The 111,643-nt window shown below is 65.2% G+C and carries 109 protein-coding genes and 1 tRNA gene (2 of these 110 only partly in view); 42 read left to right on the top strand and 68 right to left on the bottom strand.

Annotation, left to right across the window (positions count from 1 at the left end; translation table 11 throughout):
* Together addA and trxA are read left to right on the top strand one after the other, a co-directional pair.
* A protein-coding gene (gene addA / locus KTQ37_RS08280; RefSeq protein WP_218630039.1) for a double-strand break repair helicase AddA crosses the window boundary here: on the top strand, window positions 1-849 show its 3' end. Its footprint begins 2,523 nt before the window's first position; 849 of the gene's 3,372 nt are visible here — the last part of the coding sequence; the start codon falls outside the window, past its left edge; the stop codon is at window positions 847-849.
* 56 nt (window positions 850-905) lie between these two features.
* Window positions 906-1,223 carry a thioredoxin gene (trxA, locus tag KTQ37_RS08285; protein WP_218630040.1) on the top strand — a complete coding sequence of 106 codons (318 nt, stop codon included), beginning with the start codon at window positions 906-908 and terminating at the stop codon, window positions 1,221-1,223.
* A 45-nt stretch (window positions 1,224-1,268) separates the two neighbouring features.
* Here the strand turns inward: trxA and KTQ37_RS08290 are convergent, their stop codons facing one another.
* Window positions 1,269-2,177 carry a hypothetical protein gene (locus tag KTQ37_RS08290; protein ID WP_218630041.1) on the bottom strand — a complete coding sequence of 303 codons (909 nt, stop codon included), beginning with the start codon at window positions 2,175-2,177 and terminating at the stop codon, window positions 1,269-1,271.
* A gap of 89 nt (window positions 2,178-2,266) precedes the next feature.
* Here KTQ37_RS08290 and hslV point away from each other — a divergent pair, with 89 nt between their 5' ends.
* Genes hslV through KTQ37_RS08305 form a run of 3 tightly spaced genes read left to right on the top strand, consistent with a single transcriptional unit; the run spans window position 2,267 to window position 5,276 of the window.
* Window positions 2,267-2,824, top strand: a complete 558-nt coding sequence (hslV, locus tag KTQ37_RS08295) for an ATP-dependent protease subunit HslV (protein WP_218630042.1) — start codon at window positions 2,267-2,269, stop codon at window positions 2,822-2,824.
* Window positions 2,821-4,128 carry an ATP-dependent protease ATPase subunit HslU gene (hslU, locus tag KTQ37_RS08300; protein ID WP_218630043.1) on the top strand — a complete coding sequence of 436 codons (1,308 nt, stop codon included), beginning with the start codon at window positions 2,821-2,823 and terminating at the stop codon, window positions 4,126-4,128. Before hslV ends, hslU begins: the two co-directional genes overlap by 4 nt.
* Window positions 4,129-4,184: 56 nt before the next feature.
* Window positions 4,185-5,276 (top strand): alpha/beta hydrolase, encoded by a 1,092-nt coding sequence (locus tag KTQ37_RS08305; protein ID WP_218630044.1) that lies wholly within the window; start codon window positions 4,185-4,187, stop codon window positions 5,274-5,276.
* Here the strand turns inward: KTQ37_RS08305 and KTQ37_RS08310 are convergent.
* The 3 genes from KTQ37_RS08310 to KTQ37_RS08320 are packed head-to-tail and all read right to left on the bottom strand — an operon-like array spanning window position 5,273 to window position 7,428.
* Window positions 5,273-5,872, bottom strand: coding sequence for a Smr/MutS family protein (locus tag KTQ37_RS08310; RefSeq protein ID WP_218630045.1), 600 nt, complete (start codon window positions 5,870-5,872; stop codon window positions 5,273-5,275). The two genes, KTQ37_RS08305 and KTQ37_RS08310, sit on opposite strands and share 4 nt — an antisense overlap.
* Window positions 5,869-6,765, bottom strand: a complete 897-nt coding sequence (mltA, locus tag KTQ37_RS08315) for a murein transglycosylase A (protein ID WP_218630046.1) — start codon at window positions 6,763-6,765, stop codon at window positions 5,869-5,871. The genes KTQ37_RS08310 and mltA overlap by 4 nt, the downstream gene beginning before the upstream one ends.
* A gap of 3 nt (window positions 6,766-6,768) precedes the next feature.
* Window positions 6,769-7,428 carry a Tim44/TimA family putative adaptor protein gene (locus KTQ37_RS08320; protein ID WP_218630047.1) on the bottom strand — a complete coding sequence of 220 codons (660 nt, stop codon included), beginning with the start codon at window positions 7,426-7,428 and terminating at the stop codon, window positions 6,769-6,771.
* A gap of 116 nt (window positions 7,429-7,544) precedes the next feature.
* Here KTQ37_RS08320 and KTQ37_RS08325 point away from each other — a divergent pair, with 116 nt between their 5' ends.
* The 5 genes from KTQ37_RS08325 (at window position 7,545) to KTQ37_RS08345 (ending at window position 14,704) form a co-directional block, all read left to right on the top strand.
* A complete protein-coding gene (locus KTQ37_RS08325; RefSeq protein WP_218630048.1) occupies window positions 7,545-8,027 on the top strand; it encodes an FxsA family protein in 483 nt (160 codons plus the stop codon).
* Between the two features lie 52 nt (window positions 8,028-8,079).
* Complete coding sequence (secB, locus tag KTQ37_RS08330) at window positions 8,080-8,580, top strand: protein-export chaperone SecB (RefSeq protein ID WP_218630049.1); 501 nt, start codon at window positions 8,080-8,082, stop codon at window positions 8,578-8,580.
* Between the two features lie 102 nt (window positions 8,581-8,682).
* Complete coding sequence (gene idi / locus KTQ37_RS08335; RefSeq protein WP_218630050.1) at window positions 8,683-9,213, top strand: isopentenyl-diphosphate Delta-isomerase; 531 nt, start codon at window positions 8,683-8,685, stop codon at window positions 9,211-9,213.
* 122 nt (window positions 9,214-9,335) lie between these two features.
* Entirely contained in the window at window positions 9,336-11,126 is a 1,791-nt protein-coding gene (locus KTQ37_RS08340) for an autotransporter assembly complex protein TamA (protein ID WP_218630198.1), read from the top strand.
* Window positions 11,126-14,704: a translocation/assembly module TamB domain-containing protein gene (locus KTQ37_RS08345; RefSeq protein WP_218630051.1), complete on the top strand. Its 3,579-nt coding sequence runs from the start codon at window positions 11,126-11,128 to the stop codon at window positions 14,702-14,704. The genes KTQ37_RS08340 and KTQ37_RS08345 overlap by 1 nt, the downstream gene beginning before the upstream one ends.
* On the opposite strand, the gene KTQ37_RS08350 is transcribed toward KTQ37_RS08345, so the two are convergent.
* Window positions 14,698-15,588 (bottom strand): LysR substrate-binding domain-containing protein, encoded by an 891-nt coding sequence (locus KTQ37_RS08350; protein ID WP_218630052.1) that lies wholly within the window; start codon window positions 15,586-15,588, stop codon window positions 14,698-14,700. The genes KTQ37_RS08345 and KTQ37_RS08350 overlap by 7 nt on opposite strands.
* Before the next feature lie 92 nt (window positions 15,589-15,680).
* Here KTQ37_RS08350 and KTQ37_RS08355 point away from each other — a divergent pair, with 92 nt between their 5' ends.
* Complete coding sequence (locus KTQ37_RS08355; protein ID WP_218630053.1) at window positions 15,681-16,889, top strand: acyl-CoA dehydrogenase; 1,209 nt, start codon at window positions 15,681-15,683, stop codon at window positions 16,887-16,889.
* A gap of 50 nt (window positions 16,890-16,939) precedes the next feature.
* Here KTQ37_RS08355 and KTQ37_RS08360 read toward each other — a convergent pair whose 3' ends face one another.
* Window positions 16,940-17,779 carry a YihY/virulence factor BrkB family protein gene (locus KTQ37_RS08360; protein ID WP_218630054.1) on the bottom strand — a complete coding sequence of 280 codons (840 nt, stop codon included), beginning with the start codon at window positions 17,777-17,779 and terminating at the stop codon, window positions 16,940-16,942.
* Window positions 17,780-17,878: 99 nt separating this feature from the next.
* Here KTQ37_RS08360 and KTQ37_RS08365 point away from each other — a divergent pair, with 99 nt between their 5' ends.
* Window positions 17,879-19,204, top strand: coding sequence for a cytochrome-c peroxidase (locus KTQ37_RS08365; RefSeq protein ID WP_218630055.1), 1,326 nt, complete (start codon window positions 17,879-17,881; stop codon window positions 19,202-19,204).
* Here the strand turns inward: KTQ37_RS08365 and KTQ37_RS08370 are convergent.
* The gene (locus tag KTQ37_RS08370) at window positions 19,201-20,694 is read right to left on the bottom strand and encodes a CRTAC1 family protein (protein WP_218630056.1); all 1,494 of its coding nucleotides are present in this window, start codon (window positions 20,692-20,694) and stop codon (window positions 19,201-19,203) included. The two genes, KTQ37_RS08365 and KTQ37_RS08370, sit on opposite strands and share 4 nt — an antisense overlap.
* Complete coding sequence (locus KTQ37_RS08375; RefSeq protein WP_218630057.1) at window positions 20,691-21,968, bottom strand: ROK family protein; 1,278 nt, start codon at window positions 21,966-21,968, stop codon at window positions 20,691-20,693. Before KTQ37_RS08375 ends, KTQ37_RS08370 begins: the two co-directional genes overlap by 4 nt.
* Before the next feature lie 208 nt (window positions 21,969-22,176).
* On the opposite strand from KTQ37_RS08375, the gene xylF reads away from it, so the two are divergent.
* The 7 genes from xylF (at window position 22,177) to KTQ37_RS08410 (ending at window position 30,594) form a co-directional block, all read left to right on the top strand.
* Window positions 22,177-23,196 carry a D-xylose ABC transporter substrate-binding protein gene (gene xylF, locus KTQ37_RS08380; protein ID WP_218630058.1) on the top strand — a complete coding sequence of 340 codons (1,020 nt, stop codon included), beginning with the start codon at window positions 22,177-22,179 and terminating at the stop codon, window positions 23,194-23,196.
* Window positions 23,197-23,273: 77 nt separating this feature from the next.
* The gene (locus tag KTQ37_RS08385; RefSeq protein WP_218630059.1) at window positions 23,274-24,569 is read left to right on the top strand and encodes a sugar ABC transporter permease; all 1,296 of its coding nucleotides are present in this window, start codon (window positions 23,274-23,276) and stop codon (window positions 24,567-24,569) included.
* Window positions 24,566-25,327, top strand: a complete 762-nt coding sequence (locus tag KTQ37_RS08390; protein WP_218630060.1) for an ATP-binding cassette domain-containing protein — start codon at window positions 24,566-24,568, stop codon at window positions 25,325-25,327. Before KTQ37_RS08385 ends, KTQ37_RS08390 begins: the two co-directional genes overlap by 4 nt.
* A complete protein-coding gene (gene xylB / locus KTQ37_RS08395) occupies window positions 25,327-26,763 on the top strand; it encodes a xylulokinase (RefSeq protein WP_218630061.1) in 1,437 nt (478 codons plus the stop codon). Before KTQ37_RS08390 ends, xylB begins: the two co-directional genes overlap by 1 nt.
* Complete coding sequence (xylA, locus tag KTQ37_RS08400) at window positions 26,760-28,061, top strand: xylose isomerase (protein ID WP_218630062.1); 1,302 nt, start codon at window positions 26,760-26,762, stop codon at window positions 28,059-28,061. The genes xylB and xylA overlap by 4 nt, the downstream gene beginning before the upstream one ends.
* Window positions 28,062-28,195: 134 nt before the next feature.
* A complete protein-coding gene (locus tag KTQ37_RS08405; protein ID WP_218630063.1) occupies window positions 28,196-29,728 on the top strand; it encodes a SulP family inorganic anion transporter in 1,533 nt (510 codons plus the stop codon).
* A gap of 11 nt (window positions 29,729-29,739) precedes the next feature.
* Entirely contained in the window at window positions 29,740-30,594 is an 855-nt protein-coding gene (locus KTQ37_RS08410; protein ID WP_218630064.1) for a universal stress protein, read from the top strand.
* A gap of 6 nt (window positions 30,595-30,600) precedes the next feature.
* On the opposite strand, the gene KTQ37_RS08415 is transcribed toward KTQ37_RS08410, so the two are convergent.
* From KTQ37_RS08415 to KTQ37_RS08465, 11 genes are read right to left on the bottom strand one after another with little or no spacing between them, the layout of a single operon-like run.
* On the bottom strand, window positions 30,601-31,737 hold the full coding sequence (locus KTQ37_RS08415) for an ABC transporter permease (protein ID WP_218630065.1): 1,137 nt from the start codon (window positions 31,735-31,737) through the stop codon (window positions 30,601-30,603).
* Complete coding sequence (locus KTQ37_RS08420; RefSeq protein ID WP_218630066.1) at window positions 31,734-32,654, bottom strand: ABC transporter ATP-binding protein; 921 nt, start codon at window positions 32,652-32,654, stop codon at window positions 31,734-31,736. The genes KTQ37_RS08415 and KTQ37_RS08420 overlap by 4 nt, the downstream gene beginning before the upstream one ends.
* Window positions 32,651-33,598, bottom strand: coding sequence for an HlyD family secretion protein (locus tag KTQ37_RS08425; protein WP_328799703.1), 948 nt, complete (start codon window positions 33,596-33,598; stop codon window positions 32,651-32,653). Before KTQ37_RS08425 ends, KTQ37_RS08420 begins: the two co-directional genes overlap by 4 nt.
* A 2-nt stretch (window positions 33,599-33,600) precedes the next feature.
* Window positions 33,601-34,254 (bottom strand): CerR family C-terminal domain-containing protein, encoded by a 654-nt coding sequence (locus KTQ37_RS08430; RefSeq protein ID WP_218630068.1) that lies wholly within the window; start codon window positions 34,252-34,254, stop codon window positions 33,601-33,603.
* Between the two features lie 30 nt (window positions 34,255-34,284).
* Complete coding sequence (locus KTQ37_RS08435) at window positions 34,285-35,004, bottom strand: type 1 glutamine amidotransferase (protein ID WP_218630069.1); 720 nt, start codon at window positions 35,002-35,004, stop codon at window positions 34,285-34,287.
* A 45-nt stretch (window positions 35,005-35,049) separates the two neighbouring features.
* The gene (locus tag KTQ37_RS08440; RefSeq protein WP_218630070.1) at window positions 35,050-35,853 is read right to left on the bottom strand and encodes an ABC transporter permease subunit; all 804 of its coding nucleotides are present in this window, start codon (window positions 35,851-35,853) and stop codon (window positions 35,050-35,052) included.
* Entirely contained in the window at window positions 35,853-36,761 is a 909-nt protein-coding gene (locus KTQ37_RS08445; protein WP_218630071.1) for an ABC transporter permease subunit, read from the bottom strand. The genes KTQ37_RS08440 and KTQ37_RS08445 overlap by 1 nt, the downstream gene beginning before the upstream one ends.
* Window positions 36,758-37,897 (bottom strand): ABC transporter ATP-binding protein, encoded by a 1,140-nt coding sequence (locus KTQ37_RS08450; protein WP_218630072.1) that lies wholly within the window; start codon window positions 37,895-37,897, stop codon window positions 36,758-36,760. The genes KTQ37_RS08445 and KTQ37_RS08450 overlap by 4 nt, the downstream gene beginning before the upstream one ends.
* A gap of 56 nt (window positions 37,898-37,953) precedes the next feature.
* The gene (locus KTQ37_RS08455) at window positions 37,954-39,039 is read right to left on the bottom strand and encodes a polyamine ABC transporter substrate-binding protein (protein ID WP_218630073.1); all 1,086 of its coding nucleotides are present in this window, start codon (window positions 39,037-39,039) and stop codon (window positions 37,954-37,956) included.
* A 30-nt stretch (window positions 39,040-39,069) separates the two neighbouring features.
* Window positions 39,070-40,392, bottom strand: coding sequence for an NAD(P)/FAD-dependent oxidoreductase (locus KTQ37_RS08460; RefSeq protein ID WP_328799704.1), 1,323 nt, complete (start codon window positions 40,390-40,392; stop codon window positions 39,070-39,072).
* A complete protein-coding gene (locus KTQ37_RS08465) occupies window positions 40,392-41,741 on the bottom strand; it encodes a glutamine synthetase family protein (RefSeq protein ID WP_218630074.1) in 1,350 nt (449 codons plus the stop codon). Before KTQ37_RS08465 ends, KTQ37_RS08460 begins: the two co-directional genes overlap by 1 nt.
* A 166-nt stretch (window positions 41,742-41,907) precedes the next feature.
* On the opposite strand from KTQ37_RS08465, the gene KTQ37_RS08470 reads away from it, so the two are divergent.
* The 5 genes from KTQ37_RS08470 to KTQ37_RS08490 all read left to right on the top strand — a co-directional run bounded on the left by KTQ37_RS08470 (window position 41,908) and on the right by KTQ37_RS08490 (window position 47,985).
* Window positions 41,908-42,561, top strand: a complete 654-nt coding sequence (locus tag KTQ37_RS08470) for a GntR family transcriptional regulator (RefSeq protein WP_236021138.1) — start codon at window positions 41,908-41,910, stop codon at window positions 42,559-42,561.
* A 137-nt stretch (window positions 42,562-42,698) separates the two neighbouring features.
* Entirely contained in the window at window positions 42,699-44,189 is a 1,491-nt protein-coding gene (locus KTQ37_RS08475; protein ID WP_218630076.1) for an aldehyde dehydrogenase, read from the top strand.
* 181 nt (window positions 44,190-44,370) lie between these two features.
* Entirely contained in the window at window positions 44,371-45,384 is a 1,014-nt protein-coding gene (locus KTQ37_RS08480) for a glycosyltransferase family 2 protein (protein ID WP_236021139.1), read from the top strand.
* A 1-nt stretch (window position 45,385) separates the two neighbouring features.
* Window positions 45,386-46,114, top strand: coding sequence for a class I SAM-dependent methyltransferase (locus tag KTQ37_RS08485; protein ID WP_218630077.1), 729 nt, complete (start codon window positions 45,386-45,388; stop codon window positions 46,112-46,114).
* Between the two features lie 5 nt (window positions 46,115-46,119).
* The gene (locus tag KTQ37_RS08490) at window positions 46,120-47,985 is read left to right on the top strand and encodes a GtrA family protein (protein ID WP_218630078.1); all 1,866 of its coding nucleotides are present in this window, start codon (window positions 46,120-46,122) and stop codon (window positions 47,983-47,985) included.
* 11 nt (window positions 47,986-47,996) lie between these two features.
* On the opposite strand, the gene KTQ37_RS08495 is transcribed toward KTQ37_RS08490, so the two are convergent.
* From KTQ37_RS08495 to KTQ37_RS08515, 5 genes are all read right to left on the bottom strand, one after another.
* A complete protein-coding gene (locus KTQ37_RS08495; RefSeq protein ID WP_218630079.1) occupies window positions 47,997-48,530 on the bottom strand; it encodes an OsmC family protein in 534 nt (177 codons plus the stop codon).
* A 16-nt stretch (window positions 48,531-48,546) separates the two neighbouring features.
* Entirely contained in the window at window positions 48,547-49,779 is a 1,233-nt protein-coding gene (locus KTQ37_RS08500) for an NAD(P)-binding domain-containing protein (protein WP_218630080.1), read from the bottom strand.
* A gap of 26 nt (window positions 49,780-49,805) precedes the next feature.
* The gene (locus KTQ37_RS08505; RefSeq protein ID WP_218630081.1) at window positions 49,806-50,369 is read right to left on the bottom strand and encodes an OsmC family protein; all 564 of its coding nucleotides are present in this window, start codon (window positions 50,367-50,369) and stop codon (window positions 49,806-49,808) included.
* Window positions 50,370-50,448: 79 nt separating this feature from the next.
* Window positions 50,449-51,315, bottom strand: a complete 867-nt coding sequence (locus KTQ37_RS08510) for a class I SAM-dependent methyltransferase (RefSeq protein WP_218630082.1) — start codon at window positions 51,313-51,315, stop codon at window positions 50,449-50,451.
* Window positions 51,316-51,336: 21 nt separating this feature from the next.
* Entirely contained in the window at window positions 51,337-51,486 is a 150-nt protein-coding gene (locus tag KTQ37_RS08515; protein ID WP_218630083.1) for a hypothetical protein, read from the bottom strand.
* Between the two features lie 172 nt (window positions 51,487-51,658).
* Between KTQ37_RS08515 and KTQ37_RS08520 the strand changes: the two genes are divergently transcribed.
* A complete protein-coding gene (locus KTQ37_RS08520) occupies window positions 51,659-52,348 on the top strand; it encodes a winged helix-turn-helix transcriptional regulator (protein ID WP_218630084.1) in 690 nt (229 codons plus the stop codon).
* Here the strand turns inward: KTQ37_RS08520 and KTQ37_RS08525 are convergent.
* From KTQ37_RS08525 to KTQ37_RS08560, 8 genes are all read right to left on the bottom strand, one after another.
* Window positions 52,345-53,013, bottom strand: a complete 669-nt coding sequence (locus KTQ37_RS08525) for a class I SAM-dependent methyltransferase (RefSeq protein ID WP_218630085.1) — start codon at window positions 53,011-53,013, stop codon at window positions 52,345-52,347. The genes KTQ37_RS08520 and KTQ37_RS08525 overlap by 4 nt on opposite strands.
* Before the next feature lie 85 nt (window positions 53,014-53,098).
* Entirely contained in the window at window positions 53,099-53,467 is a 369-nt protein-coding gene (locus KTQ37_RS08530) for a hypothetical protein (RefSeq protein ID WP_218630086.1), read from the bottom strand.
* A 119-nt stretch (window positions 53,468-53,586) separates the two neighbouring features.
* Window positions 53,587-54,204 carry an LbetaH domain-containing protein gene (locus KTQ37_RS08535; protein WP_218630087.1) on the bottom strand — a complete coding sequence of 206 codons (618 nt, stop codon included), beginning with the start codon at window positions 54,202-54,204 and terminating at the stop codon, window positions 53,587-53,589.
* A 38-nt stretch (window positions 54,205-54,242) separates the two neighbouring features.
* Window positions 54,243-55,577, bottom strand: a complete 1,335-nt coding sequence (phnE, locus tag KTQ37_RS08540; protein ID WP_218630088.1) for a phosphonate ABC transporter, permease protein PhnE — start codon at window positions 55,575-55,577, stop codon at window positions 54,243-54,245.
* Window positions 55,574-56,437, bottom strand: coding sequence for a phosphonate ABC transporter, permease protein PhnE (gene phnE / locus KTQ37_RS08545; protein WP_218630089.1), 864 nt, complete (start codon window positions 56,435-56,437; stop codon window positions 55,574-55,576). The genes phnE (KTQ37_RS08540) and phnE (KTQ37_RS08545) overlap by 4 nt, the downstream gene beginning before the upstream one ends.
* 60 nt (window positions 56,438-56,497) lie before the next feature.
* Window positions 56,498-57,409, bottom strand: coding sequence for a phosphonate ABC transporter substrate-binding protein (gene phnD / locus KTQ37_RS08550; RefSeq protein WP_218630090.1), 912 nt, complete (start codon window positions 57,407-57,409; stop codon window positions 56,498-56,500).
* A gap of 59 nt (window positions 57,410-57,468) precedes the next feature.
* Window positions 57,469-58,290 carry a phosphonate ABC transporter ATP-binding protein gene (phnC, locus tag KTQ37_RS08555; RefSeq protein WP_218630091.1) on the bottom strand — a complete coding sequence of 274 codons (822 nt, stop codon included), beginning with the start codon at window positions 58,288-58,290 and terminating at the stop codon, window positions 57,469-57,471.
* A 282-nt stretch (window positions 58,291-58,572) separates the two neighbouring features.
* Complete coding sequence (locus KTQ37_RS08560) at window positions 58,573-59,718, bottom strand: alpha-D-ribose 1-methylphosphonate 5-triphosphate diphosphatase (RefSeq protein ID WP_218630092.1); 1,146 nt, start codon at window positions 59,716-59,718, stop codon at window positions 58,573-58,575.
* Between the two features lie 89 nt (window positions 59,719-59,807).
* On the opposite strand from KTQ37_RS08560, the gene KTQ37_RS08565 reads away from it, so the two are divergent.
* Window positions 59,808-60,491: a DUF1045 domain-containing protein gene (locus KTQ37_RS08565; RefSeq protein ID WP_328799705.1), complete on the top strand. Its 684-nt coding sequence runs from the start codon at window positions 59,808-59,810 to the stop codon at window positions 60,489-60,491.
* On the opposite strand, the gene phnN is transcribed toward KTQ37_RS08565, so the two are convergent.
* From phnN to phnG, 7 genes are read right to left on the bottom strand one after another with little or no spacing between them, the layout of a single operon-like run.
* Window positions 60,473-61,018 carry a phosphonate metabolism protein/1,5-bisphosphokinase (PRPP-forming) PhnN gene (phnN, locus tag KTQ37_RS08570; protein ID WP_218630094.1) on the bottom strand — a complete coding sequence of 182 codons (546 nt, stop codon included), beginning with the start codon at window positions 61,016-61,018 and terminating at the stop codon, window positions 60,473-60,475. The genes KTQ37_RS08565 and phnN overlap by 19 nt on opposite strands.
* 1 nt (window position 61,019) lies before the next feature.
* Complete coding sequence (gene phnL / locus KTQ37_RS08575) at window positions 61,020-61,703, bottom strand: phosphonate C-P lyase system protein PhnL (RefSeq protein WP_218630095.1); 684 nt, start codon at window positions 61,701-61,703, stop codon at window positions 61,020-61,022.
* Window positions 61,704-61,706: 3 nt separating this feature from the next.
* Window positions 61,707-62,513, bottom strand: a complete 807-nt coding sequence (gene phnK, locus KTQ37_RS08580; protein ID WP_236021151.1) for a phosphonate C-P lyase system protein PhnK — start codon at window positions 62,511-62,513, stop codon at window positions 61,707-61,709.
* Entirely contained in the window at window positions 62,513-63,382 is an 870-nt protein-coding gene (locus KTQ37_RS08585; RefSeq protein ID WP_218630096.1) for an alpha-D-ribose 1-methylphosphonate 5-phosphate C-P-lyase PhnJ, read from the bottom strand. The genes phnK and KTQ37_RS08585 overlap by 1 nt, the downstream gene beginning before the upstream one ends.
* Entirely contained in the window at window positions 63,379-64,467 is a 1,089-nt protein-coding gene (locus KTQ37_RS08590; RefSeq protein ID WP_218630097.1) for a carbon-phosphorus lyase complex subunit, read from the bottom strand. Before KTQ37_RS08590 ends, KTQ37_RS08585 begins: the two co-directional genes overlap by 4 nt.
* Complete coding sequence (gene phnH, locus KTQ37_RS08595; protein ID WP_218630098.1) at window positions 64,467-65,039, bottom strand: phosphonate C-P lyase system protein PhnH; 573 nt, start codon at window positions 65,037-65,039, stop codon at window positions 64,467-64,469. Before phnH ends, KTQ37_RS08590 begins: the two co-directional genes overlap by 1 nt.
* Entirely contained in the window at window positions 65,039-65,485 is a 447-nt protein-coding gene (gene phnG / locus KTQ37_RS08600) for a phosphonate C-P lyase system protein PhnG (RefSeq protein ID WP_218630099.1), read from the bottom strand. The genes phnH and phnG overlap by 1 nt, the downstream gene beginning before the upstream one ends.
* A 77-nt stretch (window positions 65,486-65,562) precedes the next feature.
* On the opposite strand from phnG, the gene phnF reads away from it, so the two are divergent.
* On the top strand, window positions 65,563-66,291 hold the full coding sequence (gene phnF / locus KTQ37_RS08605; protein ID WP_218630100.1) for a phosphonate metabolism transcriptional regulator PhnF: 729 nt from the start codon (window positions 65,563-65,565) through the stop codon (window positions 66,289-66,291).
* A gap of 47 nt (window positions 66,292-66,338) precedes the next feature.
* Here the strand turns inward: phnF and KTQ37_RS08610 are convergent, their stop codons facing one another.
* The 6 genes from KTQ37_RS08610 to mntR form a co-directional block, all read right to left on the bottom strand.
* A complete protein-coding gene (locus tag KTQ37_RS08610; protein WP_218630101.1) occupies window positions 66,339-67,430 on the bottom strand; it encodes a transglutaminase-like domain-containing protein in 1,092 nt (363 codons plus the stop codon).
* 121 nt (window positions 67,431-67,551) lie between these two features.
* Window positions 67,552-67,926 (bottom strand): hypothetical protein, encoded by a 375-nt coding sequence (locus KTQ37_RS08615; RefSeq protein ID WP_218630102.1) that lies wholly within the window; start codon window positions 67,924-67,926, stop codon window positions 67,552-67,554.
* Window positions 67,927-68,073: 147 nt separating this feature from the next.
* Window positions 68,074-69,300 (bottom strand): S8 family serine peptidase, encoded by a 1,227-nt coding sequence (locus KTQ37_RS08620; RefSeq protein WP_218630103.1) that lies wholly within the window; start codon window positions 69,298-69,300, stop codon window positions 68,074-68,076.
* Window positions 69,290-69,847 (bottom strand): zf-HC2 domain-containing protein, encoded by a 558-nt coding sequence (locus KTQ37_RS08625; RefSeq protein ID WP_218630104.1) that lies wholly within the window; start codon window positions 69,845-69,847, stop codon window positions 69,290-69,292. Before KTQ37_RS08625 ends, KTQ37_RS08620 begins: the two co-directional genes overlap by 11 nt.
* Complete coding sequence (locus KTQ37_RS08630) at window positions 69,844-70,398, bottom strand: RNA polymerase sigma factor (RefSeq protein WP_218630105.1); 555 nt, start codon at window positions 70,396-70,398, stop codon at window positions 69,844-69,846. Before KTQ37_RS08630 ends, KTQ37_RS08625 begins: the two co-directional genes overlap by 4 nt.
* Window positions 70,399-70,496: 98 nt before the next feature.
* Window positions 70,497-70,925 carry a manganese-binding transcriptional regulator MntR gene (mntR, locus tag KTQ37_RS08635; protein WP_218630106.1) on the bottom strand — a complete coding sequence of 143 codons (429 nt, stop codon included), beginning with the start codon at window positions 70,923-70,925 and terminating at the stop codon, window positions 70,497-70,499.
* Between the two features lie 150 nt (window positions 70,926-71,075).
* Between mntR and KTQ37_RS08640 the strand changes: the two genes are divergently transcribed.
* Window positions 71,076-72,365: an Nramp family divalent metal transporter gene (locus KTQ37_RS08640; RefSeq protein WP_218630107.1), complete on the top strand. Its 1,290-nt coding sequence runs from the start codon at window positions 71,076-71,078 to the stop codon at window positions 72,363-72,365.
* Between the two features lie 83 nt (window positions 72,366-72,448).
* A complete protein-coding gene (locus KTQ37_RS16940; protein ID WP_218630108.1) occupies window positions 72,449-73,057 on the top strand; it encodes a GntR family transcriptional regulator in 609 nt (202 codons plus the stop codon).
* Here the strand turns inward: KTQ37_RS16940 and KTQ37_RS08650 are convergent.
* The 13 genes from KTQ37_RS08650 to KTQ37_RS08710 form a co-directional block, all read right to left on the bottom strand.
* Window positions 73,050-73,811, bottom strand: a complete 762-nt coding sequence (locus tag KTQ37_RS08650; RefSeq protein WP_218630109.1) for a methyltransferase — start codon at window positions 73,809-73,811, stop codon at window positions 73,050-73,052. The genes KTQ37_RS16940 and KTQ37_RS08650 overlap by 8 nt on opposite strands.
* Window positions 73,808-74,428, bottom strand: a complete 621-nt coding sequence (locus KTQ37_RS08655; RefSeq protein WP_218630110.1) for a pimeloyl-ACP methyl esterase BioG family protein — start codon at window positions 74,426-74,428, stop codon at window positions 73,808-73,810. Before KTQ37_RS08655 ends, KTQ37_RS08650 begins: the two co-directional genes overlap by 4 nt.
* Window positions 74,425-75,711 (bottom strand): adenosylmethionine--8-amino-7-oxononanoate transaminase, encoded by a 1,287-nt coding sequence (gene bioA, locus KTQ37_RS08660; RefSeq protein WP_218630111.1) that lies wholly within the window; start codon window positions 75,709-75,711, stop codon window positions 74,425-74,427. Before bioA ends, KTQ37_RS08655 begins: the two co-directional genes overlap by 4 nt.
* Window positions 75,708-76,334: a dethiobiotin synthase gene (gene bioD, locus KTQ37_RS08665; protein WP_218630112.1), complete on the bottom strand. Its 627-nt coding sequence runs from the start codon at window positions 76,332-76,334 to the stop codon at window positions 75,708-75,710. Before bioD ends, bioA begins: the two co-directional genes overlap by 4 nt.
* The gene (locus KTQ37_RS08670; protein WP_218630113.1) at window positions 76,331-77,458 is read right to left on the bottom strand and encodes an 8-amino-7-oxononanoate synthase; all 1,128 of its coding nucleotides are present in this window, start codon (window positions 77,456-77,458) and stop codon (window positions 76,331-76,333) included. The genes bioD and KTQ37_RS08670 overlap by 4 nt, the downstream gene beginning before the upstream one ends.
* The gene (bioB, locus tag KTQ37_RS08675) at window positions 77,455-78,435 is read right to left on the bottom strand and encodes a biotin synthase BioB (RefSeq protein ID WP_218630114.1); all 981 of its coding nucleotides are present in this window, start codon (window positions 78,433-78,435) and stop codon (window positions 77,455-77,457) included. The genes KTQ37_RS08670 and bioB overlap by 4 nt, the downstream gene beginning before the upstream one ends.
* A 133-nt stretch (window positions 78,436-78,568) precedes the next feature.
* Window positions 78,569-79,639: an ornithine cyclodeaminase gene (locus KTQ37_RS08680; protein WP_218630115.1), complete on the bottom strand. Its 1,071-nt coding sequence runs from the start codon at window positions 79,637-79,639 to the stop codon at window positions 78,569-78,571.
* 7 nt (window positions 79,640-79,646) lie between these two features.
* Complete coding sequence (locus tag KTQ37_RS08685) at window positions 79,647-80,342, bottom strand: ABC transporter permease (protein ID WP_218630116.1); 696 nt, start codon at window positions 80,340-80,342, stop codon at window positions 79,647-79,649.
* Between the two features lie 3 nt (window positions 80,343-80,345).
* Window positions 80,346-81,023: an ABC transporter permease gene (locus KTQ37_RS08690; protein ID WP_218630117.1), complete on the bottom strand. Its 678-nt coding sequence runs from the start codon at window positions 81,021-81,023 to the stop codon at window positions 80,346-80,348.
* 10 nt (window positions 81,024-81,033) lie between these two features.
* Window positions 81,034-81,189 (bottom strand): transporter substrate-binding domain-containing protein, encoded by a 156-nt coding sequence (locus KTQ37_RS16995; RefSeq protein ID WP_218630118.1) that lies wholly within the window; start codon window positions 81,187-81,189, stop codon window positions 81,034-81,036.
* Between the two features lie 63 nt (window positions 81,190-81,252).
* Window positions 81,253-81,792: a transporter substrate-binding domain-containing protein gene (locus tag KTQ37_RS16735; RefSeq protein WP_218630119.1), complete on the bottom strand. Its 540-nt coding sequence runs from the start codon at window positions 81,790-81,792 to the stop codon at window positions 81,253-81,255.
* A gap of 51 nt (window positions 81,793-81,843) precedes the next feature.
* Window positions 81,844-82,632 (bottom strand): ABC transporter ATP-binding protein, encoded by a 789-nt coding sequence (locus tag KTQ37_RS08705; RefSeq protein ID WP_218630120.1) that lies wholly within the window; start codon window positions 82,630-82,632, stop codon window positions 81,844-81,846.
* A 90-nt stretch (window positions 82,633-82,722) separates the two neighbouring features.
* Window positions 82,723-83,625: a LysR family transcriptional regulator gene (locus KTQ37_RS08710; protein WP_218630121.1), complete on the bottom strand. Its 903-nt coding sequence runs from the start codon at window positions 83,623-83,625 to the stop codon at window positions 82,723-82,725.
* Window positions 83,626-83,715: 90 nt separating this feature from the next.
* Here KTQ37_RS08710 and KTQ37_RS08715 point away from each other — a divergent pair, with 90 nt between their 5' ends.
* Together KTQ37_RS08715 and KTQ37_RS08720 are read left to right on the top strand one after the other, a co-directional pair.
* Entirely contained in the window at window positions 83,716-84,819 is a 1,104-nt protein-coding gene (locus tag KTQ37_RS08715) for a succinylglutamate desuccinylase/aspartoacylase family protein (protein ID WP_218630122.1), read from the top strand.
* A gap of 333 nt (window positions 84,820-85,152) precedes the next feature.
* Window positions 85,153-86,025: a Hint domain-containing protein gene (locus KTQ37_RS08720; RefSeq protein WP_218630123.1), complete on the top strand. Its 873-nt coding sequence runs from the start codon at window positions 85,153-85,155 to the stop codon at window positions 86,023-86,025.
* 253 nt (window positions 86,026-86,278) lie between these two features.
* Here the strand turns inward: KTQ37_RS08720 and KTQ37_RS08725 are convergent.
* Window positions 86,279-86,363 (bottom strand) — tRNA-Leu (locus KTQ37_RS08725).
* Between the two features lie 160 nt (window positions 86,364-86,523).
* Here KTQ37_RS08725 and KTQ37_RS08730 point away from each other — a divergent pair.
* From KTQ37_RS08730 to mtgA, 6 genes are all read left to right on the top strand, one after another.
* Complete coding sequence (locus KTQ37_RS08730) at window positions 86,524-87,510, top strand: complex I NDUFA9 subunit family protein (protein ID WP_218630124.1); 987 nt, start codon at window positions 86,524-86,526, stop codon at window positions 87,508-87,510.
* Window positions 87,510-88,310 (top strand): undecaprenyl-diphosphate phosphatase, encoded by an 801-nt coding sequence (locus KTQ37_RS08735; RefSeq protein ID WP_218630125.1) that lies wholly within the window; start codon window positions 87,510-87,512, stop codon window positions 88,308-88,310. The genes KTQ37_RS08730 and KTQ37_RS08735 overlap by 1 nt, the downstream gene beginning before the upstream one ends.
* Window positions 88,311-88,470: 160 nt before the next feature.
* A complete protein-coding gene (locus KTQ37_RS08740; RefSeq protein ID WP_218630126.1) occupies window positions 88,471-89,904 on the top strand; it encodes an NAD(P)-dependent oxidoreductase in 1,434 nt (477 codons plus the stop codon).
* 215 nt (window positions 89,905-90,119) lie between these two features.
* Complete coding sequence (locus KTQ37_RS08745; RefSeq protein ID WP_236021140.1) at window positions 90,120-90,734, top strand: hypothetical protein; 615 nt, start codon at window positions 90,120-90,122, stop codon at window positions 90,732-90,734.
* 12 nt (window positions 90,735-90,746) lie between these two features.
* The gene (gltB, locus tag KTQ37_RS08750; protein WP_218630128.1) at window positions 90,747-95,285 is read left to right on the top strand and encodes a glutamate synthase large subunit; all 4,539 of its coding nucleotides are present in this window, start codon (window positions 90,747-90,749) and stop codon (window positions 95,283-95,285) included.
* A 162-nt stretch (window positions 95,286-95,447) separates the two neighbouring features.
* Window positions 95,448-96,191, top strand: a complete 744-nt coding sequence (gene mtgA / locus KTQ37_RS08755; RefSeq protein ID WP_218630129.1) for a monofunctional biosynthetic peptidoglycan transglycosylase — start codon at window positions 95,448-95,450, stop codon at window positions 96,189-96,191.
* 5 nt (window positions 96,192-96,196) lie between these two features.
* Here the strand turns inward: mtgA and KTQ37_RS08760 are convergent, their stop codons facing one another.
* The 6 genes from KTQ37_RS08760 to rfbC form a co-directional block, all read right to left on the bottom strand.
* The gene (locus KTQ37_RS08760; RefSeq protein WP_218630130.1) at window positions 96,197-97,630 is read right to left on the bottom strand and encodes a mannose-1-phosphate guanylyltransferase/mannose-6-phosphate isomerase; all 1,434 of its coding nucleotides are present in this window, start codon (window positions 97,628-97,630) and stop codon (window positions 96,197-96,199) included.
* 102 nt (window positions 97,631-97,732) lie between these two features.
* Window positions 97,733-98,659 (bottom strand): glycosyltransferase, encoded by a 927-nt coding sequence (locus KTQ37_RS08765; RefSeq protein ID WP_218630131.1) that lies wholly within the window; start codon window positions 98,657-98,659, stop codon window positions 97,733-97,735.
* Window positions 98,660-98,666: 7 nt separating this feature from the next.
* A complete protein-coding gene (gene rfbA / locus KTQ37_RS08770; RefSeq protein ID WP_218630132.1) occupies window positions 98,667-99,548 on the bottom strand; it encodes a glucose-1-phosphate thymidylyltransferase RfbA in 882 nt (293 codons plus the stop codon).
* Window positions 99,545-100,393 carry a dTDP-4-dehydrorhamnose reductase gene (gene rfbD / locus KTQ37_RS08775; RefSeq protein WP_218630133.1) on the bottom strand — a complete coding sequence of 283 codons (849 nt, stop codon included), beginning with the start codon at window positions 100,391-100,393 and terminating at the stop codon, window positions 99,545-99,547. Before rfbD ends, rfbA begins: the two co-directional genes overlap by 4 nt.
* On the bottom strand, window positions 100,390-101,436 hold the full coding sequence (rfbB, locus tag KTQ37_RS08780; protein WP_218630134.1) for a dTDP-glucose 4,6-dehydratase: 1,047 nt from the start codon (window positions 101,434-101,436) through the stop codon (window positions 100,390-100,392). The genes rfbD and rfbB overlap by 4 nt, the downstream gene beginning before the upstream one ends.
* Window positions 101,433-102,005, bottom strand: a complete 573-nt coding sequence (rfbC, locus tag KTQ37_RS08785; protein WP_218630135.1) for a dTDP-4-dehydrorhamnose 3,5-epimerase — start codon at window positions 102,003-102,005, stop codon at window positions 101,433-101,435. The genes rfbB and rfbC overlap by 4 nt, the downstream gene beginning before the upstream one ends.
* 159 nt (window positions 102,006-102,164) lie before the next feature.
* Between rfbC and KTQ37_RS16740 the strand changes: the two genes are divergently transcribed.
* Window positions 102,165-103,478, top strand: coding sequence for a DUF2793 domain-containing protein (locus KTQ37_RS16740; protein ID WP_236021141.1), 1,314 nt, complete (start codon window positions 102,165-102,167; stop codon window positions 103,476-103,478).
* A 114-nt stretch (window positions 103,479-103,592) separates the two neighbouring features.
* On the top strand, window positions 103,593-104,423 hold the full coding sequence (gene kdsA, locus KTQ37_RS08800) for a 3-deoxy-8-phosphooctulonate synthase (protein WP_218630136.1): 831 nt from the start codon (window positions 103,593-103,595) through the stop codon (window positions 104,421-104,423).
* On the opposite strand, the gene KTQ37_RS08805 is transcribed toward kdsA, so the two are convergent.
* Window positions 104,424-105,815, bottom strand: a complete 1,392-nt coding sequence (locus KTQ37_RS08805; RefSeq protein ID WP_218630137.1) for a phosphomannomutase — start codon at window positions 105,813-105,815, stop codon at window positions 104,424-104,426. It abuts the gene before it with no gap.
* Between the two features lie 148 nt (window positions 105,816-105,963).
* Between KTQ37_RS08805 and KTQ37_RS08810 the strand changes: the two genes are divergently transcribed.
* Both KTQ37_RS08810 and KTQ37_RS08815 read left to right on the top strand, forming a co-directional pair.
* Window positions 105,964-108,267, top strand: a complete 2,304-nt coding sequence (locus KTQ37_RS08810; RefSeq protein ID WP_218630138.1) for a rhamnosyltransferase WsaF family glycosyltransferase — start codon at window positions 105,964-105,966, stop codon at window positions 108,265-108,267.
* Window positions 108,264-109,082 carry a hypothetical protein gene (locus KTQ37_RS08815; RefSeq protein WP_218630139.1) on the top strand — a complete coding sequence of 273 codons (819 nt, stop codon included), beginning with the start codon at window positions 108,264-108,266 and terminating at the stop codon, window positions 109,080-109,082. Before KTQ37_RS08810 ends, KTQ37_RS08815 begins: the two co-directional genes overlap by 4 nt.
* Here the strand turns inward: KTQ37_RS08815 and KTQ37_RS08820 are convergent.
* Both KTQ37_RS08820 and KTQ37_RS08825 read right to left on the bottom strand, forming a co-directional pair.
* A complete protein-coding gene (locus KTQ37_RS08820) occupies window positions 109,079-109,750 on the bottom strand; it encodes an ABC transporter ATP-binding protein (protein ID WP_218630140.1) in 672 nt (223 codons plus the stop codon). The two genes, KTQ37_RS08815 and KTQ37_RS08820, sit on opposite strands and share 4 nt — an antisense overlap.
* Window positions 109,747-110,916 carry a sugar transporter gene (locus KTQ37_RS08825; RefSeq protein WP_236021142.1) on the bottom strand — a complete coding sequence of 390 codons (1,170 nt, stop codon included), beginning with the start codon at window positions 110,914-110,916 and terminating at the stop codon, window positions 109,747-109,749. Before KTQ37_RS08825 ends, KTQ37_RS08820 begins: the two co-directional genes overlap by 4 nt.
* A gap of 95 nt (window positions 110,917-111,011) precedes the next feature.
* Between KTQ37_RS08825 and KTQ37_RS08830 the strand changes: the two genes are divergently transcribed.
* A protein-coding gene (locus KTQ37_RS08830; protein WP_218630141.1) for an ABC transporter permease crosses the window boundary here: on the top strand, window positions 111,012-111,643 show its 5' portion. It continues 175 nt past the right edge of the window; only the first 632 of its 807 coding nucleotides appear in the window; it begins with the start codon at window positions 111,012-111,014; its stop codon lies beyond the right edge, outside the window.

The raw sequence follows: 111,643 nt of genomic DNA on the forward strand, positions 1-111,643 counted from the left end.
AAATGGCTGATCGTTGCCGCGGCGGGCGAGGTCGGCACTGGCGGCGATAGCTGGTATTCGCTGGTTGCCGAGGGCCTGACGCGCGCGGGTGCGCAGGAAAGCCAGGCAATCTCGCCGGACGTGCGCGATCTGGGTTCGATCCGCAGGCTCAGCCACGGCGACTGGCCCGAGGCGGGCGTGCCAGCCAGCGCGACCGCCGCGCAGGCACCGGACATTCCGGCTTGGGCTACGACCTCGGCCCCGCGGCCCGAGCGCGCGGCGCGGGCGCTCTCGCCCTCGGATCTGGGGGGCGCCAAGGCGCTGCCGGGCGATGCGGCCCTGCCCGAGGAAGAGGCCAAGCGCTACGGGCGCCAGCTGCATAGCCTGCTGGAGCACCTGCCCGGCTGGCCCGAGGATCGCTGGTCCGAGATCGCGCACAGCCTGCTTTCGACAGGCGAAGATGCGGCGGATCGTGCTGAGATAGATACTATTCTGGCCGCCGCGCGCCATGTCTTGCAGCTGCCGCAGATGGCCCCTTTCCTTGCGCCCGAGGCCTTGGCCGAGGTTGAGCTGACCGCGAGCTTGCCGGAGCTTGATGGGCAGCAGATCCACGGCATCGTCGACCGGCTGGTGATCACGGCGGAATGCGTGCGTGTGCTCGACTACAAGTCAAATGCCGTGGTGCCGGGCAGCCCCGAGGACGTGCCGCTTGGCATCCTGCGCCAAATGGCGGCCTATCGCGCCGCGCTGCGCCAGATCTACCCCGCGCACCCAATCGAGTGCCTGATCCTCTGGACGCGGAGCGGGCAGCTGATGCCGCTACCCCCCGCACAGTTAGATGCGGCATTGCGCACAGCCACCGCATCTTGACGGGCTGCGGGGTGGGCCCTACCTTCCCCCGCAACCGACCTTTCAGGAGAAGCCCCATGACCACCGCCGTCACCGATGCGACCTTCGATCAGGAAGTTCGCAAGTCCGATATCCCCGTCGTCGTCGATTTCTGGGCCGAATGGTGTGGCCCCTGCCGCCAGATCGGTCCCTCGCTCGAAGAGCTGTCCAAGGAACTGGCCGGCAAGGTAAAAATCGTGAAGGTCAACGTGGACGAGAACCCCGACAGCCCGGCGATGCTGGGTGTTCGCGGCATCCCGGCGCTGTTCCTGTTCAAGGATGGCCAGGTTGTCTCGAACAAGGTTGGCGCCGCGCCGAAGGCCGCGCTTCAGTCCTGGATCGAATCGTCGATCTGAGTCGACACCGACAATTTGCGAAACGGGCGCCTTCGGGCGCCCTTTTCATATCGGCCAGCCGCGCTTGCGCAGATGATCCAGCAGCGCCGCTTCAAATTCGGGGCGACCAGCGTTCAGCGCGCGCTTTTGCAAGAACCAGAAGAGGTAGCGGTCGAACTCGGGCCGGGCCTTGAGGCTGGCGAAGGCCCCGTCGATCCCGTCGCGCGGCACCGAGCCCGCAATATGGTGAAAATCGATCCGGGCAAACAGGACGGCGGGCTTGCGGTGAAAATAGCCCTCAAACGCGAGGCTGCTGTTTTGCGTGACGACAAAGCGGCAATTGCGCAGTGCCGCGTCCGACCCGCCCTTCTCGATGCGCAGGCGCGGATGACGCGCGGCGAGGCGCTCCAGCGCCGTGATTTCCTCGGCTGTGTAGCTCTCCCTCGGATGCAGGGTCGCCAGAACCGGCAGATCGGTGCGGGCAAGGGTTTCCTCGATCATCGCGACCGGACTCATTGCCTGAAAACTACGGGTCTCTAACAAACGTCCTTGCAGCGGGAGGAAGCAAAACCCCGCGTCTGAGGGCAGACTTTTGCTGGAATAGAGCCTGTTTCTCCACTGCTCGGCAAAGCGCGCGGCCTCGACCGGATCGACGGTCTCAGGCTCGAACCGCGCCTTGGCGACGGGCCAATCCCACCGGGCGGCGACACGCTCGATCCGCCAGAAGGCGCCCACATAGGCCCGCCTACAGGTCAGTGCGCGGTCATGCGTGGGCTCCTCCATGTGATACAGCGCATAGCCCTCGCGCCCCGGCGCGGCCAGCCGCTCGGCCAGCGTGCTTTCGCGCAGGTTCACCTGCCAGCCCGCGCCCTGAACCGCGCCGATCAGACGAGCAAAGAAATTGTGCTGGCCCGCCCTGACCCGACCCAATGTCGGCGCGTCGAGATAGATCCAGAGGAGGGGTGCGGTGCTCATACCGGCAGGTTATCGCCGCCGCGATCTGGCCCGCAAGGCTTGCATGGCCCGCCCGCGCCCCTCATATCTGCACCAACACGGAGGAACACATGGCCGAAGACAAATTTCCGGGCTGGCATGGCACCACGATCATCGGTGTGCGCAAGGGCGGCAAGGTGGTAGTCGCGGGCGACGGGCAGGTCAGCCTGGGCCAGACCGTCATCAAGGGCACTGCGCGCAAAGTGCGCCGCCTCAGCCCCGGCGGGCGCGACGTGGTGGCGGGCTTTGCCGGTTCGACCGCCGATGCCTTCACCTTGCTTGAGCGGCTTGAGAAAAAGCTAGAGGCCGCGCCGGGGCAGCTTGCACGCGCCTGCGTCGATCTGGCCAAGGACTGGCGCATGGACAAATACCTGCGCAACCTCGAGGCCATGCTGATCGTCACCGACGGCGCCGATCTCTACGTCATCACCGGCGCGGGCGACGTGCTGGAACCCGAGCATGACGTGGCCGCCATCGGATCGGGTGGCAATTTCGCGCTGGCCGCGGCGCGGGGACTGATGGAAAGCGACCTTGATGCCGAAACCGTCGCGCGCAAGGCCATGGCGATCGCCGCCGACATCTGTGTCTATACCAACGGAAATCTGACGGTGGAGAGCATCTCGAAATGACCAATCTCACCCCGCGCGAAATCGTCTCGGAGCTTGACCGCTTCATCATCGGCCAGCAGGACGCCAAGCGCGCCGTGGCCGTCGCCCTGCGCAACCGCTGGCGCCGCAAACAACTGGCGGCCGACCTGCGCGAAGAGGTCTATCCCAAGAATATCCTGATGATCGGCCCGACCGGCGTCGGCAAGACCGAGATCTCGCGCCGCCTCGCCAAGCTGGCGAAAGCGCCGTTCCTCAAGGTCGAGGCCACCAAGTTCACCGAGGTCGGCTATGTCGGGCGCGATGTCGAACAGATCATCCGCGATCTGACCGATGCCGCCATGATCGAAACGCGCGAGCGGATGCGCGAGGACGTCAAGGCCCGCGCCCACAAGGCCGCCGAGGATCGCGTGATCGAGGCCCTTGCCGGCACCGACGCGCGCGAGGCCACGCGCGAGATGTTCCGCCGCAAGCTGCGCGACGGCGTGTTGGACGACAAGATCATTGAGCTTGAACTGGCCGATGCGCCGGGCGGCATGCCGCTTGGCGTCATGGGCGGCCAGCCCGGCATGGAAATGCAGATGCAGGGGCTGCAAGACCTGTTCAAGGCCTTTGGTGGCGCGCGCCGCACCCGGCGCAAGCTGACGGTCTCGGAAAGCTACGAGATTCTGATCTCGGAAGAGGCCGACAAGCTTCTGGACGACGAGGCGGTCAAGACCGCAGCACTTGAGGCCGTGCAGGAATCGGGCATCGTCTTCATCGACGAGATCGACAAGGTCGCCGCCCGCGCCGAAACCCGGGGGGCGGATGTATCGCGCGAAGGGGTACAGCGCGACCTGCTGCCGCTGATCGAGGGCACGACGGTCAGCACCAAATACGGCGCGGTCAAGACCGACCATATCCTGTTCATCGCCTCGGGGGCCTTCCACATCGCCAAACCCTCGGATCTGCTGCCCGAATTGCAGGGCCGCCTGCCGATCCGGGTTGAGCTGCGCGCCCTGACGGAGGGTGATTTCATCCGCATCCTGACCGAGACCGACAACGCCCTGACCCTTCAATACAAGGCCCTTCTGGCGACCGAGGAAGTCACGGTGAGTTTCACCGAGGATGGCATCGCGGCCCTTGCCCGTATCGCCGCCGAGGTCAACACCTCGGTCGAGAATATCGGCGCAAGAAGGCTCTATACCGTGATGGAACGGGTCTTCGAGGAGATCTCGTTCAGCGCGCCCGACCGCGCGGGCGAGACCCTGACGGTGGATGGTGCCTTCGTCGAGAAGAACCTCGGCGATCTGGCGCGCTCGACCGATCTGAGCCGCTACGTGCTCTGAGGGTACTGGACGCCCCCCGACGCTTTGCTATCGTGCTGCAAACGCCGAGGGGGTCGATGCGCGCGCTTGTCATCATCGCATTAGTCGTCCTGTCCGCCTGCGCCCCGCGCGGGCGGCTGGACTATCACCCCGACCGCGAGGCCCCGGCGCGCGCGATTTTCGTGGGCAGCACCCGCGCCGACCTGCGCCATCCCGAAAGCCCCGAGGCCTTTGGCCGCAGCGAGGCGTTGCAGCTTGGGCGCTTCGACGTCTCGGTGCCGCCGATGCATCAGCCGGGCGAAATCACCTATCCCTCAGCTCAGGAAGCGCCCGACCCGCAGACCGATTTCCTTGTCTCGCGCGCGGCGATATATGCGCGGCCCGCCGATTTCCGCGCCGATCTGCGCCGGGAACTCGCGCGCAATGGCGGTGAGGCGATCGTCTTCGTCCATGGCTACAACACGACCTTTGTCGAAGGCCTCTATCGCCTGGCGCAACTGGGCAATGATTTCGATCTGCCGGGCGTTCTGGTGCATTACTCCTGGCCCTCGCGCGGGCATTTGATGGGCTACGCCTATGACCACGACTCCGCGCTTTTCGCCCGCGACGGCTTCGAGGAGTTCCTGCGAGAGTTACGCGCCGCCGGGGCGCGCAGCATCCTGATCGTGGGGCATTCGATGGGTGCCGCGCTGACCATGGAAAGCTTGCGGCAGATCGCAATTTCCGGCGAGACAGAGACGATTTCGCGCCTTGCCGGGGTCGTTCTGATCTCGCCCGATATCGACGTCGATGTCTTCCGTGCACAGGCCCGCCGGATCGGCAAACTGCCGCAGCCCTTCCTGATTTTCACCTCGCAGCGCGACAAGGCGCTTGGCCTGTCCTCGCATATCAACGGCGACCAGGCCCGGCTGGGCAATCTGCAAGATGTCGAACAAGTGGCGGATCTGAAGCTGACCATCGTGGATGTCGGCGCATTCAGCACTGGCGAGGGGCATTTCAACGTGGCGACATCGCCGGCGCTAATCGCGCTACTGGGCGAAAACGGGCGCGCGGCGGCCGTGCTGGAGGGCGATCAGTCCGAGCATCGCAACCTGTTCTCGGGCGTGGTGCTGTCGGTTCAGAACGTCACGCAGATCATCCTTGCCCCGGTCGAGGCGCTGGCGAACTAGCGGTTGCGGCGCAGATAGACGTAATAGGCGCCCGATCCGCCGTGCTTGAGATGCGCCTCGCTGACCTGCATGACGGCGGCACCAAGCGGCGGCAGGCGCAGCCATTGTGGCACCTGATGGCGCAACACGCCCTGCCGTTGCGGGATCGGCCCCTCATCCAGGCCGCGCTTGCCCTTGCCGGTGATCACCAGCACCAGACGGCAGCCACGATCCTGCGCGTTCAGAACAAAGCGGATCAGCTCGGGGTGGGCCTCTGCCAGGGTCATGCCATGCAGATCGATCTTTGCCTCCGGCTCCAGCTTGCCGCGCGTCATGGCGCGATGTGCTTTGCGATCCATCACCACGGGCTGGCGCGCCAAATGCTCCGAGATCGAGGGCGCCAGATCGTGCCGGAAGGCGAAATCCGGGGCCGACTGGCCGATACGAAAATCCTTCACATCGGGGCGCGGCTTCTTGGGTGGCGGGGTAGGCTTGGCATCCAAAACGGGCTCTGTTTCGGCGGAAAATGGCCTTCTGGGGTGAAAGGCCTTGGCCGTCGCGGCAACGCGCGACCATAGCTCGCGCTCTTCGGGGGACAGTTTGCGGCGGCGGCTCATGCGACCCTCCGCAGCACGATCATCGCGCCATGGGCGTTCACGGCGCCAGCGGCCAGACCGGCCTCGGGGCCGGAACCGAGGAAGATATCGCCCCGCCCGGCGCCCCTGATGGCCGAGCCGATATCCTGCGCCACTGTCAGGCGCGGTGGCAGGCCGGGGCAATTGACCCAGACCGGGCTGCCAAGCGTCACGATCTCAGGGTCAACCGCCAGGCTGCGGCCCGAAGTCACCGGTCGCCCCATGGCGCCGATGGGGCCGCTCTCTTCGGGCAGGTCGAGCACGCGGAAGAACACGAAGGACGGATTGTGGTTGAGCAGGTCCGGCACCTGATCGGGATGCTGCTTGCACCAATGCCGGATCGTCTGCGGTGTCATCTCTTCGGCCGGGGCCACTCCGCGCCGCACCAGTTCCGCACCGATGGAGCGGTAGGGATGCCCGTTCTTGCCGGCGAACCCCAGCCGCATCGTGCCGCCCTCATCCAGACGCACCCGGACCGAGCCCTGCACCTGCGCCAGAAATGCCTCGATGGCGCTTTCCAGATAGACCAACTCGCGCCCGCCCATCATGTCGCTGGCAAGTATCTCGGAGCGGCTGTGCCAGGGTTGCAGCGCATCCATCCCCTCGGGCATCGCATAGAGCGGGTGGTGAAACCGGGCCGAGGTATAGCGCGATCCGAGCAGTTCAGGCTCGTAATAGGCGGTGAAATGGGCGCGGCCTGCGGGGACGACCTCGTAGGGGCGGAAATACTGCTCGAACAGCGCCTTTTCCTGACCGGGCGCGGGGTCTGGCCCGTTCCAGCCGAAAAGACCGGCAGTCACGCAAAACGCCGCCCAGGCGGCGGCGTGGTCATCGCTTTCCCATCCCTCGATCTCGGCCCAGTCGAGCGGCCGCATGGCTCAGCCGCCCGTGGCGACAAGCTGCCAGTTCGGATCGGCGCTGCCCATCTTGCGCGCGAAAGTCCATACGTCGCGCTGCTTGCGCGGGCTGCGCGGGTCGCCCTCGACCACGTTGCCATTGGCATCGCGCGCCACCGAGATGACCTCACCGAGGAAGCGCACGGTGATCTCGGCCTCGCGGCTCGAGGCGTCATATTCGGCCTCGCTCAGCACCATTTCGCGCAGGCCCATGAATTCGGCCTGAATATCCAGCCCCTGCTCGGCACGCGCCTGAACGACGCCTTCGAAGGCCGCGAAAACCTCGGGCGACAGGAAGGGGCGGATTTTCTCCAGATCGCCGGTCTCGAAGGCCATCAGGATCATCTCATAGGCGCCACGTGCGCCCTGCAGGAACGATGTGACGTTGAAGCTCGGCTCAGCCTGCTTCATCTGGGCCAGCGCACGCGCCGCGGGCGAGCCTTCGGCCACGTGATCGGTGATGTCCTGATCGGGGCCGCCCTCGATCACCTCGAAGCCGCGACGCTGCGCGGGTCCGGGGCGCTCAAGCGGCGCGTCGGGGTCTTCCCATCCGTCGCGCGTGCCCAGCACGTTCTTGAGGCGCAGGATCAGGAAGATCGCGATCCCGGCAAGGACGATCAGCTGGATGACGGCATTGGACATGTGCGCCTCGGACAACAGTGGGTTGGTATCGGAACTCTCCGAACCTATGTAGGATAGCGGCGCGTTCAAGTCCACCAACGCCCGAACTGATGTCAAGACCCGCGAAAGGATGCAATATGTGGATCTTTCTGGCCTTTCTGATCGTGCCGCTGATCGAGATCGGCCTGTTCATCCAGGTCGGCGGCCTGATTGGCCTGTGGCCGACGCTGGCCATCGTGGTTCTGACGGCGATGCTGGGCACGGCGCTGGTGCGCAGCCAGGGCGCGCAGGCGCTCAACGAATTGAAACGCTCGATGAACGAGATGCGCGACCCGACCGCTCCGCTGGCACATGGCGCGATGATCCTGTTTGCCGGCGCGCTTTTGCTGACGCCGGGGTTCTTCACCGACGCCTGCGGCCTGGCGCTGCTGGTTCCGGCGGTGCGCGAGGCGGTGCTGCGCTATGTCTCGAAGCGCGTCACGGTCACCAGCTTCAGCGTCAACCAGGGCTTTGAGGAGCGCCCGCGCCAGCCCGGCCCCGGTGTGATCGACGGCGATTTTTACGAAATCGGGCCGGAAAACCGTCCGCCGCAGGGCCCCTCGGGCTGGACACGGCATTGAGACAGCGGGTCGAGGGTGCTACACCCTTGCCAAGTCGAACACGGAGACAAGAATGACCGAAGAAAATAACGGCGCTGCCCCGGTGCAGCCGCAGATGAAAATGCAGATCCTCGCCCAGTTCGTGCGCGACATGTCGTTCGAGAATGCGGTAGCGCTCAAGGGCCTGCAATCGGCCGATGTGCAGCCCGAAATGCAGGTCCAGGTCAGCCTCGACGCGCGCAAGCGCCCGCAGGACAACCAGTATGAGGTGATCACCAAGTTCAAGATCACCGCGACCAACAAGGCGACCAACACGGCTCTCTACCTGCTTGAGGTCGATTACGGCGGGATCTTCCACATCGAGGGCATCCCGGAAGAGCAGATGCACCCCTTCCTGCTGATCGAATGCCCGCGTCAGCTGTTCCCCTTCGTGCGGCGTATCGTCTCGGACGTGACGCGCGACGGCGGCTTCCCGCCCTTCAACCTCGACATGGTGGATTTCATGGCGCTCTACCGCGCCGAACTGTCCCGCCGCGCCGAGACGCAAAAGCCGGCCGACGCGCCGGTATCCTGATCCCCGGGGCGCGGCAAGCTGCCTCAGGGACAAGGTGACCACATGACATTGGGCGCCGCCGTGCTTCATGCTACGGCGGCGCACCGGTTTCAGGCCACAGGTATGACAGAACAGATCCCCGCATGGGTCGGCGACACGCTGACCCCCATCGACAAGCTGGAGGTTCACCGCAAGGGGCTCCGCCACAAGGCGGTGTCGATCTTCGTCATGGATGGGGAAAAGGTGCTGCTGCAACGCCGCGCGCCGGGCAAGTATCACTCGGCGGGGCTGTGGTCGAACACCTGCTGCACCCATCCCCACTGGGGCGAACGCCCCGAGCATTGCGCGATCCGTCGGCTTAAGGAAGAGCTGGGCATCACCGGCCTTTACCCCGCCCATGCCGACCGGCTGGAGTACCGCGCCGATGTCGGGAACGGGCTGATCGAGCATGAGGTGGTCGATATCTACCTGGCCTATGCCAAGCCCGGCATGATCATTGCCCCCGATCCCGATGAGGTCAGCGATATCCGCTGGGTCGGGCTCTATGATCTGGCCGCAGAAGTGCGCCGCCACCCCGAGCGTTTCTCGCAATGGCTGGCGATTTACCTGGCAGCCCATATGGACCGCATCTTCGGAACGCTGGTGCGGGCCTGAGGGCGCGGGATTCTTGCCAATCGACGCCAAAAGCCCCCGCGCAGCCCGGTTTGGCACTGGAATCTTGCCCCCTTTGCTGCAAGTCTGAGCGCATAAGTCGAAGGGGTGTGACCGTGGTACCGATGAAAGCGATCTGCGTGGGATTTGCCGCAGCGGTTCTTGTCGCCCAACCTGGTTTCGCCCTCGATCAGTTCAGTTTTGAAACCCCCGGCGCGCCCGAGGATCTGCGCGAGTTGCTGCGCGGTGCCTCGCTCTCGCGCGATGCCTATTCGGCCAAGAAAACCGAGGCGCAGGAGATTTTTGCCGCCGCGCGGGCCGATTATGCGCGGCTTCTGGGGGCGCTCTACGATCAGGGCTATTACGGCCCGACGATCTCGATCCTGATCGACGGGCGCGAGGCCGCCGCGATCCCGCCGATGGATGCCCCCGAAACGATCCGCTCGGTCGCGATCAATGTGACGCCGGGCCCGCAATTCCACTTCGGCGAGGCGCGGGTCGAGCCGCTAACCCGGAAAACTGCCCTGCCCGGCGAGTTTTCGACCGGCAGCGTCGCACGGTCCGGCCTGATTTCCGACGCCGCGCGCGCCGGGATCGAGGGCTGGCGCGAAAGCGGCCACGCAAAGGCGCGCATCGCCGAACAGAAGATCGTCGCCGACCACCGCGCACAGGCGCTGAACGCGCGCGTCACGCTCGATCCCGGCCCGCAACTGACCTTCGGCGAGATGCAGATGGAGGGCTACGACCGCCTGCGCCCCGAGCGGCTGGCCGAGATCGCAGGCTTTCCGAGCGGCGAGCGGTTCAGCCCAGACGAGCTTGACGAGGTCCGCAACCGCCTGCGCCGCACAGGTATTTTCAGCTCGGTTGCTCTGACCGAAGCCGCACAGATCGGGCCGAACAATACGCTCGACGCGCAGCTCAGCGTGGTCGAGGACAAGCCGCGTCGCCTGGGTTTCGGGGCCGAGTACTCCACGGTCGACGGGCTCAACCTGAACGGCTACTGGATGCATCGCAACCTGCTCGGCGGCGGTGAGCGTTTGCGCGTCGACGCAGAGATCGCGCAGATCGGCGCCGCCTCCTCGGGGATGGATTATTCGCTCGGTGCACGGCTTGACCGCCCCGCGACCTTCACCCCCGACACCTCCGCCTTCGTGACCAGCGAGATCGGGCGGCGCGACACCGAGGACTATATCGAGGATTACTTCACCGCCGGGTTCGGTCTCGATCATATCTTCAACGAACGCCTTTCGGGTTCGGCCGAGATTGCCTATCAGTGGTCGCAGGTCGAAGACGATCTGGGAGAGTTCCGCTATCGTCTGATTGCTCTGCCGCTTGGCCTGACATGGGACAATCGCGACAATGCGACCGATGCGACGCGCGGCTATTTCGGCGATGTGACGCTGACGCCGTTCATGGGATTGGGCGCTACCGGCTCGGGCGCGCGGTTGACGGGCGATTTTCGCACCTATCGCGGCTTTGGCGAAGACAGCCGTTTCGTTCTCGCCGGGCGCGCACAGATCGGCGCGGTATTCGGCCCGACGCTGTTGCAGACCCCGCGCAACTACCTGTTCTATTCGGGCGGGGGCGGCACGGTGCGCGGCCAGCCCTTTGAATCGCTTGGCGTCTCGCTGCTGAAGAACGGCACGATCGAAACCGGCGGCACCCGTTTCATGGCGTTCTCGGGCGAGTTTCGCGCAGGCGTCACCGACTCGATCGGGGTCGTCGCCTTCTACGATCGCGGTTTCGTCAGCGCCGATGAGTTCTTCAGCGATTCGGGCGAATGGCACGCCGGCGCGGGTCTTGGGCTGCGCTACAAGACCGCCATCGGCCCGATCCGTCTCGATGTCGCCACGCCGGTCGAGGGCGACACCGGAGAGGGCGTTCAGCTCTATATCGGCATTGGGCAGGCTTTTTGATGCGTAGATCCCTCACCCTCCTGCTGCTGACGCTCTGGCCCGTTCTCGCCCCCGCGCAAGAGGCCGCCGCGCCTGAACCTGTCAGCGCCGAGCAGACCGAGCGCGACCGCTCCTACCTGACCGGGCTGATCGAGGATAACCTCTCGGGCGCGGGGCGCTCTGTGCGGCTTGACGGGTTTGCCGGTGCGCTTTCGTCGCGCGCGACGTTTGAGACCCTGAGTATCGCGGATGAGAACGGCGTCTGGCTGACGATCCGCGACGGCGCGATGTCATGGAACCGCAGGGCGATCCTTGCGGGCCGCTTCGAGATCAGGGAGTTGAGCGCGGCGGAGATCGAGTTGCCGCGCCTGCCCGTCACGGGCGAAGCCGAAGGCGCCAGCCCCGAGGCCAAGCCTTTCTCCTTCGCGCTGCCCGAACTGCCGGTCTCGATCGATATCGGCACGCTGAAGGCCGACAAGGTGATCCTGGGTGAGGCGCTGATGGGTCAGGCCGCGACGGTCAAGCTCAGCGGCCAGATGCATCTGGAGGGCGGCGAGGGGAATACCCGCCTGAGCGTCGAGCGCATCGACGGCCAGAAGGGCATCGTCGCGCTGACCGGAGCCTATGCCAATACGACGCGCCAGCTTGATCTCGACCTGCTGGTCGAAGAGGGCAAGGACGGCATCGCGGCAACCCTGCTCGGGCTGCCCGGAACTCCGGCGATCGCGTTGGCGGTCTCGGGCTCGGACCCGACCGATAATTTCACCGCAGACCTCGCGCTCAGCACCGAGGGCAAGCCGCGTCTGACCGGGAAGGTCGCGCTCAGCACCGTCACCACTGCCCCCGACGCGCCGCCCGAGAAGCGTTTCAGCGCCGATCTGAGCGGCGATATCGCGCCCCTTCTGGCGCCAGCGTATCGCGAGTTTTTCGGTGCCAATGTCGCCCTTCTGGCCGAGGGGCATCGCGGCGCCGATGGCGTGCTGAGCCTGAGCAAGCTGGAAATCGACAGCGAGGCGCTGGACGTCGCCGGCACGGCGGACATTCTACCCTCGGGCCTGCCCGCCCGGGCCGATCTGACGATCCGCCTCGGCCTCGACAGCGGCGAGGAAGTGCTCTTGCCGCTCGGCGGCAAGAAGACCTGGGTGCGGCGCGGCACGCTTGGCTTCAAGTATGACAGCGCGCTCAGCGATGGCTGGTCGCTCGACGCGCGGGTGATGCAGCTGCGCCGGAGCGAGGGCGAGATCCTCAATACCCGTCTCAGCGGGTCGGGCCGGATCGGACATCCCGATGGGCAGAACCCCACGGTCGGCGGCACGATCAGCTTCGCCGCAGGCGGCATCGCCCCGGCCGACCCCGCCCTGCAAGAGGCGTTCGGCAGTTTCATCAGCGGCAAGACCATCTTCTTCTGGCAGAAGGGCGGCGCGCTGAACCTGCAAAACCTGCGAGTGATCGGCCGTGACCTCGCCCTTGGCGGGCGGATGAAATTCGACAATCTGGCTTCGGGGCTGGATATGTCGGGCGACCTGACGCTTCGCCACGATTCGCTCGCGCGGTTCTCGGCGCTGGCCGGGCGCGCGCTTGGTGGTGCACTCGATGGTCAGCTGAGTGGTCGCTACACGCTGCTGAGCGGTGCTTTCGACGTCAATGCCAGCGTCACGGGCCGCGATCTGCTCAGCGGGCAAGAGCAACTCGACGGGCTGTTGCAGGGCCGCTCCGAGATCATCGTCTCGGCACTGCGCGACGAGAACGGCATCACCCTGCGCAAGCTCAACGCGACCGCGCGGCAGCTGGTGGCGCAGGCATCAGGCGCGCTGAATACCGGTGCAAGCGTTCTGCGTGCCAGTGCGCGCATGGGTGATCTGTCGGTGCTCGGCGGCAACTTGCGCGGCACCTTGCAAGCCGAAGCCAGCCTGACCGAGACAAACGGCGCGCGCCAAATCGGCATTCAGGCCAAGGGCGACCGGCTGGCCGTGGGCCTGCCCGAGATCGACCGGATTCTGGCGGGTCAAAGCCTGATCGATCTGAGCGCTGAAGAACGCGACGGTCATCTGCATCTGCAAACATTCCGCCTTGAGAACCCGCAGCTGAGCGCCGAGGCCGAGGGCAGCATCACCGATGCTGTCCGCAAGATCACGCTCTCGGCGCGGCTGGCCAATACCGCGCTGCTGGCGCCCGGCTTCCCCGGTCCGCTCCAACTGGGCGGCACGGTGGTCGACGATAACTCGGCCTATCTTTTGGACCTGAACGCCTCCGGCCCCGGCAACAGCCGCGCGACCGTCAGCGGCTCGCTGGCTACGGACCTCAGCACCTCGGATCTGGCGATCAGCGGTGGCGCGGAAACCGCGCTGATCAACGCCTTCATCGCGCCGCGCACGGTTCAGGGGCCGCTCAGCTTCGATCTTCGGATGCAGGGCAAACCCGCGCTTGCAGCGCTGTCGGGCCTCGTGACGGTGGATGGCGCACGCATGGTGGCGCCCGCCATCGGCGTCACGCTGGAAAACCTCGTGCTGCGGGCCGATCTGGCGGGCGCGCGCACGACCCTGTCGGGCGATGCCGCGGTCAAGGGCGGCGGCGGGCTGTCAGTGTCAGGTGCAATCGGCCTGACCAGCCCATTCCAGACCGATCTGCGGGTCGAGCTGAACGCCGCCCGGCTGCGCGACCCCGAGCTTTACGACACCCGCATTTCCGGTCCGGTGACGGTTTCTGGCCCGCTCAAGGGCGGTGCGCGGGTCGGTGGCACGCTGACGCTCGATGAGACCGAACTGCGCATCCCGTCAAGTGGTCTGGCCGGGATCGCGGATATCCCGGAAATCGATCACGTGGCCGAGCCCGCCTCCGTTCGCAGCACCCGTGCCCGCGCGGGCGTTCTGGCGAGCAAGACGACCGAGGCTGCGCGCTCGGGCGGGGTCGGGCTTGACCTGACCGTGCTGGCGCCGCGGCGCATCTTCGTGCGCGGCCGCGGGCTTGATGCGGAACTCGGCGGCAGCCTGCGACTGACCGGGACCAGCAACAACATGATTCCGATCGGGGAGTTCTCGCTTGTGCGCGGGCGGCTCGATGTGTTGGCCAAGCGCTTCACCCTCGACGAGGGCAAGATCGCGATGCAGGGCGCGCTGGAGCCGTGGCTGATGTTCCGCGCCACCACAAAGCAGGACGAGTACACCATCAGCCTGACGCTGGTGGGCGACGCCTCGGAGCCCGAGTTGATAATCACCTCCTCACCCGAACTGCCCGAAGAGGAAGTCCTTGCGCGGCTGCTGTTCAATCGCGGGCTGACCAACCTCTCGGCGCTGCAAGCGGTGCAACTGGCCTCGGCGGTCGCGACGCTTGCGGGCAAGGGTGGTGCGGGCGTCATGTCCAAGCTGCGCGAGGGCACCGGGCTTGATGATCTCGACCTCAGCACCGATGAGACGGGCGGCGCCTCGTTCCGGGCAGGGAAATACCTGTCGGAGAATCTCTATACCGATTTGTCTATCAACTCGGACGGCCAGACCGAGCTGAACCTGAACCTCGACGTGACACCGAACCTGACGGCACGCGGCTCGGTGGGCTCTGACAGCACCAGCAGCATCGGGATCTTCTACGAGAAGGACTACTGAGCGGCCGTGCGCGCCAGCCAGTCGCGAAACGCCACCAAGGGCGGCGAGGGCGTCACATCGGCTGGCCAGACAAGGTAATAGGTGCCCACGCCCGAGACGATCTCTCCGGGCGTGCGAACCAGCCTCCCCTCGTCGATCTCGGGCAGGGCCAGAAACTCGGGCAGAAGGGCGATGCCGACACCATGGGCTGCGGCCTGCATCATCGGCGCGAACTGGTCAAACATGATGCCCTGAGTATGCGGCGCCTCAAGCCCGTGATGGGCAAACCAGGCGCCCCAGGCATTCGGACGCGATTCCAGCTGCAACAGAGACTTGTCCAGCAGATCCTCGGGCCGCTGCATCGGGTTTCCGGCCAGATAGCCGGGCGAGCAGGTGGCGATGATACGCTCGTCAAACAGCGGCAGATGCTCGGCATCGGGCCAGGGGCGGTTACCGAAATGGATGGCGGCATCGAAGGTTTCCGAGGCGAAATCGAAGGGCCGCAGCCGGGTGCCAAGGTTCAGCGTCACGCCGGGGTTTTCGGCCAGGAACTGCCCCAGACGCGGCGCAAGCCAGCGCGTGCCGAAGGTGGGCAGGATCGCAAGGCTTAACACCCCGCCGCCCGGATTGGCGCGCAGCCCAAGGGACGCCCGCGCGATCAGCTCCAGCGCCTTGCGCACATCGCGCGCATAGGCCAGCGCGGGTTCGGTCGGCTTCAGCCGCCGCCCCTCGCGTCGAAACAGTTGCACTCCAAGCTGTCCTTCGAGATTCTGCACCAGCCGGCTGACCGCGCCCTGCGTCAGACTCAGCTCGCGCGCAGCAGCCGCGGTCGAGCCAAGACGGCAGACCGCCTCGAAGGCGGCCAGCAGCGAGACCGAGGGAATGTAGCGCCGCGGCAGCGTCATGTATGTGTCCTATGCATATATTATGGCGATTATAACGGTGGAATACGGGTTTAAACAGGCCCATAAAGCATCAAACGCCAAGGAGGACCCCGATGGCTCTGAAACCGAAAGATGCCCCCGATCTCGCTCGCTTCGACTGGGAAGACCCCTTCCGTCTCGATCTGCAACTGAACGAGGAAGAGCGGATGCTGCGCGATGCGGCCCGCGCCTATGCCCAGGAAAAGCTGCAACCGCGCGTGATCGCGGCCTATCGCAATGAAGAAACCGATCCGGCGATCTTCCGCGAAATGGGTGAGATGGGCCTTCTGGGCGTGACCGTCCCCGAGGAGTACGGCGGGCTTGGCGCCTCTTACGTGGCTTACGGCCTTGTTGCGCGCGAAATCGAGCGCGTCGATTCGGGCTATCGCTCGATGATGTCGGTTCAAAGCTCGCTCGTGATGTATCCGATCTATGCCTATGGCAGCGAAGAGCAGCGCATGAAGTATCTGCCCAAGCTCGCCTCGGGTGAATACATCGGCTGCTTCGGCCTGACCGAGCCCGATGCCGGTTCGGACCCGGCTGGCATGAAGACCACCGCCAAGAAGACGGCGAATGGTTATGTGCTCAACGGCACCAAGATGTGGATCTCGAACGCGCCCTTCGCCGATGTCTTCGTCGTCTGGGCCAAGTCGGATGCGCATGGCGGCAAGATCCGTGGTTTCGTGCTCGATAAGGGCATGAAGGGTCTCTCGGCACCGAAGATCGCAGGCAAGCTCTCACTGCGGGCTTCGGTGACCGGCGAGATCGTGATGGACAACGTGGAAGTTGGCGAAGACGCGCTGCTGCCGAATGTCGAGGGGCTCAAGGGTCCGTTCGGCTGCCTCAACCGCGCCCGCTACGGCATCGCCTGGGGTGTGATGGGCTCGGCCGAGTTCTGTATGCACGCCGCGCGCCAGTATGGCCTCGACCGCAAGCAGTTCAACAAGCCGCTGGCACAGACCCAGATCTTCCAGCTCAAGCTTGCCAACATGCTGACCGAAATCAGCCTCGGCCTGCAGGCTTGCCTGCGCGTCGGTCGCCTGCTGGACGAAGCCAATGCCGCGCCCGAGATGATCTCGGTTATCAAGCGCAACAACTGCGGCAAGGCGCTGGAGATCGCGCGTCACGCCCGCGACATGCACGGCGGCAACGGCATCTCGGAAGAGTTCCAGGTTATCCGCCACATGGTGAACCTGGAGACGGTGAACACCTATGAAGGCACGCATGACGTCCACGCCCTGATCCTGGGCCGCGCCGTCACCGGACTGCAAGCCTTCTACTGAGGCATATCGCCGGAAACCTTTGACCCGCGCCCTTACCCGGCGCGGGTTTTTCATTGCGCAGGCTTGCGCCGGGCCTGTCGCCGCGCGGCCAGCTCCGCATTCAGCGCGGCGCCTAGAAGCACCGAAAATGCGCTGAGATAGAGCCACATCAACAGCGCAATCACCGCCCCGATCGAGCCATAGACTCTGTTGTAGCTGCCGAAGTTGGCCAGGTAATAGGTCAGCCCGAGCGACGCGACACCCCAAACAAACGTCGCCAGCACCGCTCCCACCGTCAGGATCGGATCGCGATGCCCCTCGGTATTCGGCCCGTAGCGGTAAAGAATCCCCAAGGCGGTCAGCATCAGCAGAAGCATCGCGCCCCAGGGCAGACCCGACAGCATCCAGGCGGTCGCGTCATGGAAGGGCAGGAAATTGACCGCGACCGGCACGATGACAATCGTCGCCATCGCCACCAGCATGACGCCCACCAGCGCCAGCGTCATGATATAGCCGATCAGGAAGTTCCACAGCGTGTTACGCGGCTTGGTCGCGTGGATCACGTTCAGCCCCTGCACCAGCGCCCCCACCCCGGCCCGCGCCGAGAACAGCGCGAAGGCCACCGACAGCACGGTTCCCCAGCCAAGCGCCGCACGCGGGCCGACCATCAGCGCCATGATCTGATCGTTCAGGATGGCAAAAGCCTCGGGCGGGATGAAATCATCCGCCACCTGCAGGTAGGACTGGATGATGCCGGGATCGGCAAAGGCGCTCCAGATCGCGATGGTGGCCGAGATCCCCGGAAACACCGCCAACATGGCGTAAAAGGCGACCCCGGCAGAAATCAGGCCGATGTTCGTGTCGAACATCCGTCCCACGAAGCTTAGCGCGAATTTGGTGACTGCCTGCACTCGGCCCCCCGTTTTGCCCACCATCGCGCAGGACGCCACCAAGCGCAACTTGCGGCAAGGTTGGCTCTGTGCTCTGTTAGCGCGAACATGGAGGGGATCATGCGAGGGCGGACTTGGGCATGGCTTGGTGCAGCGTTGCTTGCGGCAACGACGGCGGCGGCGCAAGAATCGCCGCGTGCCGTGACGGATGCCGATTACGCCCCGGTGAACCGCGCCGAGGCCGAGTTGGGGCAGTTGCTGTTTTTCGACCCTATTCTGGCAGGAAACCGCAATATCTCTTGCGCAACGTGTCACCACCCGCGCTTTGCGACCTCCGACGGTCTTAGCCTTGGCTTGGGCGAGGGCGCCATTGGGCTCGGGCCAGATCGCCACGTGACCGACACGAACATCCCCGAGCAGCACATTCCCCGCAATTCGCCCGCGCTCTTCAACCTGGGCGCCGCCGAGTTCACCCGCCTTTTCCATGATGGCCGGATCGAGGCCGACCCGAGCCGACCGACGGGCCTGCGCACCCCGATGGAGGATGAGATGGTGACGGGCTTCGTCTCGATCCTATCGGCGCAGACGATGTTCCCGGTGCTGTCGCCCGATGAAATGGCCGGGCACTATAGCGAGAATGAGATCGCCAAGGCCGTGCGCTCGGGCCGGATCACCGGAGAAGGCGGAGCGTGGGATCGGATCGCGGCGCGCGTGGCGGCAATTCCGGCGTATCAAGCCAGATTCGAGTCCGTTTATCCCGATATTGCCGCAGGCCGTGCGCTCGAGTTCACCGATATTTCGAACGCCATTGCCTCCTTCGTCGCGTTCGAGTGGCGATCGGACACGAGCCCCTTCGATGCCGCCCTGCGCGGTGAGACCCCGCTGTCACCCGAGGCTACGGCCGGGGCCGAATTGTTCTACGGAGCCGCGGGCTGCGCCGAGTGCCACAGCGGACCCTTCCTGACAGATCACCAGTTCCACGCCATGGCCGCCCCGCAGCTTGGCCCCGGCAAGGCCGAACGCTTCGAGTCCCATTCGCGCGATGAGGGCCGTGCCCGCGTCACCAACAGGGCTGAAGACCGTTTTGCCTTCCGCACCCCCTCGCTGCGCAACGTGGCCCGCACCGGCCCTTGGGGCCATGCGGGCGGGCATCGCGATCTTGCATCCTTCGTCACCGACCATGCCGCCCGCGCCGAGGGACTGGCGCGCTACCAATCGCAGGCCGTGCTGCCCGAGCTGTCGGTGAGCAAGTACGTTTGGGCGATCTTGGATGACGCCGCCGCTCGGGCCGAAATCGCGGCCGCAGCTGGCCCGGGCATCGCCCTAAGCGCCGATGAGGTCAGCGCCATCGTCGCCTTTCTGGAAAGCCTGACCGACCCGGACGCAATCGCCGGACGCCTCGGCATTCCTGAAAGCGTGCCAAGCGGGCTGCCGGTGGAGCGTTAAGGCGCCTTGGCGATCTGCGTGCAGCCGTTGATCTCGACCGGCTGCCACTCGCTGACGGAGCCATCGGGCCAGATCACGCGCACCTCCGCCTCATGCGCGCTCCCCAGACCGAAATGCAGCGGCACGGCCGCGCCGCCCGCATGGCCACCGCCGACCGTGACCTCTTGCACCTGCACCTTCCCGTTCGCGCGCAGCTCGACCCACGACCCCACCGCGCGGCGGTTGGATCTGGTTAAAATAGGCTCTATTTCAGCCCAATTTGAGTCACTCTTGGTTGCGTTGCGCCATAGCTCCATCGGCGCGCGGCGGTTCATCACCACCAGATCCAGCCGCCCGTCCAGGTTCAGATCCGCCATCGCCGCGCCACGGGATCGCTCGGCCGTGGCGATCCCGGCCTTGTCGGCATATTCGGCAAACGTGCCATCAGGCTGCTGGATCAGCAGGTTGTTCGGATCGTGGATCGCATTCGACGGCATCTGATCGACATTGCCCTTGGCGATGAACAGATCCGCGTCACCATCATTGTCCACATCGCCGAACTCGGCGTGCCACCCGGTCGAGGGGCGCCCGTCATCGCCCAGAAACGGGCGCTGCGCATAGGTGCCAAGCGCATAGGGCGCATTTTCGAAGCTGGCCCCGCGATTGATCTGCAAAAGCTGGTCGCCCATTGAAGTCATCATGACCTCGGGCAAGCCGTCACCAGTGATATCCCGGCTGGCGATTCCCATCCCCCAAAGCGAGATTTGCGGCCAGCCCTCACGCTCACGCAGGGGATTGAGGCGGAACATCTGCTCATAGCCGCCGCGCACGTAGTAGTGCCGGTCGTTCGAGATGCGCAGCTCGCGTTCCCCGTTCCGCTGCCAATCGGTGATAAGGGCGGAAAGCGCGCAGTATCCCGGTGAGATCGTCTCTGTTTCAGCAAGATTTCGCGGATTCAGGCGAACAAGCAGGCTGTCGTCGCAGGCCTCGAACGGGCCTTCTGGATCGCGGCGATCCACGTAATTGCCAAAGAACAGCGTCGGCCAGTCGCGCCCTTCCTCCCAGGTCGCGGTGAACGAGGTCGTCCAATCGTCGCTGACGGGCAGGCCCCAGGTCGCGGTCGCGTCCGTGAAACGGCAGTCGCCTTCCCCGCGCAAGAGGACATTCGCCCCCACGCGCAGCACTGCCAGATCCAGATTGCCGTCGCTGTCGATATCAAGCGGATAGGCACCGATCACGTGGGTCAGTTCGGGGATCGCGCCAAGATCGAAGCGCAGCGCGCCCCCAGTTTCGGAGCGGTTGACAAAGAGATGCGCGGCCCCCTCGCCCCCGGCCGCGAAAAGTTCTGGCCGCGCATCGCCATTGCAATCGAAAACCGCGACACCGCCGCCGACGAAATGCTCCCACCCGCCGGAATAGACATGGGCAAGCGGCAAACCCGCCGCATCATCATCAAAAACAGGCTCTGCACTGGCAGGAAATGCGATCAGAACCACGAGAGCCCATCTCATTGCGCGGCCATTTCCCGGCTGCTGCCCAGCAACCGCTCGGTCACATCATGCAGCGCGAGCGCGGCCGCCCCATGCGCCCAGAGAAGATCGCCCCAGGCATGGATCTCGATATTCGGAATGTCGCGCCCGGTATCGAGACTAAGCTCCTGCATCTCGGCCATCGTCTCCTTGGCGTAGAGATAATCGTAGCGCATCCGCTCGCCCGACAGGATGATCAGCTGCGGGTCGAACAGGTTGACCACGTTCGACAGCCCAAGCGCGAGATACCTTCCTGCCCGCCGAAAGATCGAACGCGCCGCCGAATTGCCGCCCTTGGCATGGGCATAGAGGCTTTCGAGCAGCGTGGCGACTGACTGCGTTTCCTTGTGCGTCAGGTTCAGCGCCGTGCGCGCCTCGCGCACCAGCGCGTAATCGGCGACGTAAGCCTCAAGGCAGCCGCGCTGACCGCAGCGGCACAGCGCCCCGTCGAGCTGCACCTTGGTATGACCGAGCTCCATCCCCATCCCGCGCGCGCCGCGATAGATGCGATGGTTGATCACGTAGCCCATGCCGACGCCATGCTCGATCGTGACCACCGCGAAGTCCGAAAGCGCGCGCCCGGCGCCGAACCACAGCTCGGCCAGCGTCACCAGATTGGCGTCATTATCGACCACCACCGGCACGGCAAGGCGCGCGCGCAGCGCGGCGGCAAGGTCGATATGCCGCTCGGTCAGAACGGGGGACCAGTGAACGATGCCTTTCTCGGAATCGACGAACCCCGGAACCCCCAGACCGAGGGCGCTGATCGTATGCGGCTCGACCCCGCCCTTGGCGCAGACCCGCGACAAAAGCTCGGCCGCGGCATCGAGCAGGGCGTCAAGCTCCATCGCGTCGGGTGTGCGTTCGATGGCCTCGCCCGCGATCAGGTTCCCCGCGAAGTCAACCAGAACGGCGGTGTGTTCGCGATCGGAAAGCTTGATCCCCACCACATGACGCGTCCCGCCGCGAACACCCAGAGCCACCGCCGGACGCCCGCGCGAGCTTTCAGCGTCGCGCAGCGTCTGGACCTCTTCAAGAATACCCGTCTCGATCAGTTCCGAGGTGATGGTCGTGACCGAGGCCGGGCTGATTCCCAACTCTTTCGACAGCTGCACCCGCGCGATCTGGCCGACGGCGCGGACGCGCTCGAATATCTGCTGGCGCAGCGGGCGCGAAGGATCCGAGAGCGGGTCGATCAACGGCCCACAGCCTTTCTTGGGCTGCGCGGACTGAGGAATCGTTCGTATCTGCGCCATTTTCATTCGATCCACTAACTAAATACTGCGGATGCAGCCGGAATTTGCCTCATAATATGCCGCATCGCAGCGCAAATCAGCAATGTTCTTACTCATTTCCAGTCTCTCCTGTTATTTTTATTTTGACAACTAAATTTATTATCGACATCCTTGAGTCCACGCTGGCGAATCTGCCGGGTGGGCCTTTGGGCCGATAAGGGAGGAAATAATGCACAAGATTCTCGTGGCCGCCGTGGCGCTTTCGGCAGGCCTTTCAACCTCGGCATTCGCCGAGATGACCGTCGGTGTTTCCTGGTCGAACTTCCAGGAAGAGCGCTGGAAGACCGACGAAGCCGCGATCAAGGGCGCCCTCGAGGCGGCCGGCGCCAAGTATATTTCGGCCGATGCGCAATCGTCCTCGGCCAAGCAGCTTTCCGACATCGAGGCGCTGATGGCGCAGGGCGTGAATGCGCTGATCGTTCTGGCGCAGGATACCGCCGCCATCGGCCCGGCCGTGCAGGCCGCCGCCGACGAGGGCATCCCGGTCATCGCCTATGACCGCCTGATCGAAGACCCGCGCGCCTTTTATCTGACCTTCGACAACGTCGAGGTTGGCCGGATGCAGGCCCGCGCCGTTCTGGAGGCCGCGCCCAAGGGCAATTACGTGATGATCAAGGGCTCGCCCACCGACCCGAACGCGGACTTCCTGCGCGGCGGTCAGCAAGAGGTGCTGCAAGCCGCGATCGACGCGGGCGACATCACCATCGTCGGCGAGGCCTATACCGATGGCTGGCTGCCGGCGAACGCGCAGCGCAACATGGAGCAGATCCTGACCGCGAACGACAACAAGGTCGATGCGGTCGTGGCCTCGAACGACGGCACCGCCGGTGGCGCGGTGTCCGCACTGACCGCGCAGGGCATGGTCGTGCCGGTTTCGGGTCAGGATGGCGACCACGCCGCTCTGAACCGGGTGGCCAAGGGCACGCAGACCGTCTCGGTCTGGAAAGATGCACGCGAACTGGGCAAGGCCGCGGGCGAGATCGCCGTCGCGCTGGCCGGTGGTGCCGACATGAAGGCCGTCGACGGCGCGATGGAGTGGACCTCGCCTGCGGGCACCACCATGACCGCCAAGTTCCTCGCGCCCATGCCGATCACCAAGGACAACCTGTCCGCCGTGGTTGATGCCGGCTGGATCGCCAAGGACGCGCTCTGCCAGGGCGTCTCGGGCGGCCCCGCCCCCTGCAACTGATTTGAACCGGGGCGCCACAGGGCGCCCCCCTTCATAACGGCTGCGCCATGACGCGGCCCTCTCCACGGAACAAATCCATGACCGATGCTGCAACGCCCTCTGGCGTTAAGAAAACGTCATTCTTCAAGGCGCTCGAGATCGACACCCGCCTGTTGGGCATGATCGTTGTCTTCGCCCTGATCTGCCTTGCCTTTGACATCAAGACCGACGGTCGTTTTCTGACCGCGCGGAACATCTTCAACCTGTCGATCCAGACCGTCTCGGTCGCGATCATGGCAACCGGGATGGTGTTCGTCATCGTCATGCGCCACATCGACCTGTCGGTGGGCGCGGTGCTGGCCATGTGCTCGGCGGTGATGGGCGTGTCTCAGGTCTGGATCTTGCCGCAGACGCTCGGGCTTGGGATCGGCCATCCGCTGACCGCGCCGATCACCATCGTCGCGGGCCTGGCAACCGGCACGCTGATCGGCGCGCTGAACGGCTGGCTGGTGGGCTATCAGCGCGTTCCGGCCTTCATCGTGACCCTTGGCGGGCTGCTGATCTGGCGCAACTTCGGCTGGTATATGTCGGACGGCCAGACACTGGGGCCGCTCGATCAGCACTTCATGCTATTCGGCGGGATCGAGGGCACGCTTGGCACGACCGTATCCTGGGCGCTTGGCGTGCTGTTCTCGGCCGGGGCGGTCTGGGCCCTGTGGCGCGCCCGCGCGGCGCGCATCCAGCATGAATTCCCGGTCAAGCCGATCTGGGCCGAGGTGACGATGATGGGCATTGCCGTCGCCGCCATCATGGGCCTGATCGCGACCTACAACGCCTATGAAATGCCGATCGGTCGGCTCAAGCGCATGTTCGCCGAGCGTGGCGAGGTGATGCCCGAGGGCTTCAGCGCCGCCTACGGCATGCCGATCTCGGTGCTGATCCTGGTGATCGTCGCCATCGGCATGACCGTCATCGCCCGGCGCACCCGCTTGGGGCGCTACATTTTCGCCGCCGGCGGCAACCCCGACGCCGCCGAGCTGTCGGGCATCAACACCCGCCTGCTTACGGTCAAGGTCTTCGCGTTGATGGGCTTTTTGTGCGGTCTGTCGGCGGTGGTGGCGCAAGCGCGCCTGTCCAACCACGCCAATGACATCGGCACGCTCGACGAGCTGCGCGTGATCGCGGCGGCGGTCATCGGCGGCACGGCACTGGCCGGCGGGATCGGCACGATCTACGGCGCCATCCTTGGGGCAGTCATCATGCAAAGCCTGCAATCGGGCATGGCCATGGTGAACGTGGACGCCCCCTTCCAGAATATCGTGGTCGGCGCGGTTCTCGTTCTCGCCGTCTGGATCGACATCCAATACCGCAAACGCACGGGGGAAAAGGTATGAGCAATCGTGGAACCCCTCTGGTCGAGCTGCGCGACATCTCGATCGCATTCGGCGGCATCAAGGCGGTCGATCACGTCACCGTCGATCTTTACCCCGGCGAGGTCGTGGGCCTGCTTGGCCACAATGGCGCGGGCAAATCGACCCTGATCAAGTGCCTTTCGGGCGCCTATCAGATGGATGCGGGCGAGATCCGGATCAATGGCGAGAAGGCCGAGATCCACAACCCGCGCGATGCACGCAAATACAATATCGAGACGATCTACCAGACGCTTGCGCTGGCCGATAACCTCGATGCGGCCTCGAACCTGTTTCTGGGGCGCGAGTTGGTCACGCCGATGGGCTTTGTCGATGACGCCCAGATGGAGGCCGAGACGCGCAAGATCATGGGCCGCCTGAACCCGAACTTCCGCAAGTTCAAAGAGCCGGTGAAGGCGCTTTCGGGCGGTCAGCGGCAATCGGTGGCCATCGCGCGGGCGGTCTATTTCAACGCCAAGATCCTGATCATGGACGAGCCGACCGCCGCGCTTGGCCCCCACGAAACCCAGATGGTGGCCGAGCTGATCCAGGAACTGAAGGCCCAGGGCCTTGGCATCTTCCTGATCGAGCATGACATTCACAACGTCATGAAGCTGTGCGACCGCGCCTCGGTGATGAAGAACGGCCAGCTTGTCGGCACGGTCAACGTCAATGAGGTCACGGACGAGGACATCCTTGGCATGATCATCCTTGGCAAGAAGCCCGAAGAGGCGGCTGGCTGATGTATCTGGGTCTCGATCTGGGCACATCGGGGCTGAAGGGTATCCTGATCGACGATGCGCAAAAGGTGGTGGCCGAAGCCTCGGCCCCCCTGTCCGTCAAGCGCCCGCATGATGGCTGGTCCGAGCAAATGCCAACGGATTGGATCGGCGCGGCCGAGTCGGTTCTGGGCCAGCTTTCCCGGCATGGCCTTGGTGAGCTGCGGGGGATTGGTCTCTCGGGGCAGATGCATGGCGCGACGCTACTCGATGCCGCCGACGACGTGCTGCGCCCCTGCATCCTGTGGAACGACACCCGCGCCCATGCCGAGGCGCGGGTACTCGATGAAGACCCCGATTTCCGCGCGATCACCGGCAATATCGTCTTTCCCGGCTTCACCGCGCCGAAGCTCGTCTGGGTCGCGCGGCATGAGCCCGCGATTTTCGCGCAAGTGGCGCGGGTGCTGCTGCCCAAGGACTACCTGCGGCTCTGGCTGACGGGCGAACATGTCGCCGAAATGTCGGATGCCGCGGGGACCAGCTGGTTCGATACCGGTCGCCGCGACTGGTCCGACGCGCTTCTGGCTAAAACCGGGATGACCCGTGCCCAGATGCCCCGACTGGTCGAGGGGTCAGAAGTGTCAGGCATCCTGCGCCCCGAACTGGCCGAGCGTTTCGGCATCCCCAAAGGCGTCGTCGTCGCCGGGGGCGGTGGGGATAATGCGGCCTCGGGCATCGGGGTCGGCGTGGTCAAGGCGGGTCAGGCCTTTGTCAGCCTTGGCACCTCGGGCGTGCTGTTCGCGGCCAATGACGGCTATCAGCCCGATCCAGCGACCGCCGTGCATACCTTCTGCCACGCCCTACCGGGCACCTGGCACCAGATGGGGGTGATCCTGGCCGCGACCGATGCGCTCAACTGGTTCGCGCGGCTGGCGGGCAGTACGGCTTCGGACCTGACCGCCGATCTGGGCACGCTGATTGCGCCGGAAAAGACCCTGTTCCTGCCCTATCTGGGGGGTGAGCGCACGCCGCTGAATGATGCCGCCATCCGGGGCGCATTCATCGGGCTTGAGCACGCAACCGACCGCACCGCCGCCACCCGCGCCGTGCTGGAGGGGGTAACCTTCGCGATCCGCGACTGTCGCGATGCGCTGGCCGCAACGGGCACCAAGATCGAAAGCCTCTTGGCCGTTGGGGGCGGATCGCGTTCGCGCTACTGGTGTCAGGCAATCGCGACCGCGCTTGGCACACCCGTTAGCCTGCCTGTCGCGGGCGACTTCGGCGGCGCCTTCGGGGCCGCGCGCCTTGCCCTGATGGCCGCCACCGGCGCAGGCGCCGAGATCGCCACACAACCCACGATTTCGGCTGTAATAGAGCCTGTTTTGGCCCTCAGCGACGCATTTGACGAAGGCCACGCCCGCTATCGCCGGGCCGCGGCCGCAATCCGAGGACTGACATGACTGATTTTTTCAAGGGCATCCCCCAGATCCGCTTCGAGGGCGCCGAGAGCGACAATGAATTCGCCTTCCGCCACTACAACCCCGACGAGATGCTTGCGGGCAAGCGCATGGAGGATCACCTGCGCTTTGCCGTCGCCTACTGGCACAGCTTTGCCTGGCCGGGCGGCGATCCGTTCGGCGGTCAGACCTTCGAGCGGCCCTGGTTTGGCGACTCGATGGCGCTGGCCAGGATGAAGGCTGATGTGGCGTTCGAGATGTTCGACATCCTGCAAGCGCCCTTCTTTTGCTTCCACGACGCTGACGTGCGCCCCGAGGGCGCCGACTTCGCCGAGAACACCCGCAACCTTGAGGAAATCGTCGATTACATCGGCACCAAGATGGAGGGCTCGAAAACCCGCCTGCTCTGGGGCACGGCCAATCTCTTCTCGAACCGCCGCTTCATGTCGGGCGCGGCCACCAACCCCGACCCCGAGGTTTTCGCCTGGTCGGCGGCGACCGTGAAAACATGCATGGACGCGACGCAGCGCCTTGGCGGAGAAAACTACGTCCTGTGGGGCGGGCGCGAGGGCTATGAGACGCTGCTCAACACCGATCTGGCGCGCGAAAGCGAACAGATGGGCCGCTTCCTGAGCATGGTCGTCGATTACAAGCACAAGATAGGCTTCAAGGGCGCGATCCTGATCGAGCCGAAACCGCAAGAGCCCTCCAAACACCAATACGACTATGATGTCGCCACCGTTTACGGCTTCCTCAAGCGCTTTGGCCTTGAGAACGAGGTGAAGGTGAATATCGAGCAGGGCCACGCCATCCTTGCCGGTCACAGCTTCGAGCATGAGATAGCGCTGGCGGCGAGCCTTGGGATCTTCGGCTCCATCGACATGAACCGCAACGATTACCAGTCGGGCTGGGATACCGACCAGTTCCCGGATTCGGTGCCCGAGATGGCCCGCGCCTATTACGAGATCCTCCGCGCGGGCGGCTACACCACCGGCGGCACGAATTTCGACGCCAAGATCCGCCGCCAGTCGCTCGACCCCGAGGATCTGATCCTCGCGCATGTGGGCGCAATGGATGTCTGCGCGCGGGCATTGAAGGCCGCAGCGGCGCTTCTGGAAGACGGCGGGCTGGAGGCCAATCGTCAGGCCCGCTACGCCGGGTGGGACACACCGGAAAACCGTGCGCTGCTCTCCTCGGATCTGGCCAGTATCGAGGCCCGCGTGCGCGCCGAAGGGATCAACCCACAGCCCCGCTCGGGTCGGCAGGAGCGGCTTGAGAACCTCTGGAACCGCTTCGTCTGAGACACCAAAGACCCAAGAGGGCCGGTTCTCCGGCCCTTTTTGCTTGCTGGCTTGGCTTTTGGCGCCCCAAAGGGTAAGCGGGGCGCGAACCTCCGGCCCCGCCTCCCCCGGCCGGTCAACCTGACAGGACAGAGATGCAGACCGTTTCCCCGGGAAACGGCAAGGGACAGAATTTGGGCTTTTCCATCGACACCTACCGCCGCCAATGGACCTCGAACATCCGCGCCGACGTGCTTTCGGGCCTAGTCGTGGCGCTGGCGCTGATCCCCGAGGCCATCGCTTTTTCGATCATCGCGGGCGTTGACCCGAAAGTGGGTCTTTACGCCAGCTTCTCGATTGCCGTGATCACCGCGATCACCGGCGGGCGGCCCGGGATGATCTCGGCGGCGACGGCGGCAACGGCGGTGCTGATGGTCACGCTGGTGCGCGATCACGGGCTGGAATACCTGCTGGCCGCGACGATCCTGACCGGCATCCTCCAAGTCGGAGCGGGTCTGCTGCGGCTTGGTTTCGTGATGAAATACGTCTCGAAATCGGTGATGACGGGGTTCGTGAATGCGCTCGCCATCCTGATCTTCATGGCGCAACTGCCCGAATTGGACCCGCGCAACGTCCCCGTCCTGACCTATCCGCTGGTCGTGGCGGCGCTGGCGATCATCTACCTCTTCCCGCGCCTGACGCGCGCCGTGCCCTCGCCACTGGTGGCCATTGTCGTGCTGACGATCTGCGCGATTGCCTTTGGCTGGAACGTTCGCACCGTGGGCGACATGGGCGCGCTGCCCGACACGCTGCCGATGTTCCTGCTGCCCGATGTGCCGCTGAACTTCGAGACGTTGCGGATCATCTTCCCCTATTCGGTCGCCGTCGCGGTCGTGGGTCTACTCGAAAGCCTGATGACGCAGAACCTGGTGGACGATCTGACCGACACGCCCTCGGACCGGAACATGGAGTGCATCGGGCAGGGCCTTGCCAACTTCGGCACCGGTTTCATCGGCGGCATGGCGGGCTGCGCCATGATCGGACAGTCGATGATCAACGTGAAATCTGGCGGTCGCGGGCGGCTTTCGACCTTTACCGCCGGCGTCATGCTCTTGGTCTTTTGCGTGGTACTTGGCGAGTGGGTCAGCCAGATCCCGATGCCCGCGCTGGTGGCCATCATGATCATGGTCTCGGTCGGCACCTTCTCCTGGTCGTCGATCGGGCAACTCAAAACCCATCCGCGCAGCTCGTCTGTCGTGATGCTGGCCACGGTGGTGACCGTGGTCTGGACGCATAACCTTGGCATCGGCGTGCTGGTGGGCGTGCTTTTGTCGGGAATTTTCTTCGCCGCCAAGATCGCGCAGCTTTTCCGCGTGACTTCAAGCGTGACGCCCGACGGGCGCCACCGCACCTATCACGTCGAGGGCCAGATGTTCTACGCCTCGGTCGAGGAGTTCATGCGCGCCTTCGATTTCCGCGAGGCGCTGGAGCGCGTGACCATCGACGTCAGCCGCGCGCATATCTGGGATATCTCATCGGTGCAGGCGCTTGATATGGCGGTCTTGAAATTCCGCCGCGATGGTGCCGAAGTAGAGGTAACGGGTCTGAACGAGGCCTCGGAAACCATTCTGGACAAGCTGGCGATTCACGATAAACCCGGCGCGGCCGACAAGCTTATGGCGCACTAAGGAGCAGCCCCATGACGGACAAGATCATCGCTTTCGTGGACGGCTCGATCTACTCGGCCAGCGTCTGCGAACATGCCGCCTGGGCGGCCGAACGTCTGGGCTGCGGGGTTGAAATCCTGCACGTTCTGGGCCGCCGCGATGCCCCGCAAAACACCGACCTGTCGGGCCAGATCAAGCTCGGCGCGCGCTCGGCGCTGATGTCGGAACTTGCCTCGCTTGATGAGCAGCGCGCCAAGCTGGTTGCGCATCGCGGACGCGCGATCCTGGAGGACGCGCAAGAGATGGTGCGCAGCGCGGGTGTCGAGGATGTCTCGGTCCAGTTGCGCAATGGCGATCTGGTCGAATCGCTGAGTGAGCGCGAGGGCGACGCCCGCCTGATCCTGATCGGCAAGCGCGGCGAGGCGGCGGATTTCGCCATCGACCATCTGGGCTCGAACATGGAGCGGCTCGTGCGCACGGCGTCGCGGCCGGTGCTGGTGGCCTCGCGCGCGTTCAAGCCGATCCAGAAGGTGCTGGTGGCCTATGATGGCGGCACCTCGGCGATGAAGGCGGTGGATCATCTGGCGCGCTCGCCGCTTTGCGCGGGGCTGGATGTGACCGTGGTTACCGTGGGCAGCGCCACGCCCGCCATCGAGAAGGGTCTAGCCAATGCGGCAGCGCTGCTGCGCGCGGCGGGGATCGAGGCGCAGACCCGCGTCGTCTCCGGCCAGCCCGATACCGCGCTTGGCAAGCTGGTCGATGACGAGGGCTTCGACATGCTGGTGATGGGCGCCTATGGCCATTCGCGGATCCGCAACCTGATCATCGGCTCGACCTCGACGGCGATGGTGCGCTCGTGCAAGGTGCCGGTGCTGATGATCCGCTAAGGCGGGTCAGTCCAGCGTCTGGCGGAACCGGCTCAGCGCCAGCAGGGTGAAACCGATGGCAAAGCCGGTCAGCGCCAGGAGCGGCGAGGCGATGGCCGCCAGATCGGCGCCTTTGAGCATTACGCCCCGGATCAGCCGCAGGAAATGCGTCAACGGCAGGGTCTCACCGATCCAGCGCGCCCAGGTGGGCATCCCGCTGAAGGGAAACATGAAGCCCGACAGCAGGATCGACGGCAGGAAGTAGAAGAACGTCAGCTGCATCGCCTGCATCTGCGTGCGCGCAAGCGTCGAGAATACATAGCCCAGCACAACCAGCGCCATCACGAAGACGAAGACGCCAAGCAGAAGCAACCAAATGCTGCCCGCGAAGGGCACGCCGAAGATAAGGCGCGCGGCGACGAGAACCACCACCACCTGCACCGCCCCCACCACGAAGAAGGGCAGTACCTTGCCCAGCATGATCTCGATCGGAGTCACCGGCATCGAAAGCAGGTTCTCCATCGTGCCGCGCTCGGTCTCGCGCGTCAGGGCCATGGCGGTCATCATCACCATGGTCATCTGCAAAATCACGCCCAGAAGGCCGGGTACGATATTGTATTGCGTCAACCCCTCGGGGTTGTAGCGGCGGTGAATGACCACATCGACCTTGGTCGCCTGGTTCTCGGCCATGGCGGCCTCGGTGCGGGCCTCGCGCAAGAGCGCCTCGTTGGCGACGGTGCCGATGGTGTTGATCGCGCCCGAGGCCACGGCGGGGTCGGTCGCATCGGCCTCGATCAGGATCTGCGGATGCTCGCCGCGCTCGAACCGGCGGCCGAAATCCGAAGGCATGGTGACGACAAAGCTGACATCGCCCGCCGCGATCAGCGCCTCGGCCTCGGCGGCCGTGGCGGCAGGGTGGGTGAAGCGATAGTAGCCCGTCAGCTCAAGCGCCGTGACCATGGCGCGGCTGTAGCGGTCCTGCACCGGCACGACGAGCGCGGCTGGCAGATCCTTGGGATCGTTGTTGATGGCAAAGCCAAACAGCATCAGCTGCATCAGCGGCACACCCAGCATCATCGCGAAAGTGATCCGATCACGCCGCATCTGGATCGATTCCTTGCGGATGATCGTGCGCAGCCGCTGCCAGGAGAAGAACGTGCTCATTGCATATTATCCTGCGATGCACCCATCAGCTGGATGAAGACATCCTCAAGGCTCGTCTCGGCCTCGAGCAGTTTCGACTGCGTGGCCTCGGCGGCGGTCTGGGCGGCCTTGCGCACGGCAGGGCCGTCGCGGCCGATGACATGCAGGCTGTTGCCATAGGGCGCGACCTGCTCGACCCCGTGCATGCTGCGCAACATGCGCTGCGCCTCGGCGATGCGGGGGCCTTCGAGCACCATCGTAGTCAGGCCCGCGTCGCGCACCACCTCGGCCACGGTGCCCTGGGTGATCAGCTTGCCATAGGAGATGTAATTGATGCGGTGGCAACGCTCGGCCTCGTCCATGTAATGGGTCGAGACAAGGACGGTCAGCCCTTCGGCGGCGCGCTGGTGAATCTCGTCCCAGAACTCGCGCCGGGCTTTTGGATCGACCCCGGCGGTGGGTTCGTCCAGCATCAGAAGCTTGGGGCGGTGCATGATGCAGGCTGCCAGCGCCAGCCGCTGCTTCCATCCGCCCGAGAGCGAGCCGGCCAACTGCCCCTTGCGGCTGGTCAGCCCCAGATCGGCAAGGGTCGAGGCCACCGCCTCGCGCGGCAGGTCGAACACGCCCGCGACGAATTGCAGGTTCTCTTCAATGGTCAGGTCTTCGTAGAAGCTGAACCTCTGCGTCATATAGCCGACCTCGCGCTTGATGGCGCGCTGATCGTGCAAGATGTCATGGCCCAACACGCGGCCCTCGCCCTCATCGGGCGTCAGCAGGCCGCACATCATCCGGATCGTCGTGGTCTTGCCCGAGCCGTTCGGCCCCAGAAAGCCCACGATCTCGCCCCGCGCGACCTCGATCGAGACGTGATCGACCACGGTGCGCTCGCCAAAGCGTTTGACCAGACCGGTCACGGCAATGGCGGGTTCGCCGGTCATTTCGCGTCCCCGACCAGCGAGACATCGACGATCTGCCCGGGCTTGAGGCTTGCCTCGCCCTCGGGCAGGGCCTCCACCAGATAGACGAGCTTCTGACGGCTTTGCAGCGAGTAGATCACCGGCGGGGTGAACTCGGGGCCATCGGCGATATAGCTGATCCGGGCGCTCAGCCCCTCGGCGCAACCATCGCACTGCACGGCAAGGCGCATGCCGGTGGACAGCGCGGCGATCTCGCCTTCGGGAACATAGAGGCGCAGCTTGACCGCGCCATCGGACAAGAGCGACAGGACCGGCGCCGAAGGGCCAGCCATCTCGCCCGGCATTCGCAGAATATCCGAGACGACGCCATCGGCCGGGGCAGTCAGATCGCGTTTGGCCAGCATCCAGCCCGCCTTGTCGAGATCGGCGCGCGCGGCCTGCACCGCCGCCTCGGCCGCGGCGATCTCCTCGGGGCGGGCGGGCAGGCGCGCCACGGCCAGATTGGCCTCGATCTGCGCAACACTGGCACGGGCGACCGAAACCGCGGTTTCCGCATCCTCGCGCTGTGCCTCGCTCGCGGCGCCACGGGCTGCAAGCGTGCTCAGCCGCGCAAGCTGGCGCTCGAAGTCGGCCAGTTGCGCCATGGCCGAGGCCAGCGAGGCCTCGATCACCTGGATCTCTTCCGGGCGGCGGCCCAAACGCAGGTTGCTCAACTGGCTTTCCGCCTGAGCCAGCGTGGCTGCGGCCCGCGCGACCGACAATTCGGCATCGCGCCGCTCTTGCCGGGCCAGAACTTCACCCGCAGCGAAACGCTCGCCCCGCGCCACCTCCAGGCTTTCGACCTGCGCCGTGGCAATCGGTGCCAGCAGAACGTAGTCGCCCTCGACATAACCTGTGCCAAGCGGGCTGGCTGCCGCACAGGCGCCGATCAGCGCCGAGAGGATCGGGACCGAGCAGATGTCCATCGTCAATTCCTTTCGGTTTCGCGCAGCATGGCGTTGAAATTCCCGACAATCACATCGGCGACTTGGTCGACAGCCTCGGGGCCATAGCCCGGCCAGCCCATGCGGCGCGTGACGACGGGGCCGGCAAGGCGGAAATAGAGCACTTGCCCGATGAAGCTGAAAACGCGCAGGCGCACGGCCTCGGATTCGGCGGGCTGACCGCTGGCGAGACCCCAGAGCGCGCAGATCCGCGCATGGGTCGGCATGATCAGATCGCGGTAGATAATATCGGCAGCCTCGGTCTCCTCGGTGATCTCACGCAGGGCGAAGGCCACCAGATCGCGCGCAGCGTCACTACCCAGAACAAAGCCCACCATCTTGCGGATCGTGCGACGCAGAACTTCGGCAGCCTGCTGCGGGCTCAGGTCGGGCAGCTGCGGCGGATCGGCCATTACACCACCGACACGGTGAATGAATTCGCGCGCGCAGGCCTCTCGCAACCCATTCTTGCTGCCGAAGTAATAGGCAATCGAGGCGACATTGGCGCCCGCCTTGGCGGCGATTTCGCGCGTCGAGGTGGCGGCAAAGCCCTGACGGCCGAACAGCGCGACACCCGCCTCAATCAGGGCGAGCGCGGTGCCATCGGGGCGTGGAGCTGATTGGGCATGATCGGTCATGCCTAAATCATAATCAAACGATTGATTAAATCAAGCGACGCCCTGCGTTTCGGACACTCTGCCACAGGCTCCGGCGTGATCGCGCTGGAAGAAATCGGCAATCGCCTGAGCGTATTTTTCCGTGGCCAGCGCCCCGCCCAGACCGCTTAGAGCCCGATCCGCCACGTCGTTGGGCAGGATCGCACGGCGTGCCTCGATCAGGGCGCGGGTGAACTCGGGGGTGAACTCGGGATGCGGCTGGAAGGTCAGCGCCTGATCGCCATAGGCCAGCGCCGCATTCTCGCAAAAGTCATTCGACGCGATGACCCGCGCGGCGCGGGGCTTCACCGTGACCTGATCCTGATGCCAGGCCAGCAGGCTGTCGCTTGCGCCATCTTCGGTCGCGTAATCGACCGCACCCACCGCCCAGCCACCGTCGAACTTCTCGACCCGGCCGCCCATCGCCTGCGCGATGATCTGGTGGCCAAAGCAGATGCCGACCATCGGCACCGCCTTGACGAAGCAGTAGCGGATGAAGGCCTCAAGCGGCGCGATCCAGTCGTGGTCTTCATAGACGCCAAAGCGCGAGCCGGTGATCAGCCAGCAATCGGCTTCACCGGGGTCGTTTGGCAGCACGCCGTCAAGCACGGGCCAGGTTTGAAACTCGAACCCCCGCCCCGCCAGAAGGCGGTGAAAGAAGCTGTCATAATCGCCGAACGCGTCGCGCAACTCATCGGGCGAGCGGCCGGTCTGTAGGATACCGATCTTCATGATGTCTCCGAAAGGACCGGAGCGGGGCGGCCCGCTCCGGATAGATCAATGCGATTGGGCTTCGCTTTTCTGCATCTGCCAGGCGGCGATCAGGATTACCGCCGAAATCGACACGATGATCAGCGTCGCCAGCGCGTTCACCTCGGGGCTGACCCCAAGACGCACTTTCGAGAAGATCACCATCGGCAAGGTCGAGGCGCCCGGCCCGGTCACGAAGCTGGCCACGACAAGGTCATCAAGGCTGATCGTGAAGACAAGAAGCCAGGCCGAGATCAGCGCGGGCGCCAGTGCAGGCAGCGTCACGTCGAAGAAGACCCGGATCGGGCGCGCGCCCAGATCCTGCGCGGCTTCCTCGATCGAACGGTCGAGCGACCCCATCCGCGAGCCAAGCACCACCGTCGCATAGGCCGCGCCAAAGGTGGCATGGGCGATCACGATGGTGTCCACCCCGCGCCCGGCGGGCCAGCCAACCAGCGATTCAAGCGCCACGAACAGCAGCAGCAGCGACAGGCCGATGATCACCTCGGGCATCACCAGCGGAGCAGTCACCGCCCCGCTTAGCATCATGCGCGCCGGGAAGCGGCCGAACCGGGCCAGCGCGTAGGAGGCCAGCGTGCCGATCACGGTGGCTATGGTGGCCGACATCAGCGCGACCTTGAGGCTGACCCAGGCGGCGTCGAGGATCTGCTGATCTTGCAGCAGCGCGGCATACCACTTGGTCGAGAACCCACCCCAGACCGTCACCAGCTTGGATGCGTTGAAGCTGAAGATGATCAGCGACAGGATCGGCGCATAGAGGAACACGAACCCCAGGAAGGCCGAAAGGCGAAGACTGAAAGAGCGACGCATCAGTTTGCCTCCTCTTTGCCCGACTGGGTGCGTTGCAGAATGGCGATCGGCATTACCAGCACCACCAGCATGACAATCGCCACCGCCGAGGCCACCGGCCAGTCTCGGTTCGAGAAGAACTCATTCCACAGCACCGAACCGATCATCAGCGTATCGGGGCCGCCGAGCAGCGCAGGGATGACGAACTCGCCCACCGCCGGGATGAAGACCAGAAGCGAGCCCGCGATGATCCCCGGAACGGAAAGCGGCAGGGTCACCGTCAGGAAAGTCACGAAGGGCCGCGCGCCCAGATCGGCCGAGGCTTCCAGCAGCGCCTCGTCGAGTTTCACCAGCGTCGCGTAAAGCGGCAGGATCATGAAGGGCAGGTAGCTATAGACGATGCCCAGATAGACCGCGAAATCGGTTTGCAGCAGCACCAGCGGCTCATTGATCACGCCCATCGACATCAGCACGTTGTTGATCACGCCATTGCCCTTGAGAATGCCGATCCACGCATAGACGCGCAGCAGGAACGACGTCCAGAACGGCAGCACGACCAGCATCAGCAGAATATTCCGGCGATGCTGCGGTGCGCGCGCGATGACATAGGCCATCGGGTAGCCGATCAGGAGCGTGATCACCGTCGCGGCCGCCGCGATCTTTAGCGAGCCGAGATAGGCCATCAGGTAAAGCGGGTCTTCGGCCAGGAAGAGGTAATTGCCGAAGTTGAGCGAGACGTTCAGCACGCCCTCGGCCCATTCCCAGATCGGCAGGTAGGGCGGGCGCGCGATGGCCGATTCCGACAGCGAGATCTTGGCCAGCACCACGAAGGGCAGCAGGAAGAACAGCGTGAGCCACGCGAGGGGCGCCGCGACCACGAAGGCCCGTCCCTTCGCGCCGACCCATTCAAACAGGCCGCGCGCTGTCATGCCGTCACCACGACGCTTGCCGCGCCGTCCCATCCGATCTGCACCGCCTCGCCAGCGCGGATCGCATCGTCCGCCGAACGGCGGCGGTTGGTCTGGCTGACCTTGACCTGCTTGCCGGTTGGCAGGGTGACGTGGAAGACCGACAGGTTCCCCATGTAGGAGACGTCATCCACCGTGGCTGCCAGCCGGTTGGGCAGGCTTTCAGGCAGGGTGCGTTCAATCGCGATCTTCTCGGGGCGCAGTGCCACGGCGACCGACTGGCCCTTCACGCCGCTGATCCCGTGCGAAACAAGGATATCGCTGGCGGTATCGCCCGAGCGGATCACTACGTGATCGTCGGCATCCTCGGCGATCTTGCCCTCGAAGATATTCACCGAGCCGATGAAATCCGCGACAAAGCGCGTATTGGGATATTCATAGACGTCATGCGGCGTGCCGATCTGAACGATCTGCCCTGCGGTCATCACGCCCAGGCGCGAGGAAAGGGTCATCGCCTCTTCCTGGTCGTGGGTCACGACAACGAAGGTCACGCCAAGCGTTTCCTGGATCTTGATCAGCTCGCGCTGCGTTTCTTCGCGCAGCTTCTTGTCGAGCGCGCCGAGCGGCTCGTCGAGCATCAGCAGTTTCGGGCGCTTGATCAGCGAGCGCGCCAGCGCCACGCGCTGACGCTGACCGCCCGAAAGCTGGTGCGGCTTGCGCGCGGCCAGCCCGTCAAGCTGCACGAGCGAGAGCATCTCTGTCACGCGGGTCGCGATCTCGGCGCGCGGCACGCCGTCGCGCTTGAGGCCATAGGCGATGTTCTTCTCCACGCTCATATGCGGAAAGAGCGCGTAGGACTGGAACATCATGTTGGTGTCGCGCTTGTGCGGCGGCACGCCCGACATATCCTCGCCGTCGATCAGGATCTGGCCCGAGGTCGGCATCTCGAACCCCGCCAGCATCCGCAGCAGCGTGGACTTGCCGCAGCCCGACCCGCCCAGAAGGCAGAACAACTCGCCCTGGTAGATATCGAGCGAGACATCGTTCACCGCCGTGAAAGCGCCGAACTTCTTGGTGACGTTGCGGATCTGCAAGAACGGCTTGGCATTCGGATCCTCCCACGGCTTGAGCGCGCGGGCCGAGGTTGCTTCGGTCATTTTCTTTCCCTGTCAGAAATGCAAAGGCCACCCCACGGCGGGGGTGGCCGATCCGATCATTGTCCGGTCTTGAGCGAGGTCCAGGCGCGGGTCAGCGAACGATCGTAGCGCTGGCTGTGCGGCTTGGCCGAGTACATCTTGGCCATGACCTCGGGCGCCGGGTAGATGCCGGGGTCGTTGCGGACCGCCTCGTCCACCAGCTTGGTCGCCTTCTGGTTGGCGTTGGCGTAGTAGACGTAGTTGGTGATGGCGGCCGAAACCTCGGGGCGCAGGAAATAATCGACGAACTTGTGCGCGTTCTCCGGATGCGGCGCATCCGAGGGGATCACCAGCATGTCGAAGCCCACCAGAGCGCCCTCGTTCGGGATCTCATAGGCCACGCGCACGCCCTGCCCGGCCTCGTCGGCGCGGTCACGTGCTTGCAGGATGTCGCCCGAGTAACCGACGGCAAGGCAGATGTCGCCATTCGCCAGATCGTTGATGTATTGCGACGAGTGGAAATAGCGGATGAACGGGCGCACGCCCTTCATCAGCTCGGTCGCGGCCTCAAGGTCATCGGCCTTTTCCGAGGTCGGGTCGAGGCCAAGGTAGTTCAGCGCCGCCGCCGTCATCTCGGAGGGCGAGTCGAGCAGGGCGATCCCACAATCTTGCAGCTTTTCCGCTTGCGCAGGGTCGAAAAGCGCCGACCAGCTGTCGATCTCTTCCGAGCCAAGACGCTCGGCCACCTTGTCGCGGTTGTAGCCCAGACCGACGGTGTACATCATGTAGGGCACGCCATAGGCATTGCCCGGATCGTTGGCAGCGATGATCTCAAGCACCTTGGGATCGAGATTGCCGTAGTTGGCGATCTGCGCGCGGTCGATCTCCTGGAACACGCCGGCCTGTGCCTGACGCGCCATGAACTCAAGCGAGGGCACGACGATGTCGTAATTGGTCGAGCCGGTCAGCATCTTGGCCTCAACGACCTCGTTGCTGTCGAAGACGTCATAGTTGACCTTGATCCCGGTCTCGGCCTCGAAATTCGCGATCGTGTCTTCCGCGATATAGTCCGACCAGTTGTAGATGTTCAGAACGGCTTCTTCTGCTGCCGCCACGCCTGCCGAAGCAAGCACGGCCACGCCAGCGGCCATGAGGTTTTTCATTTCGTGATCTCCCTGTGAAAACGCTGCGGCTCAGATGCCCAGACGATCGCGCGCGGCATACCACCACGAGCCGATGACCGAGTAAGGCACGCGGAACATCCGCCCGCCGGGGAACGGGATCCACGGCAGCTTGGCGAAGGTGTCGAACCGCGTCAGATCGCCATTGATCGCCTCGGACAGGATGCGCCCGAAGGTGTGCGAGCCGGTGACGCCATGGCCCGAGTAGCCATGCGCGAAATAGGTGTTCTGGCCAATCCGCCCCATCTGCGGCACGCGCGAGAACGACAGCGCGAAGTTGCCCGACCAGGCATAGTCGATCTCGGTCCCGGCCAGTTGCGGGAAGACCTTGTTGAGGTTCTTCCACAGCTTCGCCTTGATGTCCTTGGGGTCAGCCCCGCCATAAACCGTGCCGCCGCCGAACAGCAGGCGGTTGTCGGCCGAGAAGCGGTAGTAGTCGAGGATATAACGCACGTCCTCGATGCAGACGTCCGAGGGCATCAGCTCGCGCGCCAGTTTTTCACCAAGCGGCTTCGTCGCCATCACCTGCGTCGAGACCGGCATGACGCGCCATTCCAGCGTCGGCACGACATGGCCGAGATAGGCATTGCCACACAGCACCAGCGTCTTGGCAACGATCTTGCCGTTTGCCGTCTTGACCGAGGGGCGCGGGCCTTCCGTCTCGACCGAGGTCACCGGCGACATTTCGAAGATCGTGCCACCCAGTTTTTCGATCGCCGCGGCCTCGCCCAGCGCGAGGTTCAGCGGATGGATATGGCCGCCCTTGTGGTCGATCATCCCGCCCACGTAGACGTCGGAATTCACATGCTCGCGCATCTGCTCGGCGCTCAGCATCTCCTGGCTTTCGATGCCGTAAGAGCGCCAGAGCTTCCAGCGATCCTCGATCTCGCGCATGTGCTTGGCGGTCAGGCCCGCGAATACGTTGCCATGCTTGAGGTCGCATTTGATGTCATAGGTGGCGATGCGCTCGCGGATGATATCGCCGCCCTCGGTCACGAGCCCCGCGACGAAGGTCGAGGTGTCCTTGCCGTAGCGACGCTCGATCGTGTCGAGGCTGGCGTTCAGCCCGTTGACGATCTGCCCGCCATTGCGCCCCGAGGCGCCCCAGCCGATCCGCGCGCCTTCGATCACGGTGACCTTGTAGCCCTTTTCAAGCAGGTGCAGCGCGGTCGAAAGCCCCGAATAGCCCGCGCCAACGACGCAGATATCGGTTTCATGGATGCCCTGCAGCGCGGGGCGCAGCGGGGCGGGGTTGGCCGAGGCCGCATAGTAGCTGCCGGTATGCGCGCCGGTGCCCGCATAGGGGTGCTTTTGCATCGAGGTCATTGCGTTCATCACACGGCCTCCAGATAGGAGTGGTATTCGAAATCGGTTACATGGCGGGTGAAGCGGCGCAGTTCCTGCAGCTTGCACTGGATGAACATGCGCTTGAGCCGCTTCGAGTAGATCTGCTCGATATGCTGACCCTTGTCGAAAGCCTCAATGGCCGAGGCCCAGTCGGGCGGCAGGGTTTCAAGCGTCTGCGAATAGGCGTCGCCGAGGATCGGCGCCGGCGGTTCCCACTGGCCCTCGATACCCAGAAGCGCGCCGCCCAGAATCGAGGCAAGCACGAGATAGGGGTTGGCATCGGCACCGGCAACGCGATGCTCGATCCGGCGGGCCTTCGGGCTGCCACCCGGAATGCGGATCGCGACGGTGCGGTTCTCATAGCCCCATGCGACCGAGGACGGCGCATGCGAGCCCGGAAGCAACCGGCGGAACGAGTTTTCATGCGGCGCGAAGACCAGCGTGTTTTCCTGCATGGTGCGGATCAGGCCGGCCACGGCGTGACGCAGCAGCTCGGTGCCCTCGTCACCGCCGTTGTCGAAGACATTGCGGCCCTCGTCATCGATCAGCGAGAAATGGACATGCATCCCCGAACCGGCGCGGTCGCCATAGGGCTTTGCCATGAAGGTCGCGGCGAAACCGTGCTTGCGGGCGATGCCGCGCACAAGGCGCTTGAACAGCACCGCATCGTCGGCGGCCTTCAGCGGATCATCCACGTGCAGCAGGTTGATCTCGAACTGACCCGCGCCGTTTTCCGAGATCGCGGCATCGGCCGGGATGCCCTGCGCGGCACAGGCGTCATAGACCTCGTTCAGGAAGGCGTCGAAATGCTGAAGCTCATCAAGCGAAAGCGCGCCATCCGAATCCAGGCGCTTGCCGGTCACCGGCGAGCACGGCGGCTGCGGCGTGCGACCCGAGGGATCGACGACGTAGAACTCCAGCTCGGTCGCGACGACAGGGGTCAGGCCGTGCTTGCGGAACCGCTCGACGACATTGGCCAGCGCGCGGCGCGGGTCGCCCGGGAAGGGCTCGCCGTTCTCGGTGCGCATCCAGAGCTGCGCGAAGGCAGCAGGGCGCGAGGTCCAGTCAACCGGGCTCAGCGGGCGGCCGGTGAAATCGCACAGCCCGTCGGCATCACCCGTATCCCAGACCAGTTCGTTGCCCTCGATGTCCTCGCCCCAGATATCCATCCCCAGAAGCGACAGCGGCATCCGCAGCCCGCCACTGGTGATCTTCTCCGCCTGATCGGCGGGGACGCGCTTGCCCCGCATGACCCCGTTGAGGTCACAGATACAGGCAAAGATCGTCTCGATTTCCGGGCGTTCGGCCAGCCAGGCTGTCGCGTCCACGGTCTGCATGATAAGGCTCCCTGAGCATTTTGTGATAGCGTTTGGATTGTTGTGATAGATTTCAGCCCTTGAGTCAACTGCGAAACAAAGTCATGCTAGGGACAGCCACACAAAGCGTCCGAGCCACCGCCCCATGAACCACTGCCCGCTGCCTGAAATTCCCCGCGCCGACGGTATGACGACCCAGGACTATGCCTATTACCGGCTGCGCAACGCGGTGATGGTGGGCGCTCTGCGGCCCGGAACGGCGCTGACCTTCCGCGGTCTCGCTGAGCAATTCCAGCTAAGCCCTACCCCCATTCGCGAAGCCGTCCGGCGGCTAAGCACCGAGAATGCGATCGAGGTTCTGGGCAACCGGCGGCTGCGCGTCCCCGAAATGACGCTTGGCCGGTTCGAGGAACTGGTGCAGTTGCGTATCGCGCTCGAGATCCACGCGGCTGAACGGGCAATGCCGTATATCTCTGATATTGTTATTGAAAATCTGAAAGAACTGGACGATCAGATGGATAGCGCCATCGCGAAACGCGATCTTGATGCGCTGACCCGGATGAACCAGGATTTTCACAAGCGGCTCTACTGCCTCAACCCCGATCAGGCGGTGATGCCCCTGATCGAGAGCATCTGGCTCCAGCTTGGCCCCTTCCAGCGGCAGGTGATCGAGAACATCGACTCGATCAATGTGGTGGACCGGCACAAGGAGATGCTGGCCGCCATGCGCGCGCGTGACGTAATCGCGCTTTGTGCCGCCATCGAGAGCGATATCCGCGACGGCTCGATCCGTTCCGGCCGCCAGATGCTGCGCAACCTGCAGATGGATATCGCCAGCTAAGCCCCCTCACCCCTCCCTCGGGCGCGAATCCGCAGGCAGCTTCCGGCTTCCAGCGGGAAGATTTCGGATTCCGTTTGACAAAATGTGATAGCATTTGCTTATAAGGTATATCTCTCTCAGGAAAACGGACGCCCCTCATGACCCGCGAAGACTGGCACAACCGCGCCGCATCCCTTCAGATCGACGGCCGCGGCCTGATCGACGGCAAGCGCGTCGCATCGCTTTCGGAAGAAACATTTGCATCGATCAGCCCGATCGACGGTCGCCTGCTGACCGATGTGGCGCTGATGGGCGCGCAGGATGTCGATCTTGCCGTGGCCTCGGCGCGCCGCACTTTCGAGGCGGGTGTCTGGTCGGGCCGCGCCCCTGCCGAGCGCAAGGCTGTTCTGCGCCGCCTGGCCGATCTGATTCGCGCCCATCGCGACGAGTTGGCGCTGCTTGAGACACTCGACATGGGCAAGCCGATCTCGGACAGCACCTCGATCGACGTGCGCGCCACCTCGAATTGCTTCGACTGGTATGGCGAGGCGATCGACAAGATCTATGACGAGGTCGCCCCCACCGCCGCCAACACGCTGGCGCTGGTGACCAAGGAACCGCTCGGCGTCGTCGCCGCCGTGGTGCCGTGGAACTTCCCGATGCTGATGGCTGCCTGGAAGGTCGCGCCCGCGCTTGCCATGGGCAACTCGGTGGTGCTGAAACCAGCCGAGCAAAGCTCGCTCACCGCACTGCGGTTGGGGGAGTTGGCGCTTGAGGCAGGCGTGCCGCCCGGTGTGTTCAACGTGGTCACCGGCCTTGGCCCCGAGGTCGGCCGCGCGCTTGGCCTGCACATGGATGTCGACGGGCTGTTCTTCACCGGTTCGACCCAGGTCGGCAAGTATTTCATGGAATATGCCGCGCAGTCGAACCTCAAGAAGATCGGGCTGGAACTGGGCGGCAAGAGCCCCAACATCATTCTCAAGAGCTACCGCGACACGGCGCATGCGGCGCAGACCTCGGCGCGCTCGGCCTTTTTCAACCAGGGTGAGATGTGCACCTGCCCGAGCCGCCTGATCGTCGAGCGCGCCGTGCATGACGAGGTGGTCGAGGTGCTGACCAAGACCGCCGCCGAGTTCGTGCCGGGCGATCCGCTTGATCCGGCCACCACGATGGGCGCGCTGGTCGATCATCGCCACACCGAACGGGTTCTGGGCTTTGTGGATACCGCCCGCGAGGACGGCGCCGACCTACGTCTTGGCGGCACGCGCGAGCGCGCCGAGACCGGCGGCTGCTATGTCGCGCCGACGATCTTCGACAATGTCCGCAATGAGATGCGCGTGGCGCAGCAGGAGATCTTCGGGCCGATGCTTTCGGTCATCCCGGTGGATTCGGTCGATGAGGCGATCAAGGTTGCCAATGACAGCTGCTACGGCCTCGCCTCGGCGGTCTGGACCGATGATCTGAGCACCGCGCATCACGTCTCGCGCGGGATCCGGGCGGGTCTGGTCTATGTGAACTGCTACGATTGCGACGACATGACGGTGCCCTTCGGCGGCTTCAAGCAATCCGGCATCGGGCGCGACAAGTCGCTTCATGCGCTGGATAAATATGCCGAGTTGAAGACCACCTGGATCGCGCTTGGTCGCTGATAAAGCCCCTCCGGCCGCCCTGCGCGGCCGGAGAGCACCCCCGGCGGGATAATCGGGGCGCTTAGGGCTACACTATTGCCAATTTTTCACCAATCATCGCGTATTCGCCTTATTTTCGCCGCGGTGAGAACGTCCAATGACTCGGGAAAGCAATAGTCACACTGAGGGCATCGTTCCGCCCATGAGCATTAAGTCAAAGATACTTCCCCAGACTGCGGACCCGGTTACCGCCGCCGTTCCGACCATGACGCGCCGCGTGACGCTGGTCGTTCCGGTCTATAACGAAGAGGAAAGCATCGCTGCTTTTCTTGCGCACACCTCCCCGATCCTGCAATCTCTGGGGCCGCGTTTTGCCTTCGACATCCTCTTCGTGAACGATGGCAGCCGCGACAAGACCGAGCGCATCATTCTTGCCGCTGCGGCGGAGCGTGACGACATCGGCCTGATCAACCTGTCGCGCAATTTCGGCAAGGAGGCTGCGCTGGTCGCAGGCCTGAACCATGCCCGGGGCGATGCGGTGATCCCGCTCGACGTCGATCTGCAAGACCCGCCCGAGGTGATCGGCGCGATGCTCAAGAAATGGGAGGAGGGCGCGCGGATCGTGAATGCGCGCCGCGCGCGGCGTGATGGCGACAATATCGTCAAGTCCGTCACTGCGCGCGCCTTCTATCGCATCTTCAACGCACTGGCCGAGCGCCCGATTCCGCGCGGTGTGGGCGATTTCCGCCTGCTCGACCGCGAAGTCGTTCAAGCGATCTGCCAGTTGGGCGAGCGGTCGCGCTGCAACAAGGCGGTGTTCTCCTGGGTCGGCTTCGAGACTGACGAGGTAACCTACGATCGCCCGGCCCGCGCGGCCGGGTCGTCGCAATGGTCTTACTGGAAATTGTGGAGACTTGCGCTCGACGGGATCTTCGCCTCCTCGACCATGCCGCTGCGAATCTGGACCTATATCGGCATGGCGATGGCGCTGGTGTCGCTGCTCTACTCGACCTTCCTCATTGTCCGGACGCTTTTCTTCGGGATCGACGTTCCGGGCTACGCCTCGACCGCGGTACTGATCCTGATCTTCGGCGGGCTGAACATGTTCGCCCTGGGGATCATCGGCGAGTATGTCGGACGGATATATACCGAGGTGCGCCAGCGGCCGCTTTACATCGTGCGCTCGCAACACCCCGCCGCAGGAACGGACGACTGATATGGATCGCAGCGTTTACGACCGTATGAACGAGCTTGAGGCGCGCCACTGGTGGTTCACCGCGCGCCGCGCAATCATCGCCACACTGATCCGGCGCGAACTGGGGGGCGGAACCGACAAGTCCATCCTTGAGGCCGGCTGCGGCAGCGGCGGCAATCTTTCGATGCTCAGGCAGTTCGGCCATGTCGACGCCTTCGAGTATGACGAGATGGCACGCCAGCACGCGACCGAGAAATCCGGCCTCGACATCCGCTTCGGTGCGCTGCCGCAGGAGTTGCCCTTCGAGGATCGGCGCTACGACCTGATCGGATTGTTCGACGTGCTCGAGCATGTGGAGGCCGACACCGCCTCGCTCAGCGCGCTGGCGGGATTGCTGAACACGCAAGGCAAGATCCTTGTGACGGTTCCGGCCTTCCCCTTCCTGTGGTCCAAGCATGACGAGCGGCACCACCATTTCCGGCGCTACACGCGGGCAAGCCTTGAACAGGCGGCGCGGGAGGCCGGGCTCAAGGTCTCCTACAGCAGCTATTTCAACATGTTCCTCTTCCCGCTGGCCGTCGCCGCGCGAGCGCTCAAGCGCTTGACGGGTAGCGATACGCCCGATGACCGGCTGCCGGCCCCAATGCTCAACAGCCTGCTCACCCGCGTTTTCGGGTTCGAGCGCCGCTTGCTTGGACGTATTCGCCTGCCGGTGGGCCTGTCGCTGGCGGCCGTTCTGGAAAAGGCCTGAGGCGGATGGTGGGCCAGCTCATCCGGTTCGGCGGCGTCGGCGGGATCGCCACGCTTGTACATGTGCTGATGGCGATGGCCCTGCAAGGCCCGCTGGCGCTACCGCCGTTGCAAGCGAATTTCGGCGGCTTCTGCGCTGCACTGCTCATATCCTACATCGGTCATGCGCGGATCACCTTTGATGCCGACCTGCGCCACGCGCCGCAATTCGTTCGCTTCGTCACGATCGCGCTGATCGGTCTTGCCACCAGCAGCACGACGGTCTGGCTGATCGACACAAGGCTGGGGGCGGGCTTTGGTATCGCCATGGCGGCGGTCGCGGTGCTTGTGCCGCTGATGACCTTTGTCACCCTGCGTCTTTGGGTCTTCACCGGTCGCGCAAACCGCGAACAGATCGACGTGCAGGATCTCGCACTCTCTGCGGCCCTCGCACTGGGAATGCTGGCGCTGTTCTGGGGCCGGATGATCAACCACGACACCGCCTGGTATCTGCTGGCGACCCGCAAATGGCTCGCGGGCGCTCAGCTTTACGTCGATCTGATCGAGGTAAACCCGCCGCTCAACTTCTACCTCACTGTCCCGCCGCTCGCGCTGGCCGATCTGCTGGGGCTGAGCGACACCAACGGCCAGTATCTGTGGCTGGCACTGCTGATCTTCGTCAGCCTGTCGTGGAGCGGCTCGATTCTCAAGGCCGGGCTTGGGATGACAGCGCGCCCGCGCGCCTTCCTGATGATCGGCATGGCCGCCGCGATGATACTGCCCGCCTTGAACAACATGGGGCAGCGCGACCAGATGCTGGTCATCCTGATGATGCCCTGGGTGCTTGGCCAGATCGCGCCGCAGCCGCAGGCCCGTGGGCCACAGATCGCCCGCGCGGCCTTCGCTGCTTTTGGCATCTGCCTCAAGCCACATTTCATCCTGTTTCCGTTCACCGCGACCCTGTTTGAGATCGTGCGGCAGCGCTCGTTACGGCCCATCCTTTCCGCCGGCAACATAACCTTTCTTGTGCTGGGCTCGGCCTATGTCGCGATCGTTGCACTTCTTCATCCCGCATATCTGCAAGAAATCGTCCCGATCGCGCGTGAGGTCTATGGGGCCTATGGCGCCCCCCTCGTCTATGTCGCCTTCAACTTCCGAAACGAGGCACTTGCCCTTCTTATCGTCGTGCTTGTCGCGCGCTTGACCGTGCGGACCAATCCCGCGGTCGGGCTCTTGATCGTGTTGTGCTTCGCCGGCGCGGCGAGCTACCTGCTTCAGGGCACCGGCTTTGGCTACCATAAGATCCCGTTTCTGGCATTTCTGTTGATTGCCTATGCGTGGATACTGGCGTCCGTCAGCTACAAGACGCTTGTGACCATCGCGGTCTGCGCCCTGCCGCTTGTTCCGATGGCCGGGCTTTATAAGAGGGGCTTTTACAACAACCGCGCCCTGACCGAGATCACCAAGGTCGATCTTGCCTGGAGCGAGTTCGACAGCATCATGGCGCTAACAACGCATCTAGATGTCGGACCAGCCGCCGCGTTTGAGATTGGTGCCGACTGGGTCAGTCGCTACCCGGTCAGTTGGCTGGTTCCCGGGGCAGTCAATCGTCTGCGCGACCTTGATTGCAAGACTGAGGCCGCGGTCTGCGCCAAGCTGACCGAAATCGTAGCGCGCAATCGCTCCGATAACATTGAGGATGTCACCCTCAACGATCCCGAATTGCTAATCATCGACAAGCAATCACGCTTCTTCGACCGACCAGGTTTCGACTGGCTTGCCTTCATGGCCGAAGACCCGGCCTGGGAGGCCGTCTTTGCGACCTATCGCCTGGCGGCGTCCGGTGATCACTTCGACTACTATCTTTACGCGCCGCAACCGGCGGTGAACTGATCGGGCCGCCCCTAAGGAGCCGGTTGAACGCTCAGCGAGGTTTTCACGATCTGCGGATCGCGCAGGGCCAGAAACCACGGGTCGGCCGCAAGCGCACGATCGACGATCTGCTGCACGACCCCCGGGCTGGCGGGGGACTGCACGGCGATCTGGAGGCGGGTCTCGACCGGGGCGGCCGAGCCGGTGCCGAGTTCCATCAGCGCAGCATCGTCGAAATCTGTCTCGATCAGGACATCAACGGCTTCAAGCCGCACACCCTCGCGTGCGGCGAACATCTTGATTGCGATGGCGACGCATCCCACGATGGCCGCGCGGGCGTGAAAACCGGGCGAGGGGCCGGCCGCATCGCCGCCCATGCCCGGCCCCAGATCGAGGGTCGCGCGGAACTTGCCCTGCGCGACATTGCAGGTCAGCCCCTCCTCGACCCGGCCCGAGGTGACGATGGTGCTGCGCGCGGCGCTCAGGTCGGCGGACATGCGCGCGATCACGGCGGTTTGCGCGGCGCGGATACGTTCGTCACGGGTATCGATTGTCAGATCGCTCATGGTCTTCCCTTTCTTCTCAGGCGGCCTTGCGGCCATTGGCTTGCAGGATGTGGTCGGCCAGCGCCATCGCGTCGGCCCCCACCCCGTCGATCAGCGCGGATTTGCGCGTCCGCAGGAAGGGCAGCCCCAGCACGTAAAGACCGGGCGCTACGATCCCATTGTCATGGGCCAGACGTCCCTTGCGATCGAAAACGGGCAGGTGAAGCCAGCTGAAATCGGGCCGGAATCCGGTTGCCCATACAATGGTCGAAACAGCGCCGGGCAGATCCAGCGACAGCCGGGGCCGCGCGGGCACCTGCGTCGGCGCGAACCGCTCGGGCGGCGGAAGGCCAGGCAGACCCGAGCGCGCGGCCCATGCATCGAACTCATCCAGCGCGCGGTTCATCTTGAGGTCAGAAAGCGCCGCCGCATTGGCGAGCCCGCCCGAGAACAGCACCTGCCCTCCGCGATGCGCGGCAAGGCGGCCGACGATCTCGACACCCTGCGCCTGCAATGCGTTGAGGTCTAGAAACCGCGCCCCGCTATCGCCGACCAGTTGCAGCGAGGGCACGGCACGGGCGCGGGTAATATCATCCACCTCCTGCGCGGTCATGCCCAGAAGGCCGCTGTGTTCAAACCACCACTGGATGTCGCGCCCTCGGTAATGGCGCGGCATCCGCACATGGTGCCCGGCGCTCAGCGTGACCGGCCGTTCGGCGGCGCGCAGCTCGGCCGCGATCTGGTCACCGCTGGCCGAGGCGCCCACCACCAGCACTCCGCCCGGGGGAAGTTGCGCGGGAGTGCGATACTGAAGCGGGCTGATCTGGGTGATCTCACCCGGCAATTCGTTTGCCCATGCGGGCAGGTTCGGGCGGTTGCAGGCGCCGCTGGCCAGAACCAGGTTACGGCAGACCCACTCTCCGCGATCGGTGGCCACACGATAGCGCGCGCCCTCTTGCGTGACCGAGGTCACCGTGGTGCGGGCCTCGATCGGGGCGGCGCAATGGGCCGCGTAGCTTTCGAGAAAATTGACAACCTCGGGCATGGTCATGAACCCGTCCGGGTCGGCGCCGCGATAGGCAAAGCCGGGCAGGCGGCTTTGCCAGTTCGGGGTCAGCAGGCGCAGGCTGTCCCAACGCTCGTTCCGCCAGGAATTCGCAACCTCGCCGCGTTCAATCAGCACATGGGGGACCGAGCGCTCCGAAAGGCAGTGGCTCATGGCCAGACCCGCCTGACCGGCGCCGATGACAAGGGTGTCGATCTGTTTCATGGCACTATCCTTTCGGAGCTGTCGGCTCACGCGACGCTGACTTCGACCAGCGTCGGGTTGGTGAGGATGTCGAACACGGCCGAGCGCTTTTGCGATTGCGCCACCAGCGCCGCGATCTCGGCCTCGGTTGCATCGGCGTCGATCTCGAACTTGACGCGGATGGCCGAAAAGCCGTTGCGGATCTCGGGGTCCATCCCGAGGATACCCTGCACGTCGATATCGCCCTCGACGATGGCGCGGGCCGAGCGCAGCTGGATGCCGCGATGCTGAGCCACGGCGGCCAGACCGCCGGTCAGGCAGCTTGCAAGCGCGGCAAGCACGATCTCGGGCGGGGTCGGCGCGCGGTCGGCGGCAGCGAAGACCGCCGGGTGATCGGATTCGATCGAGAAGGTGCGGCGGCGCGTCTGTTCCTCGCCAAGTCCGAAGAAGCCGCCGATCACGTTGCGGTTGTAGGTGCCTTCGACCCAGTCGCAGGCGCTGCGGAAGGTGAAGCTGGCAGCGGCCGGCATCTGCTCGAACGCGCCACGCGCGCCGATCAGGGCCTCGGTGTTGACGCCGTTGTTGACGAGTTTGGGATCTGCGTAGGTCATGGTCTTTCCTTTCAAGGTTTGGTTCAGGGTTGGGTGATGCTGTCGGTGCATCGGTTCGGGCCCGGGATGGGCCGGAATGTCATCGCGCGGTGATCAGCCACGAGGAGCTGTCCATCCACAGCCCGCCGTTGCGTTCCGCGATGGTGCGGAAATGCGCGGCCAGCGCGGCCTCGATCTGGGGGCGACGTTCCTCGGCCAAGGCACCCGCGGCGCGGAAGGTCTCGCCCGCCGGGCCGATGGCCAGCTGGAAGGCGACGGCATCGGCGATATCGCGCCCCACCAGAACCTTCGCGTCGATCCGCTGAAATTCGATGTCGCGAAACCCGGCGGCCTGCATCTGTGCCCGCGTGGTCTCTTCATCGGCCATCGAGAAGGGGCCGGGGCCACAGCTGCGCGCAGTAGCGTCGGGGGCGGGCAGGAACTCGCGGACAGTCTCAAGCGCGTCGAACACCCAGGGGTTATCGGACCGAGCGCGCCAGACGATATGCGCCAGCGTCCCACCGGGGGCGAGGCAGGCGCGCATCGCCCGCAGACCGGCCACCGGATTGGCGAAGAACATCGTGCCGAAGCGCGAGAAGACGAAGTCGAATTGCCCCTCGTTCAGGCCCCGCTCCACATCCCCCGCGATGAGGCGGACGTTGTCGGCGCGAGCGCTACGAACCTCGTCGCGGGCGCAGTCGAGGAAAGCCTCGCAGCAATCCACGCCGACGACCTCACGGGCGGTCCGGGCAAGCTGGATCGCGGTGTCGCCAAAGCCGCAACCCACATCGAGCACACGACCGCCGGCGGGCACGCGCAGCACCGGAAGAACGGCCTCGGAGTGGCGCGAGAGGCCGCCGACGAGGACATGGCGGAAGCGCACGAATTTCGGGGCGAGGATTTCGTTCCAGAAATCCACCAGTTCGGAATTCTGGGCGACGGGCGGGATGGGCGATTGCAGGCTCATGGTATTTCTCCTTGACCGGGTTCAGCGGCGCCAATGGGCGGGGGCGTCCCAACGGGGCATTTCGTCGTGCGGACGCGCCTCGGAGCGGGGTTGTGCGACGGTGACGGGGATCTTCGCGGCGATCGGGCGCGGCAGGACGGCGCGGATCAGCATGTTCAGGTTCTTGGTCATTTCGGTCTCTCCCTTGTGGCGGCGGGTGTTCCGTTCGCCGTTGAACAAGGGATGCCACAGGGCCTCGCGCCGAAATACTTCAGCGCCGGAAGCAACCCGCTACAAAAACCGCAGTATTGTGCTACAGTTTATGAAGTTCGCTCCGAAACGCGCACCGAACAGGGGGGAGAGAATGAACTACAACCAGTTTTGCCCGATCGCGAAAGCTGCCGAGATTCTGGGGGAGCGTTGGAACATCCTGATCCTGCGCGAAGTGCTGATGGGCGGGCGCCGGTTCAATACCTTGCAGCGGGGTCTGGGCGACATCTCGCCCGCGCTGCTGACCAAGCGCCTCAAGCAGCTTGAAGAGCAGAACATGCTGATCCGGCGCCGCATACCGGCACAGAAGGGGTTCGAATATTTCCCCTCCGAGGCCTGCGAGGCGCTGATGCCGGTGCTGTTTGCGCTTGGCGAATGGGGGATCATCTGGGCCAAGAACACGATCCTCGATCAGGATTTCGACGCCGAATTCCTGATGCTGTATCTTGAGCGCAGCATCGACCGCGAGAAGATCAAGGGCCAGGAAACCGTCATCAAGTTCCGCTTCACCGACCTGATCGAGCAGCGCGACTGGTGGCTGGTGGTCAAGCCCGAGAAATCCGAGGTCTGCCTGAAAGACCCCGGCCGCGATGTCGATGTCTATTTCAACTGCTCGGTGCGGACCCTGTCGGATATCTGGATGGGCGATCGCAGCTATCGCGACGCGCTGCGCGAGGGCGACCTGATGATGGATGGCGATCCGGTGCTGATCCGCACTGTCAGCACCTGGCTGCGGTCGGGGATCTTCGCGAATTCTCCGCGCGAAGTTGTGCCCGCCGCCTAGCCCCGGATCGGGGTCGCGGTGAACAGGATCTGGCCGCGCGGCAGCATGGTGTCATGGCGCATCACTGCCCAGCCCGTCATCGCGGCCATATGCGCCACATCGCTTTCCAGCACATGATAGGGCGCGCGCAGATCATGCGTGACCACACCATCAGGTTGGCGATAGGGGCGCGCGGCGGTCTCGGCATCGGGCGCAAGGAACACGGTGAACAGGAAGCACTCCAACGCCGGAAAGCGGTGCAGGTTGGTCAGCGCGCGGCGCAAATAGGCCATCGGCAGATGCGGGAAGACCGCGAAGGCGATGGCATGGGTGATCGTGTCGGGGATCTTGGGGAACTGGAACGCTTCATCGCGCACAAGATGCGACTTGCTCAGCCGCGTGGGGTCGGCCAGCTCGGCGGCGTGGCCCGCCAGCATCATCTCGCGCGAGGGGTCGGTGGCCCAGTAATGGCCCGGTTCCAGATAGGGCACCGCCTTGCAGCCAAGCCGAAGCGAGCCTGCGCCGATATCCAGCAACTGGTGATGCGGCAGCAGCCCCGCCGCTTGCAGGATCGCCATCTGCGCACGGCCGGTTTCTTCCCACCGCCCGCCGACGATATCGCGGTGCCGACCCTCGGCCAGCGCCTTGTCGTAAAATCCCTGCGCCTGATAGGGCGAAACACTCATGGCCGATCCCCCGCGGCAAGGATCGCCGCGCTGGCGCCATTGGAGGCGCGCAGGGGTGCGAGTCAAGCGCCCCGACTGCTGTAGTTCAGAAATGCGCCTTGGGTTCGTCCGGCTTGCCCGCGGCCAGTGCAAGAATACCGCCAACGATGCAGAAACCGATCGGGAACATGGTGAAGACACCAAAGCCGAAGGCGTTATACATCAGCGCGCCCGCGACCAGCATCAGGATGCCACCCCAAAGCGCGCGGATCCTGGCCATCGCGCCTCCGGCAATCGCGGCAAGGGGCGCAAGGAAGCTCGTCACCCGGATCAGCTGCGCATTGTCGACCTGGCCGAACATCTCGCCCACCTCGGCATGTTTCTCGACCACCTCGGTATAGCCGTAGCCGAAGAAGCCGACGACCATCGCGATCAGCCCGCCGATCACCCCAAGCACCAGTGCCGCGTTGCGCATCCGCCCTATCCTTCCATCCTGGGGCAAGCCACTGCCCATCCCCCGAGATAGGCCCTCACCCCCGGCAGGATCAAGGGCATCCTGGCGCGGATAGCCCTTTTTGCCGCCCGCGCTTGCGTTCAGCCATCGTGCTTTTCGAGGAAAGCCTCCGCCGAAAGCGCGCGGAAATCGGCAAGGGCTGCATGCAATGCGTCATGCGGCCAGTCCCACCAGGCCAGCGCCAGAAGCCGCTCGGCCACGGCATCGGAGAAGCGCATCCGCAGCGGCTGCGCAGGCACACCCGCCACAATCATGAAGGGCGAGACATCCTTGGTGACGACCGCGCCCGAGGCCACCACCGCGCCGATCCCCACCGTGACCTCAGGCTTGATGATCGCGCCATGGCCAATCCAGCAATCGGCGCCAAGGGTTGACCGGCGCGCGGCCCGCATTTCGAAGAAGGCCGGATCGTCCTCGGCATCGTCAAAGTAATATGAGGAGCGATAGAGGAGGTGATGCTGCGCGGCGTTGCGCCAAGGGTGATCGGTCGGCCCGATCCGCGTCATCGCGGCAATATTGGCGAACTTGCCAACCGAGGTATTGGCGATATCGGAATACTGATCGCAATAGGCGTAGTCGCCAAAGCTCGAATTCAGGATACGCGACCCGCGCCCGACCTCGGTGAAAGCACCGAAGGTTGAATTCAGGATGGTGCAGTCGGGATGCACGAAGGGTTCTGATGCGGACAGTTTCGGCATGATCGGACCTTGGGATACGGGCCGGGGCGTGCGCCCCTTCAGCCCTTGATGAAGCGGCGGCGGATCCAGCCGGAAAGGCTGTCCATCGCCATCACGGTCAACACGACGAGGACCATGTAGTAGCAGACCTCTTCCCAGTCTTTCTGGGTGATGATCGCCTGCGTCAGCAACAGACCGATACCGCCACCCACCAGCGCCCCGATCACCGTGGCCGAGCGGGTGTTCGACTCGAGATAGTAGAGCAGTTGCGACAGGATCACCGGCGCCACCTGCGGGATCACGCCAAAGCGCATCTGCTGCACGGCATGGGCGCCCGTCGATTGCACGCCCTCGACCTGCTTGGCGTCGATATTCTCCAGCGCCTCGGAGAAGGTCTTGCCGAAGGTGCCGGTATCCGTCAGCAGGATGGCCAGCGCACCGGTCATCGGGCCGGGGCCGAACGCACGCGACAAGATCACCGTCCAGATCAGCCCATCCACCCCGCGCAGGAAATCGAACAGACGGCGCAGGGCAAAGCGCAGGGCGCGCGCCGGGGCAAAGTTCGATGCGGCGAAGAAGGCCAGCGGCAACGCAATCAGGCCCGCGCCCATCGTGCCCAGGAAAGCCATCAGCACGGTCTCGAACATTGCCCAGGCAACCTCGCCGTGACGCCACATTGCGTTGGTCCAGAAATCGCGCGCCATCGCGGCCGCATTCGGCAACGCCGGGTCGAGCCGCGGTTGCCAAAGGGCCAGCGCGGCCAGTTCAGGCAGGCTGCGGCCATGGAACGGGCTGTCGAGGGTGAAGAAGAACAACTCCCACCCGATCTGGTAGCGGAACACCTCGGTCTTGGAGGGGGTCATCGCAAAGCGCCACCCGCCGCGATTGATGCTGACACGGTTTTTCGACTGGCTGAGCCACTCGGGCTTGTCCGTGCCGGGCGGAAGGTTCAACTCAATCGTGCGGCCCGCCAGTGCCATCGCCATCACGCCATAGCCCGCGATATCGAGCCGGGCCGAGCCGTCCTCCAGAAAGAGCACCTCGCTTCCATCGGGCAGCGCAATCCGCGTCACCTCACCCAGGCTCACCCAATCAGGTGCCTGTCCGGGCGGGTATTCGCCTTTCCGCTCACCCTCGATGGCGGAAACCACCTCCCCGCTCCTGTTGTCGCGGGTGACATGGGTCTTGTAGGACCAGAAGTCACCGAGCAGAATCGCCGCATTCTCGGGCCGGGCACGAGACATCAGCCCGGGCAGATCGAAGGCGAAGAAAACATAAGCCAGATAGGCCGCGATCAAAGCAGGCGCCGCGATTGCGCGCCATTTGCGATGGCGGAACTTGCGCGACACCATCTGATGCAGATCGGGCACGGCGGAAATGGCGGCGGCGGTCATGCGGCGCGCTCCCCTTTGACCAGACGCGCGCGGGCGCGGTCCGAAATGTGATCGACGATCATGATCGTCAGGAACAGCAGCGCGAAGATCGCGACGACGGCGTCATATTTCCCCTGCCCCCATTGCAGCGCAGTCTTGAGATCATAGCCAATCCCGCCCGACCCCACGAAACCCAGGATGGCCGAAGCGCGGATGTTGATCTCGAAGCGCAGCAACGCATAGCTTGACCAGTTCGGCGCGACCTGCGGCAGAATTCCGAACCACATGCGCTGCGCCCAGCCCGCGCCGACAGAGGCCAAGCCCTCGACCGGCTTGGTGTCGGCATTCTCGGCGGCCTCCGAGAACAGCTTGCCCAGCGCGCCCGTCGTGTGGAAAGCGATCGCGATCATCGCAGGCACCGGTCCCCCGCCAAGCAGGAAAATCAAAACCAGCGCGATGACAATCTCGGGGATCGCACGCATCACATCCATCATGCGCCGAAACAGCGGCGTCATGCGCGGCCAGAGCGACAACCCGCGCGTGGACAGAAGCGCCAGAGCCGCCGCCGCAAGCGCCCCGAACAAGGTCGAGACCGCCGCGATGTTCAACGTCTCGATCAACGAGGGAACGAATTTCACGAACAGGCCCGGCAGATTGCGCCAGTTCACAAACGCTTCCGAGAAGATCTCGGCCGGAAAGTCAAAGATCCGGTGCAGCCCGTCCCAGAACCCGCCCGCGTTGCGGTCATTGGCCAGCTTGAATCCGCTGAGCATGAGCAGCGCGAACAACGCCAGCAGCGCACCGCCATAGAGGCGTTTGCGCCGGACATGGGCGAGGTAGCTGGCGGTCTCATTGGCCAGCGCGGCGTTGGCAAGGGTCATGGGATATTCCGGAATAGGAAAGGCCGGGGGCAGCAATGACTGACCCCGGCACAAAAGGCGTTACGAGCCGCTCGCGATCTTCTGACGACGCACTTCGATGATCGTCTCGTAGTAGTCATGGGTGATCGGAACGAAACCGGCAGTTTCGCCCGCCGCCACGCCATAGGCGCAATCGGCGTCTTTCTCTTTCAGACCGCCGACAAGCGCGGTCATCTTGGCGCGCACATCCTCGGGGAGAACCTTGCGCAGCACGATCGGGCCTTCCGGGATCGGCTTCGAGCGCCAGATCTCGACAAGATCGTTCATGTCCACCAGACCGGCGTCGACGGCCTTGCGCAGAGCGCCCGAGTTGTAGCCGTCTTCCCAGTTGCCCTGGCCGTCGGCCCAGGTCACGCCGGCGTCGATGTCGCCGTTGTTGACCGCGACGATGGTCTGTTCATGTCCGCCGGTGAACTTCACCTCGCCGAAATACTCGCCCGACTCCATCGAATGGCCGGTCGCCTGCGGAATTTCCACCGAGGGGATCAGGTAGCCCGAGGTCGAGTTCGGATCGCCGAAGCCGAAGCTCTTGCCCTTGATATCCGCGAGCTTGGTGATCCCCGAGTCCCGGCGCGCGAAACCGATCGAGTGATAGGTGTAGGAACCATCGAGGTTGGCCTTGACCAGAACCGGTTCGACGGCGTCCGCATCGGTCAGATAGACCTTGGCATAGCCCGAGGCACCCAGCCAGGCCATGTCGATCGTGCCGCCCAGCAGGCCCTGGATCACGCCGTCATAGTCGGCCGGGGCGAAGAGCTTGACGGGCACGCCCAGCGCTTCCTCGGTGTATTTGCGCAGGCACTCGTTCGAGTTCAGCCGGTCCTGAGCGTTTTCGCCGCCCAGAATGCCGATGTTGAATTGCGTGATTCCTTCGGCCGAGGCAGCTCCGGCAAGAGCGGTGGTGGCGGCCAGAATAGCGAGCAGGTGTTTCATCGTCGTCTCCGATTGAAAAAGACAGTCGTAGGCGCGGCCCGGCGGGCGGCGCCGGCTACTCAGTCACCCAACAGGGCGGCTGCGTATTGGTCGTCGGGCTGAAGGGCGCCCAGATCGGTCGAGGTCGCGCTTTCGGAAAAGCTGGCGTCGGCGCCATAGATGTCGCGCGCCGCGCCACGGGTCAGTTGCTCGGGGGTGCCGTCGAACACGACGCGCCCGTCGCGCATTCCGATCACCCGGTCGCAATAGCGCCGCGCGGTGTCGAGCGTGTGCAGGTTGGCGATGACCATGCGCCCATCCTCGACATTGATGCGCTTGAGCGTGTCCATCACGATCTGCGCGTTCATCGGGTCGAGCGAGGCGATCGGCTCATCCGCCAGAATGATCTCGGGGTCCTGCATTAATGCGCGGGCGATGGCGACACGCTGCTGCTGGCCACCCGAAAGCGCCTCGGCGCGCTTGGGCGCCTGCTCCGCAATCCCCAGGCGATCGAGGATTGCCAGCGCGCGGGCGATATCGTCCTCGGACCACAGGTTGAACAGCGTGGCCATCATCGGGCGGCGCCCGAGCAGACCGTGCAGCACGTTCGAGGCCACATCCATACGCGGCACCAGGTTGAACTGCTGAAAGACCATCGCGCATTGGCTCTGCCAGGCGCGCTTCTCGGCGCCGCGCAGCTTCAGAACATCCTTGCCATCCGCCAGGATCTCGCCCTCGGTCGCGTCGGTCAGACGGTTGAGCATCCGCAAAAAGGTGGATTTTCCCGCCCCCGAACGCCCGATGATTCCAACGAACCCCGACCCGTCGAGGGTGAAGGACATGCGCTCGACGGCGGCCTTGGAGCCGAAGCGCTTGCTGACATTACGAACGTCGAGATGCATCTAGTCCCCCTGCTTTCCGCAGCGGGGATACGGGCCTTGTGTGACATTCTCCCTGAGAACCAATGAAGCTTTCGCTGCAGTCTTGCGACAGTTCCGTGTAACGCAGCGCACCGCAATTGCGAGGCGAGCTAAGCGCAATCGTGGATTAGAGAAAGACGTGTTTTTAGCTGGAATAGGGTCGATTCATATGAGTGGATCGCACCGCCAGAGCGTTTCAAAAAGCAAAGGCTGGCCACCCTTTCCGGATGGCCAGCCCAAGTGGCTTGAATCGCCTGCGACGTCTCAGCCGACCCGTGCGCCCTTGACCCAGACGCCATGCAGCATCCCCGCTCCGTTGACCCGTTTCACCCGGATCAGGTCGGCGCGCTTTCCGACCTCAAGCCGACCACGATCATGCAGGCCCACGGCGCGCGCCGGGGCATCCGTTACGGTGCGAATGCCGCGCGCCATATCGCCCCACAGATCACCGAGCAGCAGCGCGGAAGACAGCAGCGCCGAGGGCACATAATCGGACGAAACGATGTCGAGCAAGTCGCGCTCGGCCAGTTCATGCGCCGCGACATTGCCCGAGTGCGAACCACCCCGGATCAGGTTCGGAGCCCCCATCATCACAGCGATACCAAGCATACGACAGGCGGCCGCGGCCTCGATTGTCGTTGGAAACTCGGCGAACTGCACACCTTTCGCGGCGGAATGCGCGACCTGCGTGGCGGTCGTGTCGTCATGGCTGGCCAGCACCGCGCCATAGCGCCGCGCAGCCTCGACCGAGGCCACCTCATGCGCCGTGCCGAGGCGCTCTTTCAGCGCGATCTGGCTGGCGACATGCTCGTCGAACTGCGCCTCGCTCAGCCCATGCTTGCCGCAGACATAGTCGCGCAACTTGGACAGATCGCGGAACTGGCGCTCTCCAGGCGTGTGATCCATCAGGCTGACGATCCCGACCCGATCCTCCGGGCCGAATTTCTCAAGCTCCTCCAGCAGCGTCTCCGAGCAAGTCTCGGCGCGCAGGTGGATATAGTGGCTGATCCGCAGCGCCTCCTTGGCGCGCATGTCGAGTATCTCGGTTGCAAGGTCGCGCGCATATTCGCGATAGTCCGCCCGCGCCCCCGAGGCGCCGATGGACCCGACCCGAAGGGCGTCAAACACAGTTGTGATCCCGACCGAGCACAACTCGGCGTCATGCGCGATAATCGCCGCCGCATGAGGCCAGTTGACCCGCGGGCGCGGTTCGATATGGCGCTCCAGATTGTCGGTATGCAGCTCGATCAGGCCCGGCATCACCAGATCGCCTTCGCAGTTCACGGCCCCCTGCGGCACCGAGCGCCCCTCGCCAATATCGACAATCTCTCCGTCACGCAGCACGATGGCCCCGGCAATTGTCTCGTCGGGCAGGATCAGAACGGCATTGGCAAGGATGGTCTCGGCCATGGGGCTCTCCGCAGTTTTCGAGTGAGGGTCAGCCCTTCGCAGCCGACTGTCACACCTCGGTGACAAATCCGTGCGATCTGGATGACATGATGAAGATGAAGCGATACGCGATCTACTACGCTCCGCCCGAGGGGCGCTTTGCCGAGGCGGCGGCCCTTTGGCTGGGCCGCGATCTGGCGCGCGGGATCGATGTGGCACAGCCCGAACGCGCCGCAATCGCGCTGGAACCCGCGACCCGGACGCCGCGCAAATACGGCTTTCACGCTACGATCAAGGCGCCGTTTCGTCTGGCGTCGGGCCAAAGCCCCGATGATGTGGCCGAGGCCCTCGCGGCGCTGACCGGGCAGCTTGCGCCCGTGACACTGGATGGCTTGCGCTTCGAGCGGATGGCGGGACGGTTCCTCGCACTGCGCCCCGAGGGCGACATCGCCCCCCTGAACGCATTGGCCGCCGAGGTCGTCAAGCAACTGGAGCCACAGCGTGCCCCCCTGAGCGCGGCCGAAATCGCGCGGCGCAATCCAGAGCGGCTCTCGCCGCGACAGCGCGATCTGCTGGAACGCTTCGGCTATCCCTATGTGCTCGAGGAATTCCGCTTTCACCTGACGCTTTCGGGGGATCTGGACGCCACCGGGATCAGCCTGCTCGAAGCCGCCGCGCGCGACTGGTTCGGCCCGGTGCTTCCGGCGCCCTTCATTATCCACGACCTTTGCCTGTGCGGCGAGGATGAGGCAGGACAATTCCATCTGCTGTCTCGTCACGAACTGACCGGCTGAAGCGCGTCGATCAGGCGGGCGACGCCCTGCTCCGGCGTTCCGTCGTTGCGCACGCTCACGGCGGGTATGCCAGCGGGCAGGGCTTGAGCGGCACGTTGCAGGCGCCGCGTGATCTCGTCATGGCTTTCGCGCGCCCGCGCCGCAAGACGGGCGGCCAGCACCTCGGGCGAGACGCTCACCTCGATCACGCGCAGATTGGGAAAGCGGGTCAGCGCTTCGGGAAGAGCCTTGCGGGACCCGTTGAAAATGACCGTACGCCCCTCGGCCAGAGGGGCGAATTCCTCATGGCGAAGACCGTAGCCCAGCCCATGCGCAGACCAATCCAGTGCGAAGGCCCCGCCCGCGCGCAGGGACGCAAAGACGGGTTCCGAGACACTCTCGAAATCCTCGGTTGCAAGCGATGGTGGCCGCGAGATCGTGCGCCGCGCGCGCAAGATGTCGGGGCGCGCCCGGGCGAGACCCGCCAGCAGCGTGTCCTTTCCCGAGCCGGATGCCCCGACGACGGCGAAGAGACGGCCGGACGCCATCTCAGGCCACCCGCGCCGGGGTAAAGCCGGTCACGTCAATCTCGCGGTCGCAAACGAGTGCGCGCGCGGCTTCGTCATGAAAGATCCCCACGATCGCTGCGCCGCGCGCCTTGGCGTCCGCGATCAGATCCAGAACGACCGCGCGATTGGCCGCATCCAGCGATGCCGTGGGCTCATCGAGCAACAGCGCCGGGTAGTCATGCGCGAATCCGCGCGCGATATTCACCCGTTGCTGTTCCCCGCCCGAGAAGGTCGTGGGCGACAGCGACCAGAGCCGCTCGGGGATGTTCAGACGCCGCAGCAGATCCTCGGCGCGGGCGAATGCCTCGGCCTGAGGGCGACCAAGCGCCAGCAGCGGCTCGGCCACCACGGTCCGTGTCGGGACCCGGGGCACAACGCGCAGAAACTGGCTGACATAGCCCAATGTCTCGCGCCGCAGCGCGATGATCTCGCGCGGGGCGGCGCGGACCACATCGAGACCGCCCACCCGGATCACACCCGATGCCGCCAGATAATTGCCGTAGATCATCCGCATCAACGTGGATTTGCCCGCGCCCGACGCGCCGGTCAGTGCGACGCATTCGCCGCGCGCGACGTGCATCTGCGCACCCGCCATGACCGGAATCACCGCACCGCCCTGATTGTGCAGCGTGAAGCTTTTCGAGAGATTTTCGATGTCGATCATGGCTCAGACCTGCAAGACAGAAGAGACGAGAAGCTGGGTGTAGGCGGCTTGCGGATCGTCGAGCACCTGATCGGTCAGGCCCTGTTCGATTACATGGCCGTCCTTCATCACCATCAGCCGGTCGGCGAGCAGCCGCGCGACGGCCAGATCATGGGTGACAATGATGACCGACAGACCCATGTCGCGCACCAGCCCGCGCAACAGATCCAGAAGCCGCGCCTGAACGCTGACATCGAGGCCCCCGGTCGGCTCGTCCATGAAGACCAGACGCGGTCCGGTGACCAGATTTCGCGCGATCTGCAGGCGTTGCTGCATCCCGCCCGAGAACTGGCGTGGCCGGTCGTCGATGCGCTCCGGGGCGATCTCGACGCGGCCAAGCCAGTCGGTGGCCGTATCGCGGATGGAGCCGTAGTTGCGCGCGCCCACCGCCATCAACCGCTCGCCGACATTGCCGCCCGCCGAGACGCCCATGCGCAGCCCGTCGCGCGGATTTTGATGCACGAAAGCCCATTCCGTGCGCGACAGCATCCGCCGCTCGGGTTCGGCCATGGCGCGAATATCGCGGCCCCGGTAGAGCACGCGGCCGGCATCGGCCTCCAGGAAACCCGCGAGGCAGCTCAGCAGCGTGGATTTGCCCGAGCCGCTCTCGCCCACGATGCCCAGCACTTCGCCCGGGAACAGATCGAAACAGACATCGGCACAGCCGATCCGCGCGCCGTAGAACTTGCCCAGCCCCTCGACCCGCAGCAGCGGTGTTTCGGGCGTGGCCAAAGGCGGTGTCTCGGCGGGGAATGTCATGTGGCTACCCATCATGCGGCCTCCTCGGGGCTCAGGCGTCCGCGAAGTCCGTCGGCGCGGCGCGAGGCACAGAAATCGGTGTCGGAGCAGATGAACATCCGCCCGCCCCGATCGTCGGTGATGACTTCGTCAAGGTAGCTTTGCGCCGCCCCGCACAGATCGCAGTCATGATCGGCCTTGCTCGGCTCGAACGGGTGATCTTCGAAATCGAGGCTGACGACCTGGGTATAGGGCGGCAGCGCGTAGATGCGCTGCTCGCGTCCCGCACCGAAGAGCTGGATCGCGGCATTGCCGCCCAGCTTTGGGTTGTCGAACTTCGGGATCGGCGAGGGGTCCATCACATAGCGCCCCTCGACCTTGACCGGATATGCATAAGAGGTTGCGATCGCGCCATGGCGGGCGATGTCCTCGTAAAGCTTCACATGCATCAGCCCGTATTCCTCAAGCGCATGCATCCGGCGCGTCTCGCTTTCGCGCGGCTCCAGAAAACGCAGCGGCTCGGGGATCGGCACCTGGTAGACCAGAATCTGCCCCTCGGTGAGCGCCTGCTCGGGGATGCGGTGGCGGGTCTGGATCACGCTGGCCTCGGCGGTGTGCTCGGTCGTGGCGACGCCAGCGGTGCGCTCGAAGAACTTGCGGATTGAGACCGCGTTCGTCGTGTCATCGGCGCCTTGGTCGATGACCTTGAGGCAGTCTTCGGGCGTAAGGCAGGCGGCGGTCACCTGCACGCCGCCCGTGCCCCAGCCATAGGGCATTGGCATCTCGCGCGAGGCGAAGGGCACCTGATAGCCTGGGATCGCGAGGCCCTTGAGCAGGGCGCGGCGGATCATCCGTTTCGTCGCCTCGTCGAGATAGGCGAAGTTATACGCGGCCTCGCTCATTCCGCGGCCTCCTTGCAGGTCTCGGCCCCGGCGTCGCGGCGCAGCTTTCGGATCAGCTCCAGCTCGGACTGGAAATCGACGTAATGGGGCAGCTTGATATGCTCAAGGAAGCCCGTCGCCTGGATGTTGTCGCAGTGATAAAGGACGAACTCGGCATCCTGAGCCGGCGCGCCGGTGTTCTCTTCGCCCAGTTCGTCCCACCGCAATGCGCGGTCCACGAGGCTCATCGAGATCGCCTTGCGCTCTGACTGGCCCATGACCAGGCCATAGCCGCGCGTGAACTGGGCCGGTTCGGTTTTCGAGCCCGTGAACTGGTTCACCGTTTCACATTCAGTCAGTTCGATCTCTCCGATCTCGACGGCAAAGCCAAGTTCGGGGATCTCCATCTCGACGGCGCAGGTGCCAATGCGCAATTCGCCGACGAAGGCATGGGTGCGGCCATAGCCGCGCTGCGTGGAATAGGCCATGGAGAGAACAAACCCTTCGTCTCCGCGCGCCAGCGCCTGCAAGCGCAGCGGCCGGTCTGCGGGCATCTCAAGCGGTTCGCGCGTCAGGTCGGGCGGGGTGGCCTCGCCCTGCGTCAGCGGCTCCATCAACCCGTCGCGGTCCAGCAGTTGCAGGATGTGCGGCACCGGCTGCGTCTCGGCGGGCTTGCGCGCGGCCTGCGGCGCATCGCCATCGGCCATCAGCGCGAAATCCAGAAGCCGGTGGGTATAATCGAAGGTCGGCCCCAGCACCTGCCCGCCCGGCACATCCTTGAACGTTGCCGAGATCCGGCGCGTCACCGCCATCTCATCTGTCTCGACGGGAAGCGCGCCGCCAAAGCGCGGCAGCGTGGTGCGATAGGCGCGGATCAGAAAGATCGCCTCGATCAGATCGCCGCGAGCCTGTTTGATCGCCAGCGCGGCGAGGTCGGGGTCATAAAGCGACCCTTCCGCCATCACGCGGTTCACCGCCAGCGTCATCTGCTCGCGGATCTGCGCGATGCTAAGTTCGGGCACGGCGGGATCGCCACGCCGCGCCTCGGCCAGCCATTGATGCGCGGCCTCAATCGCGCGCTCGCCGCCTTTGGTCGCGACATACATCAGAGCGCCTCCACATTGGTTGAGCGCGGCAGGGCCCAAAGCTGGCTGCCCGCAGAAAAGTAGCAATCGAAGCCGAGGGGGAATTGCGTACGGTTCGCTGCGAAAGCGGCGATCTCGGGCAGGCAAGCTTCGTGGCAGGTTTCGATCCCCGGACCGGCCAGCCGCGCCGATGGCGGGGTGGCGCCCGGCATCTCTACGATCAGGGTCGCTGCCCGATCGGGGTAATCGGCGGTACCGATGGCGAAGCGCGAAACGGGCTGGAGCGCGCCCCATGCACCCAAAGCGAAGGCTGCCTCTTCGGCGGGCACGATCGGCGCGCCGCAGTGGAACGCGATCCACTGGCGCGTTGCCTGGGTGTCTTGACTGGGCGCGAGGTAGAGCGGGGTTGTCGTGTCGACCAGCGTCAGCAAGACCGCCCCGGCAGCGGGCGAGATAGGGGCGGGCGGGGCAGCCCCGGTAATCGGCTGGATGCGGCCCGGACGCGCCATAGCCTCAAGACAGGCACGAAAAGCGCGGGCCGATTGCGCTGCGGGGTCGTCGAAGCCCCCCGCCAGAATTTCGGCGTGGTCCATCAGTCTTCTCCCCGCACCATGGTGAAAAACTCGACCCGGGTCGCAGCGGCTTTTTCTGCGCGGGCGGTGCGGCGCTCGTCTTCCTCGGCGCGCAGGGGCAGGAGCAGATCGGCCTCGATCCGCGCTGCTTCGGTGCCCTGCATCAGCGCATCGATCAGCGCGGCGCGCGTGGCATGATTGCGGTCGCGGCCCTGCACATAGGCATGACCGACGCGCCCGTCCTCAAGCCGCAACGAGCAGCGCGTTACCGTCATCTCACCCAGATTGAACGGAGCGCCGCGGGCCCCGGTACGGCCTCGCACCATGACCGTTCCGATCTCGGGGGCGCGCAGCCAGGCATGGGCGGGAAGGTCGGGCATCAATGCGGCCAGACGCTGCGGATTGGCACGCGCCAGCAGCCCCATACGGCTCCGGCGCAGCAACTGATCTTCGCTCGGGATCGACATCTTGAGAATCTGTCCAGTCTTCTATACAACTAGACAAATATTCCCCGATCCACGCTTCCTGAACAAATGAAACTTCCATGACACGCCAACCCGTCTGGCAAACCATTGCCGAAACGCTGCGCCACGAGATCACCGAAGGGCTCTATCCCGAAGGCACCAAACTTCCGACCGAGGCGCAGCTATCGGCACGTTTCGGGGTCAATCGGCACACGGTGCGACACGCACTGGCCGCACTGGCCGAGGCGGGCCTGACCGTGTCGCGGCGCGGCGCGGGGGTTTTTGTCGCCTCGGCACCGCGGGCGGATTACCCGTTGGGCCGGCGTGTGCGGTTTCACCAGAACGTCTCCGCCTCGGGGCGCACCCCAACGCGAGAGGTGCTGAGAATCGAATCCCGCCCCGCGCGCGAAGCCGAGGCCGAGGCGCTTGCCCTGCCCGCCGGCGCCAATGTTCATGTGTTCGAGGGGATCTCGCTTGGCGATGCGTTGCCGCTAGCGGTGTTCCGCTCAGTGTTTCCCGCAGCGCGTTTTCCTGATCTTCCCGCAGCCCTCGCGCGGCTGCATTCGGTCACACAGGCCCTCGCGGCGCAGGGGCTGCGCGACTACACGCGCGCGACGACCCGGGTGACGGCCAAGGTTGCCAAAGGCCCTCGCGCCGGTCTGCTGAAATTACCCGAAGGCGCGCCCATCCTGCGCACCGAAGCGGTGAACATCGATGCAGACGGCGTACCGGTTGAGTTCGGCATCAGCTGGTTTGCAGGTGATCGCGTCGCGCTGACCGTCTCGGCGGAACCCGGCGAACCACGCTAGACGCGGCCCTGCGCACATAGCTTGCAGGGCCGCGCCTTCATGATCGATTACGCGGTCAACTCGCGCGCGGTGATCGAATAGGCGAAGGCCGCCGCGTCGAGCTGATCGAGGCGCTCTCCGCCGATCTCGGCCTCGGGATACATCAGGAAGGCGACGGCGTCGTTCTCCGAACCCGGCAGAGCGATATCATGGCCGAAGTTGTAGCCGATCCAGTTGCCTTCCCAGGCACCGAACAGCGCGGCGCGGGCATCGGCCACCTTGGGATCGTCAAAGCCCAGATTGCCCGGAGGCTCTTCCAGCATGACCTTGCGCACATCGGCCGGATCGGCGGCGACCCAACCGAAGCCCTCCAGGAACACTTCGGCGCGGCAGTGCTGCGACTTGGTCACATCGGGCTTGTTCGCGCCAAGGCTCTTGTAGCCGAAGGCCGAGGGGGCTACGCGCAGCCCGTAAACGTCACGCGCAGGCAGCCCGGCCGCGCGGGCCAGGCCCACGAAAAGCGCGTTCAGGTCGGCGCATTTGCCGGTCAGATCGCCCATCTCCAGCATCGAGGCCACATCGCCCAGCCCGCAACCACGGGTCTCGGGGTTACGCTCGGTGCTTTCGACGATCCATTCGTAGATGCGACGAGCCTTATCGAGGTCGCTGCGCGCGCCAACCACGATCTGCTCGGTGGTCTGGCGCACGATCCCGTCGGTGGGGATCAGCGCGGTCGGCGCGGTGTAAAGCGCGCGGTCTTCCTCGGACAGGGCCGAGGCGGTGCCCGTCTGCGCAAAATCAGTGGCGCGATCGCGCGTCGCGACGGTGGCGACGATCTCAAGCGTGCGCGGGGCGTCGGCGGCGGCCCATTGCGCGTGCAGGAAGCGCGCGCCGCTGACCGGGTCGGTCTTGATCTCGGCGCTTTCGGTGCTGGTCGTCCAGCTCAGTGCGCCGGGCTTCATCCAGCCGTCCTCGTTTACCGAGGGCACCGGCACCCAGACCTGCGCCGTCTCGCCGCCCGCAGGCAGGTCAATGCGTGTGATCACCTCGAACTCGCGCCAGCCAGCGGGCTTGGGCGCGAAAGAGGCTGCTGCCATGCGCGGCAGCATCACGAGCGCGGAAGCCGCTACACCGAGCTTCAGGATCGTCCGTCTGTTCATGTCTAAACGCCTTTCCAGCAATGTTGGCGCCTCTCTATTCGCACCCGGCCAGTGCCGCAAGCGGCCACAAAGAACGGGCGGGGCAGTCGCCTGCCCCGCCCTGCGGTGAATGCTGTGCGGCTCAGCGGCCGGCCGACGAGTGTGATGCCTCGCGGGACGAGCGCTCGGGAGCGTCCTCATCGCTGTTACGGCCCGGGCGCGGCACCGGCTTACCTTCAAGCACGACGCGGTAGGTGCCGTCGGGGCGCTCGATGATACGGATGCGGGCAATCGCCGGGGCGGCTTGCGAGGCGCTGCCGTGCAGCTCTTCGCAGGCATCGAGACCGGCCGAGGTGCAGGCCTCGGGGTGCTTGGAGTTCTCGTTGCAGGCACTGATCACATGCGAGGCGCAGGCGGCCATGCTGGCACCGGCATTGCCCTTGGCGCTGGCTTGCGTGCCGACCGAAGCGGCGATCAGGGCGAGGGCGGCGAAAGCGGTCTTGGTGGTGAAGGTCATTTGTCGTCTCCTGGGTTGAATGTGTGCCGGTGTCGTCCGGGTTACATTCGTGTGTCGTGCGACGGAGACGGAGGGTTCAAATACTTCGGAAGAAAAATTCAGAAATCTTCTAGAGCATTGTTATTTCATCGATTTAATTGAACAAATTCAGCAGCCGGAACCCTGCACGAGGCCCCAACCGGTTTGCGTATCGCGCCCCGCAGGCCCCAGATCGCGGGCCGAGGCGCGCAGAGCGCGGCGCAATTGCTCGGTCGTGAGGGTTCTGCCCGCCCCAAGACGGGCCGCAAGCGCCGTCGCGATCGGCGCGGCATAGGAGGTTCCGCTGACATAGGCACCGCCGCCCTTTCGTGCAGCCCAGAGATCGACACCGGGCGCGGCGAACTCAACCTCGGGGCCGGTATTGGCACGCCGATAAGGGTGCAGCGCCGCGTCAACGGCGGTGACAGCGATCACCTCGGGCGCGGCGGCGGGCCAACCGACGCGGCCTGCGTCATTCCCGGCGGCAGCAATCATCACCATGCCCTGCGCCGCGGCGGCACTAAGCAGATCGGCCAGCGCGGCATTGGCCGGGCCCGAGATCGACAGGTTCACCAGGCGCACATCGCTGCGCAACAGCAGATCGAGACCCGCGCCGATCAGCTCGACATCGGTGCGCCCGCGCGTGCCCATCCCTGAGAAAGCATCCACCGCGATCAGCCGCGCGCCGGGGGCAAAACCGCCCAGGGCGCTGCCGCTGTCCTCGCCCACGATCAGGGCGGCCACCGCCGTGCCGTGATCGGGCGACTCGCCGCGCGCATCACCCATCAGCGCCACGGAATCGATCCGCGCGCCCGCAAGCGCCGGGTGGCCCCGGTCGACCGGCCCGTCGATGATCCCGACGGTGCGCCCGGCAGGCAGGCGGCAACCCGCCCCGCCTGACACCAGCGCAGGGGCGTAAACGCGCGGGGTGCCCCCGGCATAGCCGTAAAGGTGATGCGCATCGAAACGGGTGCGCGGCGCGGCGGTGCTTAGCAGTGCCTGCGCTTGCGCGAGCGATAGCCCACGCGGCAACAGGAAGACCTGCCCGACGCGGCCAAGACCGGGATAGTCGCGGCGGCGGATCTGCGTGGCCCCGGCGGCCAGCAAGGCATTGGCGGTAGGGGCGGCCTCGGCTGTGGGGCCAAGCGCGATGAATTCCGGCTGGCCACGTGTGCGGGCCACGTGCCCGGCAACGGCGCGCCGGTCCGGGCGCGGACTGTCATCCGAGGCGCTGCCCCGATCTGCGCCCGACGGCGCGCCGGTCGGGCTAGCCTGAGCATGGGCTGCGGGTGCCAGCCCCAGTGCCGCGATGACGGCAATCGCCGCCCCGATGATCTGCGCGCGCTTACTCCGCAAGGTCGGCCGCCTCGACCAGATGGGAGGCGCGCAGGGCCTCGACATCCTCATCGGAAACCGCGCGACCGGGCGCGGCGATCTCATACAGACCAAGCGCGCTCGGCCCGCCGACGATCTCAAACCCGAGCGATTGCAGCAGGCTGCGCAACTCGGATTCCGAGGCCGCCGGGGCGAAGGCCACGCTGATCGTGTCGCGCGCCTCGCCCGCCAGTTCATAGCCCGCATCGCGCTGGCCTAGCAGGAAGAGACTCTGACCGAGGAAGGCCGCCAGCGCGACCGCCGCCGCGATCTGCCAGAAGTGCGAGCGAGCGGGCGCGGGCTGCGCCTCGCGCTCAACATCGCGCATCAGGCGGGCCAGGCCGAATTCGCCGGGGCTGCGCGGCGCCTCGGCCTGCAATGTGTCGCGCATGGCCCGCAGGGCAGCAAGTTCCAGCTCAAGCGAGGGGTCTTCGGCCAAGGCCGCCTCGACCGCCGCGCGCTCGGGCGCCGAGAGCGAGCCATTGGCGTAGAAGGGCAACAGCGCCTCGATTTCTTCGCGATCCGTCATCCGGCCACCTCCCGCGTCACGCGCCCCGAAAGGCAGCGCAGCAGCAATTTCTTCGCATGGAAGATCCGCGTCTTGATCGTCCCTTCGGGGACACGGGCGACCTCGGCGATCTGGCCGTAGGGCATGTCCTCGTAGAAGGCGAGCGTGATCGCCATGCGGTGTTCGTCGCCCAGCTCATCCAGGCAGTGGCGCAGGTGCGCGGCTTCCTGCCCCGCGAGCAGCGCGGCCTCGGTATCGGCGCTGTCATCGACGATCTCGGGCGTCTCGCCCGGCATATCCATCCGCCCGGTCTTGCGCCGAAGGTCGATGACCTTGCGCCAGGCGATTCCAAAGACCCATGTCTGCACTTTCGATTTCCCCTCGAAACGGCCCGCGCTGCGCCAGACCTCCATGAACACGTCATGAAGTATGTCGGCTGCCTCATGCGGATCGTTCAATCGCGAGAGGATGAATCTGTAGAGCGGCCGCTCCAATTGCCGGTACAGCGCCGCCAGCGCCGCCTTGTCATGCGCCGCAATCGCCGAAAGGAATGGGGCGAGGGGATCGGTCAAGCTCTGTCCTGTGCACGAATACGAGGGCGGCAAGAAACGGAAGAAACGCGCCTGTAGTGTTTTGGACGAGGGCACCCACTGTCAAGCGGGCTGCACGCTTAGCCGCGCCCGCGCAGGAAACGTTCGAACACCGCCAGCGTCTCGTCCGAGACGTGATGCTCGATCCCCTCGGCATCCAGCTCGGCCACGGAGTGGGGAACGCCCACGGCCACCAGAAATTCGACCACCGTGCGATGCCGCCCGCGCACCCTGTCGGCCAGATCGGCGCCCTTGTCAGTCAAGAACACGCCGCGATAGGGCCGCGAGGTTGCCAGACCCTCGCGCTTGAGCCGCCCGATCGCCTTGGTCGCCGTCGGCTGCGCCACGCCCATGCGTTCTGCGATATCGGCCACGCGCGCCTCGCCGAATTCCTCGATCAGATCGCCGATCATCTCGACGTAATCCTCCAGAAGCGCCACGGCCTGCGCCTCGCGGGCACGGGCGAAGCGGTCCGCCGGGCTTTGGTCGTCGCTATGGCTGTCTGTCATCGGTCAGTCCCTGATCGGTGGGATATTAGCTATAGCCAAGGGTAACAAATTTGCCAGAACAATCGCCCACCGCGTCACATTGTAATTTGCCGGTTGCAATTAAAATAGCCATGGCTATGCATTTCACCAAAGCCTATATCGGGGAATCACATGAGCAATCTGACAGGCAGGACCCGCCTTGGCATTTCCGCCGCGCTGAGTGGCGAGCGCTCGGGTTGGCGCAGTCGGCTTGTCTTCGCGGGGCCAGCGATCATCGCCTCGGTCGCCTATATGGACCCGGGCAATTACGCGACGAACATCCAGGCGGGGGCGGGCTATGGCTACAAGCTGCTGTGGGTGGTGTTTCTGGCGAACCTGATCGCGATGCTGTTCCAGGCGCTGTCGGCGCGCCTCGGCATCGTGACGGGCAAGAACCTGGCCGAGCTGTCGCGCGACAACTTCCCGCGCCCCGTCGTCTGGGCCATGTGGGTGGTCAGCGAGATCGCCGCCATGGCCACTGACCTGGCCGAGTTTCTGGGCGGCGCCATTGGCCTTGCGCTGCTATTCGACCTACCGCTGATCGTCGGCATGGCGATCACCGCGATCATCACCTACGCGATCCTTGTGTTCGAGCGGCAGGGTTTCCGCCCGATGGAACTGATCATCGGCGCGCTCGTGGGTGTGATCGGGCTGTGCTACCTGGCCGAGGTTCTGATCGCGCCGATCGACTGGAAATCGGCGGGCATGGGCATCTTGCAGCCCGCTCTGCCCGATAGCGCCGCGCTGACCATCGCGGTCGGGATCATTGGCGCGACGGTGATGCCCCATGCGATCTACCTGCACTCAGGGCTGACGCAGGCGCGGGCCGATCTGCGCAACGACCGCGATCGCCGCAAGGTGCTGAAATACTCCAACGTCGAGGTGGTGCTGGCGCTGGCCGTCGCCGGGATGATCAACATGGCGATGGTGATGATGGCCGCAAGCGCCTTCCATCAGGGCCATTCCGATGTCGCCGAGATCGAGACCGCCTACCACACGCTGACCCCTCTTTTGGGCGCGGCAGCGGCGGGGATGTTCCTGACCTCGCTGATCGCCTCGGGGATTTCCAGTTCGGTCGTGGGCACCATGGCGGGGCAGATGATCATGCAGGGCTTCTTGCGCTTTCACGTGCCGGTCTGGCTGCGCCGTCTGGTCACCATGGTGCCCGCCTTCGCCGTGGTCGCCGCCGGGGTGAACGCGACCGACGCGCTGGTGCTGTCGCAGGTGATCCTGTCCATCGCCCTGCCGGTGCCGATGATCGCGCTGATCATCTTCTCGATGCGCCGCGACATCATGGGCGAGTTTGCCGCCGGGCCGCTGGTGCGCGGGCTGGCGATTGCGGGGGCGGGGGCGGTGCTCAGCCTCAACTTCGTGCTGCTGGCGGATACGTTTGGGGTGCCGATCCCGTTTCTGGGGGGCTGAAACGCCCCTCGCCCGGCGCTTTCGGCTTCTCTGGCGCGCGGAAACTGGTTAGGTGAATACGTCCCTTCGCAACCGTTTCCGCCGTGACCGATCAACAGAACATCAAATCGGATCAGATCGCCCAGCTGCTGACCACGCGCATCGTGCGTGGTGAGTTCGCGCCGGGTGAGAAGCTGTTGCAAGACCATATCGCCCGCGAATACGGCGTGAGCCACGTTACCGTGCGCGAGGCGTTTCTCTATCTTGCCGGGCGCGGGCTGGCGGTGCGCCTGCCGCGCCGCGGGATCTGCGTGGCGCCGCTCGATCGCAGCGCAGTCGAGGAGCTGCGGCTGATGCGTCAGGCGCTGGAACCCGTCGCGCTGCTGCATTCGGTGCCGCATCTGACCCCCGCACAGATCGCCCATGCCGAGGCGATGCGCCTGGCCTGTGATGCGGCGCAAACCGCCGTCGACTGGGAAGAGGCCAATCGCCAGTTCCACATGGCGATCATCGCCGGGTGCGGCATGGCCCGGCTGAGCGAAGAGATCGACAACCTGCAGCTGCTCTATGCGCGCCATTTCCTGGTCAAACATGCCAGCCGCTGGAAGCCGCGCAGCGACCCCGACCATCAGGCGATCATGTCCGCCATCCGCGAGCGCGACGCCGCCCGCGCCAGCGCGGTCATGCAGCGCCATCTGGCACGGCTCAGCTAGCGGCGCGGCGCGCTATAATCCAGATCGGGTGATAGGTCAGCGGCACGCCCCGCGCGGTGCCGAAGAGCGCGCGATAGTCTGCATCGAACTGCGCCAGACGCGCCCGCGTCCAGACCTGCGAGGCCGCGCCGTTCACGCCGGTTTCACGCAGGTGGCGCAGCACATCGCGCGGGGTGTCGAACCACAAGACGTCTTGCCGCTCGCCAAGATCGAGAATCTCGACACCTTTGGGAAGGCTGTCCGCCAGTTGCCCCGCAGCGATCAGCCCCGGCGCATGGGCCTCTGACCCGAGCCGGGCAAGCTCGTGAAACTGCGCCGGGCCAAACCCCGAGATCGCGAGCCAACCACCCGGCGCCAGCGCCTGCGCCGCACGGGTGACAAGCCCGCCGGGTGCATCCAGCCACTGGATCACCGAGGCCGAGGCGATCAGATCGGGCTGCGGGGGCCAGTCGCAATGGCGCGCATCGCCCGGAGTGAACTCCGCGCCGTGGTGCTCTGCCGTCGCGCGGGCGCCCTCGGTCAGATCGTTCAGCGTGAGCCGGTCGAACCCGAAGCGCGCCCGCAGCGCCTGCGTCAGATGGCCGGTGCCACAGCCGATCTCAAAGCCCTGCGCAAAGCGCGCGGGCGCCCCAAGCGCCGCCAGCCGCGCAGCCAGATGATCGGCGATGCGTGCCTGCGGCACGGTCGCGGCATGATAGCTCGCAAAGCTGCGGCGAAAGCTGCGCGCGACACGCTCGGCGGACACGGCGCTCATGCGAACCACTCCTGCCAGCTTTGACCGGGGCGGAAGGGCATGTGGCCGCCGGGGACGCGCCGCACCACCGCGGCCTGTTCGTTCCACGCCAGAACCTGCGCCGCAGTGGGGATGATCCGGTCGCCATCCGCAATCCAGATCCTGTCGAAAGGTATTTCCTGCGCCGCACCGCGCGCGGCGATCACGCGCAACTCGGCCGCTGCGGCGTGGTAGTCGATGGCAGGGACGGGCTCGGTCACGCCCGCACGCTGGCAAAAACGCACGAAGTTTTCCGCGTTTAGCCCGTCGGCGGTGCCGGAGACCGTTTCGGGGGGAATTCCGCGCTGCGGATCGGCGGGATGCAGCGTTCCGTTCACCGCCACGAGCCGCGCGGGCCGCACACCCGCACGCGCCAGCCAATGCGCAGCCGAGGCCACACCGAAGGAATAGGCCAGTAGCCGCAGCCGGGCATAGCCCGCCACCTCGGGCAGCGGATCGTCGAGGTCGATGTAGTCATCTACCACCAGCACATCGGCGGCCCCGGTCAGCCCGGCAAACGGTGCCGCACCAAGGCCCCAGCCCGAAAAAACCAGCGTCAACTCGTCCGAGCCGTCGCGCGCTAGCCAGTGCCGCCTCATGCCGCGCCTCCGGCCAGCGCGACCATGGCCGAGGTCACGCGGCGCAGTTCCTCTGGGGTGATCGTATAGGGTGGCATCGCGTAGATATTGCGCGCGAAGGGGCGCAACCAAACGCCGGTTTCGGGCGCGAGCCGATGCGCGATGGAGGGGTCAACCGGGGTGGCCATCTCGATCACGCCGATGGCGCCCAGAACCCGCACATCGGCCACACCGGGAAGATCGCGCGCGGGCGCCAGTTCGGCCTGCATCTGTTGCGCGATGGCCGCGACCTGCCCGCGCCACGCACCGGCCTCAAGCAGCCCAAGGCTTGCGCAGCCCGCCGCGCAGGCCAGCGGATTGGCCATATAGGTCGGCCCATGCATGAACACGCCCGCCGCGCTCTCGCCGATGGTGTGTGCGACCTCGGCCGTGGCGATGGTGGCCGCGAAAGAGATATGCCCACCGGTCAGCGCCTTACCGAGACACAGGATATCGGGCGCGATCCCGGCATGATCCATCGCGAACATCTCGCCCGTGCGGCCAAAGCCGGTGGCGATCTCGTCGAAGATCACCAGCACATCGTGCGCCTCGCACAGCGCGCGGGCGCCGCGCAGCCATTCGGGGTGGTAGAAGTACATCCCCCCCGCGCCCTGCACGACGGGCTCAAGGATCAGCGCGGCGATTTTCTCGCCCTGCTCGGCCAGCAGTTGCGCCAGCGACGCGAGCCCGTTTTGCGCCGGGTCTTCGGGCCATGGCGCACCGAAAGCCACCGGCGGGCGCGGCACGAAATGCTGGATCGAGAGCGCCCCGCGAAACAACCCGTGCATCCCGTTGACCGGGTCGCACACGCTCATCGCCTTCCAGGTGTCGCCGTGATAGCCGCCGCGGATCGTCGCGAAGCCCACCTTGGCATCACGGCCGCGCGCCTTGTGGTATTGCACCGCCATCTTCAGCGCCACCTCGACCGAGACCGAGCCGCTGTCGCAATAGAAGATCCGGTTGAGCCCCTCGGGCAGCATCGCGACCAGCTTGCGGCCAAGCTCGATCGCCGGGGCGTGCGTCAGCCCGCCGAACATCACATGCGGCATCCGCCCGAGTTGATCGGCCATGGCCGAGGTGATCGCCGGATGGCGGTGGCCATGAATCGCACACCACCACGAGGACATCGCGTCGACCATCCGCACCCCGTCGTCGCGGGTCAGCCAGACGCCCTCGGCCTCGGCGATCAGGTGCATCGGGCCGGGCTTGGCGACGTTGGTATAGGGGTGCCACAGGTGGCGGGCGTCGAACGCGAGCGGGGTCATAGCGCGGCCTCGATGGCGGGCAGGTCGATCGCCTCGAAGGCGCGGGACAGGCTATGCGGATCGAGCGGCGCAAGCGGGCCGACCCGCCCCAGATGCCGCACCCGGCAGATCTGGGCGATGCTGTCTTCGACCTCGGGCTCGGGCGGGCCCATGAAGGCCACGCCCACCACCCGGCAGCCCGCGCCGCGCAGCGCGGCCAGCGACAACGCGGTGTGGTTGATCGTGCCGAGTGCCGTGCGCGCAACCAGAATGACCGGCGCGCCCCAACGCGCGAACATGTCGAGGTACGAGACCTCGCGCGTCAGCGGCACCATGACACCGCCCGCCCCCTCGACCACAAGGCGGCCCTCAACCTGCGGCAGGGCAAGGCGCGCGGTGTCGATGCGCAGCCCCTCGGTCTCGGCGGCCAGATGCGGCGAGGCCGGCCGCTTGAGGCGATAGGCCTCGGGCAGCGTCGGGCGACCGGACAGCGCGGCGACGACCTCGCGGTCTGTAGCCTCCTCTAGGCCTGCCTGCACCGGTTTCCAGTAGCTTGCGCCCAGTGCGGCGGTCAGCCCGGCGGCAAAGACGGTCTTGCCCACGCCGGTATCGGTACCGGTGACGATGACGATGACGGGTTTCATGATGCCTCCTGCTGGTGAGCGATGGCTTCAAACAGAGCGGTGATCTGCGCGGGACTCACGTTTCCGGAAATCGACACCCGGAGCCGCGCCGTGCCGCGCGGCACGGTCGGCGGGCGGATGCCGCGCACATCGAATCCTTGCGCGCGCAGCGCCTCGGCGCGGGACATGGCCAGCGCATCCTCGCCCAGAATGACCGGGATGATCTGGCTGTGCAGCACGTCGATCCCGCACAGGCGGCGCGCCTCAGCATGGGCATGGGCCATCCGCGCCTGAGCCAAGGTCACAAGGTCGGGCTGTTGCGCCAAGGCGTGTAGCGCGGCGCGGGTGATCGCGGCGCTCAGCGGCGCCGGCGCGGTCGCGAAGATGAAGGGCCGCGCGCGGTTGATCAGCGTGTCGATCATCACCCGCGCGCCGCAGATCAGCCCGCCCGACGATCCAAGCGCCTTGCCGCAGGTGTGCAGCGTGAGCACCTCGGCATTCAGGTCATGCGCCATCCCGCGCCCCTGCGGGCCGAAGATACCGGTGGCATGGGCCTCATCGACGACCAGAACGGCGCCCGACTCGCGGCTCAGGGCGGCCAGATCGGTTAGGGGCGCCAGGTCGCCCTCCATCGAATAGACGCTTTCAACCGCGATCCAGACCTGACCGCGCCCGCCATCACTGCGCCATTGCGCTAGAACGCGGCGTGCATCCTCGGTGTCGTTATGGGCAAAGGCGCGCGCGGTGGCGCGCCCAAGCCGCATCCCCTCGTGCGCGCTGGCGTGAACCAAGGCGTCATGCAAGATCAGATCGTCCGCCGCGGGCAGGGTCGAGAAGATCGCCTGATTGGCCTGAAAGCCGCCACCCATGTACAGCGCGGCCTCGACCCCAAAGAACGCGGCGGCCTCGGCCTCCAGCCCCTCATGCTCGGGGTGGTTGCCGCGCAAAAGGCGCGAGCCACCGGCCCCCGGGGGCACGCCGCGCGCCAGCGCCTGCTGCGCCGCATCGCGCAACAAGGCGGAGCCCGCCAGCCCGAGATAGTCGTTCGAAGCGAAATCGAGCCCCTCCTGGGGGATCAGCCGGCGCAGCCGGTGCCGCGCGGCCAGCGCCTCAAGCGCGCCAGCCAGCCGGGCCGCGGTCGTCATTCCGCCGCTTCCGTGCAGGCATGCTCCTCTGCCGCCATCGGTTGCAGGCCGAGCTTGGCGAAAAGCGCCATGTCGCGGCTGTCGCCGGGGTTCTCGGCGGTCAGCAGCGTGTCGCCCGCAAAGATCGAATTCGCGCCGGCGAAGAAGCACAGCGCCTGCATCTCGTCGCTCATCTCGCTGCGACCGGCCGAGAGGCGCACATGCGATTGCGGCATCATGATCCGCGCCAGAGCAATCACACGCACGAAGGCGATCGGGTCAATCGGCTCGGCCTTGGCCAAGGGCGTGTCGGCCTGCGGCATCAGCATGTTGATCGGTACCGAATCCGGGGCCTTGGGCAGATTGGCCAGCGACACCAGCATGTCGATGCGGTCGGTGGCCTCTTCGCCCATGCCCATGATCCCGCCCGAGCAAACCTTGATCCCGGCCTCTTGCACGCGGTTGAGCGTGGCGATCCGGTCGGCGAAGGTGCGGGTGGTGATGACCTCTGGGTAATAGCGTTCCGAGGTGTCGATATTGTGGTTGTAGTAATCGAGCCCCGCATCGCGCAGCCGCACGACCTGCGTGTCATCAAGCATCCCGAGCGTCATGCAGCTTTCCATGCCCATCGCCTTGACGCCCTCGACCATGGCCACCAGCGTATCCATGTCGCGCTCCTTGGGCTCGCGCCAGGCGGCGCCCATGCAAAACCGCGTCGCGCCGCCTTCGCGCGCCTTGCGGGCCTCGCTCAGCACCCGCTCGACCTCGATCAGCTTCGAAGCCGACAGGTTTGAGCCATTGCGCGCCGATTGCGAGCAGTAGGAGCAATCCTCGGCGCAGCCACCGGTCTTGATCGACAGAAGCCGCGACATCTGCACCTTGTTCGGATCGAAATGCGCGCGATGCACAGTCTGGGCACGGAACAGCAGTTCCACGAAGGGCAGATCGTGCAGGGCTGCGGCGGCCTCGCGGGTCCATTTCGGCTGTGCGTTGCTCATTTTATCGATAAAATCCCAAGGTGACGTTTCGGGATCCTTGTTTATCGATAATTTTTGAACATGCAACAAATAAGAAACGGGCGCCGCATCTCTGCGGCGCCCCGGATAGATTTCAACGGGTCCCGGCGCGCGCTTACGACGCGGCGGTGGCCATCTCCCGCGGCGGGGTATTCGCGGCCGAGCGCAGGATCATCCCATAAAGATCGCGCGGCTCATCGGGATCGGCCAGCATGTCGAGCGGCGTGCACAGCCCGGTGGCCGAAACGCGATCACGCAGGTAACGCAGGGCACTGAAATCCTCGGTTGCGAAGCCGACCGAATCGAAGATCGTGATCTGCTGGTTCGACACACGGCCCGGCGCATGGCCGGTCAGCACCTGCCAGAACTCGGTCACCGGATGGTCGGGGTCAAGCTGCTGGATCTCGCCCTCGATGCGGGTCTGCGGCGGATATTCCACGAAGATATCCGAGCGCAGCAGCACATCGCGCGCCAGTTCGGTCTTGCCGGGGCAATCGCCGCCCACCGCGTTGATATGCACGCCCTCGGCGACCATGTTGTCGGACAGGATCGTCGCGTAACGCTTGTCGGCGGTGACGGTGGTGATGATCTGGGCGCCCAGAACGGCCTCTTGCGCGCTGGCGCAGGCCTGCATCGAAAAGCCCTTGCCCGAGAGGTTTGCGATCAGACGCTCGGTCGCGCTCGGGTCGATGTCATAGAGGCGGAACTTGCGGATCCCCATCAGCGCGTGGAAGGCAAGCGCCTGGAACTCGGACTGCGCGCCATTGCCGATGATGGCCACGGTGTCGGCCCCGCGCGGCGCCAGCACCTTGGTGGTCAGCGCCGAGGTCGCCGCCGTGCGCAGCGCGGTCAGGATGGTCATCTCGGACATCAGCACCGGATAGCCCGTCGCCACATCGGCCAGCACCCCGAAGGCGGTCACGGTCTGGCGGCCGCTGCGGGTATTCTCGGGGTGACCGTTCACATATTTGAAGCTGTAGGTTTCGCCGTCCGAGGTCGGCATCAGCTCGATCACGCCCGAATCGGAATGGGCGGCGACGCGCGGCGTCTTGTCGAAGCTTTCCCAGCGGCGGAAGTCGGCCTCAATATAGGCCGCCAGATCGCGCAGGAAGGTCTCCACGCCAGTGAGGGTAACGATCCGCATCATGTGATCGACGCTGACGAACGGAACGAGATTGAGGGACATGTCAGTCTTACCGGGTTGAGGCAGGGCGCAGATGCGCCTGCAGATGACGCGCGGCGATCCCAAAGGCGCCGGCGATGAGGAACGTAAGCGCCAGGTAGAGCACGGCCGCCGTGACCAGCCCTTCGTAGGCGAGGTAGTATTTGCCGTTCAGCGTGCGCCCGGCGCCCAGGATATCCTGGATGGTGATGATGCTGGCCACGGTCGAGCCATGCAGCATCAAGATCACCTCGTTGCCATATTGCGGCAGCGCACGGCGGAAGGCGCCGGGGATGACGATGCGGCGCAGCATCCGCAGGGGCGACATGCCGATGGCCTGAGCGGCCTCGATCTCGCCCTTCGGGGTGGCCTCGATGGCGCCGCGCAGGATCTCGGCGGTATAGGCGCCGGTATTGAGCGAGAACGCGATCAGCGCGCAGTTGAACGGGCTGCGCAGCACCGCCCAAAGAAAGCTGTCGCGGATGAACTCGAACTGCGAGAGGCCGTAATAGACCAGATAGGTCTGCACCAGCATCGGCGTGCCGCGAAACACGAAGACATAGCCGCGCAGAACCGCGTCGATATAGGGCAGGCGCATGGTGCGCAGAACCGCCACCGGCATCGCGATCAGCATGCCGATCGCCAGTGAGGCCACGGTCAGTTCCAGCGTCATCACGATGCCGTCGATGAACATGTCCGCATGTTTGAAGATCAGGTCGAAACGCATCTGTCAGAACCCCGGTCTGTAGCGGCGCTCGAGCCGATGGAGCAGGTTGCCCGATACCGCCGTCAGCGCGAGGAAGAACAAGATCACCGCCAGCATGAAGACGAAGGGCTCGCGGGTGGCCTTGCCGGCCTTGTCGGCCAGCCCGACCATGTCCTGAAGCCCGACGATCGAGATGATCGCGGTGGATTTCAGCATCACCAGCCAGGTGTTGGTAAACCCCGGCAGGGCAAGCCGCAGCATCTGCGGGAAGATGATCCGCCCAAGGATACGGCGCGGCGCAAGGCCGATGGCCTGTGCGGCCTCGATCTGGCCATGCGGCACAGACAGGTAGGCACCGCGGAAGGTCTCGGCCAGGAAGGCGCCGAAGATGAAGCCAAGCGTCACCACCCCGATGAAGAAGGGGCTCAGGCTGATCCGCTCGTATCCCATCAGTGCGAGGACCGAATTGATCGCCCGCTCGCCGCCGAAGAAGAACAGCAGCATCAGCACGAGGTCGGGAATCCCCCGCGCGATGGTCGTGTAGCTTGTGGTAACCGCCCGCCCGAGGCGGCCGCCACGCAGGTAGAGCGTGGCGAAACCGGCACCGAGGGTAAGCGCGAGGGCCATGGACAGGATCGCAACCGCAATCGTGACACCCATGCCGCCGATCAGGATCGGCAGATAACCGACGATCTTGTCCATGGCATTCCCCTTACTCGCCGTACTGGTCGGTCGAGAAGTATTGGTTGTTGATTTCCATGTACTTGCCGTTGGCGCGGATGGCCTTGATCGCGCCGTTCAGCTTTTCACGCAGCTCGTCCTCGCCGGGGCGCAGGGCGATACCGGCACCCTCGCCGAAGTATTCCACCTCACGGTGCGGCGCGCCGAAGAAGGCAAAGCCCTCGCCGGCCGGGGTCGAAAGGAAGGCGATCTAGCCGGTGCCCGCATCGACGAAGGCCGCGTCGATCCGCCCGGCCGTCAGGTCGAGGTAGATCTCTTCTTCCGAGCCATAGAGGCCAAGCTCAACATCAGGGAACTCGCCAGCCATGAAGTCATGCGCGATGGTGCCGCGCTGCACGCCGACGCGCTTGCCCGAGAGGCCCTCGGTAGTGTCGGTCAGCCCCGCATCGGCCTTGCCGATGAACATGTTGGGCGATTGCAGGTATTTCTGGGTGAAGGCCACGACCTGCGCGCGTTCGGGCGTGATCGACATTGAGGCGATGATCGCATCGCATTTGCCTTCGAGCAGCGAGGGGATCATGGCGTCCCAGTCGGTCTTCACCAGCGGGCAGTCCACGCCGATCTCGGCGCAGAGCGCGTTGGTGAGGTCGATATCCATACCGACGATCTCGCCCTTTTCGTTCATCATCGACATGGGCGGGTAGGCGCCCTCGACGCAAACCTTCATCTCGGTCGCACCGGCAAGGGCGGTGGTGGCAAGCAGGGCCGCAATGGCCGCGATAGTTTTCATTTGCAGTTCTCCTGTTGGTTTCTTCGTGGTGGTTATGTGGAGCCGGACGCCTCAGTTGAGGCGGACGTGCTTGAGGAATTGGGTCAGGCGCTCGGACTTGGGGGCGCCGAAAATCTCGGCGGGCGGGCCGCTTTCCTCGACAAGTCCCTTGTGCAGGAACACGACCTTCGAGGCGACGTCGCGCGCGAAAGCCATTTCATGCGTGACCAGAAGCATGGTGCGCCCCTCGGTCGCGAGGTCGCGGATCACCGCCAGCACCTCGGCCACCAGTTCGGGGTCAAGCGCCGAGGTCGGTTCGTCGAACAGCATCACCTCCGGTTGCATGGCCAGCGCGCGGGCAATGGCGATACGTTGCTGCTGGCCGCCGGAAAGCTGTGCCGGATAGGCGCCCTCGCGGCCCTTCATGCCGACGCGTTCCAGCAGCGATTGCGCCAGGGTGACGGCCTCGTCGCGGTGCATGCCGTGGATCTGGGTCGGGCCTTCGATCAGGTTCTCCAGAACCGTCATGTGCGACCACAGATTAAAGCTTTGAAAGACGAAGCCCAGCTTGGAGCGAATACGGCGCAGCTGACGCGGATCGCGCGCCACACGGCGCCCCTTGCGGTGCACAAGGTCCATATGCTCGCCATTGACGAAGATCTCGCCCTGCGAGCAATCCTCTAGCTGGTTGATGCAGCGCAGGAAGGTGGACTTGCCCGAGCCCGAGGCCCCGATCAGCGCGATCACATCGCCCTGATGCGCCTCAAGCGAGATGCCGCGCAGAACCTCGAGCGCGCCATAGCTCTTGTGCAGATCCCGGACGGCAAGGCGCAATGCGCCCGAAGGTTCCAAGCCTTGCATTGTGATTTCCCCTGTCGGTGGCCGTTTGGTTGTCGTTGCGAAAACGCTACCACCGGCCCCGCGCGACAGGGCATGAGAAATCAGCTCAACTCATGAACCATATTCATGCCTGTTCCGACGCGCCGCAGCACGCAGCCAGGTGACGAGCCGCGCGATGTCGGGTTCGTTGCGGCGCTCGTATTTGACCTGGATGTCATAGGTCAGCCCGGTGGGCACCGGATCGCCCGGCAGGCGCACCACCTCGCCACGCGCCATCAGTGGAAAGGCGATGAAATCGGGAACCAGCGCCGCGCCCATGCCCGCGCGCACCATCTCTAGCGCGAGCAGGTAATGCGAGCAGCACCGCCAAGCGCCTTCGCGAAGCGCACTCATTTCAAGCCCGTTGAGCACGGCGAAGGCCTCCCAGTCCTTACCGGTCAGAACCGGGTCGGTATCCGAAGAGATCAGCGGGATCGGCCGCGCAAAGGCCTGCCGAAACTGCGGTGCGGCCACGGGCACCAGCAATTCGCGGAAGAGCCGCGTGGACCAATAGCCCCGCCGCTGCGGCTCGGAGCTGACGAATACATCCGCGACCCGGTCGGTGATCTCTGGCGGATCCGAAATCATGATCAGGCGCAGGTCGATATCGGGGTTCTTCTCGGTGAATTGGGGCAGCGCGGGGATCATCCAGCCCGACGCGAAGGACGAATAAAGCGCCAGCCGCACCATGCGCCGGTTCACACCGATCGTCGCGGCGGCGGATTGCTCGATCAGATCGAAAGCGCCATCGAGCGAATCGGCCAGCCGTCTGCCTGCATCCGTCAGACTGATGGACCGGCCTTGACGCTCGATCAGCACTTCCCCCAGCAAATCCGAGAGCTTGCGCAGCTGATGGCTGGCGGCGCTTTGGGTGATACCAAGCTCTTCGGCGGCCGCCGTCACCGACAGGTGCCGCGCGACGGCATCGAAAACCTGGAACCCGCGCAGGTTCATCTGGGTGCGGCGCTTGGTCATTCATGAACTCCGCTCATCGTGTTTCAAGCGAACTCATTACTCGATCCGCTGTCAAGAACCTAGAGTGGGCGCAGGTCACAGGAGAGTATCATGCAGACGGAACAGGTCGCCCTCACCCCTGGCCCGATGAACGGGAGCAGGCATCTCACGGTCTATCGGTTCGGCACCCCCGGCGCGCGGCCGCGCGTCTATATCCAGGGCGGGCTTCATGCCGATGAGGCGCCCGGGATGCTGGTGGGGTTCAGTCTGCGCGACAGCCTTGCCAAGCTGGAGGCCGAGGGCCGCATCAAGGGCGAGGTGCTGCTGGTGCCGCTGGCGAACCCGATTGGTTTGGATCAGGGCGTGGTCGGCGGCAGCTTCGGGCGCTTTGAGGCGACGAGCGGGCAGAACTTCAACCGCGACTTTCCCGATGCGGCGGCGCTGGCGCTGGCGGCAGACGACCGCGCGCCGGGCAATGACCCGGTCGCCGAGTTGCGCACCCGCCTGGCCGCGGCGCTGGACACGCTGCAACCGTGCAGCCCGATCGGCGCGCTGCAACGCGCGCTGCTACGCATGGCCATCGACGCCGATATCGTGCTGGACATGCACTGCGATTCAGAAGCCGTGACGCATATCTATTGCCACGCCGAGCAGACCGAGGAAGCCGCCCGACTGGGGCACGCGACCGGCTCGGCCGCGGTGCTTCATGCCGAGGTGCAGGGCGGGCGCTCGTTCGACGAGGCCTGCACCCTGCCCTGGGTGGCGCTGCGCGAGCGTTTCCAGATCGACCTGCCGATTGCCTGTTTCGCCGTCACGCTGGAATGGCGCGGCGTGTTGGACACCTGCCCCGACGAGGCCCGCCGCGATGCCGAGGCCGTCATCTCCTGGCTGGCGGACACCGGCTGCATCGAAGGCCCCGCCGGGCAGTCACGCGGCGAAGGTGCTGCGCCCACGCCGCTGGCCGCGGTCGAGGTGGTCAGCGCCCCGGCGCCGGGTCTGTTCCATGCCTGCATCGAGCCGGGTGCGCGGGTGCAGGCGGGCACCCTGTTGGGCACTGTAAAAAGCTTCCCTGACGGGCAGGACATTGCGATCCACGCCAGCACCGAGGGCGTACTTTATGCGCGCGAACAGATGCGCATCGTGCGCGCGGGTACCGACCTGTTCTTCGTGGCCGGTCAGAAGCCGCTGCGACAGGGAATGCTTCTGGGGGCGTGACCGCTGGGCGGGGCGCAGCGATGCGCCCTGCCACATGCCCTGACGTCAGCTCCTGCCAGAGCGTCACTTTGTCTGTTTTCACCGACAGGCCATAGCCGCTAAGTGCTTAACCAGATGGAAAACTTTCGATTGTAGCAAGCGGAAAGCCGCTGCAAGGGAAAGCCTCATCCAATGAGTGTGGCGTGTCAGTAGGCAGGAGTACGAGCAGTGGCAACTTACTATACCGATCAGTTCTGGATCATCGATCCCTCCGCCCCTCCCCCTGCCGGCAGCACGCTTACGGTCTACGATTATCAGATCCTGGATCGGACGGATGATTAGCTGATCAATGCCTTGGGCACCAACAGCCAGCGTGACGTGATCGACGGGTCGCGGATCGTAAGGTCTTATCCGGGCGATACCGTGACCGTCACCTATGCTGATGGCAGCACGGCGACCATCACGGGCGCGACCTTCTATCTGGCCGATGGCCGCGAGGTGTTCACCCCGACCGACGGCAGCGTCCTGCATGATGCGACCCTTGTTCGCACGACCTATGTCACGGTGCAGGGCTCGATGAATGTCGGATCCCTGGCGCCGGTGTGTTTGACCCGTGGCTGCATGATCGACACAACCGATGGCAGCCGCCCGGTCGAGACGCTTCGGGCGGGCGATCTGATACTCAGCCCGACCGGCGTGCCGCAGGCCTTGCGCGCGGTGTTCTCGCGCAAGATCGACCCGCGCGAGCTGCGCTCCAACCCCGCCTTGCTGCCGGTTCGGATCGCAGCGGGTGCGCTTGGGCCGGGGTTGCCGACGCGCGATCTGCTGGTTTCGCGCCAGCATCGGATGCTGGTTCGCTCCGCCATCGCCGCGCGGATGTTCGGCGCGCCCGAGGTGCTCGTCCCCGCGATCATGCTGACCGCACTTCCCGGTATCGCCGTGGAGGAAACAGCAACCGAGGTGGAGTACTTCCATCTGGTTTTCGACCAGCACGCCCTGATCATGGCCGAGAACGCACCGACCGAGAGCCTCTTTCCGGGCAAGCAGGCCCTCAGATCGCTTGCCCCGGCGGCGGTTGAGGAGCTTTTCACGATCTTCCCCGAACTGGCCGGGCAAAGGTTTGATGTCGCGCCTGCGCGACCGCTCGCGCAGGGGAGAAAGGCGCGCCATCTGATCGAGCGTCACGCCGCCAACGGAAAGCCACTGCTTGGAAGTGCGGCGGCCTGATCACGGCAGGCCAGCAAACGATTCCATATCCGCACCTGCCGCGCTGGTCTTTCGCCAAATGATCCGTGGACGGCGGCAAGCCCGCCCCGGCCGCCGCCTTTTGGCAAGCGAAACCGCGGGCTTCAAGCCGTTCAGATCGGGTATTGGAACGGCGGGGCCGGATTCGTATCGGCCTGAAACCGGGACCGGTTTAGAGCCTTGCCAAGAAATTCAAAACGCCGCTCAAGCTATTCGCTTGAGCGGCTTTTTTGTTTGGTGCCCAGGAGAGGACTCGAACCTCCACGCCTTGCGGCACACGGACCTGAACCGTGCGCGTCTACCAATTCCGCCACCTGGGCCGGTGTCGTGAGGGGCGATTTAGCCGGGGGCGCAGGGACTGTCAACGGGGGTTTGAAAGATTTTCTGCGCTTCGCTCCGCGACCCGGCCTTTGGCCTTGTTTGACAAGGGGCTTGGCGCTAATCAGGGAGCAACTTTTTGCAATTGAAAGGCCAAAGCCGATGTCGAAGCTGGTCACGATCTATGGCGGTTCCGGATTCCTCGGGCGTTACATCGCCCGGCGTATGGCAAAGGACGGCTGGCGCGTGCGCGTCGCAGTCCGCCGCCCGAACGAGGCATTGTTCGTGAAGCCCTACGGCGCCGTCGGTCAGGTCGAGCCGGTTCTGTGCAACATCCGCGACCACGTCAGCGTGCGCGAGGCGATGCGCGGCGCGGATGCGGTGGTCAACTGCGTCGGCATCCTCGTGAACGAAGGCCCGAACCGTTTCGACGCGGTGCAGGCCGATGGGGCAGGGCTGATCGCGCGCATTGCGGCGAAAGAGGGCGTCAAGTCGCTCGTGCATGTTTCGGCCATTGGCGCGGATGCGGAATCGGACAGCAACTACGCACGCACCAAGGCCCTGGGCGAGGCCGAAGTGCTCAAATACTTCCCGAGTGCGATGATCCTGCGCCCCTCGATCCTGTTCGGGACCGAGGACGGCTTCTTCAACAAGTTTGCGGCTATGGCCAAGTTCGGCCCGATTCTGCCCGTCGCGGGCGGCGATACTCGCTTCCAGCCGGTCTGGGTCGATGACGTGGCACAGGCCGCGGTGATGGGCGCCGAGGGCAAGGCCGCTGGCGTCTATGAACTCGGTGGCCCCGATGTCGATACGTTCAAGGGGCTGATCGGCCGGATGCTCCCGGTGATCAACCGCCGCCGTCTGGTTGTAAGCCTGCCGGTCTTTGTTGCGAAGATCATCGCCGCCGCAGGCGACGTGGTGCAGGGCCTGACGCTCGGCCTCGTGACCAACCGCATCCTGACGCTCGACCAGCTGACGAACCTGCAAAAGGACAACGTCGTGTCGGAAGGCGCCAAGTCTTTCGCAGATCTGGGCATCAAGCCGACGCCGCTTGGTGCCGTGCTGCCCGACTATCTGTGGCGTTTCCGCCCGCATGGCCAGTATGACGCCATTCAGGCCTCGGCAAAGAATATGCGCAAGACTTCGTAATGAATGATACGATCATCGCGGGCCTGCTTGGCCTGCTTGAGGGTCTGACCGAGTTCATACCCGTTTCCTCGACCGGCCATATCCTCTTGGCCGGTCATTTTCTTGGCTTCACCTCGTCGGGCAAGACCTTCGAGGTGCTGATTCAGCTGGGGGCGATCCTGGCGATCGTCGGCGTCTATGCGCAGCGACTGATCCATGTGTTCGCCTCGGCCCCGCAAGACCCGGCCGCACGCCGCTTCATCCTGACAGTGCTGGTCGCCTTCCTGCCCGCCGCCATCATCGGCGTTGCGGCACATGGGATCATCAAGACGATTCTGTTCGAAACGCCCATCCTGATTGCCTCTATGCTGGTTCTTGGCGGGGTGATCCTGCTTTGGGTTGACCGGCTGAACCTGCCCGAGCGCGAAACGGATGCGATGCGTCTATCCCCGACGCTGGCGTTCAAGATCGGGTTGTTCCAATGCCTTGCGATGATACCGGGTGTGTCGCGCTCGGGCTCGACAATCGTTGGCGCCATGCTGATGGGCGTATCCAAGCGCGCCGCGGCCGAATTCAGCTTCTTTCTGTCGATGCCGACCATGGCAGGCGCATTCACCTACGATCTCTACAAGAGCCGCGATCTGCTGAACGCCAAGGACATCGACCTGATCACGATCGGCTTCGTAGCTGCCTTCATTTCGGGTATCTTCGTGGTGCGAGGCCTCTTGGATTTCGTTGGGCGTCACGGATACGCGGCCTTCGGCTGGTGGCGAATCATCGTCGGAACGGCCGCTCTGGCCCTGATTTATGCAGGTTACTGACAGTTAGGTACTGCATGCTGACCTAATTTTGACTCTTTCCGGGGTCAACTGCGATGCTCGGTCGCATTTTTATGCCATTTACGACAGTATTGCTGACTTTTATTTTCCACAGACCCGGTGTAACCATGCGCACCCGATCCATTCGAAGGGAGGCACGGCCATGGCAAAGGAACGCATGCTCAAGTTCGTCCATACGGCGAAGGAGATGCCCGAGAAGCGTGACGCAAGTGTGCGCTCCCACGACTTCAACGAGATTTATCGCGAGTTCGCCGACGCGAAAGCCGCCGAGCAATCCTCGCGCTGCTCGCAATGTGGCGTGCCCTATTGCCACACGCACTGCCCGCTGCATAACAACATCCCCGACTGGCTGCGACTGACCGCCGCGGGCCGCCTGCAAGAGGCCTATGAACTCAGCCAGGCCACCAACACCTTCCCCGAGATCTGCGGCCGTATCTGCCCGCAGGACCGCCTGTGCGAAGGCAATTGCGTGATCGAGCAGTCCGGCCACGGCACCGTCACCATCGGCGCCATCGAGAAATACATCACCGACACCGCCTGGGACATGGGCTGGGTGAAGCCCGTCAAACCGGCGGTCGAGCGCGCGGAATCGGTGGGCATCATCGGTGCCGGTCCGGGTGGCCTTGCCGCCGCAGATGTGCTGCGCCGCGCGGGCCTGCAAGTCACCGTCTATGACCGCTACGACCGCGCGGGCGGCCTGCTGACCTACGGCATCCCCGGCTTCAAGCTGGAGAAAGACGTCGTCATGCAGCGCGTCGATCAGCTGGCGCAGGGTGGCGTCGAATTCGTGCTGAACTGCAATGTCGGCGAGGACATCAGCTTTGACGCGATCCGCGGCAAGCATGACGCCGTCATCATCGCCACGGGCGTCTACAAGACCCGCGATCTGACCGATCCGGGCGCGGATGCCGAGGGCATCGTGCGCGCGATCGACTATCTGACCGTGTCGAACAAGCTCAGCTTTGGCGACGAGGTGCCGGAATTCGCCGATGGCACCTATAATGCCGAGGGCAAGAATGTCGTCGTCATCGGCGGCGGCGATACCGCGATGGACTGCGTGCGTACCGCGATCCGCCAGGGCGCCAAGTCGGTCAAGTGCCTCTACCGCCGCGACCGCACGAACATGCCCGGCTCGCAGCGTGAAGTGCAGAACGCCGAGGAAGAGGGCGTCGAATTCGTCTGGATGGCCGCGCCCAAGGGCTTTGCGGGCAATCCGGTCGCCTCGGTCACGGTGCAGCGCATGAAACTGGGCGCGCCGGACGCCTCGGGCCGCCAATCGCCCGAGCCGATCGAGGGCGGCATCTACGAAGAGCCCGCCGATCTGGTGATCAAGGCGCTTGGCTTCGAGCCTGAAGACCTACCCAAGCTCTGGGGTGTGGACGGGCTGGAAGTGACCCGCTGGGGCACCATCAAGGCGTCGTTTGGAACGCATAAGACGAGCCTGCCGGGCGTATTCGCCGTGGGCGATATCGTTCGCGGCGCAAGCCTTGTGGTCTGGGCGATCCGCGACGGGCGCGAAGCGGCCGACTCGGTCGTCAAGTTCATCGACGGCGCGGCGGCGGTTGCCGCCGAGTGATCAGGGTGCATCGGCGGGGGTAGCCATGCCGATGCGCGCCAGCGGTCCGGCGAACTGCCGGACATCATCGGGTCAGCGCGACTGACCCAACAGGTTTCGAAAGGGTGTTTGCGGTGATCGCACGAGCGGCAATTCTGGCAACGGTTGGGGGGCTCTGCGCCGCCCTGCCGGCGGCTGCCGCCTCGTTCACGCCGCCACCCGGATGCGAGCTGGAAATGACCGTGCAATTGCATGACTGCCAGGTCGCGAACCACTATCGCTGCGAGACCGACCCCGCCGGCTATCGCAACATCGCATTTGCCGATGGCTCTGGCGTCTTCTTCATCTCGAAGCTCGACAGCGAGACCCGCTGGATGCTGAGCTACAGCCCCGAGACCGGCGAGATCGACCGGCTGGATCAGGATGGCTCGGCCGATCATGCCTCGTTCAGCGCGCTTCTGGCCGATGGCCGCGACGACTACGACTTCGTCACGCGCAACAACTTCGGCGACGTGCGCCGCAACGTGGGCTACGACCGGTTGACCGGCGAGAGTGTCACCATCGACGGCGTCGTGCTGGAGCGGTGCGAGTTCGACATGACCGTCGAGGACGAGGCCGGGAACTTCCTGGCCCATCGCAAGGGGCTGCAACTGATCAGCCGCAAGCTGCGCCTGTTCTTTGCCGATACCGAGCAATTCGAGAACGTCTTTGGCGACAAGGCCTCGACCAGTATGGCCCCCGTGACCTTCGCCTTTCCCGGCGACGAGGGCTTTGGCGAGACCCGCCCGAAATATGATTGCGACATGCTGATGACCGGCGCGTCGCCCCTGAATGACCGACCCACTCTCTGAGGAGGCACTGACATGACGAAATACGATGAAGCCTGGGTTGCCGCCGAGGAAGCCAAGCGCAAGTGGATGGACGAGAACTCGCTGTTCAAGCTGGACGACGAGAAGGCATCGTGCGGCGTGGGTCTTGTGGTCTCGATCGACGGCAAGGCCTCGCGCAAGGTTGTCGAAAACGGCATCGATGCGCTGAAAGCGATCTGGCACCGTGGCGCGGTCGACGCGGACGGCAAGACCGGCGACGGCGCCGGTATCCACGTGCAGATCCCGGTTCCATTCTTCTATGACCAGATCCGCCGCACCGGCCACGAGCCGAACATGCAAAAGCGCGTGGCCGTGGGCCAGATCTTCCTGCCGCGCACCGACTTCGGCGCGCAGGAACGGTGCCGCACGATCGTTGAATCCGAAGTTCTGCGGATGGGCCACTACATCTACGGCTGGCGCCACGTTCCGGTGAACACCGAAGTGCTGGGCGAGAAGGCCAACGCCACCCGCCCCGAGATCGAGCAGATCCTGATCCGCTGCGAGAAGGACATCGACGACGAGCAGTTCGAGCGCGAGCTTTACATCATCCGCCGCCGCATCGAGAAAGCGGCGATCGCGGCGCAGATCGCGGGCCTCTATGTCTGCTCGCTGTCCACGCGCTCGATCATCTACAAGGGCATGATGCTGGCCGAGCAGGTCGCGGAATTCTATCCCGACCTCAAGGACGACCGCTTCGAGAGCGCCTTCGCGATCTATCACCAGCGCTACTCGACCAACACCTTCCCGCAGTGGTGGCTGGCGCAGCCCTTCCGCATGCTGGCCCATAACGGCGAGATCAACACGATCAAGGGCAACGTCAACTGGATGAAGAGCCATGAGATCCGCATGGCCTCGAACACCTTCGGCGACGCCGCCGAGGACATCAAGCCGATCATCCCGGCTGGTGCATCGGACTCGGGCGCGCTGGATGCGGTCTTCGAGGTGATGGTGCGCTCGGGCCGCTCGGCACCGATGACCAAGACCATGCTGGTCCCCGAGGCCTGGTCGAAAGCCACGACCGACATGCCCAAAGCCTGGCAGGACATGTATGCCTATTGCAACTCGGTCATGGAGCCGTGGGACGGCCCTGCCGCGCTGGCGATGACCGATGGCCGCTGGGTTTGCGGCGGTCTCGACCGTAACGGCCTGCGCCCGATCCGCTATGTCGTGACTGGCGATGGCATGCTGATCGCGGGTTCCGAGGTCGGCATGGTTCCGATCGACGAAATGAGCGTGCGCGAAAAGGGCGCGCTCGGGCCGGGTCAGATGATCGCGGTCGATATGCGCGAGGGCAAGCTTTACCACGACAAGGACATCAAGGACCGCCTGGCCAACAGCCAGCCCTTCGGCGAATGGGTCGAGAAGGTGGTGGACCTGAACGCATTGATGCGCGATGTGCCGGAAAAGGCGATGTTCTCGGGCGCGGAGCTGCGCAAGCGCCAGATCGCGGCGGGCTACTCGGTCGAAGAGCTGGAGCAGATCCTCGCGCCTATGGCCGAGGACGGCAAGGAAGCTATCGCCTCGATGGGCGACGACACGCCGCCGGCGGTTCTGTCCAAGCAATACCGCCCGCTGTCGCATTTCTTCCGCCAGAACTTCAGCCAGGTCACCAACCCGCCGATCGACAGCTTGCGCGAAAGCCGCGTGATGTCGCTCAAGACGCGGTTCGGCAACCTCAAGAACGTGCTCGACGAAGACAGCAGCCAGACCGAGATCCTGAGCCTCGAAAGCCCGTTCATCGCGAACGCGGAATACGAGCAGATGCTGAAGCAATTCGGCGCCTCGGTGGCGATCATCGACTGCACCTTCCCGGCCAATGCCGATCAGGAAGCCCTGCGCGAGGGGCTTGAGCGCATTCGCGCCGAGGCCGAGGATGCTGTGCGTTCGGGCGCGCTGCATATCGTTCTGACCGATGAGCATCAGGGCCCCGAGAAGGTCGCCATGCCGATGATCCTCGCGACTTCGGCGGTGCATTCGTGGCTGACCCGCAAGGGCCTGCGCACCTTCACCTCGGTCAACGTGCGCTCGGCCGAGTGCATCGACAGCCACTATTTCGCGGTTCTGATCGGCTCGGGCGCAACCACGGTCAACGCCTATCTGGCGCAGGACTCGATCGCCGACCGGATCGAGCGCGGGCTGCTGGAAGGCAGCCTCGTGGACAACATGCGCCGCTATCGCGATGCGATCGACTCGGGTCTGCTGAAGATCATGTCGAAGATGGGGATCTCGATCATCTCGTCCTATCGCGGGGGTCTGAACTTTGAGGCCGTGGGCCTGTCGCGCGCCATGGTGGCCGAGTATTTCCCCGGTATGCATTCGCGCATCTCGGGCATCGGTCTGCACGGCATCCAGCACAAGCTGGAAGAGGTGCACGTCAAGGGCTGGAAGGGCGGTCAGGACGTCATGCCGATCGGCGGCTTCTACAAGGCCCGCCGCACGGGTGAAAAGCACGCCTGGGAAGCACAGACGATGCACCTGCTGCAATCGGCCTGTGACCGCGCCTCCTATGACCTGTGGAAGCAATACTCGGCGATGATGCGGGCCAACCCGCCGATTCATATCCGCGACCTGCTGGACATCAAGACGCTCGGCAAGCCGGTTCCGATCGAGGAAGTGGAATCGATCACCTCGATCCGCAAACGCTTCGTCACACCCGGCATGTCGCTTGGCGCACTGTCGCCCGAGGCGCACAAGCTGCTCAACGTTGCCATGAACCGTATCGGCGCCAAGTCCGATAGCGGCGAGGGCGGCGAGGATCCGGCGCATTTCGTGCCCGAACCGAACGGCGACAATCCGAGCGCCAAGATCAAGCAGGTGGCTTCGGGCCGTTTCGGCGTGACCGCCGAATACCTCAACCACTGCGAAGAGCTTGAGATCAAGGTGGCCCAAGGTGCCAAACCGGGCGAGGGCGGCCAGCTGCCGGGCATGAAGGTCACCGACCTGATTGCGCGTCTGCGCCACTCGACCAAGGGCGTCACGCTGATCTCGCCGCCGCCGCACCACGACATCTACTCGATCGAAGACCTCGCGCAGCTGATCTACGATCTCAAGCAGATCAACCCGCGCTGCAAGGTGACGGTCAAGCTGGTGGCCTCGTCGGGCGTCGGCACGATCGCGGCGGGCGTGGCAAAGGCCAAGGCCGACATCATTCTGATCTCGGGCCACAATGGCGGCACGGGTGCCTCGCCGGCGACCTCGATCAAATACGCGGGTCTGCCGTGGGAGATGGGCCTGACCGAGGCGCATCAGGTTCTGGCGATGAACAAGCTGCGTGACCGCGTCACGCTGCGCACCGACGGCGGTCTGCGGACCGGCCGCGACATCGTCATGGCCGCGATGATGGGCGCCGAGGAATACGGCATCGGCACCGCCGCGCTGATCGCGATGGGCTGCATCATGGTGCGTCAGTGCCAGTCGAACACCTGCCCGGTGGGCGTCTGCACCCAGGATCCGGCGCTGCGCGCCAAGTTCACCGGCTCGGCCGACAAGGTGGTCAACCTGATCACCTTCTACGCCCAGGAAGTGCGCGAGATCCTGGCCTCGATCGGGGCCCGCTCGATGGATGAGATCATCGGTCGCGCCGATCTGCTGACGCAGGTCAGCCGTGGCTCGGCCTTCCTCGACGACCTCGACCTGAACCCGCTGCTGATCACCGTCGATGGCTGGGACAAGATCGTCTACGACCGCTCGAAGCCGCGCAACTACGTGCCCGATACGCTTGATGCCGAGATCATCAAGGACGGTCACCGCTTCTTCGAGGATGGCGAGAAGATGCAGCTGTCCTATGCGGTCCGCAACACGCTGCGCACCATCGGGACGCGCGCCTCGAGCCACATCGTCAAGAACTTCGGGATGCGCAACGCGCTGCAACCCGACCATCTGACGGTGAAGCTGACGGGTTCGTGCGGGCAGTCGCTGGGGGCCTTTGCGGCGCCGGGCCTCAAGATCGAGGTGTCGGGTGACGCGAACGACTATGTCGGCAAGGGCCTGTCGGGCGGCACCATCGTGGTACGTCCGCCGATGGCTTCGCCGCTGATGGCCAGCGAGAACACGATCATCGGCAACACCGTGCTTTACGGGGCGACCGACGGTTATCTGTTCGCAGCGGGCCGCGCGGGCGAGCGTTTCGGCGTGCGCAACTCGGGCGCCAAGGTTGTGGTCGAGGGCTGCGGCTCGAACGGTTGCGAATACATGACCGGCGGCGTCGCGGTGATCCTGGGCCGCATCGGCGCGAACTTCGGTGCGGGCATGACCGGCGGCATGGCTTACCTTTACGACCCGGAGGGGCTGGCCGAGGATTACATGAACCTCGAAAGCCTCGTGACCTGCGCGGTCAGCCACCCGCATTGGGAAGCCCAACTGAAGGGCCTGATCGAGCGCCACGCCAAGGAGACCGGCTCGCGCAAGGCCAGCGACATCCTGCAGAACTGGGAGGCCGAGCGCGCCAACTTCCTGCAGGTCTGCCCGAAGGAGATGCTGGTGCATCTGCCCTTCCCGCTGAGCGACGAGCCGCAGGCGATGCCGGCCGAGTAAGCGCCGGCACGCAGTCAGAACGCGAAAGGGCGGGGCGAATTGCCTCGCCCTTCTCATTTCGGGCTTGGCCCAACCAGCCCGTTTCGTACAAGATCGGCAGCCGCACGCCATGGGTGCAGCGACCGGCTTGACCAGCAGGGGCCAGCCGTGACTTATGGCGGCATGGCGCAGAAAAAGACCACCACAGGCAGGACGAAACGCAAACCGCGCGGGCAGCAAACCCAGAACCGGGCGCTGTTTGGCTGGCTGTTCAAATGGGCGGCGCGAATCGGCCTTGGCTTCGTCGCGGCGATGCTGGCGCTGGTGGTGCTCTATTCCTTCATCAATCCGCCCACCACGATCACCATGTGGTCCGAGGCGCGACGCCTTGGCGGCGTCGATCAGCAGTGGGCACCCATCGAGGAAATCGCCCCGGTCGTGGCACGCTCCGTCGTCGCCGCCGAAGACGCGAACTTCTGCGAGCATTGGGGCTTTGACATGCGCGCCATCCGTCAGGCCATCGACGAAGGTTCGGGGCGCGGCGCCTCGACGCTGAGCCAGCAGGTGGTGAAGAACGTTTTCCTGTGGCAGGGCCGCAGCTGGCTGCGCAAGGCGATGGAGGCCGCGCTGACCCCGGTGGTCGAGGCGGTCTGGACCAAGCGGCGCATCCTTGAGGTCTATCTGAACGTGGCCGAATTCGATGAGGGCGTCTTTGGCGTCAACGCGGCGGCTTTTCGTTATTTCCGCACGACACCCGATCAACTGACCCCGCGCCAGGCGGCGCTGCTTGCCGCCGTTCTGCCCGACCCTAAAGGCCGCTCGGCCTCGAAACCCTCGTCCTTCGTGTCGCGCCGCGCGCGCTCGATCGAGGATGGCGCGCAGACCATCCGCGTGGATGGCCGCGCCATGTGTTTCGAGCACGACTGAGGCGATCAGCTGCGCGCGTAGACATCCTCGTAGCGGATGATGTCGTCTTCCCCCAGATAGGTGCCGGTCTGCACCTCGATCAGCACCATCGGCACCTTACCCGGGTTGCGCAGCCGGTGCACCGCACCAAGCGGGATATAGACGGACTGGTTCTCGCTGATCAGGCGGGTGGTCTCGTCGATGGTCACCTCGGCGGTGCCCTCGACCACGATCCAGTGCTCCGAGCGGTGGAAATGGCTTTGCAGGCTAAGCGCCGCGCCCGGATGCACGACGATACGCTTGACCTGGAAGCGCGCGCCGGTTGCGAGGCTTTCGAACCAGCCCCAGGGGCGATAGTCACGCGGCAGTTGCGTGGCCTGCTTGGCGCCGCGCGCCTTGAGGGCGGCAACGGCCTCTTTCACGTCCTGCGCGCGGTCCTTGGCGGCGACCAGAACCGCGTCCTGCATCGCCACGGCGATGATGTTTTCCAGCCCGATGCCCACAAGCTCGACCCCCTCGGCCTCGGAGCGCAGCAGGCTATCGGCGCAATCGATGGCGGTCGCGTGGTCCGAGCAGACAACGCCCTGCGCATCCGGCCCGCTTTCGCGCCAGACCGCATCCCAACCGCCAAGGTCCGACCACTCGCCGCTGAAGGGCACAACGCTGAGGTTTTGGGCCTTCTCCATCACCGCATAGTCGATCGAGATGTCGCGTGCCTTGCCCCAGGCCTCGGGTTCAAGCCGCACGAAGCCCAGATCGCTGCGCGCCTGGGTGACCGACTGGCGCACAGGGTCCAGCAATTCCGGGGCATGGGCCTCGAAGGCGGCAAGAATATCCGCCACGCGGAACAGGAAAATGCCTGCGTTCCACAGGTAATCGCCTGCGGCCAGCATCCGTTCGGCATTGGCCAGATCGGGCTTCTCGACGAAATTGTGCAGTGCGATGGGTTGGCCCGAGCCGTCGGGCTGTGCGCCCAGATGCAGATAGCCATAGCCGGTTTCTGGGCGGGTGGGCGCGATGCCGAAGGTGACCAGATCGCCGCGCGCGACGGCCGAAAGACCCGCCTCGACCGAGGCAAGGAAGGCCGCAGTGTCCGGGATCAGGTGATCCGAGGGTGCCACAAGCATGACCGCCTCGGGGTCCGTCTGCGCGAGATAAAGGGCGGCCGCCAGCACGGCGGGGGCGGTATTGCGCCCCTCCGGCTCGATCAGGATCGGACCGGGGTCGATCCCGGCCTCGGTCAGTTGCTCGGCCACGATGAAACGGAAGTCATTGTTGGTGATCGTCAGCGGCGGGGCAAAGCTCAAGCCTCCGGCCGCCTGCGAAACCCGCCGCGCCGAGGCCTGAAACAGGCTTTCCTCGCCAATGAGGGAGGCGAACTGCTTGGGGTAGGATTTGCGCGACAGCGGCCAGAGCCGGGTGCCGGAACCACCGCAAAGAAGGCAGGGCGTGATCTTCATTCTATAATCCGTTCAAAACCGTGCCCTTAGCTATACAACCTAGCCCGCCGCTGTGCAGCCCTTCGTGCCGTCGCAGCGGGCATTATTCCGGGGATCGGCGGATCAGAGCCGACCCAGCATCGCCGCAAGCCAGAGAACGGCGGTACTCGCGCGCGACTGGCGGTAGAGCCCGAGGCGCCAAAGGGCTCCCGGTCGCCGCCAGAACGGCGCGCGTCGCACAGCCGCAAAGCCTGCAAGAAGCGCGCGGTTCTCGGGCGTCAGGCGATGCGCCGAAGCGCTCAGCGCGACGACATTCACGCCGTTCCACTGCCGATAGTGCCCCGCGAGAAGCTGCCCAAGACGGCTCAGCTTCGCCCCCGCGCCGTCATTCGCGCCGATCTCATTGCCGGCGTGCTGGCGGTAGAGCAGGGAGGGGCGATCGTCATGCACCAACTGCGCGCCCGCCCCGGACATAAGCTGATAGATCCACCAATCATGCATGATAACGCGGCCAGCCTCGGGTGCGGCGGCGCTGGCCAGACGGGCGCCCGCCGGGTTGAGCAGGATGGTGTTGCCCGCCGCCACATTCTGCACCAGCGCATTGCGGAACCCCAGCGGGCGCGGGCGTGGCAGGGAGATCCGGCGGTGCTCCAGCCGCTCATCGGTGATCCAGGTGCGGCTGCAATAGAGCGCGGGGCCTGCGATGCCCTCCAGCGACGCGATCCCGCGCGAAAGCCGATCAGGCAACCAGACATCATCCTGATCGGCAAAGGCCAGCCAGCTTGTCGCGGGCACATGGCCTTGCATCCGGCGCACCAGCGACAGGAAGTTCGCACTCGCCCCCTGACGCGGTCCATCAAGACAGATCACGCGGTGCCCCCGCTGCGCGAAACCCGAAATGATCTCGGACGAGCCATCGCGCGAGCCGTCATCGCTGACGATCAGCGTCCAGTTGGTGTGCTCCTGCCCGGCGATGCTGTCGAGTTGCGCGGGCAGGTGCCGCGCGCCATTGCGCACCGCCATCAGGATCGCGACATGCGGTGCGCTCATCGCGGCCTCACATCATTTGCGTCGTCAGGCTGCTCAGATACCGGCCGTAATCGTTCTTGTCGAAACGCGCCGCGCGCTCCAGCAGCCCGAGGTCATCGACCCAGCCCTGCGCATGGGCGATCTCTTCCAGGCAGCCGACCTGCTGGCCCTGCCGCTGTTGCAAGGTACGTACGAAATTGCCTGCGTCGAGCAGGCTGTGATGCGTTCCGGTGTCGAGCCAGGCGTAGCCGCGGCCCATCAGCTCGACGTTCAGGCGGCCCTCGCGCAGATAGCCTTCGAGCAGGGTAACAATCTCCAACTCGCCGCGCGGCGAGGGGCGCACCTCGCGCGCGCGCAGCGGCGCGTCGCCGTCAAGAAAGTAAAGCCCGGTGACGGCATAGGGCGAGGGCGGCTGCGCCGGCTTCTCGATCAGCGCGGTGGCCTGACCCGCCGCATCGAATGCCACGACGCCGTAGCGCTCGGGGTCGGCGACGCGGTAGCCGAAGACGGTGCCGCCATCCTGACGCTGGCTGACCCGATGCAGCAGCTCCTGCAGGCCATGGCCGAAGAAGATGTTATCCCCCAGCACCAGCGCCGAGGGCGCGCCGTCAAGGAACTCCTCGGCCAGCAGATAGGCCTGCGCCAACCCCTCGGGGCGCGGCTGGACGATGTATTCGAGGCTGAGCCCCCATTGGCTGCCATCGCCAAGCGTACGGCGGAACTGCTCTTGATCCTGCGGCGTGGTGATCACCGCGATTTCGCGAATGCCCGCCAGCATCAGAACCGAGAGCGGGTAGTAGATCATCGGCTTGTCATAGACCGGCAGGAGCTGTTTCGAGATGCCGATGGTGATCGGGTAAAGCCGCGTCCCCGATCCACCGGCGAGGATGATGCCTTTGCGCTTGCTCATGCGGGGTCTCCGATCTGCGGGATGATGCGGGAAAGGGCGGCGCGCCAGTCGGGCCGGGACAGGCCGAAGGCGGCAAGCCCGGAACAGTCGAGCCGGGAATTGGCGGGGCGGCGCGCCGGGGTGGGGTAGGCGCTGGCCGGAATATCAGCCACGCGGCAGGGCAAGGCGGCCTCATCCATGATGGCGCGGGCGAACTCGGCCCAGCTCACGTCGGGGGCGCCGGCAAGGTGATAGGTGCCCGAGCGCGCCGGATCATGGATCAGCGTATGCGCGATCGTCAGGCAGGCGGCGGCGATGGCATCGGCGGGGGTGGGGCCGCCGATCTGATCGGCCACGACGCTGACGTCGTCACGCCCGCGCCCAAGCCGCAGCATGGTTCGCAGGAAATTCGCGCCATGGGCCGAAAACACCCAGGAGGTACGCAGGATCGCATGGCAGCCGTTGGCGGCGCGCACCGCCTCTTCGCCCGCGCGCTTCGATCGCCCATAGGCGCCGAGCGGCGCGGTAGCCGCCTCGGGTGCGAAGGGATCGCAACCTGCACCGTCAAAGACGTAATCCGAGGAGATATGAACGAAGGGGATATCCAGCGCCGCGCAGGCCCGCGCCATGGCGCCCGGCGCCGTCGCATTGACGCAGGTGGCGATGCCCTCGTTCTGCTCGGCCAGATCGACGGCAGTCCAGGCGGCAGCGTTGATCACGGCGGCAGGCCGGATCGCGCGGATGGCGGCGGCGCAGGCGGCAGGGTCGGTCAGATCGGCCTCATCCCTCCCCAGGAACCGCGCGCCGGGGGACAGCAGGCGCAGCTCGCGCGCGACCTGCCCGGTCTTGCCGAACACGAGGATCATGCCACGACCCCCAGACGCTGGCCGACGCCGCGGCGGTGTTGCAGGGCGCGCCACCAGGGCTCGTGTGTCAGATACCAGTCAACCGTGCGCGCGAGCCCCTCTTCTACGCTGACCGAGGGGCGCCAGCCCAGCTCGGTCCGGATGCGCGTGGGGTCGATGGCGTAGCGTGCGTCATGACCGGGGCGGTCGGCGACGAAGGTAATCTGCTCGGTATAGGGTCGCGCGCCGGGGCGACGATCATCAAGGATCGCACAGAGCGACTGGACAAGGTGAAGGTTCGTGCGCTCATTCTCTCCACCGATGTTGTAGCTGCGGCCCGGGCGGCCCTTTTCAAGCACCAGCAAGAGCGCCTCGGCGTGGTCCTCGACGTAAAGCCAGTCGCGGATCTGCGCGCCAGTGCCATAGATCGGCAGCGGTTTGCCCGCGAGGGCGTTGAGGATGATCACGGGGATCAGCTTTTCGGGGAAGTGGAACGGCCCGTAATTGTTCGAACAATTGGTCAGCAGCACCGGCAGGTCGAAGGTTTCGTGCCAGGCGCGCACCAGATGATCCGACGCGGCCTTGGACGCCGCATAGGGCGAGCGCGGATCATAGGGGCTGTCTTCGGTGAACTTCGCCGCCGGGTCGGGCGGGAGCGAGCCGAAGACCTCATCGGTCGATACATGGTGAAAGCGGAAATGCTCGGGGCGGCCAGAGCGTTCCCAATAGCTACGTGCGGCTTGTAGCAGGATCATCGTGCCGGTGACATTCGTGTCGACGAACACGCCTGGCCCGTCGATCGAGCGATCCACGTGGCTTTCGGCTGCAAGATGCAGCACCGCATCGGGGGCATGGCGGCGAAAGATCGCCTCAAGCGCCACCGGGTCGCGAATGTCTGCGTGCTCGAACGCGTAGCGCGGGCTTCGAGCGACCGAGGCGAGGTTGTCGAGGCAGGCGGCATAGGTCAGCGCGTCGAGATTGACCACCGAATGGCCCCGCGCGATGGCAAGCCGCACCACTGCCGAACCGATGAACCCGGCGCCACCGGTAACAAGGATCTTCATGCTGCGGCCTCCAGATAGCTGAACGGGGATTTCGCTTCGCGCAGCAGGGGTGCGGCGGCATCCTTGCCCGACAGGATCGCCTTTGCCGGGTCGATGCCCCAGTCGATGCCGATCTCGGGGTCGTCGAAACGCACCGCGCCGTCGCACGCGGGCGCGTAATAGTCCGTGCATTTGTAGATGATCTCGGTCCCCGGTTCGCGGGTGACGAAGCCATGCAGGAAGCCCGCCGGGATCAGCAGCTGGCGCCCGTTCTCGGCGCTCAGTTCGACCCCGAACCACTGGCCGAAGCTCGGGCTGCCACGGCGGAAATCGACGGCCACGTCGAAAAGCCGCCCGCACCCGCAGCGCACCAGCTTGGCCTGCGCATGGGGCGGCGCCTGGTAATGCAGCCCGCGCACCGTGCCGACCTGCGCCGAGACGGAATGGTTATCCTGCACGAAGTCGATGTCGACCCCGGCCTCGGCCAGCCGCCGCCGGTTCCAGCTTTCGCTAAAATATCCCCGCGCATCGCCATGGCGCGCGGGCGTAAGCAGCAAGACACCGGGGAGGCACGTCGTTTCGATCTGCATGGCCGGGTTCCGTTCTGGAATCAGTTACGTTCCCGGCCAGTTCAGTCGATCGAGCCTAAGATAAGCTTAACGTAAACAGCGCGAACGTGCGGTTAGCGGCGGCTCAACCACGGCGCGGAATGATCGCGGCCAACGTCATTCCAGAGCGACAGGATTGCCATGACCGATACCTCCGCCATTCTCGGCCTGCCCTATATCATGCCCTCGCAGGCGCAAAAGCACGTCACCCATAACGAGGCGCTGCGCCATCTCGATGTCATCGTGCAGCTTGCGGTGGTGGCGTTCGAGGCGACCACGCCGCCCGCCGTGCCGGTCGGCGGTACGGTTCACGCGCTTGGCTCCGGCGCGACCGGGGCCTGGGCGGGGCAGACGGCGGGCAAGCTTGCGGCCTATCTGGATGGGGTGTGGAATTTCTTCGCGCCGCAGGACGGCTGGATCGCCGCGGCGGGGGATGATGTACGCGCCTATGCGGGCGGTGAGTGGGTGCGTGTGGGCGCGACGCAGATGCTTGAGGGGCTCGGGATCGGCACAACATCGGATTCGACGAACCGCCTGTCGGTCGTGGCTGACGCAACGCTGCTGAGCCATGCGGGGGCGGGGCATCAGCTCAAGCTCAACAAGGCGGGCGACGGCGATACGTGCAGCCTGATGTTCCAGAGCAACTGGGCGGGTCACGCCGAGATGGGGCTGGTGGGCGATACCGACTTTGCGATCAAGACCAGCGCGGACGGGGTGAGTTTTACCCCGGCGCTGCGTCTTGATGCGGCAAGCGGGATCGCCTCGGGCGCGGCGGTGCAATCGGGACGCACCGACGCGACAGAGGGGCGGCTGATGGCGGTCGGGGCCTTTGGCCTTGGCGCTATCGCCGCCCCGGGCGTGGCCGACATCGACGCGACCGACCTGCCCGCCGGGCTTTACGGCGTCAGCCAGAGCGCGACCGGCACTTTTCCGGCGGGGCTGCCCGCAGGCACTGGCGCAGTGATGGAGATCCTGCGCTACAGCGCCGATTTCGCGCGTCAGATCCTGCGGCCTGCCTTTGCCGCAGGCGCTGTGTGGGAGCGCCTTCTGATCAACGGGACCTGGGGCGCCTGGCGGCAGGTGGGGTTGCCTGCCATGCTGGGCACGGTCTCGCAATCGGGGGGCGTTCCCACCGGGGCGGTGGTCGAGCGCGGCTCGAACACCAATGGCGAGTATGTCCGTTGGGCCGATGGCACGCAGATCTGTACGCGCACGGTGACGGGGGTGGCGGTCAGCACGGCGGCGGGGGCGCTCTGGACCTCGGGTTCGCAAAGCGCCACTTTCGCCATGCCCTTCGCCGCAACGCCCGTGGGCAGCGGCTCGGTCACCAGCGCGGCGAACGCCTGGGTCAATCCCGGCGCGACCTCGACCTCGCAATGGGGTTTCTCGGCTTTCGCCACGGGGTCGCTGACCGGTCAGAGCGTCACCCTGATGGCTACCGGCCGCTGGTTCTGACGAAATCGCATCACCGAACTGCCTCGCCATCGTGCGGGGCGGTTGCCTTTTTGCCCCGCTATGCCCAAGTTGCAGCCAAGCGCCGGACGCCCGGCCAGCCGCAAGGAGCAGAGCATGACCGAGCCGAAAATCGTCACCGTGGGCAATATCGCCATTGGCGGGCAAGAGCCGATCGCGCTCATCACCGGGCCGTGCCAGTTGGAAAGCCTCGACCACGCGCGGATGATGGCGGAGAAGATCGCCGAGGCCTGCGCGCCCACCGGCACGAAGTTCATCTTCAAGGCCAGCTACGACAAGGCCAACCGCTCCTCGATCAAGACGCAGCGCGGCCTCGGCATGGACGCTGGCCTGACGATCCTGTCGAAGATCCGCGACGAGTTCGGCTGCCCGATCCTGACCGACGTGCATGACGCCGCGCAATGCGCGCCTGCGGGCGAGGTCTGCGATGTGCTGCAAATCCCGGCCTTCCTGTGCCGCCAGACCGACCTGCTGCTGGCGGCGGGCGAGACGGGGCGCGCGATCAACGTCAAGAAGGGTCAATTCCTTGCGCCTTGGGACATGGCCAATGTCGCCGAGAAGATCGCCTCGACCGGGAATGGCAACATCATGCTGTGCGACCGCGGCACCTCCTTTGGCTACAACACGCTGGTCACCGACTTCCGCGGTCTGCCGATCATGGCGCAGACCGGCTATCCGGTGGTGTTCGACGCCACCCATTCGGTGCAGCAGCCGGGCGGGCAGGGGATGACCTCGGGCGGGCAGCGCGAGTTCGCGCCGGTGCTGGCGCGCGCGGCCTGCGCGGTCGGTGTCTCGGCGCTTTTCATCGAGACGCATGAAGACCCGGACAACGCGCCCTCGGACGGGCCGAACATGATCCCGGTCGATCAGATGGCAGGCCTGATCAAGACGCTGCGCGCCTTCGACGCGCTGCAAAAGGGCCTCTGATCAGCCAAGCCGCGTGCGCAGTTTCGCAAGGTAGAACTGCAACAGCCGCGCGGCCTCGGCCTCGGTTGCAGCCTCGGTATAGCAGCGAAACTCGGGCGCATTACCCGAGGGACGCAGATGCACGATGGCGCCGTCCTCGAAACGCACCCGCAGCCCGTCGGTCAGATCGAGCGATGCTTCAGCGCCGTTTTCGGTGAAGAACCCGGCCCGCGCGGAGGGGTCGTCACGCAGATCGGCGATAAAGCGGGCCGAGACCTCGGGCTCGATCCCGGCGATGCGGTCCGAGGCGGTGAAGCGCGCAGGCAGCGCCGCCACCAGATCGGCCACTGGCCGCTGCGCGCCGCGCACCGCCGCCAGCACCGCGACAATCGGCAAGAGGCAGTCGCGCGTCATCAGCGGCGCCATGACACCCGCAGGGCCGCGCGCGGCAAAGCCCAGAAGAAAGCCGCCGTTCGCCTCATATCCGCAGATACGCGCGGCGGGGTTGGCGGCCAGGATCTCCTCCATCGCCGCGATCACATAGGGCGAGCCGATGCGGGTGCGCGCGATCCGGGCGAATTCGGGCATCGCGTCGATCATCGTGTTCGACGACACCGGCGTGCAGATCACATCCGCCCCAAGCGCGCGCGCCGTCAGCGCGCCCAGCACATCGCCCGGCACGACCTTGCCCGAGGCATCGCAGAGCATCGGCCGGTCGGCGTCGCCATCGGTCGAGACCAGCGCATCGAGCCGGTTCTGCGCGCACCACTCTGCCAGTTTCGTGCGTGTGCCCGCGTCCACCGCCTCGGTATCAACGGGGATGAAGATGTCCGAGCGCGCCAGCGCGATAACATCGGCCCCCATCGCGCGCAGTGCCACGCCCAAAAGATCGCGCGCGACCGAGCTGTGCTCATAAACCCCAACGCGCAGGCCGCTTAGCGCGGCATGGCCGAAGGCCTCGGTATAGCGGCGCTGGTAGGCCGCGCCCGCCTGACTGCCCGATATACGCGTGCCGCCGCCGGGGCCGGGCGCTGCGCCCAGCGCCGACAGGATGCGCGCCTCGTCGTCTTTCGTGATCTCGCCTGCAGGAGTGTAGAACTTCAGCCCGTTGCGGTCGGCGGGGATATGGCTGCCGGTGACCATGATCGCCGCATGGCCCGCACCCATCGCGGCAAGCGCCAGCGCGGGCGTGGGCAGCGCGCCGCAATCAATCGCGCTCAGACCCGATTGCTCGATGCTGCCCATGACCTCCTCAGCGATCGCGGGTGAGGAGGGGCGCAGATCCCAACCCACATGCACCGCCCCGCCATGCGCGCAGCTTGCCAGAAAGGCGCGCGTGTAATCGGCAACCAGGTCGGGCGTCAGTTCGGTCACAAGGCCGCGCAGGCCGGAGGTGCCAAATTTGGGCGGCATGGTTGTGAACTCCCAGGGCTTGATCGCGGCGACTATGCGACAGCGGGGCGGGGGGCGCAATCGGGCGGGCGGGGCGGCAAAACACGGTTCACGCAATCTTAAGAGGTCGCGCCCTAGCCTCGCGCCACCCCAACGAGCGACCGGCCCCATGACCCCATTCATTTACATCACCCTCGCCGTATTTCGTCCCGACCCCGGCTATCTTGAGGCGCAATTGCAATCGGTTGCGGCGCAGGAGGGGGTCGAAACCCACCTTGTCGCGGTGATCGCGGATCGGGTCTCGGGGCCCATGGTCGCGCGACTTTGCGCCGATCTGGGTCTTGGCCTGACATTGGTCAGCCCCGACAACAATCTCGATTCGGTGCGCGCCTTCGAGGCCGGGCTGGCCCGCGCGCTGACCCTGTCGGAAGAGCAAAACCGCCCCGACGCGCTGTTCGCGCTGAGCGATCAGGACGACATCTGGCACCCCGACCGGTTGGCGCGCGGCGTTGCCGCCTTGGGCGAAGGCCCGGCGATGCTGGCGCATAGCGACGCGCGGCTTGTCGATGCGCAGGGCGCTGTGATCCACCCCTCGATGTTCGCCTATGAGCGGCGCGACCGGCGCCCCGGCCTGCGCGGGCTGCTCTATCGCAACACGATCACCGGGATGACGGTGCTGATGCGCCGCGCGGTGCTCGAGATCGCGCTGCCCTTCCCGGCGCAGGCGGGCATCCATTTCTACCATGACCTCTGGCTTGGGCTGGTGGCTGAAGCGGCGGGGGGCGTGGTGCTGATCGACGCGCCGCTGGTTGATTATCGCCAGCACGGCGCGAATACGGTCGGTGCTGTCTCGCGCGAGCCCTGGCGCCTGCCGCGCTTCGACAACGTCTGGCTGCGCCGCCGTGCGACCAGCTACGCGCTGGCGCGCTATCTGGCCAATAGCACCTATCTGCGCATGGCCGAGGCCGTGGCGAGCGGCCGACTCGCCGATGGGTCCGCACGGATCGCGCCGATCCGCCCCTACCTGCGGCGGCTGCGCGGCGCGGGCAGCTTTGCCGCCGATGCCCTGCGGCTGACGCTGCGCGGCCAGTTCACGCGCGCCCGCATTGCTAGCAGCTTTGCCGTGGTCCATTTCGGGCGCGCCGTCTGGGCTTTGCGCCGCACCCTTGACGAGGGGCTTGATCCCGCGTTGGCCCGATTTGACGAGCGGCTCTATTCCCTCTCGCCCGGCGTTGCACCCCGCGCGGTTGAGCCTGCGCCCGCCCCCACCGCGCATCCGCTGAAAAGCTACCGTGAGCTGATCGACCTGCGCAAATCGGCACGCTGGACCCCGGTCTTCGAGGCACCCGGCCCGGCCATCGTGGTGCTTGTGCCCACCCTCAACCCGACCGAGATTTTCGCGGGGATCGTGACCGCCCTCGACATCGCCATCGGTCTGGCCGAGCGCGGGTTGACCGTGCGCCTTGTTGCCACCGACCTGCCGATGGCCGCGCCCGCAGCCTCGCGCGCATTCGTGCTGAACCGGATGAGCGCGGCGGGTCAGGCCTCGGGCGCGGCCGAGCGGATCTCGCTGCATTGCGGGGTGCAAAGCGCCAGTTTGCCGCTGCATCGCGGGGATCGCTTTCTGGCGACGGCCTGGTGGACGGCCCATGTCGCCGACCGACTGATCCGCCAGCATGGCTTTCTCCACCACCGCTTTCATTACCTGATCCAGGACTACGAGCCCAATTTCTACGCTTGGGGCCCGGAATATGCCGATGCGCTGGCCAGCTACGGGCTGAACTTCGCTCCAATCTTCAACACGACGCTGCTGCGCGACTATTTCCAACAAGAGGGCTTCGCTTTTGCCGGTCGGCAGGCGCTGGCCTTCCACCCCGCCATCGACATCGACCGCTACAGCCGGGGCCAGCGCCGTGCGGCGACAGGGCCGCGCAGGCTGGCGCTTTACGGTCGCCCCGAGGTGCCGCGCAACATGTTCGCGACGGGGCTCGAGGTTATCGCCCGCTTTATCGAGGCCGAGAACCTTCAGCCGGGGCAGATCGAGTTGGTCTCGGTCGGGCTCAAGCATGGGAACGTCAATATGCCCAACGGGCTGCGGCTGATCAGCCTCGGCAAGCTGCCCTATGAGGATTATCCGACGTTCCTGCTCGAGACCGGTGTCGGACTGTCGCTGATGTATTCTCCGCACCCTAGCCATCCGCCGATCGAGATGGCGGCCTCGGGCGTGCGCGTGGTCACGAACAGCTTCGGGCCGAAAGATCTGGGCAGGCTTAGCCCCGCGATCCTTTCCGCCGCGCCCGAGGTGCCCGCGCTGAGCGCAGCCCTTTCGCGCGCCTGGCACAGCGCCCCGGTGAGCGCGCAGGAACGACAGATCTCGCTCAGCGGCCTCGGCCTGTCGCCCGAGGCGATGATCGACGCATTGGCGGCCGAGCTTGGCGCCGGGCTGCCGCAAAACGAACGGATGGTTTCATGAAACGCCAGATTTTGCTCCATGTCGGATCGCCCAAATGTGGCTCGACCTACCTGCAACAGGTGATGCTGAAGAACCGCGCGGCGCTGCTGGATCGGGGCATCCACTACCCCAAGCCGCCCGGCAACCACCCCGGCAATGCGGCCGATCTGCAGGATATCGACGCCGCGCGCCTGACCACGCTGTTCGAGGGGCAGACCCATACCGTGGTGCTGAGCCATGAAGACCTTTACGCCCTGCCGCAGCATGGCAAGGCGCTGGCGGATCTGGCGCAGCGCGAGGGGATCTCGGTCCAGGTCATCGCCTTCCTGCGCCCGTTCAGCGAGTTCATGTTCGGCGATTACTCGCAATTCATGAAGCAGCATTTCGAGCCCTGGCTAAGCGCGCGCAACCCCTATGACGGGCTCGACTTCGACGCGTTCACCCGTCGCCGCGCCGCGATGATCAAGCCTGCCACCTATCTGCGTGGCTGGGCGCGGCTATTCCCCGAAGCGCCGCCTGTCATCGCAAGTCATCGCGCGATCCGGGCAACCTTCGAGGGACTGCTGGGCGCCGATACCGGCATCGACTGGGAGGTGAATCGCAACCTCACCAACCCCTCGCTACGGATGGAGGATTGCGACGCAATTGCCGAGGCGATGCGTGACCCGCAAGTCAACCCGTCCGAGATCCGGGCGCTGCTGCGCGCGGCCTTTCACCGCGTGACTGACTCCGACGCCGGGAAGACGCAAGCGCGGATCGAGATGGCGGAGCAAGCCTTTGCGCCCCAGAACGCGGCGCTGCTGCGCGGTTTTGGCTACGACAACCGCAGGGCCTAGTCCTCGGCCTCGGGCGCGTTCATCAGGCGCTGATGGTGGGCGATGGCAGCCTCCACTTCCTCATGGAAGTGGAGCCTGCCGCCCTCCAGCACGCAGCCATGGTCGCACAGGCGCCGCACCTGACCCATGGCGTGCGACACAACGATGGCGGCGCTGTCTTGCAGGCGCGCCTCGAACAGGGCCTCGCTTTTGGCCTTGAAGGCGGCGTCACCCACCGCCGTGACCTCATCGACAAGGTAGGTGTCGAAGCGGATGCCCATCGAAGAGCCGAAGGCCAGCCGCGAGCGCATCCCTGAGGAATATTCCCGCACGGGCTGGTGGAAATGCGCCCCAAGCTCCGCAAAGTCAGCGACGAAATCGACCAACTCGTCTGTATCGATCCCGTAGACCCGCGCGATGAAACGCACGTTCTGCACGCCCGTCAGATCGGGATGGAAGCTGCCGGCAAAACCCACGGGCCAGGACACCGAGCCGCGCCGCAGCACCCGCCCTGCATCGGGGTCGAGCGCGCCCGAGATCATCCGCAGAAGCGTCGATTTCCCCGCCCCGTTGCGGCCAAGAATTGCAACGGCCCGGCGCGGCGGGAAGATCGTGGAAATGTCCTGCGCGACGATCTTGCGCCCCGACCGGGTGCGAAAGCTCTTCGACAGGCCGCGCAGCTCGATCATCGCCGGTCCCGCAGCGCGTAATAGGCCATGGCCAGGATCGACCAGCCGAGCATCAGCGCCCCCGCCACCGCCGCAAGCAAGACGAAACGGCGCGGATATTCGGCGGTCTCGGCCAGTGTTGGAGGCACATGGCTGGCAAGGTAGCGGGTCTTGCGCTGCGCCTCGGCCAGTGCCGCGTCATAGGCGGCCAGCGCCGCGAGATAGCTCTGCTCGGCGAATTGCAGATCGACAGACAGCGATTCATACTCCCCCACCAACTCCGGGAAGGCCTGCGGATCGCTGGCTTCGGCGCGGCCGAACTGGCTGCGCTCAGCCGCCAGACGCTCGCGGATCACGGCCGCTTTCTGGCGCGCCTGAACCACGCGCACATCCTGCGCCGAGGTATTCTCAAGCAGGAGGTCCAACTCGATCAGCGCGGCGGCAAGCTGTTCCTGAAGCGTGTTGAGCAGCCCCGCCCGGCCCTGCGCATCGCTTGCCGGATCGACGATCTGGGTGCGGCTGCGGAATGCCGTCAGTGCGGTGCGCGCCGCCTTGAGCCGCGCGATTGCCTTGTCGCGATCCTCGCGCGCGTTTCGGATCGTATCCTCGCGCGCGATGGCCGAGAGGCGATTGATCAGCGCGCTGCTCTCCTCATAGATCGCGGTGGCGATGGCCTGGGCAGCGGCGGGATCGAAGGCCTCGACCCGCAGCTCGATCAGACCGGTTGCGCTGTCGTGATAGACATGGACCTGCCGCCGCCAATGGGTCGAGAGCGCCTCGATCCGCCGATCCGTGCCAAGGCTGAAGACCGGATCGTCGGGCCGGGTAAAGGCCGCCGCCAGATCGACGCGCCGATCCACCGCGCGCACAAGCGCCGGGCTTTGGATATAGTCCTGCAGGATATCGCCATCCTGCGGTCCGGAACTGCCCAGCTCGGTCAGCCCGCCGAGGAGCTGCACGGCGGCGCCGACCTCATGCTTGCGGACGGAAAAGGCCACGGTGCTGGCGAACTGATCGCGCGCCACGGCGAAAAGATAGGCCGCCCAGAGGCAGGCCGGGATCACGACGCACAGCACGAAGGTGCCGATCAGCCCGACATGACGCCGGCGCAGGCGCGCGGGCCCCGCCGCGGGGCGGATCTGCGCCACGGTTCGCGGGGTTTCGAGCGGAACTCTGGCGCTTTGCATGGCGGGGCACCCTTTGCTGCGGGACATCCGTATTCCCGCAGCTTGGGCCGGTTGCGCTTAATTTGACGTTAAGCGTGGCAGGATATGCAGGGCGCATGACCGTCGCGCCCTTTCCACCTCGTCCCGCCCAACCGCCCCGCCGCCGCGGGGCCGGGCGCGCCATCGCGGCGCTGATCCTGCGTGAGATGAGCACGAGTTACGGGCGCTCGGCCTTGGGTTATCTCTGGGCGCTGCTCGAACCGGTCGCGGGCATCATGCTGATGGCCCTCTTGTTCTCGCTTGCCTTCAGCGCCCCGCCGCTTGGGACGAATTTCGCGCTGTTCTATGCATCGGGGATTCTCCCGTTCCTGACCTACCTGGAGATCAGCCAGAAGGTCGCGGTGTCGCTGCGCTTCTCGCGTGCGCTGCTGGCCTATCCGGGGGTGACGTTTCTTGACGCGGTTCTGGCGCGCTTTGCGATCAACGCGGTCACGATGGTGACGGTGGCGCTGGTGATCTACGGGCTGCTCTTCTCGATCTACCGGATCAACGCGATCCTCGACCTGCCCGCTATCGCGTTGGGCTTTGCGCTATGCTTTGCGCTGGCACTGGGGGTTGGCACGCTGAACTGCTACCTGCTCACCGCCTTCCCGCTGTGGGAGCGCGCCTGGGCTGTGCTGAACCGGCCGCTGTTCATCGTCTCTTGCGTGTTCTTCGTTTACGATTCGGTGCCCGAGCCCTATCGCGG

The sequence above is a fragment of the Sedimentimonas flavescens genome, assembly GCF_019264375.1.
Classification (GTDB): domain Bacteria; phylum Pseudomonadota; class Alphaproteobacteria; order Rhodobacterales; family Rhodobacteraceae; genus Rhodobacter; species Rhodobacter flavescens.

Coding starts and splice junctions, on each gene's coding strand:
- trxA (WP_218630040.1), top strand. CDS start 906: ATGACCACCGCCGTCACCGATGCGACCTTCGATCAGGAAGTTCGCAAG.
- KTQ37_RS08290 (WP_218630041.1), bottom strand. CDS start 2,177: ATGAGCACCGCACCCCTCCTCTGGATCTATCTCGACGCGCCGACATTG.
- hslV (WP_218630042.1), top strand. CDS start 2,267: ATGGCCGAAGACAAATTTCCGGGCTGGCATGGCACCACGATCATCGGT.
- hslU (WP_218630043.1), top strand. CDS start 2,821: ATGACCAATCTCACCCCGCGCGAAATCGTCTCGGAGCTTGACCGCTTC.
- KTQ37_RS08305 (WP_218630044.1), top strand. CDS start 4,185: ATGCGCGCGCTTGTCATCATCGCATTAGTCGTCCTGTCCGCCTGCGCC.
- KTQ37_RS08310 (WP_218630045.1), bottom strand. CDS start 5,872: ATGAGCCGCCGCCGCAAACTGTCCCCCGAAGAGCGCGAGCTATGGTCG.
- mltA (WP_218630046.1), bottom strand. CDS start 6,765: ATGCGGCCGCTCGACTGGGCCGAGATCGAGGGATGGGAAAGCGATGAC.
- KTQ37_RS08320 (WP_218630047.1), bottom strand. CDS start 7,428: ATGTCCAATGCCGTCATCCAGCTGATCGTCCTTGCCGGGATCGCGATC.
- KTQ37_RS08325 (WP_218630048.1), top strand. CDS start 7,545: ATGTGGATCTTTCTGGCCTTTCTGATCGTGCCGCTGATCGAGATCGGC.
- secB (WP_218630049.1), top strand. CDS start 8,080: ATGACCGAAGAAAATAACGGCGCTGCCCCGGTGCAGCCGCAGATGAAA.
- idi (WP_218630050.1), top strand. CDS start 8,683: ATGACAGAACAGATCCCCGCATGGGTCGGCGACACGCTGACCCCCATC.
- KTQ37_RS08340 (WP_218630198.1), top strand. CDS start 9,336: ATGAAAGCGATCTGCGTGGGATTTGCCGCAGCGGTTCTTGTCGCCCAA.
- KTQ37_RS08345 (WP_218630051.1), top strand. CDS start 11,126: ATGCGTAGATCCCTCACCCTCCTGCTGCTGACGCTCTGGCCCGTTCTC.
- KTQ37_RS08350 (WP_218630052.1), bottom strand. CDS start 15,588: ATGACGCTGCCGCGGCGCTACATTCCCTCGGTCTCGCTGCTGGCCGCC.
- KTQ37_RS08355 (WP_218630053.1), top strand. CDS start 15,681: ATGGCTCTGAAACCGAAAGATGCCCCCGATCTCGCTCGCTTCGACTGG.
- KTQ37_RS08365 (WP_218630055.1), top strand. CDS start 17,879: ATGCGAGGGCGGACTTGGGCATGGCTTGGTGCAGCGTTGCTTGCGGCA.
- KTQ37_RS08370 (WP_218630056.1), bottom strand. CDS start 20,694: ATGAGATGGGCTCTCGTGGTTCTGATCGCATTTCCTGCCAGTGCAGAG.
- KTQ37_RS08375 (WP_218630057.1), bottom strand. CDS start 21,968: ATGGCGCAGATACGAACGATTCCTCAGTCCGCGCAGCCCAAGAAAGGC.
- xylF (WP_218630058.1), top strand. CDS start 22,177: ATGCACAAGATTCTCGTGGCCGCCGTGGCGCTTTCGGCAGGCCTTTCA.
- KTQ37_RS08385 (WP_218630059.1), top strand. CDS start 23,274: ATGACCGATGCTGCAACGCCCTCTGGCGTTAAGAAAACGTCATTCTTC.
- KTQ37_RS08390 (WP_218630060.1), top strand. CDS start 24,566: ATGAGCAATCGTGGAACCCCTCTGGTCGAGCTGCGCGACATCTCGATC.
- xylB (WP_218630061.1), top strand. CDS start 25,327: ATGTATCTGGGTCTCGATCTGGGCACATCGGGGCTGAAGGGTATCCTG.
- xylA (WP_218630062.1), top strand. CDS start 26,760: ATGACTGATTTTTTCAAGGGCATCCCCCAGATCCGCTTCGAGGGCGCC.
- KTQ37_RS08405 (WP_218630063.1), top strand. CDS start 28,196: ATGCAGACCGTTTCCCCGGGAAACGGCAAGGGACAGAATTTGGGCTTT.
- KTQ37_RS08410 (WP_218630064.1), top strand. CDS start 29,740: ATGACGGACAAGATCATCGCTTTCGTGGACGGCTCGATCTACTCGGCC.
- KTQ37_RS08415 (WP_218630065.1), bottom strand. CDS start 31,737: ATGAGCACGTTCTTCTCCTGGCAGCGGCTGCGCACGATCATCCGCAAG.
- KTQ37_RS08420 (WP_218630066.1), bottom strand. CDS start 32,654: ATGACCGGCGAACCCGCCATTGCCGTGACCGGTCTGGTCAAACGCTTT.
- KTQ37_RS08425 (WP_328799703.1), bottom strand. CDS start 33,598: ATGGACATCTGCTCGGTCCCGATCCTCTCGGCGCTGATCGGCGCCTGT.
- KTQ37_RS08430 (WP_218630068.1), bottom strand. CDS start 34,254: ATGACCGATCATGCCCAATCAGCTCCACGCCCCGATGGCACCGCGCTC.
- KTQ37_RS08435 (WP_218630069.1), bottom strand. CDS start 35,004: ATGAAGATCGGTATCCTACAGACCGGCCGCTCGCCCGATGAGTTGCGC.
- KTQ37_RS08440 (WP_218630070.1), bottom strand. CDS start 35,853: ATGCGTCGCTCTTTCAGTCTTCGCCTTTCGGCCTTCCTGGGGTTCGTG.
- KTQ37_RS08445 (WP_218630071.1), bottom strand. CDS start 36,761: ATGACAGCGCGCGGCCTGTTTGAATGGGTCGGCGCGAAGGGACGGGCC.
- KTQ37_RS08450 (WP_218630072.1), bottom strand. CDS start 37,897: ATGACCGAAGCAACCTCGGCCCGCGCGCTCAAGCCGTGGGAGGATCCG.
- KTQ37_RS08455 (WP_218630073.1), bottom strand. CDS start 39,039: ATGAAAAACCTCATGGCCGCTGGCGTGGCCGTGCTTGCTTCGGCAGGC.
- KTQ37_RS08460 (WP_328799704.1), bottom strand. CDS start 40,392: ATGAACGCAATGACCTCGATGCAAAAGCACCCCTATGCGGGCACCGGC.
- KTQ37_RS08465 (WP_218630074.1), bottom strand. CDS start 41,741: ATGCAGACCGTGGACGCGACAGCCTGGCTGGCCGAACGCCCGGAAATC.
- KTQ37_RS08470 (WP_236021138.1), top strand. CDS start 41,908: ATGACGACCCAGGACTATGCCTATTACCGGCTGCGCAACGCGGTGATG.
- KTQ37_RS08475 (WP_218630076.1), top strand. CDS start 42,699: ATGACCCGCGAAGACTGGCACAACCGCGCCGCATCCCTTCAGATCGAC.
- KTQ37_RS08480 (WP_236021139.1), top strand. CDS start 44,371: ATGAGCATTAAGTCAAAGATACTTCCCCAGACTGCGGACCCGGTTACC.
- KTQ37_RS08485 (WP_218630077.1), top strand. CDS start 45,386: ATGGATCGCAGCGTTTACGACCGTATGAACGAGCTTGAGGCGCGCCAC.
- KTQ37_RS08490 (WP_218630078.1), top strand. CDS start 46,120: ATGGTGGGCCAGCTCATCCGGTTCGGCGGCGTCGGCGGGATCGCCACG.
- KTQ37_RS08495 (WP_218630079.1), bottom strand. CDS start 48,530: ATGAGCGATCTGACAATCGATACCCGTGACGAACGTATCCGCGCCGCG.
- KTQ37_RS08500 (WP_218630080.1), bottom strand. CDS start 49,779: ATGAAACAGATCGACACCCTTGTCATCGGCGCCGGTCAGGCGGGTCTG.
- KTQ37_RS08505 (WP_218630081.1), bottom strand. CDS start 50,369: ATGACCTACGCAGATCCCAAACTCGTCAACAACGGCGTCAACACCGAG.
- KTQ37_RS08510 (WP_218630082.1), bottom strand. CDS start 51,315: ATGAGCCTGCAATCGCCCATCCCGCCCGTCGCCCAGAATTCCGAACTG.
- KTQ37_RS08515 (WP_218630083.1), bottom strand. CDS start 51,486: ATGACCAAGAACCTGAACATGCTGATCCGCGCCGTCCTGCCGCGCCCG.
- KTQ37_RS08520 (WP_218630084.1), top strand. CDS start 51,659: ATGAACTACAACCAGTTTTGCCCGATCGCGAAAGCTGCCGAGATTCTG.
- KTQ37_RS08525 (WP_218630085.1), bottom strand. CDS start 53,013: ATGAGTGTTTCGCCCTATCAGGCGCAGGGATTTTACGACAAGGCGCTG.
- KTQ37_RS08530 (WP_218630086.1), bottom strand. CDS start 53,467: ATGCGCAACGCGGCACTGGTGCTTGGGGTGATCGGCGGGCTGATCGCG.
- KTQ37_RS08535 (WP_218630087.1), bottom strand. CDS start 54,204: ATGCCGAAACTGTCCGCATCAGAACCCTTCGTGCATCCCGACTGCACC.
- phnE (WP_218630088.1), bottom strand. CDS start 55,577: ATGACCGCCGCCGCCATTTCCGCCGTGCCCGATCTGCATCAGATGGTG.
- phnE (WP_218630089.1), bottom strand. CDS start 56,437: ATGACCCTTGCCAACGCCGCGCTGGCCAATGAGACCGCCAGCTACCTC.
- phnD (WP_218630090.1), bottom strand. CDS start 57,409: ATGAAACACCTGCTCGCTATTCTGGCCGCCACCACCGCTCTTGCCGGA.
- phnC (WP_218630091.1), bottom strand. CDS start 58,290: ATGCATCTCGACGTTCGTAATGTCAGCAAGCGCTTCGGCTCCAAGGCC.
- KTQ37_RS08560 (WP_218630092.1), bottom strand. CDS start 59,718: ATGGCCGAGACCATCCTTGCCAATGCCGTTCTGATCCTGCCCGACGAG.
- KTQ37_RS08565 (WP_328799705.1), top strand. CDS start 59,808: ATGAAGATGAAGCGATACGCGATCTACTACGCTCCGCCCGAGGGGCGC.
- phnN (WP_218630094.1), bottom strand. CDS start 61,018: ATGGCGTCCGGCCGTCTCTTCGCCGTCGTCGGGGCATCCGGCTCGGGA.
- phnL (WP_218630095.1), bottom strand. CDS start 61,703: ATGATCGACATCGAAAATCTCTCGAAAAGCTTCACGCTGCACAATCAG.
- phnK (WP_236021151.1), bottom strand. CDS start 62,513: ATGGGTAGCCACATGACATTCCCCGCCGAGACACCGCCTTTGGCCACG.
- KTQ37_RS08585 (WP_218630096.1), bottom strand. CDS start 63,382: ATGAGCGAGGCCGCGTATAACTTCGCCTATCTCGACGAGGCGACGAAA.
- KTQ37_RS08590 (WP_218630097.1), bottom strand. CDS start 64,467: ATGTATGTCGCGACCAAAGGCGGCGAGCGCGCGATTGAGGCCGCGCAT.
- phnH (WP_218630098.1), bottom strand. CDS start 65,039: ATGGACCACGCCGAAATTCTGGCGGGGGGCTTCGACGACCCCGCAGCG.
- phnG (WP_218630099.1), bottom strand. CDS start 65,485: ATGTCGATCCCGAGCGAAGATCAGTTGCTGCGCCGGAGCCGTATGGGG.
- phnF (WP_218630100.1), top strand. CDS start 65,563: ATGACACGCCAACCCGTCTGGCAAACCATTGCCGAAACGCTGCGCCAC.
- KTQ37_RS08610 (WP_218630101.1), bottom strand. CDS start 67,430: ATGAACAGACGGACGATCCTGAAGCTCGGTGTAGCGGCTTCCGCGCTC.
- KTQ37_RS08615 (WP_218630102.1), bottom strand. CDS start 67,926: ATGACCTTCACCACCAAGACCGCTTTCGCCGCCCTCGCCCTGATCGCC.
- KTQ37_RS08625 (WP_218630104.1), bottom strand. CDS start 69,847: ATGACGGATCGCGAAGAAATCGAGGCGCTGTTGCCCTTCTACGCCAAT.
- mntR (WP_218630106.1), bottom strand. CDS start 70,925: ATGACAGACAGCCATAGCGACGACCAAAGCCCGGCGGACCGCTTCGCC.
- KTQ37_RS08640 (WP_218630107.1), top strand. CDS start 71,076: ATGAGCAATCTGACAGGCAGGACCCGCCTTGGCATTTCCGCCGCGCTG.
- KTQ37_RS08650 (WP_218630109.1), bottom strand. CDS start 73,811: ATGAGCGCCGTGTCCGCCGAGCGTGTCGCGCGCAGCTTTCGCCGCAGC.
- KTQ37_RS08655 (WP_218630110.1), bottom strand. CDS start 74,428: ATGAGGCGGCACTGGCTAGCGCGCGACGGCTCGGACGAGTTGACGCTG.
- bioA (WP_218630111.1), bottom strand. CDS start 75,711: ATGACCCCGCTCGCGTTCGACGCCCGCCACCTGTGGCACCCCTATACC.
- bioD (WP_218630112.1), bottom strand. CDS start 76,334: ATGAAACCCGTCATCGTCATCGTCACCGGTACCGATACCGGCGTGGGC.
- KTQ37_RS08670 (WP_218630113.1), bottom strand. CDS start 77,458: ATGACGACCGCGGCCCGGCTGGCTGGCGCGCTTGAGGCGCTGGCCGCG.
- bioB (WP_218630114.1), bottom strand. CDS start 78,435: ATGAGCAACGCACAGCCGAAATGGACCCGCGAGGCCGCCGCAGCCCTG.
- KTQ37_RS08680 (WP_218630115.1), bottom strand. CDS start 79,639: ATGTCCCTCAATCTCGTTCCGTTCGTCAGCGTCGATCACATGATGCGG.
- KTQ37_RS08685 (WP_218630116.1), bottom strand. CDS start 80,342: ATGCGTTTCGACCTGATCTTCAAACATGCGGACATGTTCATCGACGGC.
- KTQ37_RS08690 (WP_218630117.1), bottom strand. CDS start 81,023: ATGGACAAGATCGTCGGTTATCTGCCGATCCTGATCGGCGGCATGGGT.
- KTQ37_RS16735 (WP_218630119.1), bottom strand. CDS start 81,792: ATGAAAACTATCGCGGCCATTGCGGCCCTGCTTGCCACCACCGCCCTT.
- KTQ37_RS08705 (WP_218630120.1), bottom strand. CDS start 82,632: ATGCAAGGCTTGGAACCTTCGGGCGCATTGCGCCTTGCCGTCCGGGAT.
- KTQ37_RS08710 (WP_218630121.1), bottom strand. CDS start 83,625: ATGACCAAGCGCCGCACCCAGATGAACCTGCGCGGGTTCCAGGTTTTC.
- KTQ37_RS08715 (WP_218630122.1), top strand. CDS start 83,716: ATGCAGACGGAACAGGTCGCCCTCACCCCTGGCCCGATGAACGGGAGC.
- KTQ37_RS08730 (WP_218630124.1), top strand. CDS start 86,524: ATGTCGAAGCTGGTCACGATCTATGGCGGTTCCGGATTCCTCGGGCGT.
- KTQ37_RS08735 (WP_218630125.1), top strand. CDS start 87,510: ATGAATGATACGATCATCGCGGGCCTGCTTGGCCTGCTTGAGGGTCTG.
- KTQ37_RS08740 (WP_218630126.1), top strand. CDS start 88,471: ATGGCAAAGGAACGCATGCTCAAGTTCGTCCATACGGCGAAGGAGATG.
- KTQ37_RS08745 (WP_236021140.1), top strand. CDS start 90,120: ATGACCGTGCAATTGCATGACTGCCAGGTCGCGAACCACTATCGCTGC.
- gltB (WP_218630128.1), top strand. CDS start 90,747: ATGACGAAATACGATGAAGCCTGGGTTGCCGCCGAGGAAGCCAAGCGC.
- mtgA (WP_218630129.1), top strand. CDS start 95,448: ATGGCGCAGAAAAAGACCACCACAGGCAGGACGAAACGCAAACCGCGC.
- KTQ37_RS08760 (WP_218630130.1), bottom strand. CDS start 97,630: ATGAAGATCACGCCCTGCCTTCTTTGCGGTGGTTCCGGCACCCGGCTC.
- KTQ37_RS08765 (WP_218630131.1), bottom strand. CDS start 98,659: ATGAGCGCACCGCATGTCGCGATCCTGATGGCGGTGCGCAATGGCGCG.
- rfbA (WP_218630132.1), bottom strand. CDS start 99,548: ATGAGCAAGCGCAAAGGCATCATCCTCGCCGGTGGATCGGGGACGCGG.
- rfbD (WP_218630133.1), bottom strand. CDS start 100,393: ATGATCCTCGTGTTCGGCAAGACCGGGCAGGTCGCGCGCGAGCTGCGC.
- rfbB (WP_218630134.1), bottom strand. CDS start 101,436: ATGAAGATCCTTGTTACCGGTGGCGCCGGGTTCATCGGTTCGGCAGTG.
- rfbC (WP_218630135.1), bottom strand. CDS start 102,005: ATGCAGATCGAAACGACGTGCCTCCCCGGTGTCTTGCTGCTTACGCCC.
- KTQ37_RS16740 (WP_236021141.1), top strand. CDS start 102,165: ATGACCGATACCTCCGCCATTCTCGGCCTGCCCTATATCATGCCCTCG.
- kdsA (WP_218630136.1), top strand. CDS start 103,593: ATGACCGAGCCGAAAATCGTCACCGTGGGCAATATCGCCATTGGCGGG.
- KTQ37_RS08805 (WP_218630137.1), bottom strand. CDS start 105,815: ATGCCGCCCAAATTTGGCACCTCCGGCCTGCGCGGCCTTGTGACCGAA.
- KTQ37_RS08810 (WP_218630138.1), top strand. CDS start 105,964: ATGACCCCATTCATTTACATCACCCTCGCCGTATTTCGTCCCGACCCC.
- KTQ37_RS08815 (WP_218630139.1), top strand. CDS start 108,264: ATGAAACGCCAGATTTTGCTCCATGTCGGATCGCCCAAATGTGGCTCG.
- KTQ37_RS08820 (WP_218630140.1), bottom strand. CDS start 109,750: ATGATCGAGCTGCGCGGCCTGTCGAAGAGCTTTCGCACCCGGTCGGGG.
- KTQ37_RS08825 (WP_236021142.1), bottom strand. CDS start 110,916: ATGCAAAGCGCCAGAGTTCCGCTCGAAACCCCGCGAACCGTGGCGCAG.